This window comes from Nonomuraea sp. NPDC050022, assembly GCF_044460705.1.
Taxonomy (GTDB): Bacteria; Actinomycetota; Actinomycetes; order Streptosporangiales; family Streptosporangiaceae; genus Nonomuraea.
Genome location: NZ_JBITKE010000006.1, coordinates 509,862 through 621,038, shown reverse-complemented (window position 1 = coordinate 621,038; position 111,177 = coordinate 509,862). Strand labels below are relative to the sequence as shown.

111 protein-coding genes, 1 tRNA gene and 2 pseudogenes (2 of these 114 running past the window's edge) are annotated in these 111,177 nt (G+C 69.9%); 44 read left to right on the top strand and 70 right to left on the bottom strand.

Annotation, left to right across the window (positions count from 1 at the left end; all coding sequences use genetic code 11):
• Positions 1-11, top strand: partial view of a glycoside hydrolase family 2 protein gene (locus tag ACIBO2_RS28705; protein ID WP_397300710.1) — the 3' portion only. The gene continues 2,119 nt to the left of window position 1, outside the view; only the last 11 of its 2,130 coding nucleotides appear in the window; its start codon lies beyond the left edge, outside the window; its stop codon occupies positions 9-11.
• Positions 12-69: 58 nt separating this feature from the next.
• Positions 70-1,719, top strand: coding sequence for a ricin-type beta-trefoil lectin domain protein (locus ACIBO2_RS28700; protein WP_397300708.1), 1,650 nt, complete (start codon positions 70-72; stop codon positions 1,717-1,719).
• Between the two features lie 3 nt (positions 1,720-1,722).
• Here ACIBO2_RS28700 and ACIBO2_RS28695 read toward each other — a convergent pair whose 3' ends face one another.
• From ACIBO2_RS28695 to ACIBO2_RS28670, 6 genes are all read right to left on the bottom strand, one after another.
• Positions 1,723-2,595 carry a carbohydrate ABC transporter permease gene (locus ACIBO2_RS28695; RefSeq protein ID WP_397300705.1) on the bottom strand — a complete coding sequence of 291 codons (873 nt, stop codon included), beginning with the start codon at positions 2,593-2,595 and terminating at the stop codon, positions 1,723-1,725.
• A gap of 28 nt (positions 2,596-2,623) precedes the next feature.
• On the bottom strand, positions 2,624-3,502 hold the full coding sequence (locus ACIBO2_RS28690) for a sugar ABC transporter permease (RefSeq protein ID WP_358557530.1): 879 nt from the start codon (positions 3,500-3,502) through the stop codon (positions 2,624-2,626).
• 4 nt (positions 3,503-3,506) lie between these two features.
• Entirely contained in the window at positions 3,507-4,829 is a 1,323-nt protein-coding gene (locus ACIBO2_RS28685) for an ABC transporter substrate-binding protein (protein ID WP_397300700.1), read from the bottom strand.
• 29 nt (positions 4,830-4,858) lie between these two features.
• Positions 4,859-6,955 (bottom strand): glycoside hydrolase family 36 protein, encoded by a 2,097-nt coding sequence (locus ACIBO2_RS28680; protein WP_397300698.1) that lies wholly within the window; start codon positions 6,953-6,955, stop codon positions 4,859-4,861.
• A 59-nt stretch (positions 6,956-7,014) separates the two neighbouring features.
• Positions 7,015-9,180 (bottom strand): CBM35 domain-containing protein, encoded by a 2,166-nt coding sequence (locus tag ACIBO2_RS28675; RefSeq protein WP_397300696.1) that lies wholly within the window; start codon positions 9,178-9,180, stop codon positions 7,015-7,017.
• A 161-nt stretch (positions 9,181-9,341) separates the two neighbouring features.
• Positions 9,342-10,397 carry a LacI family DNA-binding transcriptional regulator gene (locus tag ACIBO2_RS28670; protein ID WP_397300693.1) on the bottom strand — a complete coding sequence of 352 codons (1,056 nt, stop codon included), beginning with the start codon at positions 10,395-10,397 and terminating at the stop codon, positions 9,342-9,344.
• Positions 10,398-10,603: 206 nt separating this feature from the next.
• Between ACIBO2_RS28670 and ACIBO2_RS28665 the strand changes: the two genes are divergently transcribed.
• From ACIBO2_RS28665 to ACIBO2_RS28655, 3 genes are all read left to right on the top strand, one after another.
• Positions 10,604-10,915, top strand: a complete 312-nt coding sequence (locus ACIBO2_RS28665; protein WP_357952741.1) for an STAS domain-containing protein — start codon at positions 10,604-10,606, stop codon at positions 10,913-10,915.
• 142 nt (positions 10,916-11,057) lie between these two features.
• Complete coding sequence (locus tag ACIBO2_RS28660; protein ID WP_358557515.1) at positions 11,058-11,474, top strand: ATP-binding protein; 417 nt, start codon at positions 11,058-11,060, stop codon at positions 11,472-11,474.
• 18 nt (positions 11,475-11,492) lie between these two features.
• The gene (locus ACIBO2_RS28655) at positions 11,493-12,122 is read left to right on the top strand and encodes a hypothetical protein (protein WP_397300689.1); all 630 of its coding nucleotides are present in this window, start codon (positions 11,493-11,495) and stop codon (positions 12,120-12,122) included.
• On the opposite strand, the gene ACIBO2_RS28650 is transcribed toward ACIBO2_RS28655, so the two are convergent.
• The 4 genes from ACIBO2_RS28650 to ACIBO2_RS28635 all read right to left on the bottom strand — a co-directional run bounded on the left by ACIBO2_RS28650 (position 12,095) and on the right by ACIBO2_RS28635 (position 14,487).
• Positions 12,095-12,649: a fascin domain-containing protein gene (locus tag ACIBO2_RS28650; RefSeq protein ID WP_397300686.1), complete on the bottom strand. Its 555-nt coding sequence runs from the start codon at positions 12,647-12,649 to the stop codon at positions 12,095-12,097. The genes ACIBO2_RS28655 and ACIBO2_RS28650 overlap by 28 nt on opposite strands.
• A 721-nt stretch (positions 12,650-13,370) precedes the next feature.
• On the bottom strand, positions 13,371-13,934 hold the full coding sequence (locus ACIBO2_RS28645) for a GNAT family N-acetyltransferase (protein WP_397300683.1): 564 nt from the start codon (positions 13,932-13,934) through the stop codon (positions 13,371-13,373).
• A gap of 51 nt (positions 13,935-13,985) precedes the next feature.
• Positions 13,986-14,180 (bottom strand): spirocyclase AveC family protein, encoded by a 195-nt coding sequence (locus tag ACIBO2_RS28640; protein WP_358557574.1) that lies wholly within the window; start codon positions 14,178-14,180, stop codon positions 13,986-13,988.
• Positions 14,125-14,487 (bottom strand): alcohol dehydrogenase catalytic domain-containing protein, encoded by a 363-nt coding sequence (locus tag ACIBO2_RS28635; RefSeq protein WP_358557577.1) that lies wholly within the window; start codon positions 14,485-14,487, stop codon positions 14,125-14,127. Before ACIBO2_RS28635 ends, ACIBO2_RS28640 begins: the two co-directional genes overlap by 56 nt.
• 407 nt (positions 14,488-14,894) lie before the next feature.
• Here ACIBO2_RS28635 and ACIBO2_RS28630 point away from each other — a divergent pair, with 407 nt between their 5' ends.
• A complete protein-coding gene (locus ACIBO2_RS28630) occupies positions 14,895-16,010 on the top strand; it encodes a branched-chain amino acid aminotransferase (protein ID WP_358557507.1) in 1,116 nt (371 codons plus the stop codon).
• A 362-nt stretch (positions 16,011-16,372) separates the two neighbouring features.
• Here ACIBO2_RS28630 and ACIBO2_RS28625 read toward each other — a convergent pair whose 3' ends face one another.
• Both ACIBO2_RS28625 and ACIBO2_RS28620 read right to left on the bottom strand, forming a co-directional pair.
• A complete protein-coding gene (locus ACIBO2_RS28625; protein WP_358557504.1) occupies positions 16,373-16,753 on the bottom strand; it encodes a hypothetical protein in 381 nt (126 codons plus the stop codon).
• Positions 16,754-16,760: 7 nt separating this feature from the next.
• Positions 16,761-18,071, bottom strand: coding sequence for a helix-turn-helix transcriptional regulator (locus tag ACIBO2_RS28620; RefSeq protein WP_397300678.1), 1,311 nt, complete (start codon positions 18,069-18,071; stop codon positions 16,761-16,763).
• An 86-nt stretch (positions 18,072-18,157) separates the two neighbouring features.
• Between ACIBO2_RS28620 and ACIBO2_RS28615 the strand changes: the two genes are divergently transcribed.
• The 4 genes from ACIBO2_RS28615 to ACIBO2_RS28600 all read left to right on the top strand — a co-directional run bounded on the left by ACIBO2_RS28615 (position 18,158) and on the right by ACIBO2_RS28600 (position 19,515).
• Positions 18,158-18,487 (top strand): hypothetical protein, encoded by a 330-nt coding sequence (locus ACIBO2_RS28615; RefSeq protein WP_358557498.1) that lies wholly within the window; start codon positions 18,158-18,160, stop codon positions 18,485-18,487.
• Complete coding sequence (locus ACIBO2_RS28610) at positions 18,487-18,666, top strand: GTP cyclohydrolase I (RefSeq protein ID WP_358557495.1); 180 nt, start codon at positions 18,487-18,489, stop codon at positions 18,664-18,666. The genes ACIBO2_RS28615 and ACIBO2_RS28610 overlap by 1 nt, the downstream gene beginning before the upstream one ends.
• Positions 18,667-18,859: 193 nt before the next feature.
• On the top strand, positions 18,860-19,144 hold the full coding sequence (locus ACIBO2_RS28605) for a hypothetical protein (protein ID WP_358557492.1): 285 nt from the start codon (positions 18,860-18,862) through the stop codon (positions 19,142-19,144).
• 167 nt (positions 19,145-19,311) lie between these two features.
• Positions 19,312-19,515: a tyrosine-type recombinase/integrase gene (locus ACIBO2_RS28600; RefSeq protein ID WP_358557490.1), complete on the top strand. Its 204-nt coding sequence runs from the start codon at positions 19,312-19,314 to the stop codon at positions 19,513-19,515.
• A gap of 456 nt (positions 19,516-19,971) precedes the next feature.
• Here ACIBO2_RS28600 and ACIBO2_RS28595 read toward each other — a convergent pair whose 3' ends face one another.
• The 3 genes from ACIBO2_RS28595 to ACIBO2_RS28585 form a co-directional block, all read right to left on the bottom strand.
• Positions 19,972-20,889 carry an NADP-dependent oxidoreductase gene (locus ACIBO2_RS28595; RefSeq protein WP_358557487.1) on the bottom strand — a complete coding sequence of 306 codons (918 nt, stop codon included), beginning with the start codon at positions 20,887-20,889 and terminating at the stop codon, positions 19,972-19,974.
• A gap of 285 nt (positions 20,890-21,174) precedes the next feature.
• Positions 21,175-21,708 carry a phosphotransferase gene (locus tag ACIBO2_RS28590; RefSeq protein WP_358557484.1) on the bottom strand — a complete coding sequence of 178 codons (534 nt, stop codon included), beginning with the start codon at positions 21,706-21,708 and terminating at the stop codon, positions 21,175-21,177.
• A 41-nt stretch (positions 21,709-21,749) separates the two neighbouring features.
• Positions 21,750-21,995: a hypothetical protein gene (locus ACIBO2_RS28585; RefSeq protein ID WP_358557481.1), complete on the bottom strand. Its 246-nt coding sequence runs from the start codon at positions 21,993-21,995 to the stop codon at positions 21,750-21,752.
• Between the two features lie 156 nt (positions 21,996-22,151).
• Between ACIBO2_RS28585 and ACIBO2_RS28580 the strand changes: the two genes are divergently transcribed.
• A complete protein-coding gene (locus tag ACIBO2_RS28580; protein WP_358557478.1) occupies positions 22,152-23,216 on the top strand; it encodes a protein kinase family protein in 1,065 nt (354 codons plus the stop codon).
• 351 nt (positions 23,217-23,567) lie between these two features.
• On the opposite strand, the gene ACIBO2_RS28575 is transcribed toward ACIBO2_RS28580, so the two are convergent.
• From ACIBO2_RS28575 to ACIBO2_RS28560, 4 genes are all read right to left on the bottom strand, one after another.
• A complete protein-coding gene (locus tag ACIBO2_RS28575; protein ID WP_397300671.1) occupies positions 23,568-23,759 on the bottom strand; it encodes a hypothetical protein in 192 nt (63 codons plus the stop codon).
• Between the two features lie 5 nt (positions 23,760-23,764).
• Positions 23,765-24,670 (bottom strand): carbohydrate ABC transporter permease, encoded by a 906-nt coding sequence (locus ACIBO2_RS28570; protein WP_397300669.1) that lies wholly within the window; start codon positions 24,668-24,670, stop codon positions 23,765-23,767.
• Between the two features lie 78 nt (positions 24,671-24,748).
• Positions 24,749-25,684 carry a carbohydrate ABC transporter permease gene (locus ACIBO2_RS28565; protein WP_397300666.1) on the bottom strand — a complete coding sequence of 312 codons (936 nt, stop codon included), beginning with the start codon at positions 25,682-25,684 and terminating at the stop codon, positions 24,749-24,751.
• Positions 25,681-27,039, bottom strand: a complete 1,359-nt coding sequence (locus tag ACIBO2_RS28560) for an ABC transporter substrate-binding protein (protein ID WP_397300663.1) — start codon at positions 27,037-27,039, stop codon at positions 25,681-25,683. The genes ACIBO2_RS28565 and ACIBO2_RS28560 overlap by 4 nt, the downstream gene beginning before the upstream one ends.
• 176 nt (positions 27,040-27,215) lie before the next feature.
• Between ACIBO2_RS28560 and ACIBO2_RS28555 the strand changes: the two genes are divergently transcribed.
• The 5 genes from ACIBO2_RS28555 (at position 27,216) to ACIBO2_RS28535 (ending at position 32,329) form a co-directional block, all read left to right on the top strand.
• Positions 27,216-27,890, top strand: coding sequence for a GntR family transcriptional regulator (locus ACIBO2_RS28555; RefSeq protein WP_358557467.1), 675 nt, complete (start codon positions 27,216-27,218; stop codon positions 27,888-27,890).
• Positions 27,877-28,812 carry a dihydrodipicolinate synthase family protein gene (locus ACIBO2_RS28550; RefSeq protein ID WP_358557464.1) on the top strand — a complete coding sequence of 312 codons (936 nt, stop codon included), beginning with the start codon at positions 27,877-27,879 and terminating at the stop codon, positions 28,810-28,812. Before ACIBO2_RS28555 ends, ACIBO2_RS28550 begins: the two co-directional genes overlap by 14 nt.
• Positions 28,809-29,945, top strand: coding sequence for a mandelate racemase/muconate lactonizing enzyme family protein (locus ACIBO2_RS28545; RefSeq protein WP_358557461.1), 1,137 nt, complete (start codon positions 28,809-28,811; stop codon positions 29,943-29,945). The genes ACIBO2_RS28550 and ACIBO2_RS28545 overlap by 4 nt, the downstream gene beginning before the upstream one ends.
• Before the next feature lie 153 nt (positions 29,946-30,098).
• Positions 30,099-30,818, top strand: coding sequence for a DUF4429 domain-containing protein (locus ACIBO2_RS28540; protein WP_225294783.1), 720 nt, complete (start codon positions 30,099-30,101; stop codon positions 30,816-30,818).
• Positions 30,819-31,144: 326 nt separating this feature from the next.
• Entirely contained in the window at positions 31,145-32,329 is a 1,185-nt protein-coding gene (locus ACIBO2_RS28535) for a DUF2786 domain-containing protein (protein WP_397300658.1), read from the top strand.
• 661 nt (positions 32,330-32,990) lie between these two features.
• Here the strand turns inward: ACIBO2_RS28535 and ACIBO2_RS28530 are convergent.
• On the bottom strand, positions 32,991-33,227 hold the full coding sequence (locus ACIBO2_RS28530) for a pentapeptide repeat-containing protein (protein ID WP_358553722.1): 237 nt from the start codon (positions 33,225-33,227) through the stop codon (positions 32,991-32,993).
• Positions 33,228-33,284: 57 nt separating this feature from the next.
• Positions 33,285-33,629: a pentapeptide repeat-containing protein gene (locus tag ACIBO2_RS28525; protein WP_358553710.1), complete on the bottom strand. Its 345-nt coding sequence runs from the start codon at positions 33,627-33,629 to the stop codon at positions 33,285-33,287.
• A gap of 287 nt (positions 33,630-33,916) precedes the next feature.
• On the opposite strand from ACIBO2_RS28525, the gene ACIBO2_RS28520 reads away from it, so the two are divergent.
• Both ACIBO2_RS28520 and ACIBO2_RS28515 read left to right on the top strand, forming a co-directional pair.
• Positions 33,917-35,098 carry a pentapeptide repeat-containing protein gene (locus ACIBO2_RS28520; RefSeq protein WP_397300655.1) on the top strand — a complete coding sequence of 394 codons (1,182 nt, stop codon included), beginning with the start codon at positions 33,917-33,919 and terminating at the stop codon, positions 35,096-35,098.
• 223 nt (positions 35,099-35,321) lie between these two features.
• A complete protein-coding gene (locus ACIBO2_RS28515) occupies positions 35,322-36,266 on the top strand; it encodes a pentapeptide repeat-containing protein (protein ID WP_358553706.1) in 945 nt (314 codons plus the stop codon).
• Positions 36,267-36,716: 450 nt separating this feature from the next.
• On the opposite strand, the gene ACIBO2_RS28510 is transcribed toward ACIBO2_RS28515, so the two are convergent.
• The 6 genes from ACIBO2_RS28510 to ACIBO2_RS28485 all read right to left on the bottom strand — a co-directional run bounded on the left by ACIBO2_RS28510 (position 36,717) and on the right by ACIBO2_RS28485 (position 43,698).
• The gene (locus ACIBO2_RS28510; RefSeq protein ID WP_358553704.1) at positions 36,717-37,412 is read right to left on the bottom strand and encodes a hypothetical protein; all 696 of its coding nucleotides are present in this window, start codon (positions 37,410-37,412) and stop codon (positions 36,717-36,719) included.
• Between the two features lie 152 nt (positions 37,413-37,564).
• Positions 37,565-37,948, bottom strand: a complete 384-nt coding sequence (locus ACIBO2_RS28505; protein ID WP_358553702.1) for a Rid family hydrolase — start codon at positions 37,946-37,948, stop codon at positions 37,565-37,567.
• An 8-nt stretch (positions 37,949-37,956) separates the two neighbouring features.
• Positions 37,957-39,447: a carboxylesterase family protein gene (locus ACIBO2_RS28500; RefSeq protein WP_358553700.1), complete on the bottom strand. Its 1,491-nt coding sequence runs from the start codon at positions 39,445-39,447 to the stop codon at positions 37,957-37,959.
• 20 nt (positions 39,448-39,467) lie between these two features.
• Positions 39,468-40,382, bottom strand: a complete 915-nt coding sequence (locus tag ACIBO2_RS28495; RefSeq protein ID WP_397300650.1) for an MBL fold metallo-hydrolase — start codon at positions 40,380-40,382, stop codon at positions 39,468-39,470.
• Between the two features lie 158 nt (positions 40,383-40,540).
• A complete protein-coding gene (locus ACIBO2_RS28490; RefSeq protein WP_358553698.1) occupies positions 40,541-42,610 on the bottom strand; it encodes an FUSC family protein in 2,070 nt (689 codons plus the stop codon).
• A gap of 53 nt (positions 42,611-42,663) precedes the next feature.
• A complete protein-coding gene (locus ACIBO2_RS28485; protein ID WP_358553696.1) occupies positions 42,664-43,698 on the bottom strand; it encodes an MBL fold metallo-hydrolase in 1,035 nt (344 codons plus the stop codon).
• 305 nt (positions 43,699-44,003) lie between these two features.
• Between ACIBO2_RS28485 and ACIBO2_RS28480 the strand changes: the two genes are divergently transcribed.
• The 3 genes from ACIBO2_RS28480 (at position 44,004) to ACIBO2_RS28470 (ending at position 48,174) form a co-directional block, all read left to right on the top strand.
• Positions 44,004-46,739 (top strand): AAA family ATPase, encoded by a 2,736-nt coding sequence (locus ACIBO2_RS28480; RefSeq protein WP_358553694.1) that lies wholly within the window; start codon positions 44,004-44,006, stop codon positions 46,737-46,739.
• 166 nt (positions 46,740-46,905) lie between these two features.
• Positions 46,906-47,169: a hypothetical protein gene (locus ACIBO2_RS28475; protein ID WP_349451446.1), complete on the top strand. Its 264-nt coding sequence runs from the start codon at positions 46,906-46,908 to the stop codon at positions 47,167-47,169.
• A gap of 210 nt (positions 47,170-47,379) precedes the next feature.
• Positions 47,380-48,174: an aminotransferase class I/II-fold pyridoxal phosphate-dependent enzyme gene (locus ACIBO2_RS28470; protein WP_358553692.1), complete on the top strand. Its 795-nt coding sequence runs from the start codon at positions 47,380-47,382 to the stop codon at positions 48,172-48,174.
• 280 nt (positions 48,175-48,454) lie between these two features.
• On the opposite strand, the pseudogene ACIBO2_RS28465 reads toward ACIBO2_RS28470, so the two are convergent.
• From ACIBO2_RS28465 to ACIBO2_RS28455, 3 genes and pseudogenes are all read right to left on the bottom strand, one after another.
• Positions 48,455-48,565, bottom strand: a pseudogene (locus ACIBO2_RS28465) (IS5/IS1182 family transposase); the annotation flags it as partial.
• 549 nt (positions 48,566-49,114) lie between these two features.
• Positions 49,115-50,002 carry a PIG-L family deacetylase gene (locus ACIBO2_RS28460; RefSeq protein WP_358553690.1) on the bottom strand — a complete coding sequence of 296 codons (888 nt, stop codon included), beginning with the start codon at positions 50,000-50,002 and terminating at the stop codon, positions 49,115-49,117.
• Positions 49,989-50,765, bottom strand: coding sequence for an NAD-dependent epimerase/dehydratase family protein (locus ACIBO2_RS28455; protein WP_397300644.1), 777 nt, complete (start codon positions 50,763-50,765; stop codon positions 49,989-49,991). Before ACIBO2_RS28455 ends, ACIBO2_RS28460 begins: the two co-directional genes overlap by 14 nt.
• Here ACIBO2_RS28455 and ACIBO2_RS28450 point away from each other — a divergent pair.
• The gene (locus ACIBO2_RS28450; protein WP_358553686.1) at positions 50,757-51,212 is read left to right on the top strand and encodes a methyltransferase domain-containing protein; all 456 of its coding nucleotides are present in this window, start codon (positions 50,757-50,759) and stop codon (positions 51,210-51,212) included. The two genes, ACIBO2_RS28455 and ACIBO2_RS28450, sit on opposite strands and share 9 nt — an antisense overlap.
• A gap of 122 nt (positions 51,213-51,334) precedes the next feature.
• On the opposite strand, the gene ACIBO2_RS28445 is transcribed toward ACIBO2_RS28450, so the two are convergent.
• Positions 51,335-52,393: a GlxA family transcriptional regulator gene (locus tag ACIBO2_RS28445; RefSeq protein WP_397300640.1), complete on the bottom strand. Its 1,059-nt coding sequence runs from the start codon at positions 52,391-52,393 to the stop codon at positions 51,335-51,337.
• A gap of 70 nt (positions 52,394-52,463) precedes the next feature.
• On the opposite strand from ACIBO2_RS28445, the gene ACIBO2_RS28440 reads away from it, so the two are divergent.
• The gene (locus ACIBO2_RS28440; protein ID WP_358553684.1) at positions 52,464-53,426 is read left to right on the top strand and encodes an NADP-dependent oxidoreductase; all 963 of its coding nucleotides are present in this window, start codon (positions 52,464-52,466) and stop codon (positions 53,424-53,426) included.
• Between the two features lie 39 nt (positions 53,427-53,465).
• Here ACIBO2_RS28440 and ACIBO2_RS28435 read toward each other — a convergent pair whose 3' ends face one another.
• A complete protein-coding gene (locus tag ACIBO2_RS28435) occupies positions 53,466-53,648 on the bottom strand; it encodes a hypothetical protein (protein WP_358553682.1) in 183 nt (60 codons plus the stop codon).
• Between the two features lie 83 nt (positions 53,649-53,731).
• On the opposite strand from ACIBO2_RS28435, the gene ACIBO2_RS28430 reads away from it, so the two are divergent.
• Both ACIBO2_RS28430 and ACIBO2_RS28425 read left to right on the top strand, forming a co-directional pair.
• Positions 53,732-54,781 carry a transposase gene (locus tag ACIBO2_RS28430; RefSeq protein WP_358553680.1) on the top strand — a complete coding sequence of 350 codons (1,050 nt, stop codon included), beginning with the start codon at positions 53,732-53,734 and terminating at the stop codon, positions 54,779-54,781.
• A gap of 281 nt (positions 54,782-55,062) precedes the next feature.
• Positions 55,063-55,188 carry a hypothetical protein gene (locus ACIBO2_RS28425; protein ID WP_349451412.1) on the top strand — a complete coding sequence of 42 codons (126 nt, stop codon included), beginning with the start codon at positions 55,063-55,065 and terminating at the stop codon, positions 55,186-55,188.
• Positions 55,189-55,552: 364 nt separating this feature from the next.
• On the opposite strand, the gene ACIBO2_RS28420 is transcribed toward ACIBO2_RS28425, so the two are convergent.
• Positions 55,553-56,413, bottom strand: a complete 861-nt coding sequence (locus ACIBO2_RS28420) for an enoyl-CoA hydratase/isomerase family protein (RefSeq protein WP_349451411.1) — start codon at positions 56,411-56,413, stop codon at positions 55,553-55,555.
• A 145-nt stretch (positions 56,414-56,558) separates the two neighbouring features.
• On the opposite strand from ACIBO2_RS28420, the gene ACIBO2_RS28415 reads away from it, so the two are divergent.
• Positions 56,559-57,584, top strand: a complete 1,026-nt coding sequence (locus tag ACIBO2_RS28415) for an AraC family transcriptional regulator (protein WP_358553677.1) — start codon at positions 56,559-56,561, stop codon at positions 57,582-57,584.
• Here the strand turns inward: ACIBO2_RS28415 and ACIBO2_RS28410 are convergent.
• From ACIBO2_RS28410 to ACIBO2_RS28375, 8 genes and pseudogenes are all read right to left on the bottom strand, one after another.
• Positions 57,550-58,944 carry a carboxylesterase family protein gene (locus ACIBO2_RS28410; RefSeq protein ID WP_358553718.1) on the bottom strand — a complete coding sequence of 465 codons (1,395 nt, stop codon included), beginning with the start codon at positions 58,942-58,944 and terminating at the stop codon, positions 57,550-57,552. The two genes, ACIBO2_RS28415 and ACIBO2_RS28410, sit on opposite strands and share 35 nt — an antisense overlap.
• A gap of 196 nt (positions 58,945-59,140) precedes the next feature.
• A complete protein-coding gene (locus tag ACIBO2_RS28405; protein ID WP_358553675.1) occupies positions 59,141-59,413 on the bottom strand; it encodes a hypothetical protein in 273 nt (90 codons plus the stop codon).
• Positions 59,407-59,646, bottom strand: coding sequence for a hypothetical protein (locus ACIBO2_RS28400; protein ID WP_358553673.1), 240 nt, complete (start codon positions 59,644-59,646; stop codon positions 59,407-59,409). Before ACIBO2_RS28400 ends, ACIBO2_RS28405 begins: the two co-directional genes overlap by 7 nt.
• Positions 59,643-60,347: pseudogene (locus ACIBO2_RS28395) on the bottom strand (tyrosine-type recombinase/integrase). The gene ACIBO2_RS28400 and the pseudogene ACIBO2_RS28395 overlap by 4 nt, the downstream one beginning before the upstream one ends.
• A 64-nt stretch (positions 60,348-60,411) precedes the next feature.
• Positions 60,412-60,675, bottom strand: a complete 264-nt coding sequence (locus tag ACIBO2_RS28390; protein ID WP_397300633.1) for a hypothetical protein — start codon at positions 60,673-60,675, stop codon at positions 60,412-60,414.
• A gap of 271 nt (positions 60,676-60,946) precedes the next feature.
• The gene (locus ACIBO2_RS28385) at positions 60,947-61,195 is read right to left on the bottom strand and encodes a hypothetical protein (protein WP_358553669.1); all 249 of its coding nucleotides are present in this window, start codon (positions 61,193-61,195) and stop codon (positions 60,947-60,949) included.
• A gap of 243 nt (positions 61,196-61,438) precedes the next feature.
• Positions 61,439-62,371 (bottom strand): NAD(P)H-binding protein, encoded by a 933-nt coding sequence (locus ACIBO2_RS28380; protein ID WP_397300630.1) that lies wholly within the window; start codon positions 62,369-62,371, stop codon positions 61,439-61,441.
• The gene (locus ACIBO2_RS28375; RefSeq protein WP_358553665.1) at positions 62,368-62,811 is read right to left on the bottom strand and encodes a nuclear transport factor 2 family protein; all 444 of its coding nucleotides are present in this window, start codon (positions 62,809-62,811) and stop codon (positions 62,368-62,370) included. The genes ACIBO2_RS28380 and ACIBO2_RS28375 overlap by 4 nt, the downstream gene beginning before the upstream one ends.
• Before the next feature lie 133 nt (positions 62,812-62,944).
• On the opposite strand from ACIBO2_RS28375, the gene ACIBO2_RS28370 reads away from it, so the two are divergent.
• Positions 62,945-63,784: a helix-turn-helix transcriptional regulator gene (locus ACIBO2_RS28370; protein ID WP_358553663.1), complete on the top strand. Its 840-nt coding sequence runs from the start codon at positions 62,945-62,947 to the stop codon at positions 63,782-63,784.
• Between the two features lie 214 nt (positions 63,785-63,998).
• On the opposite strand, the gene ACIBO2_RS28365 is transcribed toward ACIBO2_RS28370, so the two are convergent.
• Together ACIBO2_RS28365 and ACIBO2_RS28360 are read right to left on the bottom strand one after the other, a co-directional pair.
• Positions 63,999-64,136 (bottom strand): hypothetical protein, encoded by a 138-nt coding sequence (locus ACIBO2_RS28365; RefSeq protein ID WP_358553661.1) that lies wholly within the window; start codon positions 64,134-64,136, stop codon positions 63,999-64,001.
• 78 nt (positions 64,137-64,214) lie between these two features.
• A complete protein-coding gene (locus tag ACIBO2_RS28360) occupies positions 64,215-64,871 on the bottom strand; it encodes a TetR/AcrR family transcriptional regulator (protein ID WP_358553659.1) in 657 nt (218 codons plus the stop codon).
• Positions 64,872-64,958: 87 nt separating this feature from the next.
• Here ACIBO2_RS28360 and ACIBO2_RS28355 point away from each other — a divergent pair, with 87 nt between their 5' ends.
• Positions 64,959-65,723 carry an SDR family oxidoreductase gene (locus ACIBO2_RS28355; RefSeq protein ID WP_358553657.1) on the top strand — a complete coding sequence of 255 codons (765 nt, stop codon included), beginning with the start codon at positions 64,959-64,961 and terminating at the stop codon, positions 65,721-65,723.
• A 423-nt stretch (positions 65,724-66,146) separates the two neighbouring features.
• Here the strand turns inward: ACIBO2_RS28355 and ACIBO2_RS28350 are convergent, their stop codons facing one another.
• Both ACIBO2_RS28350 and ACIBO2_RS28345 read right to left on the bottom strand, forming a co-directional pair.
• Entirely contained in the window at positions 66,147-66,323 is a 177-nt protein-coding gene (locus ACIBO2_RS28350) for a hypothetical protein (protein ID WP_358553655.1), read from the bottom strand.
• Positions 66,320-66,946: a hypothetical protein gene (locus ACIBO2_RS28345; protein ID WP_358553653.1), complete on the bottom strand. Its 627-nt coding sequence runs from the start codon at positions 66,944-66,946 to the stop codon at positions 66,320-66,322. The genes ACIBO2_RS28350 and ACIBO2_RS28345 overlap by 4 nt, the downstream gene beginning before the upstream one ends.
• A gap of 297 nt (positions 66,947-67,243) precedes the next feature.
• On the opposite strand from ACIBO2_RS28345, the gene ACIBO2_RS28340 reads away from it, so the two are divergent.
• A complete protein-coding gene (locus ACIBO2_RS28340) occupies positions 67,244-68,308 on the top strand; it encodes an integrase core domain-containing protein (protein ID WP_397300623.1) in 1,065 nt (354 codons plus the stop codon).
• Between the two features lie 75 nt (positions 68,309-68,383).
• Complete coding sequence (locus tag ACIBO2_RS28335) at positions 68,384-68,554, top strand: hypothetical protein (RefSeq protein WP_397300620.1); 171 nt, start codon at positions 68,384-68,386, stop codon at positions 68,552-68,554.
• A 210-nt stretch (positions 68,555-68,764) separates the two neighbouring features.
• On the opposite strand, the gene ACIBO2_RS28330 is transcribed toward ACIBO2_RS28335, so the two are convergent.
• The 4 genes from ACIBO2_RS28330 to ACIBO2_RS28315 all read right to left on the bottom strand — a co-directional run bounded on the left by ACIBO2_RS28330 (position 68,765) and on the right by ACIBO2_RS28315 (position 72,087).
• Positions 68,765-68,856, bottom strand: a tRNA-Arg gene (locus tag ACIBO2_RS28330).
• A complete protein-coding gene (locus tag ACIBO2_RS28325; protein WP_397300617.1) occupies positions 68,826-69,500 on the bottom strand; it encodes a GntR family transcriptional regulator in 675 nt (224 codons plus the stop codon). Before ACIBO2_RS28325 ends, ACIBO2_RS28330 begins: the two co-directional genes overlap by 31 nt.
• Entirely contained in the window at positions 69,497-70,645 is a 1,149-nt protein-coding gene (locus ACIBO2_RS28320) for a CaiB/BaiF CoA transferase family protein (RefSeq protein WP_397300614.1), read from the bottom strand. The genes ACIBO2_RS28325 and ACIBO2_RS28320 overlap by 4 nt, the downstream gene beginning before the upstream one ends.
• Positions 70,642-72,087 (bottom strand): aldehyde dehydrogenase family protein, encoded by a 1,446-nt coding sequence (locus tag ACIBO2_RS28315; protein WP_358553645.1) that lies wholly within the window; start codon positions 72,085-72,087, stop codon positions 70,642-70,644. The genes ACIBO2_RS28320 and ACIBO2_RS28315 overlap by 4 nt, the downstream gene beginning before the upstream one ends.
• Positions 72,088-72,153: 66 nt before the next feature.
• On the opposite strand from ACIBO2_RS28315, the gene ACIBO2_RS28310 reads away from it, so the two are divergent.
• Positions 72,154-73,314, top strand: coding sequence for an acyl-CoA dehydrogenase family protein (locus tag ACIBO2_RS28310; protein WP_397300612.1), 1,161 nt, complete (start codon positions 72,154-72,156; stop codon positions 73,312-73,314).
• 23 nt (positions 73,315-73,337) lie between these two features.
• Here the strand turns inward: ACIBO2_RS28310 and ACIBO2_RS28305 are convergent, their stop codons facing one another.
• Genes ACIBO2_RS28305 through ACIBO2_RS28265 form a run of 9 tightly spaced genes read right to left on the bottom strand, consistent with a single transcriptional unit; the run spans position 73,338 to position 83,113 of the window.
• Positions 73,338-74,402: a C45 family peptidase gene (locus tag ACIBO2_RS28305; protein WP_358553641.1), complete on the bottom strand. Its 1,065-nt coding sequence runs from the start codon at positions 74,400-74,402 to the stop codon at positions 73,338-73,340.
• Positions 74,399-75,049 (bottom strand): FMN-binding negative transcriptional regulator, encoded by a 651-nt coding sequence (locus ACIBO2_RS28300; protein ID WP_397300608.1) that lies wholly within the window; start codon positions 75,047-75,049, stop codon positions 74,399-74,401. The genes ACIBO2_RS28305 and ACIBO2_RS28300 overlap by 4 nt, the downstream gene beginning before the upstream one ends.
• Positions 75,050-75,054: 5 nt before the next feature.
• Complete coding sequence (locus tag ACIBO2_RS28295) at positions 75,055-76,023, bottom strand: P1 family peptidase (RefSeq protein WP_358553637.1); 969 nt, start codon at positions 76,021-76,023, stop codon at positions 75,055-75,057.
• Complete coding sequence (locus tag ACIBO2_RS28290) at positions 76,020-76,757, bottom strand: ATP-binding cassette domain-containing protein (RefSeq protein ID WP_397300605.1); 738 nt, start codon at positions 76,755-76,757, stop codon at positions 76,020-76,022. Before ACIBO2_RS28290 ends, ACIBO2_RS28295 begins: the two co-directional genes overlap by 4 nt.
• The gene (locus ACIBO2_RS28285; RefSeq protein ID WP_397300602.1) at positions 76,754-77,743 is read right to left on the bottom strand and encodes an ABC transporter ATP-binding protein; all 990 of its coding nucleotides are present in this window, start codon (positions 77,741-77,743) and stop codon (positions 76,754-76,756) included. Before ACIBO2_RS28285 ends, ACIBO2_RS28290 begins: the two co-directional genes overlap by 4 nt.
• Positions 77,740-78,630, bottom strand: coding sequence for an ABC transporter permease (locus ACIBO2_RS28280; protein WP_358553631.1), 891 nt, complete (start codon positions 78,628-78,630; stop codon positions 77,740-77,742). Before ACIBO2_RS28280 ends, ACIBO2_RS28285 begins: the two co-directional genes overlap by 4 nt.
• Complete coding sequence (locus tag ACIBO2_RS28275) at positions 78,627-79,535, bottom strand: ABC transporter permease (protein ID WP_358553629.1); 909 nt, start codon at positions 79,533-79,535, stop codon at positions 78,627-78,629. Before ACIBO2_RS28275 ends, ACIBO2_RS28280 begins: the two co-directional genes overlap by 4 nt.
• Before the next feature lie 2 nt (positions 79,536-79,537).
• Positions 79,538-81,157, bottom strand: a complete 1,620-nt coding sequence (locus tag ACIBO2_RS28270; protein ID WP_397300597.1) for an ABC transporter substrate-binding protein — start codon at positions 81,155-81,157, stop codon at positions 79,538-79,540.
• 12 nt (positions 81,158-81,169) lie between these two features.
• Positions 81,170-83,113 (bottom strand): primary-amine oxidase, encoded by a 1,944-nt coding sequence (locus ACIBO2_RS28265; RefSeq protein WP_397300594.1) that lies wholly within the window; start codon positions 83,111-83,113, stop codon positions 81,170-81,172.
• 96 nt (positions 83,114-83,209) lie between these two features.
• Here ACIBO2_RS28265 and ACIBO2_RS28260 point away from each other — a divergent pair, with 96 nt between their 5' ends.
• The gene (locus tag ACIBO2_RS28260; RefSeq protein ID WP_358553622.1) at positions 83,210-84,259 is read left to right on the top strand and encodes a LacI family DNA-binding transcriptional regulator; all 1,050 of its coding nucleotides are present in this window, start codon (positions 83,210-83,212) and stop codon (positions 84,257-84,259) included.
• Here ACIBO2_RS28260 and ACIBO2_RS28255 read toward each other — a convergent pair.
• Together ACIBO2_RS28255 and ACIBO2_RS28250 are read right to left on the bottom strand one after the other, a co-directional pair.
• Positions 84,254-84,931: a response regulator gene (locus tag ACIBO2_RS28255; RefSeq protein ID WP_397300827.1), complete on the bottom strand. Its 678-nt coding sequence runs from the start codon at positions 84,929-84,931 to the stop codon at positions 84,254-84,256. The two genes, ACIBO2_RS28260 and ACIBO2_RS28255, sit on opposite strands and share 6 nt — an antisense overlap.
• An 86-nt stretch (positions 84,932-85,017) precedes the next feature.
• Positions 85,018-86,220 (bottom strand): histidine kinase, encoded by a 1,203-nt coding sequence (locus tag ACIBO2_RS28250; protein WP_358553620.1) that lies wholly within the window; start codon positions 86,218-86,220, stop codon positions 85,018-85,020.
• 131 nt (positions 86,221-86,351) lie between these two features.
• Between ACIBO2_RS28250 and ACIBO2_RS28245 the strand changes: the two genes are divergently transcribed.
• The gene (locus ACIBO2_RS28245) at positions 86,352-87,377 is read left to right on the top strand and encodes a hypothetical protein (protein ID WP_358553618.1); all 1,026 of its coding nucleotides are present in this window, start codon (positions 86,352-86,354) and stop codon (positions 87,375-87,377) included.
• Here ACIBO2_RS28245 and ACIBO2_RS28240 read toward each other — a convergent pair.
• Together ACIBO2_RS28240 and ACIBO2_RS28235 are read right to left on the bottom strand one after the other, a co-directional pair.
• Entirely contained in the window at positions 87,349-90,501 is a 3,153-nt protein-coding gene (locus ACIBO2_RS28240) for an NACHT domain-containing protein (RefSeq protein ID WP_397300590.1), read from the bottom strand. The two genes, ACIBO2_RS28245 and ACIBO2_RS28240, sit on opposite strands and share 29 nt — an antisense overlap.
• Before the next feature lie 97 nt (positions 90,502-90,598).
• On the bottom strand, positions 90,599-93,067 hold the full coding sequence (locus ACIBO2_RS28235; protein ID WP_358553614.1) for a glycoside hydrolase family 3 C-terminal domain-containing protein: 2,469 nt from the start codon (positions 93,065-93,067) through the stop codon (positions 90,599-90,601).
• A 152-nt stretch (positions 93,068-93,219) separates the two neighbouring features.
• Here ACIBO2_RS28235 and ACIBO2_RS28230 point away from each other — a divergent pair, with 152 nt between their 5' ends.
• A complete protein-coding gene (locus tag ACIBO2_RS28230) occupies positions 93,220-94,698 on the top strand; it encodes an MFS transporter (RefSeq protein ID WP_358553612.1) in 1,479 nt (492 codons plus the stop codon).
• Entirely contained in the window at positions 94,695-95,171 is a 477-nt protein-coding gene (locus ACIBO2_RS28225) for a MarR family transcriptional regulator (protein WP_358553610.1), read from the top strand. The genes ACIBO2_RS28230 and ACIBO2_RS28225 overlap by 4 nt, the downstream gene beginning before the upstream one ends.
• A 66-nt stretch (positions 95,172-95,237) precedes the next feature.
• On the opposite strand, the gene ACIBO2_RS28220 is transcribed toward ACIBO2_RS28225, so the two are convergent.
• The 4 genes from ACIBO2_RS28220 to ACIBO2_RS28205 all read right to left on the bottom strand — a co-directional run bounded on the left by ACIBO2_RS28220 (position 95,238) and on the right by ACIBO2_RS28205 (position 99,740).
• On the bottom strand, positions 95,238-96,788 hold the full coding sequence (locus tag ACIBO2_RS28220; RefSeq protein ID WP_358553608.1) for a M4 family metallopeptidase: 1,551 nt from the start codon (positions 96,786-96,788) through the stop codon (positions 95,238-95,240).
• Between the two features lie 136 nt (positions 96,789-96,924).
• A complete protein-coding gene (locus ACIBO2_RS28215; protein WP_358553606.1) occupies positions 96,925-97,389 on the bottom strand; it encodes a hypothetical protein in 465 nt (154 codons plus the stop codon).
• Positions 97,390-97,430: 41 nt separating this feature from the next.
• Positions 97,431-98,600, bottom strand: coding sequence for an MFS transporter (locus tag ACIBO2_RS28210; protein ID WP_358553604.1), 1,170 nt, complete (start codon positions 98,598-98,600; stop codon positions 97,431-97,433).
• A gap of 156 nt (positions 98,601-98,756) precedes the next feature.
• Positions 98,757-99,740, bottom strand: coding sequence for a LacI family DNA-binding transcriptional regulator (locus ACIBO2_RS28205; RefSeq protein WP_358553602.1), 984 nt, complete (start codon positions 99,738-99,740; stop codon positions 98,757-98,759).
• A 157-nt stretch (positions 99,741-99,897) separates the two neighbouring features.
• Between ACIBO2_RS28205 and ACIBO2_RS28200 the strand changes: the two genes are divergently transcribed.
• The 5 genes from ACIBO2_RS28200 to ACIBO2_RS28180 all read left to right on the top strand — a co-directional run bounded on the left by ACIBO2_RS28200 (position 99,898) and on the right by ACIBO2_RS28180 (position 104,312).
• A complete protein-coding gene (locus ACIBO2_RS28200; RefSeq protein ID WP_358553600.1) occupies positions 99,898-100,707 on the top strand; it encodes an NAD(P)H-binding protein in 810 nt (269 codons plus the stop codon).
• A 95-nt stretch (positions 100,708-100,802) separates the two neighbouring features.
• The gene (locus tag ACIBO2_RS28195) at positions 100,803-101,177 is read left to right on the top strand and encodes a TIGR03618 family F420-dependent PPOX class oxidoreductase (RefSeq protein ID WP_358553598.1); all 375 of its coding nucleotides are present in this window, start codon (positions 100,803-100,805) and stop codon (positions 101,175-101,177) included.
• A gap of 10 nt (positions 101,178-101,187) precedes the next feature.
• Positions 101,188-102,048 carry a haloalkane dehalogenase gene (locus ACIBO2_RS28190; protein ID WP_358553596.1) on the top strand — a complete coding sequence of 287 codons (861 nt, stop codon included), beginning with the start codon at positions 101,188-101,190 and terminating at the stop codon, positions 102,046-102,048.
• A gap of 149 nt (positions 102,049-102,197) precedes the next feature.
• Positions 102,198-103,079 carry a VOC family protein gene (locus ACIBO2_RS28185; protein WP_397300581.1) on the top strand — a complete coding sequence of 294 codons (882 nt, stop codon included), beginning with the start codon at positions 102,198-102,200 and terminating at the stop codon, positions 103,077-103,079.
• A gap of 78 nt (positions 103,080-103,157) precedes the next feature.
• Complete coding sequence (locus ACIBO2_RS28180) at positions 103,158-104,312, top strand: carboxylesterase family protein (protein WP_397300579.1); 1,155 nt, start codon at positions 103,158-103,160, stop codon at positions 104,310-104,312.
• Here the strand turns inward: ACIBO2_RS28180 and ACIBO2_RS28175 are convergent.
• On the bottom strand, positions 104,245-105,273 hold the full coding sequence (locus ACIBO2_RS28175) for an AsnC family transcriptional regulator (RefSeq protein WP_358553590.1): 1,029 nt from the start codon (positions 105,271-105,273) through the stop codon (positions 104,245-104,247). The two genes, ACIBO2_RS28180 and ACIBO2_RS28175, sit on opposite strands and share 68 nt — an antisense overlap.
• A 41-nt stretch (positions 105,274-105,314) precedes the next feature.
• Positions 105,315-105,632, bottom strand: coding sequence for a hypothetical protein (locus ACIBO2_RS28170; protein ID WP_358553588.1), 318 nt, complete (start codon positions 105,630-105,632; stop codon positions 105,315-105,317).
• A gap of 78 nt (positions 105,633-105,710) precedes the next feature.
• On the opposite strand from ACIBO2_RS28170, the gene wrbA reads away from it, so the two are divergent.
• Positions 105,711-106,319: an NAD(P)H:quinone oxidoreductase gene (gene wrbA / locus ACIBO2_RS28165; RefSeq protein ID WP_358553586.1), complete on the top strand. Its 609-nt coding sequence runs from the start codon at positions 105,711-105,713 to the stop codon at positions 106,317-106,319.
• A 366-nt stretch (positions 106,320-106,685) separates the two neighbouring features.
• Here the strand turns inward: wrbA and sigJ are convergent, their stop codons facing one another.
• Together sigJ and ACIBO2_RS28155 are read right to left on the bottom strand one after the other, a co-directional pair.
• On the bottom strand, positions 106,686-107,636 hold the full coding sequence (sigJ, locus tag ACIBO2_RS28160; RefSeq protein ID WP_358553584.1) for an RNA polymerase sigma factor SigJ: 951 nt from the start codon (positions 107,634-107,636) through the stop codon (positions 106,686-106,688).
• Between the two features lie 50 nt (positions 107,637-107,686).
• A complete protein-coding gene (locus tag ACIBO2_RS28155) occupies positions 107,687-108,421 on the bottom strand; it encodes a DeoR/GlpR family DNA-binding transcription regulator (protein WP_358553582.1) in 735 nt (244 codons plus the stop codon).
• A 268-nt stretch (positions 108,422-108,689) separates the two neighbouring features.
• Between ACIBO2_RS28155 and ACIBO2_RS28150 the strand changes: the two genes are divergently transcribed.
• The 3 genes in view from ACIBO2_RS28150 to ACIBO2_RS28140 are tightly spaced (at most 2 nt apart) and all read left to right on the top strand, a layout consistent with a single transcriptional unit that may run on beyond the window.
• Positions 108,690-109,994 carry an extracellular solute-binding protein gene (locus ACIBO2_RS28150; protein WP_358432439.1) on the top strand — a complete coding sequence of 435 codons (1,305 nt, stop codon included), beginning with the start codon at positions 108,690-108,692 and terminating at the stop codon, positions 109,992-109,994.
• 2 nt (positions 109,995-109,996) lie between these two features.
• On the top strand, positions 109,997-110,911 hold the full coding sequence (locus tag ACIBO2_RS28145) for a carbohydrate ABC transporter permease (RefSeq protein ID WP_397300573.1): 915 nt from the start codon (positions 109,997-109,999) through the stop codon (positions 110,909-110,911).
• A protein-coding gene (locus ACIBO2_RS28140; protein WP_225294860.1) for a carbohydrate ABC transporter permease crosses the window boundary here: on the top strand, positions 110,908-111,177 show its beginning. Its footprint extends 543 nt past the window's final position; only the first 270 of its 813 coding nucleotides appear in the window; it begins with the start codon at positions 110,908-110,910; the stop codon falls past the right edge of the window. The genes ACIBO2_RS28145 and ACIBO2_RS28140 overlap by 4 nt, the downstream gene beginning before the upstream one ends.

Genomic DNA, 111,177 nt, shown 5'->3' with positions numbered 1-111,177 from the left:
CCCGCCCCTGAGCACAGCCGAAAACGTCCCGGTGAGATCCGCTCACCGGGCCCCACCCCAGGAGACACCGTGCGCATCGCACCACCCCCCAGCCGCCCGTTACCGCTGGTCATGGCGCTGACCCTGATCGCCGGGCTGCTCGTGGCCCTGGCCGGTCCCGCCTCGGCCGCCCCGGCCGGGCAGGTGCTCTACTCCCCCAACCTGACCACCTATCCCCAGGGTGACGCCAGCTACCCCAGGGCCGTCCGGCTCGACTACGACGGCTCGCCGAACGAGACGATGCTGGCCACGTTCGCCCGCAACAACCACAACGCGCCCAACGCCTTCCCGATCTACCGCAGCACCGACGGCGGCCGTACCTGGACCGCCAACCCCATCTCCACGATCACCTCGCACACCTCCGGCTGGGACCTGGGCGCCCCGGTCCTGTACGAGGTGCCGCGCACCGCGAACGGCCTGAACCAGGGCGACCTGCTGGCGGCGGGCACGGCCTGGCACGTCGGCGACTTCACCGCGCAGAAGGTCGAGGTGTTCAAGAGCACCGACCACGGCGTCACCTGGACGTGGCTGTCCAACTGCACGCAGACCAGCGGCCAGCCCAACACCGTCGGGCACGGCATCTGGGAGCCGTGGTTCCTGCTCGCCCCGAACAACACCCTGGCCTGCTTCATCTCCGACGAGCGGCCCGCGAACACCCCGACCAACAACCAGGTCATCGGCCACTACACCTCCACCAACGGCGGCCAGACCTGGAGCGCCACGCTGACCCAGGACGTGGCCTTCCCCGCCGACAACCTGGCCAGGCCCGGCATGTCCATCCTCACGCCGCTGCCGAACGGCACGTTCCTGATGGCGTACGAGCTGTGCCGCGACGCCACCGACCCGGACCACGCCTGCGAGGTCTACACCAAGACCAGCCCCGACGGCCTCAACTGGAGCGCGGCCGGGACCATCGTCCGCACCTCCGACAGCCGGGAGCTGCTGCACACCCCGTATGTCGCCTGGCTGCCCGGCGGCGGGGCCAACGGCACGCTGCTGATGTCCGGCCAGCGCGTGGTCGCCGGCCCCACCGGCAACAAGACCGTGAACGGCGAGTCGGGCCTGGTCCTGTTCGCCAACACCAACCTAGGCGCCGGCGCGTGGACCGAGATCGAGGCCCCGGTGACCGTCAACCCCACCGGCGGCTACGCCCCCGGGGCTCCGGCCTGCCCCGGCTACAGCTCGCCGATCGTGCCCGCCGCCGACGGCACGAGCTTCCTCTACCTGGCCGGGACCCAGCTCACCGGCAACCAGTGCCAGGTCCGCTACGGCATCGGCACGCTGGGCGGCCCGGTCGGCCAGATCACCGGCCCGGCCACGGCCGGCAAGTGCCTGGACGTCGACACCAACACCAACGCCAACCGCAACGCCGTCCAGCTCTGGGACTGCGGCGTCGCCACCGGCCAGCGCTGGTCCATGCACCCGAACGGCACGATCCGGGCGTTCGGCAAGTGCCTCGACATCGACGCCAACGCCACCGCGAACTTCAGCAAGGTCCAGCTGTGGGAGTGCAACACCGCGGGCGGCCAGCAGTGGCGCAAGCAGGCCAACGGCTCGCTGCTCAACCCGCAGTCGGGCCGCTGCCTCGACAGCCCGCAGGGCGCCACGGCCAACGGCACCCGCCTGCAGATCTACGACTGCAACGGCCTCGACCCGCAGAAGTGGACCGTCCCCCAGTAGCCCCTACTTCACCGCGCCCCCGGTGATCCCGGAGATGATCCTGCGCTGCGCCACGGCGAAGACGATCAGCAGCGGCAGGCTCATGAGGATGATGTAGGCGAAGATCAAGTGCCAGTTGTTGAGGTAGAGCCCGGCGTTGGCCACCTGGAACAGGTTCAGGGGCAACGTGTCCATCCGTCCGCCGATGACGAAGAACGCGTAGAAGACGTCGTTCCACACGTACAGGCAGATGAGGATCGTGGCGGTGGCCAGCACCGGGCGCAACATCGGCAGGATGACCGAGACGAAGACCCGCACGGGGCCCGCGCCGTCCATACGGGCGGCCTCCTCGATCGACAGCGGCACCGTACGGACGAAGCCGGTGACGAAGAAGACCACGGTCGACAGGTAGATGCCGACGTAGACGCCGATCATGCCGGTGAGGGTCCCGGCCAGGCCGAGCTGGCGCAGCAGCAGCACGATCGTCACCACGGCGGGCGGCAGCACGATGCCGCTGATGGCCAGCGCGTACAGGACGGCGTTGAGCCGGGTGGCCCGGCGGGCCAGGATCCACGCCGCCATGGAGCCGAACGTCAGCACCAGGGCGACGGCCGGGACCACGATCAGTACGCTGCCGAGGAAGGCGGCCGGGATGTCGCCCTGGGTCCACACCTGCGCGAGGTTGTCCCACAGGAGCCAGCGCGACGGGAGCGACAGGTCCGGCGAGAGCGCCTCGGACTGCGACTTGGCCGCCGTCGAGACGATCAGCCACAGCGGCACGCCCATCACGGTGACGACGAGCGCGACGACGGCGGAGGGACGCAGCCGCGCCGCGAGGCCGCTCGCGCGGGGCGGCCGGACCCGGCGGCTGCGGACGCCGTAGGCGGGGATGGTCATGGGCGGGAACTCCCGCCCATACGAACGGTCACAGGATCTCCTCCCGCTTGCGCAGAATCCGGATGACAGGGAAGGCCAGCAGCCCGACCAGCAGGAACAGCACCAGGCTCATGGTCGTGGCCTGCGCGAACAGGCCCTGGCCGAAGGTGCGGTAGATGAAGATGTTGAGGATCTCGGTGCTGCGCGCCGGCCCGCCCCCGGTGGTGGCCTGGACGATGTCGAAGCCGTTCATGGAGCCGAGCAGCGCGGTGGCGACGTTGAAGGTCACCGCCGGCGCCAGCAGCGGAAACCGGATCGACCAGAACGCCTGCCACGGCGAGGCGCCGTCCATCCTGGCGGCCTCGGTGACGTCCTCCGGCACGGTCTTCAGCCCGGCCAGGTAGATGAGCATGGACAGCCCCATCCACTTCCAGGCGTGGATGACCGAGACCACGACCAGCGTCCAGGTGGTGTCGCCGAGCCAGGCGACGCTCACCGGATGACCGAGCAGGCCGCCGAGCAGGCCGTTCAGGCTGCCGCTGGGTTTCAGCAGCGCCTGGAAGACGTAGCCGACCGCCAGCGCCGACATCAGCACCGGGATGAGGAAGAACAGCCGGGCGACCCGGTTCAGCCAGGTGTCGCGCTCCAGCAGCACGGCCAGGCCGAACCCGAACAGGTTCTGGAACAACGCCACCAGGACGGCGTAACTCACCGTGATGCGCAGCGCGCTGAACAGCGTGCCGTCCGACAGCAGGTCGGTGAGGTTGTCCAGCCCCACGGGGCGGATCTCGCTCTTGAAGCTGGACCAGTCGGTGAAGGCGTAGATGAAGTTGAACAGGGTCGGCAGGAAGAAGAACACGAACAGGATCGCGAAGGCCGGGATCAGGAACCACATCGGATGCGTGCGGCGCACGCTGGTAACGGTCATGTGGTCAGAACCCGGACGCGCCGGCCGCCTTCGCGAGCTGGGCGAACTGCTTCTGGGTCGCGGCGGCCACCTGCTCGGGCGTCAGGCTGCCGGTGATCATGTCGGCCAGGTTGAGGTACAGGTCGGGGTTGGCCACCGCGAGCGCCTGCATCGAGCCGACCGCGTCGCCGAGCGACTTGTGCACGTCGAGCAGCGCCTGCGGCACGCCCGCCGGGCTCGGCACGTCGGCGCGCAGCGAGACGGTCTTCCGGTCGGCGACGAAGCCCTGGTAGCCGGGGCCCATCCAGTACGACAGCAGCTGGCGGGCCGCCGCCTCGCGCTTGGCGTCGCCGGTCCTGAAGGCCACCAGCGCGTTGCTCTGGTCGGGGATGAAGGTGCCCACGTTGCCGGACGGCGAGACGGGGAAGAAGCCGATCTTCTTGTCCAACGTCGCGGTGTCGGCCTTGGCCTGGAGCTGGCCGAAGAACGAGTTCACCTGCACGGCCATCGCCGCCTTGCCCGACAGCAGCGCCGCGCCCTGGTCCTCGAACTTCGCCGTCTTGATGTCGGAGTTGAACAGGCCCTCACCGATCAGCGCCTTGTACTTCTTGATCGCGTCCAGGATGGTCTTGTCGGAGAAGGTCTCCTTGCCGGTGTTGACCCGGTCCCACAGACCGTCGCGGGCGGCGTCGGCGAGCTGCACCTGTACCCACCACTGGGTGGCCCACTTGTCGCCGGCCATCTCGAAGAACGGGGTGACGCCCTTGGCCTTGAGCTTGCGGGCCGTCTCCACCATCTCGTCGAAGTTCTTGGGCGTCGCGGTGATGCCGTTGGCGGCGAAGACCTCCTTGTTGTAGTAGACGCCTTCGACGGCCGGGCTGGTGACGAGGGCGGCGTAGCGGGTCTTGTCCAGCAGGCCGGTGATATCGCGTAGTTCGGGGGTCATCGAGGCGATCCAGGGGGCGCCGTCCAGCGGCTGGAGGTTGGTCCTGGCGTTCAGGGCGGTGAGCATGGAGGCGGTCGGCTGCCAGAAGGCCAGGTCGGGCTTGTCGCCGGTGGCCACCTTGGTCTGTACGCCCTGCTCGTACGGGTCCGGGATGGTGACCACGTCGACCTTGGCGCCGGTGGCCTGGGTGAAGGCGTCGGTCACGGCTTTGGGCACGGTGTTGCTGTTCTGGGCGGCCCAGATGGTGAGCGTGGTGCCATCGAGCCGGCCGGTGGGCGCGGCCCAGGCGGCGGGCTGCCCGCTCCCGGCCGGGGTGGCGGCGGGCCCGGAGGCCGGGTCGCTGCACGCGGTGAGGGTCAGGAGCGCGGTGGCGGCCGCGGCCGTGATCGCGGTGAGTTTCACGGTGTGTTTCCTTTTGGTCCGTGGGGGGGTCAGAGGGTGCGGAGCTTCAGGATTCGGGCGCTCGGTCCGGTAACGGTGCTGGTCACGGACAGCTCGGCGGTCTGCGGGTCCCACGAGTGGCCCCATCCTGCCTTATCGCCCGGGTAGACGGTCTCGATCTGGACGGCGTGCCCGGCCAGGTGGGGCAGCGACAAGATCGAGGTCTCGGCGGCGCCGGGGCGGCGCCACAGCCCGAGATGGGTGGTGTCCCCGGCGCGCAGGCCGAGGGCGAGCCAGTGATCGGCCCAGCCGGGCAGGCCGAGCGGCCAGCACGGGACCGCGCGCACCAGGTCGGCGCGCAGGTCGCGGTGCGCGCGTACGCCCGCCCGCACCAGGTCGAGCTGGGCGGCGCTCATGGCGGGCAGGTTGCCCGACAGGTAGAGCCGCCCCAGCACGCCGGTGCACATGGTGAAGACGAGCTCCTCGTCGGTCATGTCCGGTTGTGGGTAGGCCCAGTTGGCGGCCTGTTCCGGGAGCATGGACAGGGGCGCGGCCACGGCTATCGGCGGGTAGCGCAGGAAATCCTGCTGGTCGCTGGTCGACTGCAGGTTCAGCCGGGACAGCAGCGCGTAGTCCATGCGCATCGCGCCCGACGCGCAGTTCTCCAGAACGAGGCCGGGGTGCCGGTCCAGGACGCTGTCCAGCCAGGCGAGGTGGGCCCGGTTGCAGGCCAGCAGCCCGGCGCCGGCGCTGTCGGCGTGCAGGTCGGTGCCGGCGCCCGGGTTGATGTTGTAGTCGAGCTTGAAGTAACCGACGCCGAGCTCCTCCACCAGCCGGTCCACCACCTGGTCCAGGTGCCCGGTGGCCGCGGGGTGGCGCAGGTCCAGGTGGTAGCGGCCGTGCTCGGCCACGCGCCGGCCGCCGCGCTGCAGGAACGCCTCGGGGGGCAGCTTGTCGGCCATCGGGCTGCGTACGCCGATCACCTCGGGCTCCAGCCACAGCCCCGGCGTCATCCCCCGGTCCCTGATGTGGCCGAGTACCTCCTGGATGCCGCCGGGGAAACGGGTCCGCGACGGCTCCCACGCGCCGACGCTGTCCCACCAGGCGCCGTCGTCGTCGTACCAGCCCGCGTCGACGCAGAAGATCTCCGCCCCGGCCGCGGCGGCGGCGTCCACCAGCGGCAGCAGCTTGGCCGTCGTCGGGTCGCCCATCAGGGTGTTCATGTAGTCGTTGAACACGACGGGCAGCGCCGACCGGTCGGGGTGCGGGCGCAGCAGCGCGCGGCGGTGCGCGGTCAGCGCGGCCACCGCGCCTTCGAGCCCGTCGTCCGAGACGGCGACCGAGGCCGGCACCGTGGTGAACGACTCCCCCGCCGCCAGGGTCTGGCTCCACTGGTGGTCGGCGTCGGTGGGGCCGGTGGCCACCACGTACACGCCGTCCAGCCGCTCACCGGTCTCCCACCCCCAGGCGCCGTTGTGCTCGATCTGCCACAGCCAGGTCTGGCCGGTGCGCCGGTCGGCCAGCCCGCCCATCGGCACGTACCGCCCGCTGGACCAGGTGCCGGTGCTGCTCAGCGCGAACCTGCCGCGCCCGTGCTGGCCGTGCGCGGCCAGGCCGAGGTCGGCGATGTGCTCGCCGAGCGGCCTCCTGCTCCACCTGCTCTCGCCCAGCCACTCGCTGTCGGCGGACAGGACGTCCACCTCGCTCACCGGGCGGCCGAGGAACCCACCGGCGAAGGAGGACACGGCGAGCAGGAGCACCGGGTCCGTACCCTGGTTGGTCACCCGTACCTGGGCCTGGCAGGCGGCCACGCCGTCGAAGGAGCGCAGCGTCAGCTCGGCCGCCAGCCCGGACACCTCGTCACGCAGCGCGACGCGCAGCGTGTGCCAGTCGCCGTCACGGCTCTGCTCGGCGCCGGTGTAGCGCAACCGGCAGCCGACGGCCGTCTCCGACAGCCGCTGCGAGGCCTTGGCCCGGCCCTCGCCGGGGATCAGCACCTCGACCAGCGGCTGCGACAGACGGGACGGCTCGCCGCCGGGCGGTCCCAGCCTCTGGAGGGCCACCGGCCGGTCCGGGTGGATCTCCACCACCGCCGCCAGGGCGCCATGTCCCCAGCGCAGGGTCTCGACCACGTCGGCAGGCTTCACGTAACTCTCCTTCGGTTGTGCGGTGGTTGTTCGGTTGTGCGGTGGTCGCGAGACAGGCGTCAGCCGAGGGCGGCGGCGATCTGTATCCGGTCGACGTCGGGGCCGTACGCGGCGGCGTTGCCGAACTCGATCGTGTTGGCGCCGGCCCTGAGGTCGGCGGTCATCACGGTGGTGCGGAAGTTCGACCAGCCCAGCGTGTTGCGGAAGTAGACCCGGGTTGACGTGCCCCCGTTGACGCGGATGTCGGCGTAGCGGTCCACGATGTTGGTGTTGTAGTTGCTCGCGCCCTCACCCAGCTCGCCGTTGGCGTACGTGATCACCACGCGGTAGCGGCCGGCGGCCGGGGCGTTGACGCCGGTGAAGCGCAGGATGTTGGCGGCGCCCTTGCCGATGTAGCCGACGTACGAGCCGCCGGACGCCGCGCCGTTGGCGCCGACCACGGCCGTGCCGCCCAGGACGTTGGCGCCGCTCTCGGCCTCGTAGGCGGTGACGGTGCCGGTTGTGGCGGTCACGTCCAGGTAGTCGAGGTTGACGGCGTCGCGGTCGTCGGTGGTGAAGGCGTGCACGCCGATCCGGTTGACGCCGGCCTGGAGGAACACCTTGGTCGTCACCGTGTTCCAGGTGTTCCAGTCGGCGGTTCCCGGCAGCGTCAGGTCGGTTAACGCGGTGCCGTTGAGCACCAGGCGGGCGCCCCGGTTCTGCGGCGCGCCGGTGTACGGGCCCGCCGAGTAACGCAGTCCCAGGTTGTAGTAGCCGTCAGTGGGCGCGCTCACCACGAAAGTGGTCGCGGCCGTGTCGCTGGCGCCGTAGCCCTCGGAGAAGGAGGTGCCGGAGTAGCCGGTGTTGGGGCCGTAGGTGACGCGGGCGGTGCCGCCGAGCGCCGCGTACTCGGCCTGATAGCGGGTGGCCGGTCCCGCGGGCGTCAGGTCGGTGTTCGGGGTGACGATGACCTGGTACGCGGCGGCGCCGTTCAGTCCGGTGAGCGGAACGGTGATCTGGCCGCCCGAGACGGTGTAGTCGCCCTCGTGGATCAGGGCCGGGCCCGGGGAGGCGTTGAGGCCGGTGCTGTTCACCCCCCACACCGTCACGTGGACCGAGCTACCGAGGTACGGGGCCGAGGCGATGCCCTTGACCACGACGTCGGCGGCGTAGGTGTCGCTCACGTTGAGCGAGCCGCCGAAGATCACCCGGGCCTGCTTCCTGGCCGGGTCCAGGGCGGCCAGCCCCTGCAGGGAGCCGTTCCTGGTGGGCGGGGTGACGGTGACCGTGTGGCCGGTCAGCTCGCCGTACCACTTGTAGAGCCACCACCCGCCGGTGGCCTGGCTGTTCCTGGTCACCAGGTCGTTGAGCGCGCCGGCCGTGGTCCAGAAAGCCAGGCAGGCGTCGACTTTGCTGTTCTCGAACCGGGTCACGTACTGGACCAGGTTGCCGGGCACGCCCAGGTCACCGGAGTAGCGGGCGTACTCGTTGATCACGATGGGCCGGGGGCTGATGCCGAGGCTCGTCTCGATGGCCCGGTAGTCGGCGTGGTGGTCGTACCAGCTGGTAAAGAAGTCGTTGCCGAGCTCGTGCCAGGTGAACACGTCGGGCAGCACGTTGTTGGCCTTGGCGTAGGTGAGGAACGCGCGGTGGTCGGCCGAACGGTAGCTGGCGAAGTTGGGGCCCGCGATCCGGGCGCCGGGGTCGATCGAGCGGATCTTCTGGTAGACGCGCTTCCAGGCGTCGAGCAGGCCGTTGAGGTTGCCCTGGTACCAGATCTGGTCGGGCTCGTTGAAAGGCACGTACACGTACGACGTCCGGTACGGGTCCGCGACGATCTTGCGGGTCATCGTGTCGACCTTGGCCAGGTAGTCGTCGATGCCGAGGTTCTCGTACGGCCATTGGCGGTAGACGTCCTGCATGTAGACCTGGATGTCACGGCCGCCGGTGCGCTTGAACATGGGCGCGATCTGGAGGGCGTCGCCGTTGGGATGCTGGAGGCCGTCGGGCGCCTTCTGCGCGGTGACCTGGGGCTTGAGGGCCGCCAGCATGGTGTCGGTGGGGATTCCGTCGTTGCCCAGGCCGTACAGGAAGCCGGTCGCGCCGTACTTCAGCGGGCCCGTGTCCGAGGCGAGGTCGACGACGAGGGCAGGGGACGCGGCCTGCGCCGGGGCGGCGGCGCACAGCAGGGCCGAGACGAGCGCGGGGACGACGGTCGTGACACCCAGGAGCCGGAACGAAGTCAACGGGGGTACCTCCTGCCGGGAGAAGAGCGGCCATGTGACCGGTCACATGGAGTGTGAGCGGTCACACGGCAGGAACGGAAGGGCCCTTTGCCGGATTGTTACGCGCCGGTTTCGGGTGCGGTCTCAGGTTCAGACGCGGCGCGATCTCGGCGGGGGCGGTCTCAGGAGGTGGCGTGGCGCGGAGGGGCGGTCGACTCGCGCACGATCAGGCGGGGTGGGGTCAGCTCGGTCTGGGGCTGCGGCAGGCCAGTCAACTCGGCCACCGCCGCCAGGAAGCACGCCCGCCCCAGCCCGACGAAGTCCATCCGTACGGTGGTCAGCGCGGGGATCCAGAAGGCCGAGCCGGGAATGTCGTCGAACCCGACGATGCTCACGTCACCGGGTACGTCCCTGCCCGCGTCGTAGAGGGCGCGGCGCACCCCCTGGGCGATGTCGTCGTTGCCGCACAGCACCGCCGTGACGTCCGGATCGCCGGCCAGCCGCTGCCCGGCCAGGTAGGCGGCCCGGATGTCCCAGCCGGAGCCGACCACCTCGGGAATCTCGGCCCCCGCCCGCGACAGCGCGTCGCGCCAGCCGGCCTGCCGGCCACTGGAGCGCCCCTCGGACGGGATCGCCACGTGGTGCACGGTCCGGTGGCCCAGGGCCAGCAGATGCTCGGTGGCGTCGGCGGCGGCACCCCGTTCGTCCAGCGCGATCATGACCCGGCCCGTGTCGGGCGCCACCGGCTCGGTCGCGGCGATCGCCGGTATGTCCGCCGGCAGCGCCTCCAGCACCGCCGTACCCGCCGGGTCGAACGCGATGACGACCAGGCCGCCCGCGCTCGGGTCGCTCACATAGTCGACGGTCTGCTTGATCTCGGCGGGCGAGTCGGACTCCACGACCCTGACCCCCACGGCCAGGCCCTCGGTCCGCGCGGCCTCCTCGATGCCCTGCAACGTGGAGGCGTAGCCGTACAGCATGGTATTGGACGTCACCACGGTGATGCCCGGAGCGCGCCCCAGGCCGAGCGCCCGCGCGGCCCGGTTGGGCCGGAACCCCAGCGTCTCGATGGCCGCGCGCACCGCGGCCCTGGTGTCGGGACGCACCCGCGGCGAGTCGTTGAGCACCCGCGAGACGGTCTGGTAGGAGACGCCCGCCGCGGCCGCGACGTCGCGGATGCTGGGCACGGCCCCTCTGCGGGCGCCGGAGCGCGGCTCGCGCCGAGGGCTCGGACTCACGATCACATCGTAAGGCGCCCCGGACCGCGGCTCCGCCCCGGCTCACCTGCCCGCCGAGAGCCGCCGGCGGGTGGCGTGGCGGTCGGGCTGGTGATAAATACCGCTATGTACCGGACAATGATGGGTGCGGGCAGCCGCCCTGCGGTTCGGAGCGCATCATGGGGGCAGACTCGCCGTGCCCGGCATCGGCAGAGGAAGGAACGCGCATGGAGGTGGTGTCAGTAGGCACCGTGACCGACGGCACGCTGGAAGTGGTGCTGCGCGGCGACATCGACTTCACGAACGCGGCCTGGGTACGGAGCACGGTCTCCGCCGCCGTGCTCGACCAGCGCCCTTCCGTGGTGTGGATCGAGATGGGCGAGGTGGCCTTCATCGACTCCTCCGGGATCGGCGTGCTCGTGGACGCGATGAAGGCGTCCGCCGAGGTCGAGGCGGCCTTCAGCGTGCGGCATCCCACGTCCCGGGTGTTCGACCAGCTGCGCATCACGGGGCTGCTGTCCGCGTTCGGTCTGGCCTGAGGAGGGCTCGCCTGAGGAGAGCTGGCCTGCGGAGAGTGGGGCTGCGGAGAATTGGGCTGGGGGCTGAGGAGAGCTGGGCGCGCCACCGTGGCCTCCGCTTCGCGGCCCCGGGCCGCCCGCGCCGGTCGGGGCGGACGCGCCGATGAGTGAACCCGCCGAAACCTTGGAGACACGGTACGACTTCGACTTCGACACGCTCGTCCTGCTGCGCCGGTTGGTGGAGCGGTACGCCGCGCGGCACGGTCTCACCGGGCAGGATCTGTACCGGTTCGTGGTGGCGGTCAACGAGATCACCACCAACGCGGTGCGCCATGGCGGCGAGGGCGGGCAGCTCAGCCTGTGGCAGGCCGGCGGCCGGCTCTACTGCCGGGTCACCGACAACGGCCCAGGGCTGGCGCGGCCGGACTCGCAGGGCCACCACGCCGTGCCCGCCGACAGCAGCAGCGGCCGGGGCCTGTGGCTGGCCCGGCAGTGCGTCAGCCAGCTGACCATCGAGAGCGACGCCAACGGCACCACCGTCACCCTGGAGGCCGCTCCCCCGCAGCCGGACCATCCCTGAGCAAGATCATTTAGTGAAGTGAAGATTCTTCGATACGTTCAGAATAATCCGCGTCGGTCTCACGCTGCCACTGGGGAAGAAGATCGACGCGCGGGCAGTGTGGTGCTGGAGGCGATGCGGACCGAGAACCGCGACGGCCTCGCCCACGCCCTGCAGGTGATGACCGAGCACTTCGGCGAGCTGCGTTTCCTGCTCGGCTCGGTGCTGGACGGCTTCGACCGGCTGATCGGCTGGCAGGTCAGCCAGGGCGCACTGTTACGCGCCGGCACCCAGACCGCTCAGCAGCAGCTTGCCGAGCTGACGTTGATCAGCGACATGATCGCCCCGGCTGCCGCAGTCCGGTCCCGCGCCCGTCCGTACGCTTCGGTCGTCCGTGGCCGGGCCGCTCCGGCTGGCCGTATCAGGCTTGGCCGGGCAAGCGCGGAACAATCCGCGTACGGCTCCAACTCCCCGGCCCCGAATCCGGCATGTCCGAGACGATCAGCGACGGAAACCCCGTCGGCGATCATCGTCACACCGTCCGCCCACAGCGAGCAGGAGGTGAGAAGGCCTCACCCCTTGCTCGACTTCTGTGCAACCGTATCTCAGGTCATCTGGTTTATGACTTGCCGCCCCAGGGGTCAGGCGTTTGGGGACGGTCGGACGTAGAACTTCTCCCACGGCCCGGCGGTATCGGCGCGCGCCCGGAGCATGCCGTAGCCGCTACCCTCGTAGGCATACTCGGCACTCACGTATTTGTTGTTCTTGGAAGACTTGATGGCGCAGAGGCTTCCGGTGCACTCGAAACGGAACTTCTCCCAGTCTCCGACGCCGGTCGAGCGTGCGCGGAGCATGCCGTAGTCGGCGCCTGAGTAGTCGAGTTCGGCGCTCACATACTTTTTTGTCGTCAACGCGGCGATGACGTAGTTCGTATTGTCGAGGTTGCAGAGCTTAAAAGTCTCCCGGCTTCCCAGCAACGCCGCCGTAGCGGTGAGCATGCCCTCCTTGTATCCCACTTCGCTGTTTCTGGTACTCCAGGCACGGCTCATTTCCTGGGATATGATGCCTACCCACTCACACTGGCCGGCAGCGGGGGTGGAGGCCGTGTCGGCGATCGCCGCAGGCGTTGCGGCCAGCACGACCGTCCCCGCCGCTAACGTCATGCCGAACGCCCGGAAGCTATTCCTGAAGTTCATTTCCCTGCTTTCTGCGATCTTGGTGGCGCATCGATCGCGCCCTGTCCATCGGATACTGCCAGGAGGGAGTTGATTTTCACTGAATGCACCCTAAGTTCATTGTTTGGCCCGGATAAACTGATAATCAACTGCGACATGAGATCGTACGGGCGATAGTCGACTCTGCGAGTGCCGGGAATCGCATCCGACGGTCTCACCTGCAGCCCTTTGACGTGCGAAGATCATCTCATAAGGTGGGGCTCAGGCAATGTTGTGCAGTCGCTCAATCGAATTGAGCGAGAGGCGATAACAGAAGCTGGTTTTCCTGCCCGGCCGTCGGTGTTCCGGCCGGTGCGAACGGTACTTTGTCTCAGCCGGCTCTGTCCTGTGAGTGCCCGAAACTCGCGTCCGGTGCCAGAACTGCTGGGTGATGCAGAGGGTCTGCCGGCCAAGCACCTGGAAGATCGTTCATGACGGAGTCGAGTTCACCGGCGCGGCCAGCGTCAAAGTGATCCGATACCGCTACCGGGGGCACGGAATCCCAACCCCCTGGACCCCGGCACCGGCAGCCGCCCAAAGCGGCTGACCACGGCAACGACACGTGGAGCGCCCGGTGCGTGGAGACGCGCACGCCGGGTGCGGCGGGCGGGCCGGGGAAACCCACCGTGAGCGATTACGGCAGGGCGCCCCGGTCCGACCCCACAACGAGCGGCTCGGGTACGGCAAACCGCGACTCAGTTGATCAATGAGTACGGCGGTTGGAACGGACTTCGAAGATGAGTCCGAGACCGTCCTCTTCGTCCCAGTCTTCGCCGACTTGGACGAAGCCGAAGCCGGCGATCGTGGCCAGAGACGCCACATTATCGGGACTGATCGTCGCACGTACGGTCTTGACCGCCGGTTCGGCCGCGGCCCGACGCAGCAACTCGATCAAGATGGCTCGGCCATACCCCTGGCGACGGAAGTCAGGAGCAACCGCGTAGCCGATCTCTATCATGCCCGCCTCATCGGGCGGTCCGTGAAACCCGGCATGACCGACGACGACACCTTCAGGCCCCGTCACCGCCTGCCGCGCTATCCACGATGCGTGGCGAGGATCGGCGGCCATCTGGTCGATCCGAATCCGCCACAGCCACCGTGCTCTGTCTGTCACGAAGTACTCCGTCAGCGCGACCCCGGCCGCGTTGCTGGCCGCGGGCAGATCCCCATCGAGCAGAGCGGACAGCGCAGTGCTCGACAACTCGACGAAGCGCACGTGCTTCGAACTAGTGGGGAACGACGTCTGGCGATCGGCTTCATTTGTCACGGTGCGGACGATCGCAGGAGGTCCGACAGACGTCCAACGATTTTCGAGGGATCAGCATCCACCTCCACGACGAGCACCGACCCGTTGAGAGATCATGTCGGGACGTCGACCACCAGCCAGTTGGTCAGCTTGTCGGCGTCGGCGATCCCGCAATGGCGATTGGTACCAGTGGCCGGCGAACAGTGATACCTCACGGATGGCGTAGGGGTAGGCGAAAGCACCGGAGCGGATCCAGAGGATCTCCACGGCGGTATCGATGAGCGCGCCGGCCAGGGCACACGTCAGGTACGTGGGCACCGGCCCTGCTTTGGCTGACCAGGGCGGAGTCGACGCCCTCACCGACCGCCGTGACGATGCCCCCGGCGCCGTTGCCCGGGATCATCGGCAGCTCCCGCTTGAACGGCGACGGCGCGCCCGACCGGAACTGGGTCTCCACAAAGGTGATGTCGGCGTAGGCGACGTCGATCAACATCTGCCCAGGCCCCGGGACCGGGTCGGGCGCATCTCCAGGTAGGAGCACCTCGGGCCTGCCGAACTCCGTCAACCACACCACGCGCGCACGTTGCTCTCCCCTGTTCGGTTGATGTCACCCCCAGCCGGCAATCTCAACCGAACTCGAAGTCAACCCGCGATCACCAGCACAGCTCGACCGCAATGTCGAACTGGTTGCCGTGCCGTTCTCCTTCGTCGATGCCATTCACCCCGGCATCCAGTGGGTCTACGCTGTACGCACGGGCAACGGGCAGTTGCTTGCACGTGGTTTTGGAAGATCTCGACCCCTGCCTGTTACCGGGCTGCACCACCGCCGAGACGCGCGAGCGGTTCTTCATCGAGTTCGGCCGCGCCCTGCGCAGGCTCCTCGACGGCCCGCATCCCTGGCCCGTAGCCAGTCCTCCGAAACCTGTTCCGCACCCGCTGACCGCGCACCACGGTGAGCACTCGCCCGTTAGGGAAACCCAGATGCCCCTCACGCTCCCGCAGTTCACCATCAAACCGCATCCTCACCTGCGCCCTGATGCCGAGCGGCAGCAGATTCTGGCCGCGCCCGGCTTCGGCCGGTACATGACAGATCACATGGTCACCATCAAGTGGACCGGCGAGGCGGGCTGGCATGACGCCGCACTGGGCCCCTACGCCCCGCTGACCATCGACCCGGCCGCCACAGGGCTGCACTACGGCCAGTCGATCTTCGAGGGGCTCAAGGCGTACCGGCAGCCGGACGGTACGGTCGCGCTGTTCCGGCCCGAGGCCAACGCGCACCGCTTCCAGGCGAGCGCCCGCCGGATGGCCATGCCGGAGTTACCCGTCGAGCTGTTCATGAAGGCATGTGAGCTGCTCGTGAGTCAGGATCGGTGCTGGGTTCCCGACGCCGCTGAGCACTCTCTGTATCTGCGGCCGCTGATGTTCGCCACGGAGAGCACGCTCAGCGTCCGGCCCTCGGCCGAGTACCTGTTCCTGCTCATCGCCTCCCCGGCCGGGTCGTTCTTCCCCGACGGCATCAGACCCCTGTCGGTGTGGATCGCCGAGGACTATGTACGAGCCGCCCCGGGTGGCACCGGCGCCGCCAAGTTCGCCGGGAACTACGCCGCCGCATTCCTCGCCCAGAACGACGCCGCCGAGCACGGCTGCGACCAGGTGGTCTGGCTCGATGCGGTCGAGCGGCGCTGGATCGAGGAAGTGGGCGCCATGAACCTCTTCTTCGTACGCGGCCACGGCCCTGCCGCCGAGATCACCACCCCCGCCCTCACCGGCTCACTCCTGCCTGGGATCACCCGCGACTGCGTCCTCACCCTCGCCCGCGACCTCGGCCACCCCGTCAGCGAGAGCCGCATCAGCCTGGAGGAGTGGCAGACGGGCGCGGCGGACGGCTCGATCACCGAAGTCTTCGGCTGCGGCACCGCCGCTGTCATCACCCCCGTCGGCCGGGCCCGCACACGCACCACCGCCTGGCAGATGGCAGACGGCCGGCCCGGTCCCCTCACCCTCCGGTTGCGCGAGAAGCTCATGGCCGTACAGACCGGCCGTGCCCCCGACTCGCACGGCTGGGTGCACCATCCGCGCACGACAGCGCACTGACCTGCGCGAAGGACGCCATTCCCTGGGGTGGGCTCCCATGTGTACGGCTCTGTCGCCGTCGGGGAGCGCCGTCCGGAGACGCGGTACGACTTCGACTTCGGCACGCTCGTGCTGCTGCGCCGGTTGGTGGAGCGGTACGCCGCGCGGCACGGCCTCAGCGGGCCGGACCTGTACCGGTTCGTTGGTGGCGGTCAACGAGATCACCACCAACGCGGTGCGCCATGGCGGCGAGCGCGGGCGGCTCAGCCTGTGGCAGGCCCGGCAGTGGGTCAACCGGCTGACCATCGAGAGCGACGCCAACGGCACCACCGTCACCCTGGAGGCCACGCCCCCGCAGCCGGACCATCCCCGAGCAAGCTGCTTTAGCGATGCGCAGCGTCCTCTTCGATACGTTGAAAAATATCCGCGTCGGTCTCACGCTGCCACTCGGGAAGGTCCTCCCAATCGGCCACATAGGACGGCTTCGGAGTTTCAATGTGCTTATGGATTTGAGCGATCCAGCACAGGGCCACGAAGCGGCCTCTCTGTTCGCGGGTCAGCTTCGCGGTGCTGCCAGCACTAACCTCGACGAAGGTCCGCACTTGGATGTAGACAGCGGCAGCGGCTCGGCGTTCCCACTCGGGCGTCTCCTCCCACGGAGCGACGTAGGAAGACTTGGGCTCGCCTGGGTAGTGCTTGTTCACCCCGGCGATCCATGCTTCGCGGAAGGCGCGGCCCTGCTCGTCCGTCGCAGTCTGCATCATGGTCCTCTCAGTGTTGGGCGGGGGCCGACAGACGGGTGATGCGATCGTTCAACTGGACAACCCGCTTGTCGGCGAGAAGGGGTTGGAGCTGCTTTTGGATGCCGTGGAGCTTGCGGCCGACGTATCCGGCGGATTGCGTCTGCTCGGCCACGTCCACGGCGTGCCCCGCGTGGTGCAGGAATTGATCCATGTTGCGGCGTTGGATGCCGAGGGCTGCCAAGTCGGTGAGGAGGCTGCCACGGCGCCGGAGCGAGGTGGCCTGGTTGAGTGCCGCGAGGAGTGATGCCTCGGCGAGGTCCGTCTGGCCGAGAGTGAGGTAGCAGGTACCGCGTTCCTCAGCCAGGCGGGAGCCGTCGAAGCGGAGCCAACCTCCAGGGCTGACGGGACCTGCGAGGTCGAGAACCTGGTCGGCGGTGTCGAGGGCGCGTTCACAGGCTGCTCGGTCGCCGTCTCTGGCAAATGCCTCGGCCTGTACGGCGGCGACCCAGTGCCGCGTGGACAGCTGGCTGTCGCCCTGCTCGGCGATGCGGGCAGCCGCCGAGAGCACCGCAGTGGCCTCGGGGTATTCATGGTCGTACATGTTGACGAACGCCTGGCGAGTGAGAGCGCAGGCCCAGCGGTCGTAGCAGCGAGCTTCGCGGCCGGCGGTCACGGCCATGGTGTAGCAGTAGGTGGCGTCGGTGTAGCGGTTGCTGTCGAAGCAGATCTCTCCCGCAAGCTGGAAAAGGTCACAGGCCAAGACGCACAGTTGCTGGCGGGCTCGTGCTGAATGGGCCTGGTCCAGTTGCTTGACGAGAAGCTTGAGCTGGTCATGGACCAGTGGGTAGACCAGGCGCTTCGACTTGGACAAGGCGAAGACCTGCCAGAGGTGGCTGCTGAGCAGCGCATGCTGTTCTAGGTCATCGGCTTCGTCGGATTGGCCGGCCCAATCCTGGATGTCGGCGTTGGCCAGCGAGGGAAGCACCATGAGCGTGCCCGCGATGCTCAGCAGGCGGAGGAGTTCGCGACGGTACATGTCGTCAGCTTCACCCGTCGGCTGGGGTTCAGTCACGACCTGGCCTATGACGACCGGTGCCGAGGTGGAGGCGAGAGAAGGCTTCTCGGGTTCTTCACAAAGAACCAGGAGGTGATCCAACTCGTCCGCGGTGACCTTCAGAAGATCGCAGATCTTGGGCCGGATGTACGGGCAGGGCTCGGTCTTCCCCAGTTCCCACCGTCCCGCGGTGGTCCGGTCGATCCCAAGCTGATCAGCGAAGAATTCCTGACTGTAGCCGAGCGCCTTCCTTCGATCGGCGAGGCGTCTGCGTTTGCCAGCCACAGCGCACCTCCGCCCACATGTGGTCCCGTCAAGGGCAGCGTACGGGACGTGCCCACTCAGCGGCTGCGATGCCGCATAGGTGCCGCATGGATGCGTCACTGATGCCGTGGCCTGCGCCGTTGCCGCGCGATTGGCTAAGGGTGCTCGCCGGGACTTCGATCGGAGGAGATCAGGTGCTCATCGCACACCCCGAAAGCAATCGCCTGCCCGCAGACCTGTTCCCGGGATCGCCAGGCATCGACGTGGAAGCGGCTGAACGAGCCGCCGCTGCCCTCCTCGCGGCCATCGGCGTGAGCGGTGACAGCGAGGCCACTGACCGAACGCCGGCCCGGATGCTGGCGGGCTGGCGGAACTGCTCGGCTGTCCAGCGTGGGAATTCACTACTTTCCCCAATCGGGAAGGGCAGCACGAGCTGATGCTGGCCCGTGATGCGCCGTTCTCCTCGCTGTGTGCGCACCATCTGCTTCCGTTCTTGGGGGTAGCGCACGTGGGGGCACTTCCCGGCCAGCGAATCGTCGCCGGCTTGTCGGTGGACTTGTCATCAAGCAACCACGGTACGTTACGCGGCTTCCCGGCCACAGAGAACGCCGGATGAACGGGGGGATGTCGACGGTGATCCGGCCAGACGAGACAAGCAAGACGTCGCCCTGCCCTGCTGGCCGGGGTCGGGGGATCAAGCTGCGCAACTCGCGCCGGGCGCTCCTCATCGGCGACGGAGATCAGAGCACAGGTGGGGAGCGGAAGTGTCTCGACTGCCTCGGAAGCGGCCGGGCCGAAAGGAGCGGGAGATGAATCCGATCATGCTGGCGGCGGTGTCTGGCTTTCCGCAGGGCCAGGAGGAGGGTGAGCTGCTCATGCGGTTGCGCGACGCGCTCACGAGGCTCGGCGTCAATGCCGACCTGCGGGACAACAACAGCGCGCTTCTGGTGCGCAAGCCTGAACCGGGGCTGCCGGTGTGGGTGTTCATCGGGTACGGCGGCGCGTACTTCTCCTGGCAGAGCGCTGAGAAGCGGCATCCGGTCGATGACGTGGAGGGTGCGGCGAACGTCTTGGCGGAGTACATCGCCAAGTAACAGGCGGGCGCGGCGGGGCGGTGAGTCCCCGTTCGGAGGGGGACGGGGCAGGTCCTTCCCCGTCTCGTCGCGCCTCATCGTCCGGCAGGTAGTCGAGTCCACGCCCCTGGAAGGGTCGCCCCGCCCCTCCGCGGCTGCCTGCCGGGCCTTCTCCTGCTTGTCCGCGCGTGGCCGAGGTGGACAAGGACGCCCGCGTCCACGACGCACGCCATACCGCCGCGACACTCCTCATCGAACGGGGCATGGACATCAGCGTCGTTCAAGAAATTCTCAGCCGCCCACAACTGACCACGACCAAGACCTACACCCACATCATGGCGACGCTCCCCACCGAAGCAGCAGTTCGCATGGGCCACGCACTCTGGACCTAACTGCAACTCGAAATGCAACCGGGCGGACTTTCTGATCACAACGATCGGGGAGTCCGCCCATGTCATTGACGGTGAGGCGCCCGGGGCTCGACCCGGAACCTCAGCCGCGAGGAATGGATCGCGGACATCCGGGCATCCGGGCCCGCACGGCGCTGTGGCGCCTGGTCGAGACGCTGGACCATCGAACAACTCCAGGCCGAGGGCGAGACCCGCGCCGCGCTGGTCGAAGATCTCGCCACCGACGCGAGTAGCTGTGTTACGAGTTCCTCGGCGCTCAGCCGCAGCTGGAGCTCTACGCCGCGGTTGCGCGAGGCGATCGCCGCCGTCCTCGGGAAGCGCGGCCAGGTCGCTCTGGTGCGCACTGAGCGGCCCCACAGACGTCGTCGTCGGGTCAGGTGCCGATCGCGCGTCAGTAGAGTGTCAGCGTGACGGCGCTGTCGGCCTATTCCAGGGCGCTCAGGAGCGTACGCGAATGACGGTCTTGCCCTTGCGCCGCTCGGTCGGGTTGAGCGCGGGGATGGCGTCGTCGAGGGTGGCCACTGTTCCGATGTGAGTGCGAAGGCGCCCGTCTCGCACCCGGTCGACGATCTCCACCAGCTGACTAGGAACGGACTCGACGACGAAGTCGACCGCCAAGCCGTCGACAGGGCGAGCCTCAACAGATCCGACCACCGACACCAGCGTCCCGCCAGGCCGGATGATGCTCGCCGAGCGCCTTTGGATATCACCGCCGATGACATCGAAGACCAGGTCGACCCCGCCGATGTCGTCGAGATCCTCGTGGTCGAGGTCGAGGAACTCGTTCGCGCCGAAGTCGAGCGCCGCCTGGCGGTCCGCCGCCCGACCGGTACCGATGACGTAGGCGCCGAACTCCCGGGCGAGCTGCGTCACCATAGATCCGACCGCGCCGGCGGCGCCGTGTGCGAGGACGCTCTGCCCCGCCTGAAGACGACCGTGCTGGAACAGGCCCTGCCACGCGGTCAGGCCGGAGATCGGCAGACTCGCACCCACCGTGAAGTCGACGTTCCCCGGCAGCGGCGCAAGGTTGCGTGCCTCCACGGCCGCGTACTCGGCCAGCGTTCCATCGCGGTGCCAGTCCGTGATCCCGAACACCCGCTGTCCCAGCGAGAGTCCCGTCGTGCCGTAGCCGAGGGAGGAGACCACTCCGGCGAACTCGTGGCCGATGATCGCCTGGGCACGATCGTGACCGGAGCGATCGACCCACGTCGAGGGCCACTCCCACTCCGCGGGGACGAAGCCCGACGCGTGGACTTCAACGACGACGTCGTTGATCGCCGGCGTCGGCTCAGGCCGCTCCGCGAGTGTGATCCCGGCTGCTTCCGCGGTCTGATCCATCACGACGATTGCCTTCATGGGTGCCCCCGAATATCTTGTGCTCGCCAGCTCTGTGCGCCTATTTTCGGGCCTGCTAGCCCACTAGCGGCAGTCAACACGACGCAGTAACGGATCTGGGCCAAGGAGCCGAGCCTGGTCATTGACCTCCTGGCGGTCGAAGGCCGCGCCGTCCCAGCGGCTGGCGCCCAGCAGTTCCCCGGGGGGTTGAGGAACAGCGGGACGGCCTATAGCGGTTCGGGTGAGTAATCGCGCGCTGGCCCCTCGCGGGAGACAGCGGAGTTTGGTGGTGGGGGTCGCCGTCGTCTACCGGACGGTGCCGACATCTGGCTTCGCGCCGTCCCCCGCCCATCGCGATCTTAGCCAGCTCATCGTGGCGCGTCTGGAATGCTCTCGCCGTTTGCGCAGGTGGGGTGCGTGGTCGGGGCTGGGTAGCGTGGCCGTGTGGGTCCAGTAGCTGCCGAGCGCCACGAGGAAGGCGTTCACCCGCAGGGGATCGGCGTTGCGTCCGGCCGGACTAGCGAGGAAGATCTTTTGCGGATCGCGCGCCCCGAGGTCCGACTCCATCAGCAGGCATACGAGGTCCACCCACGCGGGGCCGGTGCACGCGCGCGACCGGTCGACCAGGCGGGCGGTGCGGTGATCGTCGATGAGGATGTTGTCGAACCTGGGGTCGAAGTGCAGCAACGTCTCCCCGACGACGAGTTCGTCCCAGTGGAGCTCGAGGTCGGCGAGCAGGCGCAGGTGCTCGCGTTCCCACCTGCCGAGCGCGGCGGTGGACACGATGTCGTGCGTGCCGTCGCGCTCGAGCGCCCGCCATGTCTCGCAACGCCCTTCCATGCGCGCGGCGACGGTGGGGACGCCCGTGACCGGCGACGGCGTCAGCGCCTTCGCCGCCGCGCAGAGACGCCGATCTCGGACCGGTGGTCGTCGACGGCGTCCGGGCTCGACTGGATCGCCTTGACGAAGACCTTCTCGCCGTTGGCGAGGGTGGCCAAGCCCACGATCCCCCATGAGAAGCCGCCTTTTCGGTCCTCGACCTCTCGCACCGGGGACCCTAGGTGCCGCTCGACCTCGTCTCTGAGCGCGGGGGGAGTCTCCGCCCACGCCCGCCGTGCCGTTCGCATGTCTCCAGCCAACCAGTGATCCCACCCGCCGATCGCGCCGTTTTCAGCTCGCGTTAACGCCGCTGGCCGTTCCGTTCTCGATCAAGCCCCGAATAGGGCCGATCTTGCCGATAGCTCGCTAACACCCCGGCGGGGAAGACTCAGGAGCCACCACTGATGCCCAACTCGGACTCGCAGTACGCCGCGCGCCTGGCCGCCTACGGGGCGGTCTCTACCCAACTGTCACTGCTGAGCGACCGCCGACTCAGCCAGGCCGTGGCGGAAGCCCGCGGGCTCGGGTCCGGCATCGGCGGCAGGTCGGCGGAGATGGACGTCAGCGGGAGGCGGGTCTTCATCAAGCGGATCCCGCTGACCGACGTCGAGTTGCGGCCTGAGAATGTGCGCTCGACGGCGAATCTGTTCGGGCTGCCGCTGTTCTACCAGTACGGGGTGGGGTCGGCCGGGTTCGGAGGCTGGCGTGAGCTGGCCGTCCACATCATGACCACCAACTGGGTCCTCGGACGGGAGTATGAGGGCTTTCCCCTGATGTACCACTGGCGGGTTCTACCCGACTCCCGGCCCGAAGGGTTCGCCGACGAGTTCGGTGGCATCGATGGGGCGGTCGCGCATTGGGAGGGCTCGCCGGCCGTCCGTGAACGCCTGGAGGCCGTCGGCCGCTCAACATGCAGTCTCGTGCTCTTCTTGGAACACCTGCCGCAGACGCTTGCCGCCTGGCTGGCCGACTCGCCCCAGGCCCCGCTGGGTCAAGGAGGAGGATCGCCGTACCGTTGGGTGGAGGAGGCTCTGGTACGCGGAACCGCCTTCATGAGCTCTCGCGGGCTCGTCCACTTCGACGCCCATTTCGTCAACATCTTGACCGACGGCCAGCGGCTCTACTTCGCCGACTTCGGGCTCGCCCTGAGCTCCGGCTTCGAGCTCAGCGCGGCCGAGCGGGCGTTCCTGTCCGAGCATCTCGACTACGACCACTGCTACACAACGGGCCATCTGCTGCACCACCACCTGCTCGACGACCTGCGCGGCGACCTCGACCAGCGGGCGTTCCTGCGGGAATGGATCGCAGGGCGACAGCCCGACGACGTCCCGCCCGCGACGACCGCGATCATCGACCGGCACGCCCCGGCGGCCGTCATCTTGAACGAGTTCCACCACCGCCTACTCAACACGAGCAAGCGGACGCCGTTCCCGTCCGCCGAGATCAAGCACGCCAGGCACGCCACCTGAGACGCTACCGGGCGAGCCGTGGTTGCCCCTGAAGCTTCTCCGGCCCAGCTCCCCCCGTAGCTGGGCCGGGCGCAGCGGCCGCCAGCCGTCACTCAGTTTGGGCAGCCCACGCCGCCTCGCACAACGCGCCGACGGCGCGCGATGGCGAGGTCATCGCGTACAAATACGTATGAGGTTCTGTCTTATCTGACTTGGTATGTCCGTGTCCGTGTCCTGCGCTGGCGCGCGTGCCTCAGCGTCAGTGATTTCTCATCCGGCGTGTTGTGGCACGTGAGTTTGCTCGATACCTGACGCATGTGCTCGGGTTGCCCATGATGCATTCTGTGGAGGTTGCGAACGCAGATCTGAGGGCTATTCCTCGCTGGAGAACCGCTCCCACGCGGACTGCCGGGTGATCTGGAGGGCGGCGCCGATGCGCGCCCAGGTCACCCTCAGCTCGCGCAAGATGGTGACCAGCCGCTGGAGGCTCGCCTCGGTCCGCGCGGCGATTCCCGGCCCGGCCGGGGTGGCGGGCGGATGTGGGATCCACAGCGAACCGCGCACCGGCGTCAGCCCTTGACCGCGCCGGCGCTCAACCCCTGGATGAGAAAGCGCTGCACGTACGCGAACAGCACGACGACGGGCGCGACGGCGATCAGACCCCCGGCGGCGAGAGCACCGAAGTCGCTGCCGAACTCGCCCAGCAGATAGCTCAACCCGACCGGCACGGTGAACCGATCCTGCGAACTGATGAACATGATGGCGAACAGGAAGTTGTTCCACGCGCTGATGAACGCGAAGGACCCGACTGCGACGATCCCGGGCTTGAGCAGCGGCAGGACGACCGCGCAGAACGCGCGGATCCGGCCGCACCCGTCCACCTGAGCCGCCTCCTCCAGGGAGACCGGCACATTTCTGATGAAGCCCGCCATGAGAACGAGGGAGAGCGGCAGGTGGAAGACGGTGTCGGCGATGATCAGGCTCCACAGGCTGTTCGTCAGATAGAGCCCGTTGAAGATCTGGAAGAGCGGGATGAGCATCATGGCGCCCGGGATGAACTGCGTGCACAGCATGATGACCAGGAAGACGTTCTTGCCGCGGAAGGTGAGGCGGGCGAGCGCGTACCCGCCGAGCATGCCGATCACCGTCGACACGACGAGGCTGGCGACCGCGACGGCGATGCTGTTGCGGAAGTAGACGCCGAAGCCCGAGCCCTCCCAGACCCTGCTGAAGTTCTCCAGGGTGATGGGCCACGGCACGAGGGCCGTGGAACCCGTCGGCCGGAAGGCGAACAGCACCATCCAGTACAACGGGACGAGCGTGAAAAGCAGGAACAACGTCAGAGGCAACCACAGCATCAGGCGGTCGCCCATCGAGCGCCGTCGCTTGCGGGCCGCGTGCGCGCCGGTCGGGTCCCGCCGGGTCGGTGGTTCCGCCGGGACTCGCCCGACGTCGTCACGGGTGGCGAGGCTCACTTGCCCTCCTTGGGATCGCCGGAGCTGGTGCGGAGGCTCACTTGCCCTCCTTGGGATCGCCGGAGCTGATGCGGAGGCTCACTTGCCCTCCTTCGAATCGCCGTTGCTGATGCGCAGGTAGACCATGGACGCGAAGGTCAGCAGCAGGAACGCCGTGACGGTGAGCGCGGAGCCGTAGCCGAAGTCCTGGTCGTGGATGGCGGTCTGGGCCACGTAGAGCGGCAGCGTGGTCGTCGAACCCGCCGGGCCGCCGGCGGTCATCGTGTACAGCAGGTCGACGTTGTTGAACTCCCACACCGCCCGCAGCAGCGTGGCGATGACCACGGCCTTGCGGATGTGCGGCCAGGTCACCGACGAGAACCGGCGCAGCGGCCCGGCGCCGTCGACGTTCGCGGCCTCGTACAGATCCAGCGGCACCGACTGCAGGTCGGCGAGGATGAGGATGGCGAAGAACGGGATGCCCTTCCACAGCTCGGCGATGACCAGGGCCCAGAAGGTCGTGCCGGGCTCCGACAGCAGGGAGGTCCCGTACTCGCCGATGCCCATGGACGCCAGGTAGTGCCCGATCCCGGTGGTGGGGTTGTAGAGCAGGATCCAGATCGTCGTCGTGAGGATGCCCGACACCGCCCATGGGCTGAAGGCCAGGGCGCGGGCCAGCCCGCGGCCCACGAAGGTGCGGTTCAGCACCAGCGCCAGCGCCAGGCCGAACACGAACTGCAGCCCCACCTCCACGAACACCCACTGGGCGGTGAAGCGCAGGCTGCGCCAGAACACCTCGTCGGCCAGCAGTGCCCGGTAGTTGTCCAGGCCGGCGAACCCGTCGTCGAGGGGCCGGGTGAGATTGTGGTGGCGCAGGCTCTCCCAGAAGACGCTGAGCACGGGATAGAACAGGAAGACCAGCACCAGCACGACGGCCGGCGCGATCAGCAGGTACGCGTGCCCGGCCCGGGACCCGGTGGAGCGGCGGCGCGCCGCGAGTGGGCGGCGCACCGGTTCGGCGGTCGTGGAGCTCATCCGTGCTCCTTGTCGTACTTGCGCTTGGCCGTGGTCAGGGCCGCGGCCGCGGCGGTGAGGAAGTCACGGGGTGTCAGGCTGCCCTGCAGCACCTTCTGCCACTCCGGAAGCAGGTCCGTGACGGTGATGGAGGAGAATTCCGGCAGGTAGTAGGGCTGTTCCAGGGTCACGACGCCGGGCTTCGCGGCGGCGTCCAGCGCGGCCTTCATGGCGGCGTTCTCGGTCACCCACTTCTCTTTCGCGACCGTCTTGTTGCCCGGGAGGTATCCGGACTTCTGGGCCCAGAAGCTGTTGCCCTCGGGCTCCATCGTGTAGGCGAGGAACTTCCAGGCCTCCTCCTGGTGCTCGCTCTTCTGGAACATCGCGAACCCGGTCGTCATCCAGCCGGTCAGCACCTGGTTGTCCGGCCCGGGGAAGGGGGCGACGGCGCCGACCTTCTCGGCTCCCAGGGCGGCGACGTGGTTGGGGTAGGAGCCGATGCTGTGGCTCAACATGGCCGCGCCGCCGTTGCCGAACTGGGCCACCATGGTCTTGAAGTCGGCGGTCAGATCACTGCGCGCGGTCTGCTTGCCGAACAGGGCCACGTACTTCTCGCAGGCGGCGATCACCGCGGGGTCGTCCAGCGTGGAGGAGCCGTCCTCGCGGAAGAACGTGCTCACGCCCGCGCGTGGATAGACCATCTGCACGAGCTGGCCGAAGAAGCCGTTGCCGCCGCGCAGCGTGTAGCCGAAGCGGCCGGAGGAGGCGTCGGTGAGGCGGCTCGCGGCCGCGTCGAAGTCCGCCCAGGTGGTCGGCGGCTTCAGCCCGGCCTCCTTGAACCAGTCGGCGCGATAGTAGATCACGTCGGCGAGGCTGGTGGTGGGCGTCAGGTAGAGCTTGCCGTCAGGAGCGGCGGCCCGGGAGGACTTGAGCATCTGCTCGGAGATCTGCTGTTCGAGGCCGGCCTCCTTCAGGCGTTCGTCCAGGGGGGCGAGCGCGTTCTGGGCCACCAGGGCCGCGAGGTCGGACGCCTTCGGGGTGAGCAGGTCGGGTGTGGAGCGCGTGGCGATCGCGGTGTTGATCTTCTGCATGTACTGGTCAGTGGGCAGGCCCAGGTAGTTGATGCGGATGCCGGGGTTCTTGGCCTCGAACATCGAGATCAGCTTCTTAAGGTTGGCCGTGCGCTCCGGGCGGGTGTCGGTGTCCCACAGCTGCAGCGTGACGGCGCCGCCGCTGCCGCCGCCTGAGCCGCCGCACGCGCTCACCGCGGACGCCAGGCCCATGGCGACGCCGGCCTGTGCCGCCGTCCGGATGAAGCCGCGCCGGGACAAGGCGTGCCGGCCGAGGACCTCGGCCGGATGCTGCTGACGGGTCATGGGTCTTTCCTCTCGTTCACCAAGAACTGCGCTCCGCTGTGCGGTTGCCATACGGTACATGAGATATGAGATTTAGGGTATGGTCGGTTCTATACAACGGGCCATGTGCCCCCCGATCCCCGGACGGCGAGACGGAGCGCCGGTTACGGTGGTCGACGACAAGTGAAGGAGTGCGGGTGAGTGAGACAGCGTTGGGCGCGATCAAAGCGTCTTCCAGGACGGCTCTCGTCCTCGAAGCGCTGCGTCGCGGCATTCTGAGCGGCGAGCTGCCGGCCGGGCGGTCCCTCGTGGAGGTGGAGCTCGCCAGCCGTTTCGGTGTCTCCAAGACTCCGGTGCGCGAGGCGCTCAAGACGCTCAGCGGCGCCGGCCTGGTCACCATCAGCGAATACACCGGGGTGACGGTCCGCAAGGTCGACGAGCGCCTCACCCGAAGCGTGTTCGACGCCCGGTGCCTGATCGAGCCGGCCGCGGTGCGGCGAAGCGTCGAGGCGGGACTGCGCGACGGCGGCCGGCTCGCCCGCGAGGCCCTGCGCAAGTCGGACGAGGCCACGGACGAGGTGACCCGCAGCCTCGCCAATCGCGACTTCCACCGCGCCCTCTACGCCGACTGCGACAACGAGGTGCTGGTCGGCGTGCTCGACCAGCTGCGCGACCAGACGGCCCTCATCTCCGTCAACGTCTGGTCCCAGCGTCCCTCCTGGGAGGACGAGGCGCAGGAGCACCGGCAGATTCTCGAGGCGGCACTGAACGGGCAGGCCGACGAGGCGGCCCGGCTCGTGTCGCAGCACATCAGTGTGTTCCAGGAGCGGGCGCTCCAGCAGATCAAGGAGGCCGGCAATGAGGTTCGGTGAGCTCTCCCGGGCCCTGCGCGACGTCGTCGCCATCCCGGTCACGCCCTACGTCGGCGGCGTCCCCGACCTCGCGCTGTACCGTACGCTGCTGCGCCGCCTGGTCGACGCGGGCGTCAACGTGCTCACCCCGAACGGCAACACCGGCGAGTTCTACGCCCTGAGCGCCGAGGAGCGGCTTCAGCTGATCACGGCCGCCGCGGAGGCCGCGCGGGGAGAGGCGCACCTCCTGGCCGGGATCGGCCTCGACGTCGCCACCGCCGTCGAGGAGGCCCGCCACGCGGCGGCGCACGGCATCCGGATGGTCATGGTGCACCAGCCGGTGCACCCGCACGTGTCGGCCCAGGGCTGGCTCGACTACCACAGGGAGATCGCCGACGCGGTGCCGGACCTGGCCCTGGTCCTCTACCTGCGCAACGCCTGGGTGGACGGTCGGCTGCTGGCGCGGCTGGGCGACCTGTGCCCCAACGTGATCGCCGTGAAGTACGCCGTCACGGACGTGAACCGCTTCGCGCAGCTACGCGCGGAGACAGGCCCCGACCGGTTCGTCTGGATCGCCGGGCTGGCCGAACCGTACGCGCTGTCCTACGCCGTCCACGGGGCCGAGGGCTTCACCTCCGGTCTGGTGAACGTCAACCCCGCCTTCTCGCTCCGGCTCAGGGACGCCCTGCGCGAGGAGCGCTATCCGGCGGCGGAGCGGATGCTCCTCGACATCGCGCGGTTCGAGCACCTTCGCGCGGTCGACGGCGGAGCCAACAACGTCAGCGTCGTCAAGGAGGCGATGCACCAGCTCGGCCTGTGCGACCGCGCGGTCCGGGCGCCGAGCACCGTCCTCGGCGAACCCGAACGGCAGGAGGTCGCGCGGATCCTCACCGAGTGGGCGAAGGCCGACGACCTCGGGCCCCTGCCCGTGGCCGCGTCATGAGGATCAGCGGCCTGCGCTCGTTCGTGCAGCGCGTCGGCGAGCGTCCCCGGGTGCTGGTGCGCGTCGACACCGATGAGGGCGTCAGCGGCTGGGGCGAGGCCTACAACCACGGTCCCGACCTGGCCCTCGGCCCTCTGCTCGACTACCTCGGCGAGCAGATCAGGGGTGCGGACCCGCGGCGCGTGGAATACGTGTCCCAGCTCCTCCTGCGCACCGCCAGGTTCCCGCAGGGGGCGCTCGGGCTGGCGGCGATCGCCGCCATCGACCACGCGCTGTGGGACATCACCGCCAAGGCGCTCGGCGTGCCCGTCTACCAGGTGCTCGGTGGCGCCGTACGGGATCGGGTGCGCGTCTACTGCGGGCTCTACTCCGCGCCCGACCCCGACGAGTGCCGCCGCCAGGCCACCGAGCTGCATCGGAGCCACGGATTCAGCGCCTTCAAGCTGAGCCCGTTCCGTACGGACCTGCACGCCAGACGCTGGGGCCTCGTCGTCGCCGAGACGGCGGAATGGGCTCAGGAGGTCAGGCGGCGCTGCCCGGAGGAGTTCGACTTCGCCTTTGACGCGCACGCCAAGATCTTCGAGCCCTACCAGGCGGTTCAGCTCGGCAACGCCCTGGAGCCGATGGACCCGCTCTTCCTGGAGGAGCCGCTGCGCCCGGAGCACTTCGCCTCCTGGGGCTACCTGCGCCAGCAGTTGCGGGTGCCCCTGGCCACCGGGGAGAGCCTGTACTCTCCCCACGAGTTCCTGAACCTGCTCACCCACGGGGGCGCCGACATCGTCCAGCCGGACATCTGCGTGGTGGGCGGCATGTCCCAGATGCGGCGCATCGCGACCCTCGCCGAGACCTTCAACACCATGGTGGCGCCCCACAACCCGATGGGGCCACTGGCCACCGCGCACAACGTGCACTTCGCCGCGGCGTGCAGCAACTTCTCGATCCTGGAGTACAAGCCGGAGACGACGAGTTGGTGCCCGGACCCGTACGAGCCGGTCGACGGGCACCTGGAGCTGCGGCCCGACCGGCCCGGCTGGGGGGTCACCATCGACGAGGACGCCCTGGCGGAGGACGACTACGTGCACTGGGAACGCCGGGTTCCCGTCCGGCCGGACGGGTCCCTCGCGTTCTGCTGACATCGCGGGGCCCTGGAAGGTGCGGGGGGCGAGCGTCATCGGCGCATGCTGAACCCGAGGCGCGGGATCGATTTCGGCCCAGGCCCGGCCGGCTCGTCGCGGTGGCCGCCCGTCTGCGCAGCCGCCAGTGTTCGGGCACCTATCCTTGCTTGCATGGGTGACGTACTGAAGGGGCGAGGTTGCGCGTGGGAGTTCGAGGACGGGGGGCTGCGCATTACGCCTGAGCCGGGTAAGGCGTCGAAACTGAGCATGGAGCTCGGTGAGCGGTTCGTGCCGTACCACGCGTTGGCCGATGTCATGCTGGAGCCTGGTGCACGCGGCAGGGTGGTGTTGCGGGTGGTTCCCCGGGAGGGAGCCGATCCGGTCATGTCCGCGGCAACGGGGCAGCTCCAGGAGTCGCTCGATCCGTACCGGCTGGTGCTGCCCGCCGCCACGAAGACGCTGGCCGACCAGTATGCCGACGAGATGCGCGCGGCCCTGTCCGAGCGCGGTCCGGCTGAGCGGTTCCTGATCGCCGGTCCTTCGGTGCCGCGTAGTTTCAAGGCATGGGACGGTGAGGCCGCCTTCGACGGGCAGGCTGTCACCTTCACCTGGTTCTCGTCCGGAGCTTCCCCGGCCAAGTACACGGCAGGTGACCGGCGTTACCCGATCACCGAGATCGAGGGCGTCGAGTGGCATGCGCTGGAGGACGCTCGCGGGTCGTTGCGGCTGCGCATCCGTGGGCACCAGGCCCTCTCCAACCCCAACAACGATCCCGCTTCCGTGGTGTTCGGCATCGGCTGGGGAGCCACGCATCACTCCCTGCCCTTCGCCGCCGCCGTGCTGGCCGCCGTACAAGCTCCCATGATCGAACAGGTCGCGGCGGAAGGCTGAGCTGCCGCCGCAGCACCGCCACCTCATGACGCGACACCATGATCTCCGCGTCCTTCGACGCCTGGCCGCGGCCCGGCAACATCAGCCGGCCGAACACTCGAAGCGTGATCAGACAGAGCAGGCGAACAGGCACAAGACGCGATCTTTCGTGCGGGTACGAACCCCGGCAAACCACAGGTCAGAGCCGTCGTGGTCGCGTTTTGACGCGGTACATGGTCAGCCGGGGTCGGTCAGGACCTCGCCGCCTTCCACCGCGCCGGTGAGCAGAGGACGAGGCTTCGTCGCGGTAGGGTTCTGGCGGACTTTCTTCAAGGTGGACGGCACGTGTGAGTAAGGCTGATGAGCTGATCGGCGCGGCGATGGAGGCCCTCACCCGCGAGGATGAGGCAGCCTTCGACTCCGCCGCCGCCTTCCTGGCCGACCGGGACGACGCCGATCGCGTGCTGGTGGAGGTCGTGACCCGTGCGATCTCGGGGTTGTGGCGCAACGGCTGGCAGCCCGCCGACGTGGTCAGGATCGCGGCCAGGCGGCTGACCGACTGGCACGGGCGGGCGGCGGCCGACCTCATCGCCTGGGAGATGCGGGCCTACGCGCCGGCCACGGTGGACGAGCGCTGGCGCGACCAACTCGCCGGCCTGCAGGCCGCGGTGTGGTGGAAGGGCGGCTACCTGGCGGCGCGGCAGGCGCGCGACGGGGCCGGCCGTCTGATGACCGTCTCCGGCGTGCTGGAACTGCTGGGGTTGCTGACCGGGCTGCCGCGGCTGGAGTCGTTGAGCCCGCCGCCCGGGGCCGCTCGCCGTACGCTCCAGGCACGCTCGCACGTGGTCAGTGAGAAGACGCTCGGGCGGGTGCGGGCGCTGCTCGCCAAGGCGGAGTCGACGGCGTACGAGGCGGAGGCGGAGACGTTCACGTCGGCGGCGCAGAGCTTGATGGCGAAGTACAGCATCGACGCGGCGATGCTCGACGCACAGCCAGGCGGAGGCGAGGCCCCGGCGGGCATCCGGGTCGGCATCGACGCGCCGTACGAGCAGCCCAAGGCCGTGCTGCTCAACCTCATCGCCGAGGCCAACAGGTGCCGGGTGATCTGGTCGAAGGAGCTGGGGTTCGCCACCGTGCTGGGTTTCTGGGCGGACCTGTCCTGGGTGGAGATGCTGTTCACCTCGCTGCTGGTGCAGGCGCAGACCGCGCTGGTGAACTCGGGCACCAGAAAGCACGGCACCGGCCGATCGAGGAACAAGACATTCCGCCAGTCGTTCCTGTCGGCGTTCGCCTCCAGGATCGGGGAGCGGCTCGCCGAGGCCACGGCGGCCGCGGTCTCGCAGGAGAGCGCCAGCCTGTGCACCGACCTGGTGCCGGTGCTGGCGGCCCGCGAGCAAGAGGTGGAGCAGGCGGTCGAGCGCATGTTCCCGAACCTGATCTCGCACGCGATCCGCACGTCCTGGGACCGGGAGGGCTGGGCGGCCGGCCGTAGCGCCGCCGATCAGGCCAGCCTCGGGGCGCGAGACCGATAGCGCCTGTATTGCGCCTGCCGAGAATCACATCCACCCAGGTCATGGCCATGTGAGGGCTTAGCATGGTGGCGCGAGGAACGCCAACTCGGCACCGACACCAGAGTCAGATTCGCTCCCAAAGACCGGCCCGCCCACCCTCCAGTCCATCCGCGCTCTCATCCTGCGCATGGTTCGGGAGAACCCCGGCTGGGGCTAGCGACGGGTGCACGGCGAGCCCACCACCCTCGGCATCAAGGTCGCGCCGTCCACGGTGTGGGAAGTACATCCCTGCTCTTCCCGCAGCAACCGGAGATGGCGGATGGATCATGGTGTGCCCTGCGGGACGCCTATGATCCGCTGGCACGATGTGCCAGGGTGGTCCTCCTCGAAGGGCCGGAAGCCATTGCCGCAAAGGCTGAAGGCGTCAAGATGGCGGTCACGGATGCAAACGGAGCGCTATGGCACATTGCGCAAGGCACCCCTCGTTCCCACTTCGACAACGCTCACCAAGTGTTCCGTGACCGGCTACAGAGCTTCCTCGAAACCGCCCGAGCGACCATAAGCTCCCCGTAGCGGACTGCTTTTCGAGCACCAAGGAGTCGCTGGTTCTCGGCATCCTGGACCGCACCTATTCGGGACATCCCTCAGAGAGGCCTACCCAGCTCCGGTTGCTGAGTCGTTCTCAGCGGTCGCCGACTGGACAGCGAACTCCTCGTAGGTTCTGGTACGGATAGGCGGGAGCGACGTAGCCGTGTAGGTCTGATGAGGGAGGTGTCGAGGCCGTCGGGCCAATGGTGGTCTCGTACTCGTCGAAGACCACGCGTTTCAGCGAGGCACCGGTCAGGACGGCGCCTATCAGCGTGGCTTCGCGTAGGTCGCCGTAGGTTAGGAGGGCGCCGCGCAGGTTGGCGTTTCGCAGGTCGACCTTGGTCAGATCGATGCTCCGAGATCGACGCTCTCGGCAATGCCTCCCCGGTCAAGGCCGCGTCGCGCATGTCGGCCTGGTAGAGGATCGCGTCGGCCAGGACCTCCCCGCCAGTCGTACTCCGGTGAGATCAGCACGAGTCAGGTGGGATCCGACGAAAGTGGCTTCGGTCAGATCGCTGAAGTGGAGGTCCGCGTCGCGGCGCCATGCGGAGGGGAGGTTGGCCTTGGGCAGGACCAAGCAGTCGAGGTGGAGTACCTGGCCCTCGAACCGTGTCCCGGCGGCCGAGGATGGTCTCAGTGCCGCGTGGATGTCAGGGGCTCGGAGGGAAAGGTTGGCAGAGTTGCCCGGTGCCGTGATGGCGTGACGCGTGCTGGGTGTCGCGTTGTGGGTCACGGGCTCGGCCGCCAATGAACGCGAAGAGGATCTCCCCAATGGTCCGGCGGTCGGCTGTGGAGGAGCCGGAGATGCGTTCCAGGGCGCTGTTCACGCCCTCGGGGGGCAAGATCCCTCTTCCGAGATCAGGAAGCAACTTGATCAGTGGACCGCTTCCGACCGTACTTCGTTGAACTCGAAACCCAGCGACTCGACTCCCACCCCAACTTGGGACCAGGCGGTCTCTTCCGTAGCCACCGTGCGAAAACCACCCCAGGAGATGTCTGTGGGCTGCCAAGCTTGGGCAGGTGGCAACGAAACCCCTCGCCAGCGGCCGAAGAGTAGATCCTCCCCCGAAGGAAACAGGCGGCGTCCGTTTGACTCCGATCGGCGCGGCCCTGGCAGGCGCTTTGCTGTTGGCCGTAGTTGGAGTAGCTGGCCTGGTCACGACTCTGCTGATCGTTGGGGGAAGTCCGGCGATGCAGCCGACCCCCACGCTGTCGCTGGCAAGCCTCCTGGAAATGATCAAAATCTCTGGTGCCGCAGTCGCCGGGATCGGTGGGGTGATCGCACTCGTTGTTGCGTACCGGCGGCAGCGCGTACTTGAGACGACCTCCGCGCTTGAACATTCCAAGGAGGACCGCGAACGCTCCCGTATGTTCAACGAACGCTTCGCCACCGCTTGCGGCCAACTCGGCGAGGACAACGCGGCCGTGCGGCTAGCAGGCATCCATGCCCTCGCTGGACTCGCTGACGACTGGCCTGCTGGCCGGCAGACATGCATCGACGTACTGTGCGCCTACCTCCGCATGCCCTACGAGATCACTCCCGAGTCAGACGCCTCTGTGGAACATCGGCTCCATCTGCGGTCGATGACCGAAGTCAGACGCACGATCTGGCGGATCATTGGAGCTCACCTGCGACTGGAGACAGAATCATCGTGGCGCGGGCACGACTTTGACTTCACCGGCGCCGTGATCGACTGCGATGTTCCCTTCTTCGGGGTCCGGCTTTCAGCCGGCACGCTGACGTTCAGCGGTGCACAGATCGTCAGCGGAAACGTCTGGTTCCACAACGCGGAGTTCTCTGGTTGTGAGGTGATCCTGTCCAACATGGAGTTGATCGGAGGGGAACTTTCGTTCCATGGGGCGACATTCTCCAGCAGCGTGATTTGGCTGGTAGGCACGCAGTTCCGCGGCGGGGAGGTGTCCTTTGGTCATACCGACTTCTCCGGTGCCGAGGTCTGGTTTGCCAACGCGCAATTCGGCGGGAGCAAAGTGTGGTTCGACCAGGCTCGGTTCCGGAACGGCAAGGCATATTTCGGGTCGTCGATGTTCAACGGCAGCGAAGTCACGTTCGAAGGCGCACGATTCGAAGGCTGCGAGGTGGATCTGCGAACCGCCTCCGGCGTGAACCCCGCCTCGTTCAGACTGCCCTCCCACACTCCTGGTCTGCTTCTGCCGCCGGATCCGGATCAGCAGAGTGCGTGATCGCAATTCCGCGAACACGTTCGTCTCTGGAGAATGGCAGCGATGTCCAGCCGGACCGCTAGAACCCGGCACACGCCAGCAACATCAGCCGCGCCCACAGGCCAGACGAAGAGACAAAACAGCCGACTGCAAGCCGCGAAGCTGATCGACGTGATAAGAGGACCCCATGATAGGAGCGGCTTTTTGGCGCACAGCAGCTGGTGTCGCATGTTTCCTGGTCGTTGTGCTCGGCACTCTCACGCTGCTGCCGCACCTGCTCTACCCGCCTTTGACCGATACTCAGCTCAGCGGAGTGAAAGGCGCTGATACCCGCATCCAGCTGCAACAGGCACAGTCTCAGCTGCAGAACAATGCACGCTCTACCCTCCTCCAGGCTGTCGCTGGCTTGCTTGTCGTCGCGGGTGCGGTGGCCACTTGGCGGCAGGTGCAAGTCAACCGCGAAGGACAGATCACCGAGCGATTCACCCGGGCTGTCGACCAACTCGGGAGTGACAACACCGACGTCCGCGTCGGTATCTACGCTTTGCGACGCATCGCTGACAACTCCCCGTCGGATCGCAACACAGTCCAGTTCATGCTCGGAGCGTTCATTCGCACCCATGCAGCCTGGCCGGTCGGCATGCCCGACGGCCCCGAGCATCCGACCACCGCAGTGGATCAACATCTACCCTGGCTGCATATCCGCGCCCCTGACATTCAGACCGCCATGGAGGTGCTGGGGAATCGTCCTACGTCGCCAGATACACGAAGACTCTACTTATCTCGCGTGGACCTACGCAGTGTCCAACTGGACGGTGCGCGCCTGATCGGCACACAGTTACGCCACGCCAATCTTGCGCGGGCCTGGCTACGCGGCATACGGCTGGATCATAGCGACCTCAAGTCGACTGACCTCCGGCAGACGAATCTAGAGAACGCCAGCCTCGTAGAGTCCAACCTCCGTGGTGCTCATCTGGAGGGTGCAAATCTGAGGGGAACCGACTTCAGTAGGGCTGATCTCCGCAGAGCTGATCTTCGCGGCACCAATCTCGCTGACGCCACACTGGTTGGCGCACTGGCCGACCCCACAACAGCCTGGCCTCTCGACTTCGACACCAACCACCTTCGCCGCGCTGGAATACGTCTCATCAACGACGAGGGCGAGCCGTCAAACACCGCAAACGAGTAGAGCTCGACAAGTCGGATTCCGTAGAAAGGACGGCAGATCTGTGGGCTGATAGCGCCACGAGCAGCCCGAGCGACCCCCGGCTTATACAAGAACACCCGCACCTGAATAGCGGGTGCCGCAGGTTCGAATCCTGCCGGGGGCACGCACCAAATCTTCGGCACTGGCACTCGCGACCTGCCATCAGCAGGCCGAACAGGCACCTCACCAACCGGTAGACCAGCGATAACAACCTTGCGATGGTCGCAGCCGCCGCTCTGATAGCGCAACTAAACCCCAGCTCGGAGCACGAAATCGTGTTTCCGAGCGGGACACCGTCCTGGCCGGGCTCATGGCTGTACCCGCCGTCCTCATCTCCTCCCCGCGGACTCGAGCGCGTGGCACCCACCAAGCCGGGACGCCCTGTCGACGGCACAGCGCGGTGGCCGGCACAGTCCCACGTGCCGACGCTGGTCACAGCCCGCATCTCCCGGCGGTGAGTGCGGTGATCGCGCACTCGGCGGCGTGCTGTGCCGCGAATGCGGAGGGGAAGGGGGCACAACTTCGGGAGCCGCGGCCGGCCGGTCCGCCGGTGATCCTCCACAGCCAGGCGGGGCGTGGGGGGTGACGATGCCAGACGGGCGCCGCCGCCGGGGGAGTGCTCCGAGCTGTCCGGACCAGTACGTCGTGTGTCACCCCGCGCCCCGCCGTGGTGGCGCAGTACCGGCGGCCGCTGTCGTGAACGGTCCAGTCCAGGGGTGTCGGGGTGGAGTCCGACACCTCCAGGAGGGTGTCCGCGAGGTCAGCCAGAATCCGATACAGCGCGGCTCGTACCACCTCGGTGTGGTCGCGGCCCCAGTGGCACGGGGACCGTTCGGCGACCTCCTGCGCGAGGGTGTGCGCGGCGAGTTCGCGCAACGGATCTCCGGCGCCGAGGTATCCCGGCGCCAGGACTGCGGCGGCGCCCCGTAGGAGGTCGTCCCGGGTCATCGCGGTGCCGCGGGCCAGCTTCCACAGGTCGGCCGGGCCGACACCGTCGACCGTGCGCCGGATGCAGAGGGCCGCCGTGTCGGAGGGGGCCGGGACCTCGGCGTTCAGGAGACCCGCCTGTACGTCCGTGGCCGCGTACACATCGCCCGGCTGGAGCGCGCCCGGAGGTACCGACCCCACCGCCTGAAGGACCCGCTCGTGGATGCGGCGTACGGGATGGGGCCCAGGAGGAGGCGCCGGTCGTCCGGCAAGTACGCACAGAGCGTCGGGCAGGTGCGCCGGCGCGACCCTCAGGGCGGCGCACGCCCGTGTCAGATGACCGGCCATGGTGATCAGTCGTCCAGCACGGCCAGGGCGTCGATCTCGACGAGCAGTCCCGGCGGAAGCCGCATGTACACGGTGGTGCGGGCGGGGAAGGGCGCGCCGACAGCCTCCGCGTACGCCTGGTTCATCTCGGCCAGATGGGCGGGCTCTGTGAGGTACACGCGCAGCATGACGACGTCCTCCCAGCCCGCGCCGGCCGCCTTGAGCACGGCATCGACGTTGCGCAGGGTCTGTGCGGTCTGATCGGCGACTGTGGCGCCGACGACCTCGCCGGTGTCCGGGTCGAAGGGGAGTTGCCCGGAGACCTGAAGGATGGGGCCCTTGCGGATGCCCTGGGACAGCGGGGCCCCCAGGATGGGGGCGTTCTCGGTGCTGATGACGGTTCTGGTCATGATGTTCCTCAGCTCCAGACCTGGCGTTCGCGGGTGCGGGGGCCGTCGATTTGGGTCCACTCGGTGTCGATGCGCATGGTCGCTCCGCGTTCGGCGTCGTACGGATCCCAGCCGGGGTCGCCGGTCCTGGCGAACCGGATCCAGGTCTCGTGTACGCGGGCGGCGAGGCCCGCGGGAGCCGTGCCGGGACCGAGCAGGGCGTTGGGGCCGTGCAGGTCGGGCCGGTCCGCGAGGTCGAAGACGAAGGGCAGCTCGACCGCGTGGGTGGCGCCGAGCTCTCCGTCCAGGGCCTGGGAGCGCCAGGCGAACTCGTAGGCGTAGGTGACGGACCCGGGATGGGCGGCGTGTGCGCCGGCCAGAGCGCGGCTGCCCGCGCCGAACAGGGCGTCGCCCATGATGGCGGAGCGCAGTTCCGCGAAGGACGCCTCGGGGCGCGACTCGCGGTATGCCTCGACGAGCCGTGCTGGATCCGGGTGCGAGCGCGCCGCCGCCTCGTCGACGTCGGAGGCGGTCGAGGTGGCGTACTTGCCCACCGGGACCAGGTAGAGGTTCCCCTCTTCGGTGTTGGTGCCGACGAGCAGGTCAACGTCGGCGCTCAAGCCGACGGCGACGGACGCGGCGGGTTGTGTGTCGAGGACCAGGCTGAACGGGCTGAGTCCGATCAGCGGGTCGCCGTGGGTGTCGGTCCGCAGATCGATGCCCGCGAGCCGGGAGGCGGCCTCGACCAGGCGTTCGTCGGAGACGTCGGCGAACGCGCCGGCGTGGGGCTCAATGCCCAGGGCCTCGGCCGCCGCCTTGGTGACGCGGGCGGCCTGCTCGGTGCTGAACGCGCCCAGGCCGCTGCCGCTCTGCACGATCGCCCGGTGGAACAGGCCCGCGGCATCGGAGGTGGCCAGGACGCCGCCGACGATGGTCGCCCCGGCCGACTGGCCGAAGAGGGTGACGTTGTGCGGGTCGCCGCCGAAGGCTGCGATGTTCTCCTGGACCCAGCGCAGCGCGGCGACCACGTCGAGCAGGCCGCGGTTGGCGGGCGCGCCGGGGAGGTCGAGGAACCCGGCGATGCCGAGCCGGTAGTTGAGAGTGACCAGGACGACGCCGTTGCGGGCGAACGCGGAGCCGTCGTACATTGTGGATCGCGTCGAGCCGGCGACGAACCCGCCGCCGTGGACGAACACCATGACCGGCAGCCCGGCACCGCCGGCGGCGGGCGCGAAGATGTTGACCGTGAGATAGTCCTCCCCGCGGCTCCAACCGGCGCCGAAATAGGGGGACATATCCACGCTGCCGAGCTTGCGTTCGGACTGCGGCGCGTTGGGCCCCGGCGCCGTGGCGTCCCGCACGTCCTCCCACGGCTCGTGCGGCCGCGGCGGCGCGAAACGGCCGGCGCCGCGAGGTGGGGCGGCATAGGGGATGTTCAGGAAGGTGAGGGCCGCGCCTTGGCGCAGACCACGGACGGCTCCCTGGGCGGTGGCGACGACGGGGTCAGGGCGGTGATTCACGGTGGTGCCTTTCCGGGGGCTCAGAACTGCTCGGTGTACGGGGCGAAGGGCGCCCAGCCCTTGATCGCGAACTTGCCCCCCTCGCGGATGACTTCAGCGGCACCATGGCCGCCCAGGTGCGCGGGAATGACGAGGGCGTTGTTGTCGACCGCCCAGCCCAGGAGCTTGTGGCGGGTGGCGCGGGCTTCGGCGGGGTCCTCGCAGAAGCAGCTGTTGGAATCGGGTTCGTGGATCTGGAGCGGGCTGTGCAGCAGGTCGCCGACGAACAGCGCCCGGTCCGGCCCGGACTCCAGCGTCAGCACCGACGAGCCCGGCGTGTGGCCAGGGGCGAGGTCGAGGCGCAGATTGCCGTCGATGCGGTGGCTGCCCTCCCAGAGCTGGGTCTGGCCGGCCTCGTGTACGGGGGCGACGCTGTCCTCGAAGACATTCTGGTTACCGCGGCCCAGCATGGGCTTGTGGTCGTTGGCAGGGTTCCAGAAGTCGAAGTCCGTCTTGGACATGAGATAGGTGGCGTTGGGGAACGTCGGCACCCAGGTCCGGCCATCAAGGTAGGTGTTCCAGCCGACGTGGTCGATGTGCAGGTGCGTGTTGATCACGATGTCGACGTCTTCAGGACGGACCCCGGCGCGGGCGAGATTGTCCAGGAAGGCGGTGTCCAACCGGTTCCACACGGGTGCGTACGGGCGATCCTTGTGGTTGCCGACGCCGGTGTCGACCAGGATGGTTCTTCCCTCGCTGCGCAGCACCCAGGTCTGGATCGCCGAGTTGACGATCCGGGTCTCGGCGTTCAGGAAGTGCGGCGCCAGCCAGGAACGGTGGGCCTCCCATGCCTGCGCCGGGCTCTTCGGGAAGAACGCCTCAGGCGTCATGTCAACAGGGCCGAAGTACTCCCAGACCCGGGTCAGCGTGACATCGCCCAGGGTGATGGTGTCCACGATTGTCTCCAGTTCGATCGGTTCCGCGTGCTCGGCCGCGGCATGGCTGAGCGGCCCCTCATGACGGGTTCAGGGGGTGCCGCGCTCCTGCGGGGCGGTGTGCCGGTGGTGCTGTGACCCCGGCGGAGGCGTCCCCGTCCTCAGGGGGTTACGCCTGCTCATCCATGGTGCGCCGGCCGTGGTGGACAGCGGTATGAGTCACCTGACTGCATCTGGGCACAACGCGGTGTGCCGACCCGCTCAGCAGGCGGCGCCGGCGGGTCAAAGGCTCGTGCGAGCGCCGTCAGAATCAGGTCGATACGGTTCAGATGGAGCAGCAGGCGCTCCTGCGGCGACAGTGGCCCGCGACGCGTACGCCGTTCACCGGAGAGCAGCGACAGCGCTCCGGCGATCTTGAGGCGTTCCGGGTGGGAGGCGGTGCGCCGCCGGCGTCGCGCGAGGCGGATCAGGCGCGTCACCCTCCCCTGCGTGCGGTCGGCCGCCGCGGTGACCCGGGTGGCGTACTCGTCGTCCTGCGGGAGGCGCCCGGCCACGACGGCCAGGTTCCGGGCGTGGTAGGCACAGGCTTCCAGCCGTTCCAGCAGGTGGCGAGCTCGATCACGACGGCCGCGCTGGGGATTGAACGGGTGGGTGAGCGGCAGACAGGCTTTGCGGAAGGACTCCAGCGCCCGGTCGAGATCATGGGACGCGCGTATCAGGCTCGTCGTGGTGCCGGTGCTCGGGCTCCGCGTCGTCGCGTCCAGCAGGCGGCTGAGGGCCAGCAGGAAGCGGACTAGTTCCTCGTCGCCGGCCCGGCGGACCGTGAGGGGCGCCACGACCACGGTGGCGAGGACGCCGCAGGCGACTCCCAGCGCGGTCTCCTGCACGCGCAGGACGAGCACGGTCGTCGAGAAGGTGTCCAGCAGCGCGAGCAGCATGCTCAGCATGCCGGTGATGAAGAACGTCACCGCCCAGTAGGCGTCTGCCGGCGTGTAGAAGGTCCCGAACATGCACGCCAGCAGCAGCACCAGAAGCAGCGGGCCGTACGGTCCGGCCAGGGTGGCCAGGCCGTAGCCGAACACCGCGCCGAGAACTGTGCCCGCCACTCGGCGCGCGCTTTGCAGGAGGACTTCGCCGGTGCTCTCGGTGTTGATGAACACGACCCACGTGGCCATGACGGCCCAGTACCAGTGGTCGGGTGACAACAGGTGACCACCGAGGATGGACAGCGTGGAGGCGGCGGTCACCCGGAGGGCCTGCCGGGTCGTTCCCCGCCTCCGGCCTTCGGGGCCCGCCTCGCGGCAGCGCCCGGCGGTCCGCGGTGCGGCGGGCTCGTACGGAGTCGCCCCGATCCTCGTCGGGGAGACGACGCGCGGGCCGGGAAGGCGCATGGCCGCGGCCAGTTCGTCGATCTCCCGAAGACAGTCCGGTAACAGGGCGGGTGCGTCACGTGGTGTGCGAGCCGCGCGGACGGCGAGTACGACGAGTCGCTGGGCGGCCACCTCCGCGCGTGTGACGTGCCGCAGGATCCAGCCGTCGGTGGCCTCGCCGACCGCGCGCTCACCGAGAAAGTCCCCGATCAGGAGCGCAGCCACGTGGAGCCGGTCCAGACGGCGCTCCAGCGACAGGCTCAGCGTGCCGGTGTCCTGCGCGGTGCTGAGCAGGACGGCCGTGTCTCGCAGGACGTCGCGCAGTCGCGCGTTGAAGGTGCGCCGCAGGCGGGCGAGAACACGGGACGACGTCATGAATCCCGTGCCGTAGAAAACGGCCACGACCGCACAGAACGCGACGACTACAGCCCCACCCATCGCCGGCAGCTCGCTCGCTCGTGCCCCGGCGAACTGCGCCAGGAAGAAGCCCATGAAACCGAAGACGCCCACGCCCTGCCCTCTGGCGCCGTACTGGCGGGCGCGGACGGCGAGGTAGATGAGCAGCAGGAACACGATTGCGGCCGTGACCGGGTACGGCCTCAGCACGGCTCCAGCGGCCAGGGCCGCGAGGGACACCGGAGCCCCTATCCCCAGCGTGATGAGCTGGTTGCGCGAATGCAGATCGCTGATGGCCAGCGAGGTCACCATCGCGGTGAACCCGCCGGCCAGCAACGCCGTGCCGGACTGCCCCAGGGCCGCCAGGACGGTCAGGGACGCGGCGGCGCCAAGGACGGCGCGCATCGCGGAGGCCAGCCGCATCAGCCCGGGGTCGGCGGCGGCGAAGCGCTCCCACAGCAACGCCGTCTTTCTTGCCCGCATGACGGTCTCCGTACATCCTTACGTGAGCGAACAGAGGTCCTCCGACGGCCGGGTCAGCTACGGCTGAACCCCGCCCACTCCTTGATCCGGAAATTTCCGCCGCTGCGCGCCACCTCTGCGGCGCCGTGGCCGGGAAGGTGCGCGGGCAGGATGAGGGCCTTGTGATCGGCGGCCCACTCCAGTTCGCGGCGCCGGGTCGCGAGCGCCTGCTTCTCGTCCTCCTCGAAGCAACTGTTGAACTCGGGGTGTTCGAGCTGCAGCGGGGTGTGGAGCAGGTCGCCGATGAACACCGCTCTGTCGTTTCCCGACTCCAGCCGGATTACGGACGAGCCGGGAGTATGTCCGGCGGCGAGGTCCAGCTTCAGGCCGGAGTCAAGGGTGTACGAGCCCTCCCACAGCTTCACCAGGCCCGCCTCATGCACCGGGAGCACACTGTCCTCCCAGACGTTCTGGTTACCCTGCCAGTACTTCGGCCGCACAGGGCCCGCGGGGTTCCAGAAGTCGAATTCGATCTTCGGGATCAGATAGGTGGCGTTGGGGAAGGTGGGCACCCAGTCACGGCCCTCGCGCCGGGTGTTCCAGCCGACGTGGTCGTTGTGCAGGTGGGTGTTGACAACGACGTCGACGTCCTCCGGCCTGACTCCCGCGCGGGACAGACGGCGCAGGAAGCCCGTGTCCATGTACTGCCACTGCTTGGCGTACGGACGGAACTTGTCGTTCCCGGCACCGGTGTCGATCAGGACCGTCCTGCCCCCGCTGCGCAGGACCCAGGTCTGCAAAGCGGAGTAGACCATGTCGGTGCCCGGCTCCCAGAAGTCCGGGCTCAGCCAGTCCTCGTTCTCCTCCCACAGTTCCTTCGGACTTCCGGGGAAGAACTGGCGTGAGGTCATGCCGACGGGTCCGCTGTACTCCATGACACGAGTGACGGTGACCTTGCCCAGCTCGATCGTCTCGACGCGGGTCCGGCTCTCGGAGGCTGCGGCGGAGGCGGTGGTCGGCCGGCCCAGCAGCCCGGCGGCGCCGATGCCCGCCGCGGCTCCGACAAAGCCGCGCCGGCTCAGGGAACGTGAAGTATTGATGCTGTTCATTTCCGCTCTCCGATGGAATCACTGGTCACGGCCTGCGTGTCCTCGCGAGCAAGGAACACCAGGACCGTGACAGGCCGCTTTCTGATGGTCGCGGCCGGATGCTCACCATCGTCCGCAATACGGGCGCGGGCCGGTATCAGTCACTCGACTGAAGAACCGCTGGCAGGGGCATCGGACGGCGGAATATCCCGGACGCCGCACGCGTTGATGACCCCGCGCGATCATTCGAGCACATCTCTGGAGCGTTCGTGGAAAACGGAAGAAGTGCCCGGAGAAAGAGCTCGGCAGACGATCTTGATCTGCCGATGGTGGGCCGGGAAACCGAGACCGCGGAAATCATGCGGCGGATCGCCGCTGACCGGTCCCGCGGCGAAGTCCTGATCCTCACGGGCGACCCCGGTGCCGGCAAGAGCATGCTGCTCGACTTCGCGGCCGGTCACGCGCGGCGCGAGGGCGGACGGGTGCTGCGAGCGGGCGGCAGCGAGTCTGAGGCCCATCTGGGATTCGCGGGCCTCCACCAACTGGTCCGCCCGGTGCTCGGCGAGCTCGACAGCCTGCCGCCGTGGCAGCGCTCCGCGCTCCGGACCGTCCTGGGGCTGGACCAGGGCACCGAGGCCCCAGACGGCGTGCTCACCGGATCGGCCGTTCTCACCTTGCTGTCGGACCTGGCGGAGCCGGCGCCGCTGCTCGTGGTGGTCGACGACGCCCAGTGGATCGACCGGGCATCGCTGGACGTTCTCTCCTTCGTGGCCAGGCGCATGGACGGCGAACCCGTCACGCTGCTGCTGGGTGCACGCGCCGAGGCTGCGGTGCCCGGGTTCGACAAGGGATTCGAGCGCCTGGAGATCGGCCCGCTGAGCGGAGGGGAGGCGAATCGCCTGCTCGACCGGCAGCCAGCGCCGCCCACCGGCCGAACCCGGGTACGGATCCTGCAGGAGTCGGCCGGCAACCCGCTGGCCCTGGTCGAACTCGCCCGCGCCGACGCGACCCGGCCTTCAGGCGGCGGCAGCGTGGCGGGCCCGCTGCCCGTCACCGATCGACTGGAGCGGATCTTCGCGGAGCAGGCGCGGTTCCTGCCGGAGGCGACCCGTCGCCCCCTTCTGCTGCTCGCGGCCGCTGACGCGACGGACGCGCCCACGGCCTCTCGCGGACTCCCCGAAGCCGGCGACAAGGCGTGGGAACCCGCGGAGCGAGCCGGTCTCGTACGCCAGGACGCCCCCTGGATCTCCTTCCGCCACCCGCTCATCCGCTCGGCCATCTACCATGCCGCCTCCTTCGAGGAACGCAGGCATGCGCATCTCGCTCTCGCGGAGCTGAGCGAGGAGCCCGACCGCCGGGCCTGGCACCTCGCCGCCGCGACCACGCGTCCCGACGAGGAGGTGTCGGCCGCCCTGCGGCAGACGGCCGGCCGGGCACGGCGCCGGGGTGGCTACGCGGCCGCCGCCGCCGCTCTGGAACGCGCGGCGGAGCTGAGCCCGCGCCGCGCGGACCAGGCGCGGCTGCTGACCGAGGCCGCCGACATGGCCGTCCTCACCGGTCAGCTCGGCTGGGTGGAACGGCTGGCCGCCGAGGTTCGCGAGCACAGTGACGACCCGTCACTGATCGGCAGTGCCGCGCTGGCCACCGGGCGGCTCAGGTCCCTGCGCCGGCCTCATGCGGCGGCCTTCGCCCTGCTGACCCGCGTCGCCGACGAGGCGGCGGCCGTTCACTCGCCCCGCGTGCTGGACGCGCTCGCCGCGGCCGCGGTGGTCCGCTACTACTCGGGCGAGGAGCCACAGCGGCAACGGATCGAGAGCCTGCTCTCCGCCGTGCCGGACCTCACCGCCAGGGGCCCCTTGCGCGCCTGGGTGCAGGCCGTCTCCGACCCCAACGGCGCGGGGGCCTCCCTGGCTCCGGCGCTGCCCGGACTCATCGCCGAGGCCAGGGACGACGCCGGCAGTCTGACCACGCTCGCCATCGTGGCGTGGATCCTGGACCAGACCGCCCTGGCCGCCAGGACCTTCGACGAGGCGTACGACCGGTGGCAGGCCCGTGGCTCGCTGCCGGACGGCCTGGGCTCCGCCGTCGGCTGGACCTACCTGGATCAGGGCCGATGGACCGAGGCCCGTTCGGTGGCCGCCGACATCTCGGCGGTGGCGTCAGCGGCCGGGCTGGACCACGCCGAGGCATGTGCGTACGCGCTGGACGCGACGGCGCTCGCGCTGCTCGGCGAGACTGGCGACGCGCGACACGGTGCCGAGCGGGCACTGGCCCTCGTCGACCCGATGGAGAGCCGCTCCATCGTGGTCTTCGCACGCCGGGCCCTGGGCCTGGCGGCCGTGGCCGAGGGCGACTACGACACCGCGTACGCGCAGTTCCGCTCCGCCTTCACCGGCGACGGCGATCCGGTTCACTATCACGTCTCCTACACCGTCCTGGCCGAACTCGCCGCGGCGGCCGTCCGCCTGGGGCGGCGGGAGGACCCCGCCGACCTGCTGGAGCGATCGGCGTGGCGCCTGGGTACCGGCATGTCGGTACGGATCACCGCACTGCTCAACCGAGGCCGCGCCCTGCTCGCCGAACGGGACCACGCGGAACCGTACTTCCAGGCGGCGCTGGCGGACGATGCGGGGGAGCAGTGGCCGTTCGAGCGGGCACAGACACGGCTGGACTACGGTGAGTGGCTCAGGCGGCAGCGTCGCATCGCCGAGGCCCGCCCGCTGCTGACCATGGCACTCGACACCTTCCAGCGGCTCGGCGCTCGGCCATGGATGGAGCGGGCGAAGGCGGAACTGCGCGCCGCCGGCATCGAGGCCGCCGACAGTGTGGCGCCCGGCGCTCTCACTGAGCTCAGTCCCCAGCAGCAGCAGATCGTCCAGCTTGCGGCCCGCGGCCTGACGAACCGTGAGATCGGAGAGAGAATGTACCTCTCGCCGCGCACGGTCGGCTCCCACCTCTACCGGGTGTTCCCCAAACTGGGCATCACCGCCCGCGCACAACTCCGCGACGTGGTCGAAGACGCCCTGTCGAGGGTCGGCGGCCAGGGCCGGGATCCGGTCTGACACATGCGTGGACCGGAATGCTGCTGCCTATGCTCAGCCGCAAGGGTCGCGCCGGCGTCGCCTACCGTTGTCCTCCAGCAACCGGCCGCACCCTCCGTCTGCCTGAAGGGTGTCAAACTGGGCCTAAGTGGTCTCGCCTGGAAGTCTCTCGGGGGTTGACTTCTGACTGATCGGCGACCTCATCGGCGAGTTCATGGTGAACGCCGGGGTGGCCGACGCGGTGGTCGATGGCGCCGTCCGCGACGTCCGGGCGCTGTCGGCGGTGGGCCTGACCGTTTACGCGCGGGCGGTCACCCCCGCTGGGCCTTTCAAGGACGGGCCTGGCACCATCGGCGTCCCGGTGGCGGTCGGCGGCGTGGTGGTGGCGGGGCCGGTGACGTGCTCGTCGGTGACGCCGACGGCGTCGTCGTCATCCCACGCCACCGCGTGAAGGAGGTCGTGGACGCGGTCGACGGGATCGTCGAGAAGGAGGAGGTGCTCCGGCGGTGCATCCTCGCCGCGCGCTTCGGGCATACGGCGGTGAGCCGATGACCGGTCCGACGACCACCGTGCCGCCGGCGTTCCGGATGGGGGGGAACTACGCCGCCAATCACGGCGCCCGGCCCTGACCCCGGCCCCTCCGGGAGCCGTCTCCCTCGCCATGGGCGAGCCGGACTTCCCGACGCCGCCGCCCGTGATCGAGGCCGCCGCGGCCGCCCTGCGCGCGGGACACACCCACTACGCCGACCAGAAGGGCCTGCCGGAGCTGCGCGCCGCGCTCGCCGCGAGGTTGCCAGGGTGCCCCGGCCGGACCTGGACCACGGACGACATCCTGGTCACCCACGGCGCAACGGCCGCGCTGGCGGCCGTTGCGCTCGCGATGATCGGCCCCGGCGACCGCGTGGTCATCCCCGAGCCCGCCTACTCGCTCTACGCCGACCTGGTCGTCCTGGCCGGGGGGACCGTGGACTTCGTTCCGCTCGCCCCGGACCTGCACTGGGACCTCGACGCCTTGGCCGAGGCCCTTCCCGGCGCCGCAATGTTGATTTTCTCGAATCCGTCGAACCCGACCGGTATCGTGCACTGCGAGCAGGAGCTCAAGGCCCTCGGGGATCTCCTTGACGGCTCTGGCATCCTGGTCGTCAGCGACGAGGCGTACCACCGGCTGGTTTACCCGGGGCATGTGATGACCTCGGCGCTGGAGGTCGAATCGCTGCGCGACCGCACGGTGTACGTACAGACGTTCTCCAAGACGTACGCGATGACCGGCTGGCGGGTGGGCTACCTGACCGGGCCGCGCGAGGTGGTGGACGCCGCCGCCCACGTGCACCGGACCCGCAACGGCTCGTTGAACACGGCGGTCCAGCACGCGGCCCTTGCTGCCCTTGAGCTGCCGGACGGCATCGTCGGACGCCATGGTCGAAAGGTACCGGCAGCGCCGCGAGCTCAGCGCTGATTTTGCTGGTGAGTAGTAGGAGCGTTTGCAGTGTCAGGCCCTGATCTCCTCGGCCAGCCCTCTGAGGGACTCGAGCGGGTGCTCGACTTCGATCCACGGCGGGGTGAGGTCGGTGGGCTCGAAGCGGGACCGTGCCCGCCCAGGACCTGCTGACCCCCCGTATCGACGGCCTGCTCTGCGAGCGGCGCCTCGCGATATGAGTCAGCAGGATGGGAGCGTCGCGGAAGGGGAAGCCGTGATGTGAGAGGGCGTTTGATTTGAGTAGATTGCGGCTTATGTTCTAGTAGGTGCCTCGCCAGGTTGAAGTGGTCTCGTCCGTTATACGCTTGATCAAATTGTTGATCGACGCGATGTGAATCACGGCTTGGGAACTGGCGGGTAGAGTCTCATATTATTCCGCGATCGGGGTTATCCCGAGCTGACGCTGTCGAGGTGGGGTGGCGGATGGCCCGGTCGGGATAATTCGGTGTCTTCGTGTCCTGTTCTGCCGGGGCCTCTGTCTGAGTGGGTGGAGCTCAGAGGGGAGGACATTCATGTACGTACGTGATCCGTTACGAGTAGTGGTGCCAGAGTCGCTGGGGGCGTACGCGGCCGGTTTCTGTGGAGCGTTGCAGCAGCAGAGCTATGCGGCGCACCCGGCGTGCGAACTGGTCCAGCTGATGGCGCATCTCAGCCGCTGGCTCGACGAGCGTCGGCTGCGGCCGGAAGACTTGACCGAGGAGGTCGCCGACCGGTTTCTGAGAGACCGACGGGGCGAGTACCGCAAGTTCCGCAGCAGGCGAGGGCTTGCACCGCTACTGGTTCATCTCCGGCAGATCGGCGTGGTGCCGCCGCCGGAGCCGGTGCCGCTGGACCTCCGCCCTGACGTGGCAATGCTGGTGCGGGAGTATCGGCAGTTTCTCGTGCATGAGCGTGGGCTGGCCAAGGTCTCCATCCGCCGCTACCTGATCGCTGTCCGCACCTTCCTGACGCTGCTGTCCAGCCCGTTGGACGGCGGGCTGGACCGGCTGTCGGCGGCCCAGGTCTCCCAGTTCGTGCTCGACCAGGCAGGACTGCGTAGCGTCCCCGACGCCAAGAGCATGGTGACCGCGTTGCGGTCGCTGCTGCGCTTCTTGTTCGTGACCGGCCGGATCAATCGGGACCTGGCTACGGCGGTGCCCACCGTTGCCAACCGCAGGCTGAGTTCTCTGCCCGGGCGGTTGCAACCTGGGCAAGCCGATCTGCTGCTGGCCAGTTGTGATCGCGACACCGCTCTCGGCCGCCGCGACTTCGCGATTTTGACCGCGCTGTCCCGGCTGGGACTGCGTGTCTGTGAGGTCGCCGCCATGCAACTCGGCGACATCGACTGGAGAAGGGGACAGATGGTCATCTCGTACGCCATGACGTGCGGGACCAGCCACTTGCCGAACTGGCCGCCGATCGGCCTGGCCGCCGCGAACCCGGCCCGGAAGGTGGCCGCGTGGTCCTGGTCGTAGTCGTCGCCGCTGGGCAGCAGCAGCAGGTCGGGACGGAGCCGGTCCATCCGCTCCTGTAGCAGGTCCACCAGCTCGCGCAGGCCGACGGTGTCCAGGCGCTCGGTGAGCTGGCGATCCCCGTAGGCGATCTCGTAGCCGAACCCGAGCAGCTCGCTCACCTTCTCGATCTCGGCCGTGCGCTGCGGGAACGTCGTCGGGCCCGCGAGGCCGTAGTGGCTCATGCCGTCGACGGCGAGGTAGAGCACGTGAACGTCGCAGCCGTCGTCCGCCAGCCTGGCGAGGAGGCCACCGCAGCCGAGCACCTCGTCATCGGCGTGCGGCGAGACCAGCAGAACACGGTCAAAGCGGCGCATAGCGCCCCCTGACGTCCTCGCGGGTCTCGTAGTAGTCCGCCGTGGTCCTGATGAGCTCGTCCAGGTTGACCGACGGCTTCCACCCCAGGGTGGTCGCCGCGCGCAGCGCCGGCATCTTCTCGAACGACTCCGCCTCGGCGTAGGCGTCGCCGTGCAGGCGCCGTCCGTCGGTGTGCGTGATGGGCGAGTCGCTGCCGAGCAGGTCGCGTACCCGCTCCGCGGGCCTGCCGATCATCGTGCGATTGGCGGGGTTGCCGATGTTGATGATCGGCTCGCCGGCGTCGATCGCGGCGTCCATGTAGTCGAGGACGAAATGGGTGAGGTCGTCGGCGGCCGTGAACGCCCGCACCTGCTTCCCGTCGCCGAAGACGGTCAGGGGCCGCCCGGCGAGCGCCTGCTGCACGAAGGTGGGCATCACGAAACCCCCGGCGCGCGACTGCCGCTGCCCGGCGACGTTGAACGGGCGGATCACCACCGCCCGCAGCCCCCGGGCCATGCTGTTGACCGTCATCGCCTCGACCATGGCCTTGGCGACCCCGTACTCGATCCTGGCGTTGTAGGCCGTGGGCACCCGGAGGGGGTCCCGTTCGTCCAGGACGCCGCTGCGGCCGTAGACCTCCGCCGAGCTGAAGACGCACAGCGGGACGTCGGCCGCCAGGCACGCCTCGACGACGGCGCTCGAACTGGCCACGATGTCGTATCCCAGCGTGCCCGCCCGGGGCAGGATACCGGCGGGGCCGACGTGCGAGGCGGCATGGATCACACGGTCGACCTCGGCTGCGGCACCGGCAGGCAGGCCCGCGCCCTGGCCGCGCGCGGCTGGACGGTCACCGCCGTGGACTACGCCGCGCCCGCGGTGGCGGCGGCGCGGCGTCTCGATCCGGGCGCGTCGGTGACGTGGCGGACGGCCGACGTCACGGACCCGGCGAGCGTCGACCCCGGCGGCCGGCTCGGCGGCCCCGTCACGCTGGTGCTCGACAACGGCTGCCTGCACGGCATCCCATCCCGGCGGCGGCCCGGATGGGCCGCCACGGTCGAGACGCTCGCTGCACCCGGCGCCGATCTGCTGGTACGGGCCGCCGCCCCGCGCCGCCTCGGTGTCGGCCCGGCCGGGATCGACGCGACCGATCTCGCCGCGCTCCTCGGTGCGCGCTGGTCACCCCGGCCCGCACCGGACCCCGGCTGGTACCACTACCGCAGGCGGGCGTGATCGCGCTGCCCGGCCCGTGAACGGGCTGGCGGGGAAGCACCGGCCAGGTTCACCGGCTGCACCCAAGGAGCCGGATTCACCGGCCGCTCCCGGCCGCACCCGAGGCGCCGGGAAGCGCCGGGTCAGGTTGACCGGCCGCTACCGGCCGGACCCGAGGCGCGGAAGGTGCGCCGGTACGCCGACGGGACGACCCCCGCCTCCGCCGCCAAATGCCGCCGCAGTGAGGTGGCGGTGGCGAAGCCGACCTCGTGGGCGACCCGCTCCACCGGCAGGTCGCTGGACTCCAGCAGGTGCCGCGCCCGCCGCAGCCGCTGCTGGGTCAGCCAGCGGCCCGGGCTCAGACCGGTCTCCTGCCGGAAGCGCCGGGCGAAGGTACGGGTGCTCATCGAAGCGTGCGCGGCCAGCTCGTCCAGCGACAGGGGCAGCTCCAGCCGCCGCAGCGCCCAGTCGCGGGTCGGCCCGGTGCCGGCTTCGCTCGCCGGCGGCAGCGGCCGCTCGATGTACTGCGCCTGCCCGCCGTCCCGGTACGGCGGCACGACGCACTGGCGGGCGACCTGGTTGGCGACCTCGCTGCCGTGGTCCTGGCGCACCAGGTGCAGGCAGACGTCGACGCCGCTCGCCGCCCCCGCGGAGGTCAGCACGTCGCCGTGGTCGACGAAGAGCACCCCGGCGTCCAGCTCGACCCGGGGGAACAGCTCCTGGAAGATCTCGGTGAGCGCCCAGTGGGTGGTGGCCCGGCGCCCGTCCAGGAGACCGGCGGCGGCCAGCAGGAAGGCGCCGGTGCAGATGGACACCAGGCGGGTGCCGGGGCGAACGCGCGACAGGGCGGCGAGAGCCTGCTGGTCCGGGGCGGTGGGCGAGGTCACGGAGATCGCGCACGGAGGGATGATCACCGTGTCCGCCTCGGCCAGCACCTCGGGACCGTACCCGGGGACGATCGTCAGGTCGGCATCGGTACGCACCGGCTGCCCGTCCACGCTCGCCGACAGCACCTCGTAGCGGCCGTCGGCGGAGCCCAGCACCCGGTGCGGGATGCCGAGCTCGAAGGGGTAGACGCCGTCGAGAGCGAGGACGACGACCTTGTGGGCATCGGGTCGCGGGGGCGGGGCCAGCGCGGCCGCGCGGCAGGCGAGCTCACGGAGCCGCTGAGGTGCGGGACGGGTGGAAGGATCGGCAGGCATGGCATGAATGTATCGGATGCTGACCTTCTTGCCATCGACCCGGGCGCGACCGTACGGCCAGGATCGAGGCATGACGACGACGTACAGCAGTGCTGCCCCCACCATGCTCGCCCTGCACCAGACGGCCCTCGGCGGCCCGGAGGTGCTGCGGCTGACCGAGGTTCCGCGGCCCGTGCCCGGTGTCGGGGAGATCCTCGTGGCCGTGCACGCGGCGGGGCTCAACCCCACGGATTTCAAGCACCGCGCCATGAGTATTTTCCTGCCGCCCCCGCCGCTGACCCTCGGCTGGGACGTCTCCGGCACCGTGGTGGAGACCGGCCCGGGTGTCACGCTCTTCCAGCCCGGCGACGAGGTGTTCGGCATGTTGCCCTACCCGCACGGGGCGGGCTCCCACGCCGAGTACGTGGCCGGCCCCGCCCGCGCCTTCGCCGCCAAGCCCGCGGAGATCGACCACGTCCAGGCGGCCGCCCTGCCGCTCGCCGCGCTCACCGCCTGGCAGGCCCTCGTCGAGACGGCGGGCCTGCGGGCCGGGCAGCGGGTGCTGATCCACGCGGCGGCCGGCGGCGTCGGTCATCTCGCCGTGCAGATCGCCAAGGAGCGCGGCGCGCACGTCACCGGTACGGCCAGCGCCCCCAAGCACGACTTCCTGCGCGAGCTCGGCGCGGACGCCTGCGTCGACTACCGCGTCGAGGACTTCGCCGGCACCGAGGAGCGCTACGACGTCGTCCTCGACGCGCTCGGCGGGGAGACCACCACCCGTTCCGTGGACGTGCTCCGCCCCGGCGGCGTCCTCGTCTCCCTGCTGCGGGGCGCCGAGGACACCCGCGCCGCGGCCGAGAAAGCGGGGGTGCGCGCGGTCACCCTGATCGTCGAGCACGACCAGGCGGGGATGCGCGCCATCGCCGACCTCGCCGCCTGGGGCAGGCTCCGCGCGCACGTCTCCGGCACCTTCCCCCTCGCTGAGGGCGCCCGGGCCCACGCTCAGGGGGAGACGGGCCGCACGACGGGCAAGCTGGTCATCACCGTACGCTGAGGCGCAGACGTCGCGGGCCGTCCCTGAAGATCTCGAACGTCACGCCGGCGGCCGGTCGAGCTTGGCGGCCACGGCGTCAAGCACCCAGTCGAGGCCGGTCGCGAAGGACGTCTCGGCGTCCACGTCCATGCCGTCGTGCACGAACTTGGCCACGGCCGGGAAGCGGCCCGTGGCCAGCATCTTCGTCACGTGCGGGCCGCGGGCGTGCTGCCAGTCGCGCACGGGTTGACTCCTGGCGGCTGCCGGGATCGGAGACGAAGCGCGATGAGCTTGCGCGCGCCTACGGCGCCGATGGCTATGCGCTGGTGGAAGCGGTGTATGCGCCGTTCTCCCCGGCCTGGTTACGGAATCTGCCCGCGGTGCAGGCGCTGCAGGTCATGTTGATCCAAAACTATGTGCGCGTCACCGACCACAAGGGGCGGGAGGTGGTTCAGCGGCGGCGGCCCCTCGAAGACGGCGGAGAGGGACTGCCGCCGGTCAGAGTGCGGCTGACCTCCCCCTACGACACTGATGCCCGGTGGGCGGCCAAGGGCGACGACATGTTCTGGAACGGTTACAAGCTGCACGTCAGCGAGACGTGCCACACCCCCGCCGGCACGAACGGCAAGACGATCGTGCCGCCCAACCTGATCACGAACGTCGCCACCACGGACGCGACCGTGCCCAACAGCCAGATGACCGAGAAGATCCATCAGATGCTCGCGGCACGCAGGCTGCTGCCCGGCGAGCACTACCTCGATTCCGGCTACCCGTCTGCGAAACTCCTCGTCGATGCCCGCAAGAGGTTCGGGATCGCGCTCATCACCCCGGTTCTGCTGGATCACTCATCGCAAGCCCGCGCCGCCGCCGGCTACAACAGTGCGGCGTTCACCATCGGCTGGGACGCCGAACAGGTCACCTGCCCGCAAGGACGGGCGAGTTCCTCGTGGAGCCCGTGCGCCCAGCGCGACACCGAGGCGATCGTGGTCAAATTCAGCGGCGAGATCTGCCGGCCGTGCCCGGTTCGCTCCTTGTGCACCTCGGCCAAGAAGGGCGGACGCCAGCTCACCATCCGCGCCCGCCCCCTTCAACAAGCCCTTGACCAGGCACGTGCTGATCAGACCACCAAGGACTGGCAGGACAAATACAAGCTCCGCGCCGGAGTCGAAGGCACCATACGCCAGGCCGTCGCGGTCACCGGAGTCCGCCGAGCCCGCTACCGAGGCCTGGCGAAGGTTCACCTCGAACACGTCTTCTCCGCCGTGGCGCTCAACCTCATCCGCCTGGACGCCTGGTGGAACGGGAACCCGCTCGACCGGACCCGCACCAGCCACCTTGCCCGCCTCGAACTGGCAGAACTCGCTCTCGCAGCCTGAGGCGAGTTAACCAGCAGGGTCCGCGATCTCGGCGTACCAGGCGTCGCTCGCCGCCGTGGCCGGGCCGTGGACTGGTTGGGGCGAGCACGAGCCGTCCAGTGTGGTCGAAACCGAGGAGGCTGGTCGGCATCAGACAACTGCTCGACGAACTCGCCGCGACCCGAGCCGGGTTCCAGGCGCACATGACGGTCACCGGTGACTACCCCGCCCGAAGTCCGCGGGGTCAGCTACTTCTCCGACGCTTCCCTCCAGCAGCCCGCGGCCGGCGTTCCCACTCTCCTGTGCGGCCCGGCGACCCGAACCTCACGCACCAGACCGACGAGCGGGTCGACGTCCGGGCGCTGGAACACGCCGCCGAAATCCTCACGATGCTTCCTTTGGTTCTGGAGGCACCGGAAGCCGCGTGACAGTCAGTGGGCCGGCGCCCGGCCACCTCCCGTCCGCTCAGCAGGGGGAGCCGTTTGTCAACTCGGTGACTTGGTTGCGGGGGCCCGCGAAGATCACGCCGACGATGTCGGAGTTGGACTCGGCCGGGGTGGCGAGCTCGGCCAGGTACGCCTCGTAAGTGCGGGCCCGGAGGCCAGTTGCTCCCGCTCGCCGGCGAAGCGGTAGAGGCGGGTCGGCTAGGCCGGGTCCGCGGTCAGGATGGGCACCGGCGCCGGTGCCGAGGACGGTCGCCGCGTTGACCGTCTGGTTGGTGGGTAGCGCGGCTCGGGTGACGAGCTTCCGGGACGTGGGGCCCTACCGCTGAGATGCGTGCCAGAACCCAGGTCACAGGTTGTCGACGAGCCCCTCGAGATCCCGCTCGCCGTCACGGGTCTGCACGCCCGCGGCCAGCTGCTTCCGGGCGATCTCGACCATGTCCTCGGTGAACAGTGAGTACAGGAAGGCGTTTTCGACGACGTAGGCCGTGTTGGGGGCGGGCGGGGTCGCGGCCCTGACGGTGGCCTTGATCGCGGCGACGACCTCGGGGCGTACTCCCGCGATCCGGCGGGCCAGGGTGTCGACGAAGGAGTCGATCTCGTCGGCGGGCAGAGCCCGGTTCACCAGGCCGTAGCGCTCGGCCACTTCGGCGCCGACGAGCTGGCCACCGATGAGCAGTTCCAGGGCCCGGGCCGGGCCGAGCAGGCGGGTCATGTTCACCGTGCCACCGCCCCCGGGAAGGATCGCCAGGGTGGACTCGGGCTGGGCCTGACCCGATTTGCCGATCGCGGCGAACCGCATGTCGAGGGACATCAGGAACTCGTTGCCGGCGCCCCGGGCGAAACCGGCCACCTTGCCGATGGTGACCTGCGGGAGGTCGCGGACCTCGGCTCCCATGGCTTGGAGGATGTTCAGGCCGTCGGGGATCACGGCGCCCGGCGCGGCGTCGATCGCGGCCTGGGTGGCGGCGGGCAGGGCCTCCGGGTCGGTGAGGTAGGCCATGTCGCCGTGAGCGCTGAAGAACTCCGGATCGGCGCTCTGAAACACGATCACCCGCACGTCCGCATCGGTGCGCACCTGATGTGCGAACCCACGCAGTGACGGCAGCAGCACGCCGTCCATCAGATTGAGAGGCGGATGGTCGAGCGACACGGTGGCCACACCGTCCGCGACGGTGATCTCGAGGCCTGCCCAGCTGTGGTAGTCCATGGTGACTCCTTCTCGATGATGCCGGATGTGAGTCCCGGCTCCCAAGACCATATGTGGCAATCACTGAGGCGAACCATGCCCGCACAGCTCAGATGATTGATTATCTGCCTCATCTGCGTCTGATCAAGGTGCTAACGTCGACGTTATGGATCCACTGACCGACGCCCTGGCGATCTCGGGCGTCAAAGGGGCACTGAGCACCCGTGTCGAAGCAGGCGGCCGATGGGCGATCACCCTGGACGACTATCCCGGGGCGGCCCTGCATGCCGTGACCGCAGGCAGTACCTGGCTCACGGTCGCCGGACACGAACCGGTGGAACTAGCGGCCGGCGACGTGGTCCTGCTGCCCGCCGACACCCCGCACGGCCTCACCGACGACCCCACGGACACGGGCAGCGCCAGACGCGGTCGATGCGAGCATGTGGCCGCTCGCGGGCGCGGCACCGGTGAGGTGATCAGCCTCGGGTCGCAGCCCGCGACCACGCGGATCGTCACCATTCACTACGACTGCGACCCGGCCGCGCTCACCCAGATCCTGACCCTGTTACCAGGTCTCGTGCACGTGCGGGCCGAGGCGGGGACGCCCGGGCTGACCGACACGGTGCGCATGCTCGCCCGGGAACTCGCCCAACCGCAGCTCGCCACGCCTGCCGTACTGAAAAGCCTCATCGACATCATGCTCGTGCAGATGCTGCGCGCCTGGCTCGCGGTGAATCCTCCTGAGTGCTTCGGCACCTGGCTGGGTGCCCTCTACGACCCCGTCATCGGCAAAGCGCTACGGCACCTGCACGCGAATCCGGCCATCCCCTGGACGACCTCGACGCTCGCAAAAGCCATCTCGGTCTCCCGTGCGACCCTCGCCCGCCGCTTCCCGGCAGCCACGGGATACACCCCCGCGGCGTACCTGGCGAACTGGCGCATGGATCTGGCCGCCGTGCAGCTACGCGACAGTCATGGCTCCCTCGAGACCATCGCCGAGGCGGTCGGTTACAGATCGGTACCGGCATTCACCCGCGCCTTCACCCGAGCCCACGGACGCACGCCCGGGCGCTACCGCAGCGAGACACGCAGCCACAACGGTACGGCCTTCCAGTTGGAGACGCCCGCCCCGTCGAGCCTGACGATCAGTCATGACCTCATGAAAACGCCGGCCGGAGAGCCGCCCCCTTGATCATCTTCGGGCATTCGACTGCGCCCGACCCGATGGGGATCCTTCCGCCAACCAGGGCTTCCGCCTGTGGCCGCCGCGGGTCATACGCTGCCCAACCTGGGTCGCCGTGGGTCGCGAAGGCGACCCAGGCGCCGTGCACGCGGGCTGCGAGCCCGGCAGGCGCCGGGTCGGGACCGAGCAGACCGGCGTCGCCGTGCAGCCACGGTTCATCGGCGATGTCGAAGACGAAGCGCAGCTCGACCGTGTGGGTGGCACCCAGCCGCCAACCCAAAGCCGTCGAGCGGTAGCCGAACGAGTAGGCGTGGGTGCGGCCACCAGACAGCCGGGCGTGGGCCTCGGTCATCCGCGCGGTGCCGGCCAGGAAGAGGTCTTCGCCCAGCACCGCGGAGCGCAGCACGCCCGGGGTCGCCCCCGGCCGGGCCGCCCGTTGGGCGGCGACGACGGCGGCGGGGTCCGCGTCGACCTTCGCCGCGACGGCGAGCAGATCGTCGTCCGTCGAAGATTCCAGCTTGCCCTGCGGTACCAGGTAGAGGTGGCCCTCCTCGGTGTTGGTGCCGATGAGCAGGTCGATCTCTCCCGCCGGCCCCTCCGCCAGGGTGTCGGCCGGCTGCATGGGCAGGACCAGGGAGAACGGGCTCAGCTCGACGAGTGGGTCCGTGGCCGTCGCGGTCCGCAGGTCGATCCCCGCGAGATCCGGCAGGACCTCGAGGAACCTGTCGTCCGGGATCTCGGCGAAGGCCTCCGCGGTGGGCGGCACGCCCAGCGACCGCGCGGCCACGGCCGTGACCCGTTGCGCCTGCTCGGGGGTGAAGGCGCCGGTACCGCTGCCGCTCTGGACGATCGCGCGCCGGAACAGCCCCTTGGCCTCCGGCGTCGCCAGCAGGGCTCCGATGATGGTGGCTCCCGCGGACTGGCCAAACAGCGTGACGTTCCCGGGATCGCCACCGAACCCGGCAATCGTGTCCCGCACCCAGCCGAGCGCGGCGAGGACGTCGAGCAGCCCGCGGTTGGCGGGGGCACCCTTCAGGTCGAGGAAGCCGGGGATGCCGACGCGGTAGTTCACCGTCACCAGCACCACGCCGTCGCGGGCGAACGCCCGGCCGTCGTAGAGCGCGGCGCGGGTGGAGCCGGTGACGAACCCGCCGCCGTGCACGAAGACCATGACCGGCCGCTTCCCGCCGTCGGTGCCGGGAGTCCGGACGTCGACGGTCAGGTACTCCTCGCCGCGCACCCAGCCCGGGCCGAAGTAGGGGATCATGTCGAGCCGCCCGAAGTCGCGGGTCGGCTGCGGCGCGGTCGGCGAAGGCGCGGTGGCGTCCCGGACACCGAACCAGCCCGGGTGGACACCGGGGGCGCGAATCGGCCGGCGCCCGTGGGGGCCGCCGCATACGGGACGGCGCGGTCGAGCTCGCCGAAGCGGTCACGAACACCGCGCACGACGCCCGCCGGGGTCTCGACGATCGGATCTGCCTGCTGGGACACGGGAAACGCTTCCTCTCTCGGGCTGTTGCGGAGCCGAGCGACGAAGGGGTGGAGCCGACCGGCCCCAACCGGGCTCAAGCGATGCGGGAGAAGCCCGCCCACTCCTTGATGGCGAACTTCGACCCGTCACGCTCGACCACGGCACCGCCCTGGCCGCCGAGGTGAGCTGGGAAGACCAGCGTGTTGTCCTCGGCCGCGCGGCCGAGGAGCTTGTGGCGGGTCGCCCGGGTCCCGGCCGGGTCCTCGCAGAAGCAGGAGTTCGTCTCCGGCTCGAGGAGCTGCAGCGGGTTGTGCACCAGATCGCCGACGAACAGGACGCAGTCGCCGCGCGACTCCAGGGTCAGCACGGACGACCCGGGGTGTGGCCGGGCGCGAGATCCAGCCGGAGGTTCCGGTCGATCCGGTACGAGCCGTCCCACAGGTGGGTCAGCCCGGCCTCGTGCACCGGGGCGACGCTGTCCTCGAAGACGTTCTGGTTGCCGCGACCCAGCCACGGTTCGTGGTTGTTGGCCGGGCTCCAGAAGTCCAGATCACAATGGGCCCAGTAGCCGCCGGCCTCGCCGGCGGGGGGTGCGGTCATCGCGTCAATCCCTTCAGGCGGGCGGCGGCACGCTGCTGACCTGCGATCCACGCGTCCTCGATGTGAGTGCCGGGGACGTGAACGTACTTCATGGTCGTGGCCAGCCAGGCGTGTCCGAGGACGGCCTGGATGGCCAGCAGGTCCATCCCGCCCAGGTAGAGCTGCGAGGCGCAGAAATGCCGCAGGACATGCGGCGTGACGGGGTCGGGCCAGTCCGGCAGGTAGCGTTCGGCGGTGACTGCGAGCGCCGCCCGGAGCGTCTCATCGCCGACCCGGGCGGCGCTGCCGTCGGTGTTCTTGCGTTCCGAGGGCAGCAGCGGGACCCCGGGCCGGGCGTGGTCGTCGCCGAACTGACCTCACACGTCCTCGATGAACCACCGCAGGGTGGCTGCGGCGTTGTTGATCAGCGGGACCATCCGCTCGCGCGGACCGGAGCCACGGGCTCCCTTGCCGTGACGGACGTGCAGCTTGCCGAAGTGGCCCAGGTTCCACTTGATGTCGGATAGGTCGAGCTTGCAGGCCTCGTTGACTCGCAGCCCGACCTCGCTCATCAGCTTGGCGGCGGTGTAGTTGCGGGCGGCCGGCGCGAACTTGCGGCAGCTGGTCAGCTCTTCGCGCCACCCGGCGAACAGCTGGCCCACCTGGTCGGCGGTGGGCGGGATGCGCAGCCGGGCCTCCTGACGGCCGCGGGGCCGGTTCATCTCATCGATCGGGCATTCGACGACACGGCCGGTCATCTGGCGAATCTCGATCTTGTGCCGCAGATCAAGGAACAAGAAGTAGGTCTTGATGCCTGCGCTTGCGCCTGGCGGCACCGCGCAGCACCTTGCCGAAGTACACGTCGGCGTCGGTGGGCTCCATCTCCCACAGCGACCGCCCGAACCATGCGCGCACCTGCTCCAGGTGCATCACGTCCGAGGCGATCGTGCCGTCCGACAACCCTGCCGCCGCTCGGGCCAGTACGAACCCGGCCAGCACATCGGTCTCCAGTGCCTCCAGGTCCTCGGCAGTGGCCGGGGCACGGGCCACCCGAAGATCCTTAACTACTGCCAGCGCCAACTCCGGCCACCTCGCCTTCACCATCACAGCAAGACGAACGACCTGGACGATAGACCTTCAGAAACCCTGAAATCTCATCAACACCCGAAGAAGCCGGAGCACCAGCAGATAAGCCCAGGTCCTGCGGCTAGAGAGACCCAAGAGGCTCAGACGAACTCAAGAGATATTACACAGTCGGCTTCTGACCATCCCGCGTGATTGATCGATCACCGCCGTGGGACGGGTCGTTCCGCGGGCCCGGTCAGCGCTTGGCTTTGGCGAAGCGGCTGGTGGCGTCTCGTGGCGGGGAGAACGGCAGGAACGCGAGCTTGATCTCGCGGTCGGGGTCGCCGTTGGCATGCATCACGACGTCGATGCGGCCGTCGTTGTCGTGGGCACCGCGCCGTTTGTAGTTGGGGTGGGCTTCGATGGCGGCCGTGGCGGACTGGACGGTCGCCGTCACGTCCTTGGTCCGAATGAACATCAGCAGGGCGGCCTTGGATCGCGCCACACCAGAAAGCCGAGCAGAGCCCCGGCCGGCCCACCGGACGACTGATCTTCACCGCCCTGGAACGCATCCGGCTCATCTCCGCCACCGCCACCAGCCCACCCCAGGTCCTGATCCCTGACCTTCTGCAACACCGGCTGCTGGAGTTGCTGAACGTCGATCCCACCCGATCACGCTGGCTGATGTTGTAATCATGATCCAGACGATCAGCCAGCGACAGCATTCACCTACCTGCGAAGAATCGGGCTAGGGCGCCACGCCGTTCGCCCACTCGGACGCGTGGTCCTGGACGAACTCGTCGAAGGAGCGGGGCGGGCGGCCGGTCAGGTCCAGCACCGCGGTGCTGACCAGGTCGTCCCGGCCGGCGCTGAGGCCGGCGTCCACGGCGGCAAGGGCGGCGGCGAATTCGGCCGGCATGCCGGCGGCCCGGTAGCCGGCCGCCAGCTCGTCGGTTTCGACGGGCAGCACCTGAATCGGCCTGCCGGTGCGGGCGGTGATGATCGCCGCCGCGTCCCGGTAGCTCAACGCTTTCGGCCCGGTGAGCAGGTAGTCGCGCCGGTCGCCCGGCCCATCACTGAGCCACTCACCCCGCCTCTCACTGGGCCACTCACCCTGCCCTTCACTGGGCCTCTCGCTGGACCCGTCATCGGGGTTGGTCAGCAGGGCGGAGGCGGCGGCCGCGATGTCGCGCGCGTCGATCCAGCCCAGCCGGCCGCCACCGGCGGCGGTGTGGATCTCGCCGTGCCGCCGGAGCCGCTCGCCCAGCGGATGCGGGCGCAGGAAGTTCTGCATGAACCCGGACGCGCGCAGCACGACCCACCCGGGCCGGGTCCGTACCCGTGCGGCCAGCTCAAGCGCGCCGGGGGCGTTCGGCAGCACGATGGCCGAGCCGAGGAGCACCACGCGGCGCACGCCGAGCCGCTCCGCCTCGTCCAGGAACGGCTCGACCAGCGGCATCGGATTCACGGCGTTCACCGGAGGCACCAGATAGACGCGGTCCATCGCGTGCAGCGCGGCCCGATGCGTGCCCGGGTCGTTCCAGTCGAACCGGACCGCGTCAGGATCCCCGGCAGATGGGTTGCGAGCGGCCACCCGGACCGGTACGCCCTTGCCCCGCAGCAGCTCCGCCAGCACGCTGCCGGTCTTCCCGGTGCCGCCGGTGACCAGCACGCCGCTCATCGGGCGGCCCCCGAGCGCAGCGAGCCGAGCAACTCGGGCAGCGTCCCGGTCGCCGAGGCGGCGGCCAGCGGGCTCCAGTAGTCCCGGTAGTGCGTGATCAGGCCATCACGGACCGTGATCACGGAGATGTAGTCCATGCGGTAGGGCTCGCCGGTGCGCACCGTGTACCCGTGCGTGGTGAACTCCACCACGATGGTGTCCGGCCGTTGCGTGTGATGCACGGTCACTACAGGTATCTCCCGTACGTCCATCCGTTCCGGATATCCGGCCAGATAGTCACGGACGGCCTCCCGCCCCGCCAGCCGCCGCGGCGCGTCCCCCGCAGCGAACGGGAACTCGCCGGTGCCCTGCTCCGCCCACAGATCGGCGATGGCATCCATGTCCTTGGCCAGCAGCAGATCCAGCAGTCGGCGGATCGTCTCCTCAGGAGTGCGTGGCATGTTCGTCCTCCGGTGTCCCGTGAAATGTGGTCATGCCAGCCTGGCCGCGGATCCGGGCGCCGCGGAACGGACGGGTAAGCCCCGGACCCCTGGTCCGTGGCTAAGGCGGCCGCCACTGTGGCAGCCTGGACGGGTGAGCAGAGCTGAACTGGCCGACTTTCTCCGTCGCCGGCGGGAGGCGCTGCGCCCAGACCAGCTGCCGGCCACGGCCGTCCACCCGCCAGGCCGCCGCGCCCGCCGTACTCCCGGCCTGCGCCGCGAAGAGGTGGCCACGCTGGCCGGGGTCTCCACCAGCTACTACGAACGACTTGAGCAGGCCCGCGCTCCGCATCCGTCCCCGCAGGTCATAGCCGCGCTGGGCACGGCACTGCGGCTCACCGACGCCGAGCGCGAGCACCTGGCGCGGCTGGCCGGGCAGGCCCCGCCCGCCCCGGAGACCGGCCGGGCGCCGGTGCCCGCCTTCGCCCGCGAGCTGCTGGACCGGCTCGGGCCGGTGCCCGCCTACCTCACCGACGAACGCCAGGACATTGTGGCCTGGAACAACGCGGCAGCCGACCTGATCACCGACTTCGGATCGCTGCCCGCTGGGGAACGCAACGCCGTGCGGCTGTCCATCCGGCTGAACGGCACCCTCTGCTCGGCCGCCGACGGCTCGCAGGGCGAATACGCCCGGCAGACCGCCGCCCAGCTGCGCGCGGCCAGCGCCCGGTACCCGGCCGAACGCGTACTTGGCGAGCTGGTCAACGAGTTCGCCGCGCACAGCCCCGACTTCGCCGCCAGCTGGCGCAACCACGAGGTACGCCCCATACCGACGCTGCGCAAGCACCTGCACCACCCCAAGCTGGGCGCCCTGGAGCTGGACTGCCAGACTCTGCTGCTGCCCGGCACCGATCTGCGGATGGTGATCTACACCGCGCGACCGGGCAGCCCCAGCGCCGCCGCGCTCGCCCGGCTCGCCGCACGCGACACGTAGATCGAAGTCACGCTGTGAGATCGATCGGAATCCGGCGCAAGCCTCCTCCGTAAGCGGGAGTCAACAAAGACTCACTGACCAGTGGAAACCCCCGTTGACGCCGGATTTCGTTCCACATCGGGTATCCAGCCGAGATGCGGCCAGAACGGCCATGACCCGATCTTGGCACACCTTTCGGCCGGTAGGCGTACGTACGGTCAGCGGTCAACCGTGATCAGTTTGAGTCGCCACCGTATAGTTGCCGGTTATCCAGAGTCGACTGGTTGACGACGCGGACGAGGGCGTTGATGTCGGCGCGTAGCCGGGACAGCTCGTCCTGGTCTTCCTTGCGGAGTTCCTTGAGCTTGGCCACCTGCTCACGCAGGCGTTCGCGCGCTCCACCCGAGCACGGCCAGAAGGAAGACCAGCGGAACCGCGATCACAAGCTTCGTCATGGCTGCCATGATGGCCCGGTGGCGATCGCGCGGCAGAGCCGGTCCGCGTCCCACGCGGGTTCTCCCAGGTCGAGCCGGTCCGGCGCCCGGAACCCGTCCAGCGCCAGGTGAACGTGGCGCCGCCACAGGGACGGGGCGGCGTGCCGGGTGGCCTCGGCTACCGTGCTGCTCGCCCACAACAGCAGGAAGAGGTCGGCGCCGGTGACGTCCGGGCGGACGACGCCGGCCGCCTGCGCCCGCCCCAGCACCCGTTGCGCGAGCGCGCAGATCTCGCTGTGCGCGGTCTCGGTGCGGTCGTCGCCGGGGAAGCGCCGCGCCAGGAAGTCGGCGAACGCCCGGTCCCCGGCCTGGGCCGTACACAGGACTTCGAGCAGGCCGCGGAAGGCCTGCCACGGCTCCTCCAGGCCGAGCGCGGCCTCCACCTCCTCGATCACGTGGCGCAGCTTCGGCTCGAGCACCGCGCACAGCAGGTCCAGGCGCGTCGGGAAGTGCCGGTAGAGGGTGCCGACCACCAGGCCCGCCTCGCGCGCGATGCCGTCGAGGGCGGCCTGCGCGCCCTGCCCGGCGAACGCGCGCCGGGCACACTCGAGCAGCCGCTCGCGGTTGCGGCGGGCATCCCGGCGAGCGGGCAGCGGGTTCCCCGTGGCAGGCATGAGGTCACCGTAGCAAAGTGCGACACGTCTCAACTTTGAGGGTGCTCTCATCTTCGCTACAGTGAGCAGCACCCAAAAGATGAGAGCATGCTCATTTTTCGAGACAAGGAGAGCGACATGGCGAAGCTCGGCGGGAAGGTCGCGGTGATCACCGGCGCAACCTCTGGGCTGGCACTGGCGACGGCGAAGCTGTTCGTCCAGGAGGGCGCGCACGTGGTCATCACCGGCCGCCGCCAGGACCGGCTGGACGCGGCGGTGGCCGCCATCGGCCACGGCGTGACCGGCGTGCTCGGCGACGTCGGCCAGATCTCCGACGCGGCCCGCCTGGCCGAGGTCGTGGCGGTCGAAGCGGGCCGGGTGGACGTGCTCATCGCCAGCGCCGGCGTCTGGACGTGGAACGAGCACATCGGCGACGTGACCGAGCAGTCGTTCGACGCCGTGTTCGGGGTGAACGTGCGCGGGACGTTCTTCACCGTGCAGAAACTGCTGCCATTGCTGTCCGACGGCGCCTCGATCGTGCTCATCGGGTCGGGCGCCGCGGACAAGGGCGATCCGGGAACGACCGTCTACGCCGCGAGCAAGGCGGCGCTGCGGTCGTTCGCCCGGACCTGGACCACCGACTTGAAGCAGCGCGGAATCCGGGTCAACGTCCTCAGCCCCGCCGCGATCGACACCGCCGCGTTCGCGGACCTCCCGCCGGGGTTCAAGGAGCAGATTGCCTCGCGGGTGCCCATCGGCCGCCTCGGTGACGAGCACGAGATCGCCACCGCGGCGCTCTTCCTGGCCTCCGCGGACTCGAGCTTCGTCACCGGCATCGACCTGCCCGTCGACGGCGGGATCGGCCAGGTCTGACCACCGGCAAGGCGCTGAAGGTCAAGAGGCGGGGCTCCGTCCATACCCCCCGCGGGCCCGGGCTCCACCGCCGGCCCCTGCTCCGGCACCGCTCCCGCACCGCCTCGGCCAGGCGGTCGCGGCTCGTCTGGACGAGGGCCAGTACCAAGTACGAGAGAAAGGGGCAGTGTCCTGCCCTACCTGAGAGATCGCTGATCAGTGAGTACGGCGGCGAGGTGCCAGGACCTCAGTGACCCTGGCGATGGCTTCGGCGCCGGGTTTGACGTAGCGCATGGCGGTGCGGGGGTTCTTGTGCCGGGTCTTGCCCATGATGAGCGGCTCTGTCGCTGATCTTGGGACGGGTTGGGGATCATGTTCGGATCAGGATCCGCTTCCGCAGGAGATCGAAGTTGGCTCTCCCGTAGCCCTGCCGCTTGACCAGCTTCACTCGCGTGTTCTGCCCTCGGCCTGTCCGGAGTTCCACGGAACCGACAGGCCGGCGATGATGGCGTCCAGGTCGTAGCGCAGGCCGTGGGCGAAACGGTGCAGGTGGGGCAGGTCCTCTTCAGGAACTGCGTCGATCCAGGCGGGCAGACGGTCACCGCGAAGGTCGCGCATCATGGTGGCGAAGCTGCGGACATGGCGAAAGTGGCATCCAGTTCGGGGCAGGCCTCGCGGACCTGCTGAAGGTCGGGCGCGTCGTCGGGACGAAGATTGTCGGGATGAGTCACGATCCAGGCTGTGATCTTGCGGGGTTTGGGCGTGGGCCTGGGTGGCGGCGGCGCGATACTGCCCTTGCGCAGCAGCCGGATGTAGCGGTCGACCGGGCTCGCACTGCCCTGGTATCCCTGTGCCCGGATCTCACAAAACAGCAGGCTCGCGTTGTGACACCCCTGGCTGAACCGCTCATACAAATACGGCTTGTAGGCATCCAGCAGCGTGGTCCGGTGCGTAGCGGCGACCAGCAGCTCCTCCAGGCCAGCCGCGCGGGCGTAGCGGCGTACGGCGTAGTAGTCGAGATTCAGATCCCGGCTGATGCCCCTGAGCGAACGGCCCTGAGCCACCAGCTCCTGAACCTCGGCATATCGCCTGGTCGTCCGAGCCACCAGGGCTCGCTCGTGGCCGTGAACGTCCAGATAGCCGTCCGGCGGCTCGGGCGGGACCGCGAGCTCGCCACCGTTGCCGGGCAGCTCGGCATACGCCTGCTTGACGCAGCCGTGGTGCGCACCGACCGTCTTCTCCACGGCTTCGGTCAGGTTGTTCCACACGGTACTGGTGGGCCGCTGACGAGGTGCCTGCTGTGCAGGTCCTTCTTCAGCGACCCCCAGCCCGAACGACGCGTGCGACTTATCACCGCACGTCGCTCTCCAGTGACTACTCCGTGAGTGCTGGGACAGGGTTCTTGCCGTGGATGTCCGCGTGGCAGTTTCCGCAGACCACGAGGGTGAAGGGTGTCAATATTCTGTTCATGGTCGTGAGCTGCCGGTTTGTCTCGGCTTCCTGGTCGGAGCAGTGGCCTGGGTCAGGCATGCTCGAGGCTCGTGACGCTCCGTCTCTTCTATATGATCTTCTGCCGCATCGTGGGTTGGCTGACGCTGCTGCACCGTAGCGACGCGTCCAAGAACATGGAGATCCTCGTCCTGCGGCACGAGGTCACCGTGCTGCGCCGTCAGGTTCACCGTCCAAGACTGTCATGGGCGGACCGAGCAGTGCTGTCCGCGCTGGCCCGAGGACTGCCAACGGTGCTGCGTGCCCACCGACTGGTAACACCAGAGACGCTGCTGCGCTGGCACCGGCGTCTGATCGCACGCCACTGGACCTACCCGCACCGGAGGATAGGACGGCCAGCGACCGATCCAGCGGTCGTGGCGTTGATCCAGCAGTTGGCACGGGAAAATCCTCGCTGGGGTTACGAGCGCATCCGAGGCGAACTGCGGCATCTGGGCCATCAGGTGAGCGGTGCGACGATCCGCCGGGTCCTGAAACGGGCGCGCCTGGGTCCGGCGCCGCGACGTACCGACGACCGCTGGCGCGATTTCGTCCGCGCCCACGCCGCGAGCACGCTGGTCTGTGATTTCTTCGCGGTGGACACCGTCATGCTGCGCCGGCTGTACGTCTTCTTCGTGATGGAGGTCGGCACCCGGTTCGTGCACGTGCTCGGCGTGACCGCCCACCCCGATGGCGCATGGGTTACCCAGCAAGCCCGTAGCCTTCTCGTCACTCTGGACCACCGGGCCGGCACGTTCCGGTTTCTGATTCGGGATCGGGACACGAAGTTCACCCGCAGCTTCGATGAGGTGTTCACCGGCGACGACATTCAGGTGCTGAAGATCCCACCTCTGGCGCCTCGCGCGAATGCGTTCGCCGAGCGATGGGTACGGACGACGCGCACGGAGTGCACCGATAGGCTGCTGATCTTCGGCGAGCGGCACCTTCGTACCGCGCTGGACGAATATGTCGATCACTACAATCGGCACCGGCCGCACCGCTCTCTCGGGCTTCGAGCCCCCACCGATGACTCCGACGTGATCCCGCTACCGGTGGGCCGGATCGAGCGCCGCCAAGTCCTCGGCGGGCTGATCAACGAGTACCAGCGAACTGGCTGACCAACGAGGCGCCATCAAGAATGCGCAGGTCAGCACCTTGGACCTAGTTTTGACACCCTTCAGGCCGGGGTAGAGATGAAGGTTGTACAGGAAACCCTGGGCCACACCTCCAGTGCGTTCACCGCCGACACCTACACCTCCGTCTACCCGCAAGTCGCCACGGCCGCCGCCGAGAAGACTGCGGCCCTGCTGTTCGGCAAGGAAGACCAGACCGCACCCGGGCAACTCATCTCGCTGAGGAGCTGAACAGTCGGATTAAGCATCCGGCCCCGCATTCGCCGCCTGCTCGCGGCGAGGCGGGGCCGCTGCTCTTCACCGAGTGGGAGGATGGTAAATGGATCATGGTGTGTGCGCAGTTGGTGCGGGCGAGCACGGATGGAGCACGCAAGCGCTAGACGAAAATTCTAGAACGCATCCGATCCCGCATAACAGCAGGTCAGGACATGATCAAAGCGCGCCCTGCAGGATTCGAACCTGCGACCGTCGGATGAGAAGTCCGCCGCGCCGAACCCGCCGGTCAGCCGGCCGTACCGGGCGACAACTGCGCCTCTATGGCGGTCACGGCGTGGGCGCGGTGCGCGGCCAGCACGAGCACCACGGCCTCCGCGTCGCGGCGGCGCAGGAGGTCGAGCGTGGCGCGGTGCTCCTCGATGACCCGCTGCCTGTTGGGCTCCTCGCCGTAGTACAGGGACCGGTAGGCGTCGGTGGAGTCCCACAGCGTCCTGATCAGCCGGACCAGCCGCGGCAGCCCCGACCACTCGAAGATCGTCATGTGAAAGCGGCGGTTGGCCTCGGCCATCTCCAGCACGTCACCCGCCGCCGCGGCCCGCTCGACCTCGGCCTGCGCCCGCTCGGCTTCAGCCAGCCCGGCGTCGGTGAGGCGTTCGACCGCGCGGCGGACCGCCTCGGCCTCCAGCAGCTCGCGGATCAGGTAGACCTCGCGCAGGTCGTCGAGCGAGAGCCGCTGCACGCAGTAGCCGCGGTGCGCCTTGTACGTGACCAGCCCCTCGCCCTCCAGGGTTTTGAGCGCCTCGCGCAGCGGGACCCGGCTGACGTCGAACTCCTCGGCCAGCGCCTCCTGCCTGATCGGGTCGCCTGGACGCAGCCGGCCGGTGGTGATCGCCCGCCTGAGCTCCTCCAGGACGAACTGCTGGGCCGTGGGCGGCCTGCGGTGCCCTTCTACCGAGGTCATTGCCCCAATATCTCACGGACCCAGTCCGCGTCCTGCCCGAGTGAGGGCGGCGGGAGGCGGTACTCCGGCGGCGTCGCGCCGAGCCCGATGGGGTTGGCCACCTGATCACCGGCCAGGGGCTCCAGCCCGAGCTCGGCGGCGAAGGCGAACGCCGCGTCCAGGGAGTTGATCGGCCCGCACGGCACCCCGGCCGGGGTGAGCGCGGCGAACCACTCGTCGGCCGTACGCGTCCCGAGGGTCCGGTCCAGCTCGGCCACGAGCACCTCCCGGCCGGCGACCCGGCCGGTGTTGGCGGCGAAGCGGGGGTCGTCGGCCAGGTCGGCCCGGCCCAGCACCTCGCACAGGGCGCGGAACTGCCGGTCGTTGCCCGCCGCGATGACGATCGGCCGGTCGGCGGCCTGGAACACCTCGTACGGCACGATGCTGGGATGCCGGTTCCCCATGGCCTTCGGCACCACCCCGGCGGCGGCGTACCCGGAGGCGTGGTTGGTCAGGGCCGACAGCAGCGACGACAGGAGCGACACCGAGACCCGCTGTCCCTGCCCGGTGGCGTCGCGGTGGCGCAGCGCGGCCAGCACGCCGAGCCCCGCGTGCAACCCGGTGATCACGTCGACGAGGGCCACGCCCGCCTTCGTGCCTGGGCCGTCCGGCTCGCCCGTCACGCTCATCAGCCCGCCGACGGCCTGCGCGATCAGGTCATACCCGGGCAAGTCCGCGCCCTTGCCCGCGCCGAACCCGGTGATCGAGCAGTAGACCAGACCTGGGTTAACCTCCCTGAGCGCATCATGGCCGAGGCCCAGCCGGTCCATGGTGCCCGGCTTGAAGTTCTCGACGAGCACGTCGGCGCGGGCGGCCAGCGCGCGGGCCACCTCCAGGTCGGCCGGGTCGCGCAGGTCGAGGGCGATCGAGCGCTTGTTGCGGTTGACGGCCAGGAAGTAGGTCGCCACTCCCCCGGCGTGCGGCGGCCCCCACGAGCGGGTGTCGTCGCCGGCGCCGGGGCGTTCCACCTTGACGACGTCGGCGCCGAGGTCGGCCAGCAGCATGGTCGCGTACGGACCGGCCAGCACCCGGCTGAAGTCGGCGACCAGCAGCCCGGAGAGAGCGCCGCCGCTGTGCTCGCCGGTTCGCCCGGTTCGCCCACTCACGCCGGGGCGCCCAGGTAGACGGTCACGGTCTGGGTGAAGAACTCGCGGGCCGCGCGCCCCTGCTCCCTGGGCCCGAAGCCGCTGAGCTTGCGCCCGCCGAACGGCACCCAGGGGAAGGTGCCCGCCGACTCGGAGTTGATGTGCAGCACGCCGACCTCAAGGTGTTCGACGGCTTGGAGGGCGGCGCCGAGGTCCCTGGTGAAGATCGCCGCCGACAGGCCGTGCTCGCTCCGGTTGGCCAGCCGCAGCGCCTCCTCTGGACCCGAGGCCCGAACGGCGCCCACAACGGGCCCGAACAGTTCCCTGCTCCACACGTCCACGTCCGTGCCCGGCAGCGCGAGCACCGTCGGGGGCGTGAACCAGCCGGCCGCGAGGTCGCCGTCGGTGTACGGCCGGGCGCCCGCCAGCACCGTGGCCCCCTGCCCGAGCGCGTCGCGCACGCCCGCCGCCACCCGGTCCCTGGCCGCGGCGCTGACCAGCGGGCCCATGTCCACCCCGGCGCCGAGCGGATCCCCGACGACCAGCTCCTCCGCCTTGGCGGCCACCTTGCGCAGCAGCTCGTCGGCGACGGACTCCTCGACCACCAGCCGGGAGGTCGCCGTGCACTTCTGCCCGGTGGACCGGAACGCGCCCATACACACCTGCTCGGCGGCGTGGTCGAGGTCGGCGTCGGCCAGGACGACGGCGGCGTTCTTGCCGCCCATCTCGGTCTGCACCGGTTTGGCCAGCTCACCGCAGCGCGCGATGACGGCCCGGCCGACCTCGGTGGAGCCGGTGAAGGAGACCACGTCCACGCCTGGGTGATCGATGACGGCCGCGCCCACCTCCGCCTCGCCGTACACGAGGTTGAGCACGCCCGCAGGCAGGCCCGCCTCGACCAGCGCGCCTGCCAGGCGGGCGGCGAGCAGCGGGACGAGCGAGGACGGCTTCCAGACGACCGTGTTGCCGTAGGTGAGCGCGGGCGCCAGCTTCCAGGCGGGGATCGCGATCGGGAAGTTGAACGGGGTGATCACCCCGGCGACGCCGACCGGTTTGCGCATGACGAGAAGGTTCTCGCCGCGGCGCGGGGAGGCGTAGATCTCGCCGCTCTCCCTGTCGGCCTCGGCGGCGTAGTACCGCAGGATCCTGGCCGCGCCGCGTACCTCCGCCACGCCCTCGGGCAGGGTCTTGCCCTCTTCGCGGCTCAGCTCCCGCCCCCACTCCTCGGCTGACTCCTCGACCAGGGCGGCGGCCGCGGTGAGGACGGCCGCGCGTTCGTGGTGCGGGGTGGCCCGCCAGCCGGGCGCGGCGTCGCGGGCCGCGCGGATCGCCTGCTCCACCTGCTCGGGCCCGGCGGCCCGGCCGCGGGCGACGATCTCGTCCGGGCGGGCGGGGTTGGTGTCGGCGAACTCCGCGCCGGATCCCTCGATCCAGCGACCGTCCACGAGGTTCAGGATGTCCATGGTCAACGCACCCTAACTGTGTCATATTGGATAATCAATATTGGATCCAAAATACGGAGCTGGGACATGCATCCTTCCGCCCTCTTCGCCATCGACGGCCTGCTCACCGACGAGGAGCGCGACATCCGCCAGGCCGTCCGGCAGGTGTGCGACCGGGAGATCCGGCCGTACGTCGCCGACTGGTTCGAGGCGGGCGCGCTGCCCGCCCGCGAGCTGGCCCGCTCGCTCGGCTCCGTCGGCGTCCTCGGCATGCACCTGGACGGGTACGGCTGCGCGGGCCTCGGCGCCGTCGCCTACGGCCTGGCCTGCCTGGAGCTGGAGGCGGCCGACTCCGGGCTGCGCAGCCTGGTGTCGGTGCAGGGGTCGCTGGCCATGTACGCGATCTGGAAGTACGGCAGCGAGGAGCAGAAGCGGGAGTGGCTGCCCGCGATGGCGGCCGGTGAGCGCATCGGCTGCTTCGGCCTGACCGAGCCCGACTTCGGCTCCGACCCGGCGGGCATGCGGACCACGGCCAAGCGGGACGGCTCCGATTGGGTGCTGAACGGCACCAAGATGTGGATCACCAACGGCTCGGTGTCCGACGTGGCCGTGGTCTGGGCGCGGGCCGAGGACGGCATCCGCGGCTTCCTGGTGCCGGCGGGCACGCCGGGCTTCGCCGTACACGATCTCAAGCGGAAGGTCTCCCTGCGCGCGAGCGTGACGAGCGAGCTGGTGCTGGACGGTGTACGGCTTCCGGAAGAGGCGATGCTGCCCGGCGCCCGCGGCCTGTCCGGGCCGCTCGGCTGCCTGAACGAGGCCCGGTTCGGCATCGTGTTCGGGGCGATGGGCGCGGCGCTCGACTGCCTGGAGACCGCGCTCGCCTACGCGGCCGAGCGGGAGATCTTCGCCCGGCCGCTCGCCTCCTTCCAGCTCACCCAGGAGAAGCTCGCCGACATGGCGCTGGAGCTGGGCAAGGGCCTGCTGCTGGCGGTGCATCTGGGGCGGCTGAAGGAGCGGGGCGAGCTCACCCCCGAGCAGGTGAGCGCCGGCAAGCTGAACAACGTGCGCGAGGCCCTCGACATCGCCCGGACGTGCCGCACGCTGCTCGGCGCGAGCGGCATCACCCTGGAGTACCCGGTGATCAGGCACGCGGTCAACCTGGAGTCCGTGCTGACCTATGAGGGCACCTCGGAGATCCACACGCTGGTCCTGGGCAAGGCGCTGACCGGCGTGCCCGCCTTCCACTGACGCCTTCAGAATGACTGACGGGCTCAGAAGGTCTGCCAGGTCGAGGCGGTGACCTGGCAGAGCCTGCCCTTGTGCACCCGCATCTCGGACGCGGTCACGTCCAGGCTGACCACCGCGAGCGTCTCCCAGCGCTGGTCGAGCGGGAGCGCCGGGTCGGCGTGCGCGCACACGGGCGCCACCGGCGCGTGACAGGTCATCGCCCGCGCCCTGGCCGTGACGTCCGGGTCGCCCAGCTCGCCGGTCCGTTCCTCCAGGTGTTCGAGCCTGGCGTACGTGGCCGGCCGCTCGGTGCCCAGCCGCTCCCCCGCGCTCAGCGCGCCGTCCAGGAAGTGGTTGGCGTGCAGCAGTACGCCGGCGGTGTCCGCCTCGACGACCGCGACGCCGTCCGGGCAGATCTCCAGCGACCTGGCCCCCTCCGCCGTGACCACGGTGATGACCGTGGACGCCGACGTCTTCGCCGACCTGGCGATCTCGGTGGCCTGCTCCAGGGTGGCGGCCTCGTCGAGGATCCGGCGCGCGACCACATGCACGGGCACGCCGACGTTCGCGTGGTCCGACTCGTGGCGCAGGATGTTGAAGTGCGCGCCCAGGCCCGCGCTGTTCACGCCGATCTTGGCCAGCACCCCGAACTCGGTGAAGGTGCGTACCTTGTGCCCTTCGCGCGGCTCGTACGCCCACAGCACCGGCGCGTCGCGCAGGTGGTCGTGCCAGTCCCAGGTCTGCGTCGTGCGCGGGGGCAGCCCGCCGCCGAGCACGACGGCGGTGGAGCACTCGCCCTCCCCGTCGTGGCGCAGCGCGGCCAGGATCTCGGTCCGCGCGTTGACGACGGCCACCTGCCAGTCCGCCAGGCCGCAGCCCGCCGCGATGCCGCCGATCTCCTCCGCCAGCTCCGGCGCCCACGCGGCCGTGCTGTCGAGTGCCCGCTCGCCGAGCTCTCTGACCCGCCCATGGCTCGCGCCGCTCACCTCGAACAGCCGCAGATAGCCGTCGAGGTTGGCATGTACGGCCTCGCGCCAGCGGGCGCCGAACTGCCGTCCCCGTCCCGCCGCGTCGAGGCAGGTGGAGGTGTAGGTGGGAAACGTGGTCATCTGGGGGTTACCTCGTCCATCAGTGCCGCGACGGCGGCGTCCGCGTCGCGGTGGACGCGGTGTCGCTGCTCGTCGTCCTTGTCCTGGCTCAGCTTGAACACGCTCTGCTCGGCCGTGACCCGCACCCGGAAGGCCGCCACGCCGGGCACGAGCTGGGCGAAGCGCTCCTCGGAGGCCGGGGTGGGGCGCCAACTGGGCGTCCGTGCCGACTCCAGCTCCGCCACCGTGCGCCGTACCACTTCCAGGGGGTCGGGGTGCGGCTCGATCAGGCCGGTCAGGTGGACGGCCGCGTAGTCCCACGTCGGTACGGCGGGATCGACCGCGTAGCTGGTCGGCGAGACGTAGCCGTGCGCGGCGGAGAAAACCACCAACGCCTCGGGCGCCACGGGCCTAGTGGCGGACGGCGCGGGCCCGTTGCTAGCGACAGGCGGGTCCCAGGCGTGCCACTGCGGGTTGACCCTGGCCATGTGGCCGAGCAGCGTCGCGCCCACGAACGTGGACTCGCCGCCGCTCTCCACGATGACGGGCACGTGGCTGGCCACGGGCACGCCGCCGGTCGCGGTGATCACGAGCGCGAACGGGTGCGTCCGCACCAGCCGCGCCACGTGCGCGTGGTCCGGCGCCGCGAAACGGGGAAAGCTGTACATTCCTCCTACTCCACGCTGCTCAGGATGGCGTCCCAGGCGACCTCCGACGCCAGGGCGCCCAGCCCGGCGGGCTTGAGGCCGCCCAGGTCCACCTCGTCGGTGGTCAGCGCGAACAGCACGTCGCCGTCGTTCTGGGTGTGGAACGGCTGGATGCCCCGGTGCATCGAGCCGTGTACCTGGCGGCTCAGCTGGGTGAGCTCGATGTCGGCCAGCCGTACGTTGGTCACCAGGACCGTCAGCGTGGTGTTGCCCATGACGGCCGGAGCGTCCGACGCGATCGCGTAGTCCACGCTCGGGTGGCGCCTGGTGCCCTCGTCGGCGTGGTAGTTGCCGCGCAGGATCGTCCCGTCGCGGCCGACGACCACGCCCACCGAGTTGACCACCGTCGCCACCAGGACCTTGACCGCCCCGAAGGTGCCGAAGGCGGCGCCCTGCCCGGCGAACTCGGCCCTGGCGAAGTCGACCTTGCCCGCGCTGGCGCTGCGTCCGGCGCCGCACCGCCCCACCGGGAACTCGCCCTCGACGGCGGCGCGCAGGGCGGCGCGGCCCAGCGGCCCGTCGGGGTGTACGGCGTTGTCGCGCGTGGAGAAGTCGTAGATCACCGCGCCCGAGACGAGCTGCAGCTCGTCCCATTTGGTCTGGTTGCTCCGGCGGGCCAGCAGTTCCTCGCTCACCCCGGCCACGGCCGACATCCCGTACACCGATCCGCCGGTCAGGCAGATGGCGTGGTTGTAGTCGTAGCCGCCGCTCAGGCCCACCGCGCCGCCGCGGGCGTCCACGGCGGTCCGCGCGCCCGCCGGGACGTGCACGACGGTGCAGCCGGTGGGGCCCTCGCCGTACTCCGCCGTGCCGACGAACACACCGGGCAGGTCGAACGCGACCGAGCCGCGCCCCGGGCTGGGCTGCGGGGTCAGCGGGAGGTCGGAGTTACCGGGCACGCCGGCGGCGAAGGCCGACACGGGAGCGAGGGTCACAGGGACTCCAGGAGTTGTCGCGAGTACGGATGTTCGGGGGCGGAGTAGAAGGTGGCGGTGTCGGCGGTCTCGACGACCTCGCCGCCGCGCATGACGGCGATCCGGTCGGCCACGTAGCGGACGGCGCCGAGGTCGTGGGAGATGAACAGCGCGGCGAAGCCGTACTCCGCCTGCAGGTCCTTGAGCAGGTTGAGGATCTGCACCTGGACGGAGACGTCCAGGGCGCTGACGGCCTCGTCGAAGACGATGAAGCTCGGCCGGGTGATCAGCGCGCGGGCGATGGACACCCGCTGCCGCTGGCCGCCGGACAGCTCGTGCGGGTAGCGGTCGGCGAAGCCGGGCTCCAGGCCGACCTGTTCGAGCGCCTCGGGTACCAGCTCACCGGCGGACTTTCCCAGTACGGCGAGTGGCTCGGCGACGCTCTGCCCGATGCGCATCCTGGGGTTCAGCGACCAGTGCGGGTGCTGGAGCACGGCCTGCATCCGCCCGGCCAGGTCCTTGCGCCGCCGGGGGAAGGGGCGGCCGTCGAACCTGACCGTCCCGGTGGTGGGCCGTTGCAAGCCGAGCGCGACCCGGCTGGTGGTCGTCTTGCCCGAGCCGGACTCGCCGACCAGGCCGAGCGTCTCGCCCTCGGCGACGGAGAGCGAGACGCCGCGCATGGCGTCCAGCCGGGTACGGCGCAGCGGCGGGCCCGTGGTGAAGGAGACCGTGACGTCGGTGAGATCGAGGATCACGCGATCACCTCCAGCTCGGCGGCCCGGTGGCAGAGCACGTCCTTGGCCCCGACGCGAACCGGCTCGGGACGTTCGGTGGCGCAGCGGTCCTCGGCGAAGGGGCAGCGGGGCGCGAACGCGCAGCCGGGCGAGGGACCGGTCAGGACCGGTGGGCGGCCCGGCACCGGCTCCAGCCGTACCCCGGGAACGGCCACAGCGGGAGCCGACCTGGCCAGGGCGGCGGTGTAGGGGTGCACGGGATCGCCGAGCACGTCGGCCGCCGGGCCGCTCTCCACGACGCGCCCGGCGTACATGACCGCCACGCGGTCGCACCTGCGGGCCACGGCCGGCAGGTCGTGGCTGAGCCAGACGATGCTCGTGCCCGCCTGCCGGGCCAGCGCGAACACCACGTTCAGCACCTCTTCGCGCACCTGGCTGTCGAGCGAGGCGGTCGGCTCGTCGGCGACCAGCAGTTCGGGCGAGGCGGCCATGGCCAGCGCGATCGCCACTCGCTGAGCCATGCCGCCGGACAGCTGGTGGGGGTAGGCGGCGGCCACGCGCGGGTCATCGAGCTTGACCCGCCCCAGGTGAAACGCCACCTGAGCCTGAAGACCCGCACGCCCGTCCGCCCCCTCGGAGCCGTCGCGCCCGTCGCGGCCGGGTGCGCGGAGGACGAGCCGGAGTTGGGCGCCGACCCGCATGGTCGGGTCGAGCGAGGCGATCGGGTCCTGGAAGACGAAGCCGAGCCGCTGCCTGCGCAGCCGCCGCAACGCGGTGGGCGGCAGGTCCAGCACCGGCTCGCCGGCCACGCGCACCGTGCCGGCGGCCACCACCGCCTGGCGGGGCAGCAGGCGGCCGATCGCCGCGCCGAGTGTGGACTTGCCCGACCCGCTCTCGCCCACCACCCCGACGGCCTCGCCCGCCGCCACGCGCAGGACGGCGCCGTCGAGGGCGCGGGCCGTCCCGTAGTCGACCTCCAGGCCGTCCACTTCGAGCAGCGCGCTCATATCAGTGACCTCGTCTCCCTCGGTTCGAACCGGTCGCGCAGCCCGTCGCCCAGCACGTTGATGGACAGGATGGCGAGCACCAGCACGACGCCGGGCCCGATGATCAGCCAGGGAGCGGCCATCATGTAGGTGCCACCCTGGCGGATCAGCACCCCGAGCGACGCCTGCGGCGGTTGCACGCCGAAGCCGAGGAAGCTCAGGCCGCCCTCGACCGAGATGCCGACCGACAGCGCGTAGGTGCCCTGGACCGCGATCGTGCCCGCCACGTTCGGGAGTACGTGGCGGCCGAGGATGCGGGGCAGTCCCGCGCCGCTGATGGCCGCCGCGGTCACGTAGTCGCGTTCGGCCACGGCGACGGCGGCGGCGCGTACGAGCCGGGTCATCAGCGGGATCGTGACCAGCACGATGCTGGCCACCGCGGCGAGCTGGCCGGGCCCGGCGACGGCCGCCACCAGGATCGCCAGGACGATGGCGGGGAAGGAGTAGAGCAGCTCCACCACCCGCATGATCAGCTCGTTCAGGTAGCCGCCCCGGTATCCGGCCAGGATGCCGAAGCCCGCGCTGAGCGCGGCGGTCACCAGGACGGCGGCCGAGGAGAGCAGCAGCGTGGTGCCGACACCCTCCATGACGCGCGGCAGCATCGAGCGGCCCAGGTTGTCGGTGCCCAGCCACCAGCCGGGGCCCGGCGGCCGCAGGCGCGGGCCCACGATCGCGTCGGGGTCTCCACCGGCGTGTACGAGCGAGCCGAGCGCGACCAGGACGAGCAGCAGCAGGCAGCCCAGACCGGTCAGCGACAACGGATCGAGCCGCTGTCTTGGCCGCCTCCTCTTCACACCCACCGTCTCCTTCTCGCCAGCCGTCTCCTTCTCGCCAGCCGTCTCCTTCATGCGCGTCTCCCGAGCCTCGGGTCGACCAGCCCGACGAGCAGGTCTATCAGGACGTTCATCACGATGAACACGGTGGCCGCCAGCAGCACGCCCGCCTGCACGACCGCGTAGTCCCTGCGCCCCACCGCCTGGACGACGTACGAGCCGATGCCCGGCAGGTTGAACAGGTACTCCACGATCAGCGCGCCGCCGAGGAGGTAGGCGGTGATCGTCGCGGTGAGCGTCAGCACGGGCCCCGCCGCGTTGCGCAGGATGTGGTGCCGGACGATGAACCACGGTGTCTCGCCCCGGGCGACGGCGGCCGTGACGTGCGGCTCGACCAGCACGTTCAGCACGGCGTCGCGGGTGGTCCTGGCCGTCGCCGAGATGGCGAAGATCGACAGCACCGCGGCGGGCAGCAGGTAGCCGCTGGTCTGCAGGCCGTACCGGGAGACCACGAACACCACCAGGCTGCCCAGCGCGAACTCGGGGACGCTCACCCCCAGCCCGCTCAGCAGCCGCCCCGCCGCGCCGCCGCCTCCCGGGCGGGCGCGCAGCGCGGTCAGCACGCCGAGCGGCACCCCCGCCAGTACGGCGGCGGCGACGGCGAACAGCGTGAGCTGCCCCGTCACGGGCAGCCGGGCCCACAGCTCGGCCGCGACCGGCTGCCTGCTGATCATCGAGGTGCCGAAGTCCCCGGTGCCGACCGCCGCCAGCCAGTGCCCGTACTGGGCGAACACCGACTGGTCGAGCCCGTACCTGGCGGCCAGTTCGGCCTTCTGCGCGGGCGTGGCGAACGGGCCCAGGATCGTCTCGGCGAACCCGCCCGGCATCAGCCGCAGCGCCGCGAAGATCAGGACGGAGATGCCGAGGAGGGTGACGGCCGAGCTCAGCGCCCGGCCCGCCCACCACAGCAGGAGCCGCATCGTCAGCCCTTCTTGACCCGGGCGTCGGCGACCAGCCGGAGCAGGTTGCCGTAGCCCTCGGTGGCGTACAGGCTCGGGCTGACCCCGTCGGCGCGATAGGCGATCGTGGCCGGGCGGGTGACCAGCGGGATCATCTGCGCGTCGGTGTCCACCTTGGCGCACACCGCGGCCAGTGCCTTGTCGCGCTCGGCGCCCGACGGGGTCTCCGTCGCGGCGGTGATCAGCGAGTTGAGGTCCTTGTCGGCCTGCATGAAGCCCGCGTTGAAGCCGGCGACGTCGGGGTTCCACCAGGTGGTGACCATGCCGGGGTCGGCGTATCCGGCGAACCACGACAGCGCGGCGTCGAACGTCGCGGGCACCTTGCCGTACACCTTGCCCGCCCAGCTCGCCTCGTCCATCTGCTCGATCTTGACGGTGACGCCGGCCTGCTGGAGGTTCTGCTGGATCACCTGGGCGACGGCGGGGGCCGGCTCGGTGGAGTAGATGCTGAGCGTGAACGACAGGTTCGCGATGCCCGCCTGGGCGAGCAGTTCCTTGGCCTTCGCGGCGCCGCCCGCCGTGGCCGAGGGCAGCGTGGCCGGGTCGCAGGCGCCGGGCAGGCCGGCCGGGGTGACGCCGGTGGGCTTGCCCTGGCCGCCGAGGGCCACTTCGGCCATCTGCTTGCGGTCCAGCGCCATGTTCAGCGCCTGGCGGACCCGGGGGTCGGCGAACTTGGGGTTCTTGGAGTTGAGCATCAGGTAGTAGAAGTCGGTGGTGGCCTGGGTGGCGACCTTGACGTTCGCGGCGCCGGCCAGCATCGCGGCGGAGTCGACGTTGCCCAGGGCGGCCAGGGCGGAGCTGCCGTTCTGCACTGCGGCGACGCGGGCGGCCTCCTCGGGCGCGATCGTGACGGTCAGGCTGTCGGCGGCTGGCTTTCCCTTGTCCCAGTAATGCTCATTGCGGGCGAAATTCCAGGACACGTCCTGGCGGTGCGCCTGCACCTTGAACGGCCCGGTGCCCAGCATCTCCTTGGCCGGGTCGAGCGTCTTCGCCTCGATCTCCTTCATCGGCAGGATCGCGGCCGGCACATTGGCGAGCGCCGCCAGGAACGGCGTGTACGGCTTGGTCAGCGTGACCTTGACGGTGGCCGCGTCGACCTTGGTCACCTTCTCGACCGGGCCGAGCTGCCCCCGCCACACCGACTTGGCGGCCAGCAGCCGCTTCAGGCTGCCCACCACGTCGTCGGCGGTCATCTGCCTGCCGTTGGAGAAGGCGACGCCCTTACGCAGGTGGAACACGTACGTGGTCGGGGTGGGGTTGTCCCAGCTCTCGGCGAGCCGCGGCTGCGGGCTGAAGTCGGGCCCCACGGTGACCAGCGTCTCGTAGACCAGCGACATCAGCTGCCAGGAGGTGGCCACGTCGGCGAGCTGCGGGTCGAGCCCGGTCGCCGCGCCGCTGTCGATGTGCACCGCGACGTTGAGCGCGCCGCCCGCGGGCAGCTTGCCGTCTGCCACGGCCAGGTAGCCGGGGGCGGCGGCCGAGCCGGTCGCCGCGGTGCCCGGCGGGGCCGCTTCCGTGCCGCCGCCGCAGGCGGAGGTGGCCAACACGACCGCCGCGACGCTACCGGCCAGTCTGTATCGCATGACGCCTCATCTCTAGTGGCAGGAGCCCTGGCTGCTCGGCGGGACGTCGAGCGTGGGGTTGCGATCGAAGAACCCGACGGGCTTCAGGGTGAATCCGCACGTGTCGACGGGCATGATCGGCCAGTCCTCGGTACGGGGGAAATGGGTCAGCCCGAACGTGTGCCACAGCACGATGTCCTGGCCGTCGATGTCGCGGTCCGCGGCCGTGTACGCGGGCAGCCCGGCGCCACCCGGATGCTGATTGACCAGGTCACCGGCCGGATAACGCTCCTGCGGATGGTACCTGGTGACCCAGAGGTGGCTGGTGGCGAACTCCGCCCTGGCGCGGATCGAGGAGTTCTCGTGGGCGAGCAGGGTGGGCAGGCCCTCGGGGTACAGCGCGTAGCCGACGGGGTCGCCCAGGCGGTTGGTCACCTCCGGGTTGACCACGTGCCAGGTCCGGCCCATGGCCAGGTCCGCGTCGCGCCTGCCCTCCGCTTCGGTGCGCAGCCTGGTGGCCTTGCGGCCGAAGGCGTTGCCGTACGGGTTGCGTTCGTCCATGGGCAGGCGTACGACCTCCACCTCGTCCACCGCGTTCGCCGGGCCGTCGACCATCATGTCCAGCCGCGCGGAGAACAGGTGCTGGTGGTAGGGCGCCGCCAGCCCCGGCGCGACCTGCGAGCCGTACGGCGCGGCCCGCTCGTCGTAGGCGCCGGTGAACACGATGCCGGTGGCCTTGACCTCCAGCTCGATGGTGCCGTCGAGGTAGAGGTACCAGTAGAAGCCGTAGTCGTAGTTGCCGACGGTGACGAAGAAGGAGATCACCAGCCGCCGCTGCCGGCGTGTCTCGCGGGAGTCGTTGGCCGGGTCGGTGTGCTTCCACAGCACGCCGTAGTCCTCCTCGTGCATGCAGATCGCGTTCGGCAGCACCTTGGGCGAGCCGTCGCCGCCGGTGACGGTGGCGTCGAAGTAGGTGATCTCGCCCAGGCAGTCGCAGCCCAGCTCCAGCGCGTTGGCCAGCTTGCCGAGCTGGTATTCGCCGGTGTCGAAGTAGTTCTGCCAGAAGCGGACCGGGCTCGGGTCCCCGTAGGGCACCAGCATCTCGGCCACCGACGCCCGGTAGACGATGGGCCGGCCGTCGAAGCCGATCTGGTGCAGGACCAGGCCCTCGCGCATGTCGTAGCCGAGGCGGACGTTCCACTTCTCCCAGGTGACGAGGTTGCCGTCGATGCCGAAGCTGGGGCCCTCCGGCTGGGTGATGTGGATCGGGCGCTGGCTGGTGCGGTGCTCGCGCTCCAGGTGGTAATCGCCCGCCTCGGCGGGGATGGGCAGCACGCCGGTGTCGACGATCTCGATCATTACGCCCTTGAGCAGGTCGACGAAGGCCACCAGGCCGTCGATCGGGTGCGCCCAGGGCAGGCTCTCCTCGGTCGGGCGCAGGTGGGCCAGCACGCGGGCGATCCGCCTGCCCTCCTCGCCCGGCAGGCCGTAGCTGCCCGCAGACAGGGCGGCGAGCCACACCAGGGCCGTGTCGTCCAGGCCGCGCCGGGCCAGCGCCGCGGCCCACCCGGCATCGGCGCCGAGCACTCGCCTGACCAGCTCGTGCTCCTCATCCAGCATGGGGACCTGGCCGTCGGTGATCGGGTCGATCGGCCGGCGCTCCACCACGTGTCCCTCGCTGAGCGAGACGACGACGTCCTGGGCCTGCTCGCTCGCCAGGTCGAGCACGAGGGCGCGGGCCCGCCGGGCAGCGGGCGCGTCGCCGAGCACGTCCTCCTTCGGGGGCTCCTCGATCCCGAGGTAGGCCACCCGGCCGGTGGCGGCCAGCACTCCGTCGTCCGCCATGATCCGCTTGGCGTCCTCGATCTCCTGCGCACTGAGCGGGTCGAGCGGATGCGACCGCTCCCCGACCCCGAGAACCCGCCGTCCAGCTGCCATCCGGCTTTCCGCCCCTTTCTTGCCGGAACGTTCCGGCATGCGGGCCAACATACTTCCGCCTCAGGACGAGGACAAGACCTTTCGCCAGGTCGATACGTGGCGGAAACAGATCAACGGTGGCGCTAGCATCGGGGCGTGCGCGCAGACGAGCCGGCCACCATCCTCACGGTCGCCAAGACGGCAGGGGTCTCCAAGACGACCGCGTCCGACGCGCTCCGGGGTTCCGGCCGGGTGTCGGAGGAGACCAGGGCCAGGGTGATGGAGGCCGCCGACGCCCTCGGCTACGTACCCAACGGGTCGGCCCGGCACCTGCGCCGCGCGAGCACCGGCACCATCGGCCTGCACGTGCCGGAGGTGCTCACCCGCTCGTCCTACTACATGTCGTTCGTGTTCGGGGTCGTGCAGGGGGCCGCCGACAACGACTACGACGTCACGCTGATCACCTCGGGCCGCCGCACCCCGCGCGTCGACGGCCTCGTGCTCGGCGACCCCCTGGGGGACGACCCGATCGTGGCCAAGCTCATGGACACTGGCCTGCCCACGGTCACCTGCGAACGCTTCACCGGCACCGGCCGGGCCGACGGCGTGGTCCGCTCCGAACACGCCGAGATGCTGGGCCGCCTGATGGACCACCTGCGCGCCTCCGGCGCGACCCGTCCCGCGCTCATCGTGGCCGGCGACGTGAGCGACTGGGCCGCCTCCGTACACCGGGGCTTCCGCGACTGGTGCGTCCGGCACGACGTGGACCCGCTCGTCCGTACGGTCCCCTTCGACTGCTCGGCGGGCGAGGTCCACGAGGCCGCCCGCGAGCTGCTGGCACTGGAACCGCGCATCGACGCGCTGGTGTGCGGGCCCGCCGGTTCGGCCACGGATCTGCTACCGCTCCTGCGCGAGGAGGGCCGCGACCTTCTCCGCCGTGAGGAGGGTCGCGAGCTGCTCCGCTGTGAAGACGACAGCGACCTGCGTCGCGAGGGGGGGCGCCACCTGCTGCTCGCGTCGTGCGTCGACAGCCCCGCCATGCAGCTGGCCGACCCGCCCATCACCGCCATCGACCTGCGCCCCAGAGAGGCGGGCGTACGGTGCGCGGAGCTGCTGTTCGACCTGCTGTCGGGCACGGCTTCGGTGGGGACGGAGCGGATCCACCCCATCGAGCTCACCCTGCGAGCCTCCACGCGGGGTTCATGACGCGCCTTCGGCATCGTGGACGACCAGGGCGAGCTGGACCCGGTTGTCCAGAGCCGCCTTGGTGAGGATGCGCGAGATGTAGCCCTTGACCGTGCCGACGCTCATGTGCAGCTCAGCGGCGATGACCGCGTTGGGCTTGCCCTGCCCCACCGCCAGCGCGACCTCACGCTCCCGCTCGCTGAGCCGGGCCAGCACCGTCCGGGCGTCGGCACGGCGACGGCTCTCCTCCTCGGGCACCAGGTGGGCGATCAGCCGCCGGGTGACGCTCGGGGACAGGATCGGCTCGCCGTCCACGACCCGGCGGATGGCATCGACGATCCCCTCCGGCGGGGTGTCCTTGAGCAGGAACCCGCCGGCCCCCGCCCGCAGCGCCTTGAACACGTGCTCGTCGGCGTCGAACGTGGTGAGCACGACCACCTCGGGCGCCTGGGGCCGGCTACGCAGCCGCCGGGTCGCCTCGATGCCGTCGAGGCCGGGCATCCGGATGTCCATCAGCACCACGTCGGGAGCGTGCGCGTCGACCGCGGCCACCACCTCCCCGCCATCGGCCACCGCCCCCACCACCTGGAGGTCGGCTGCGCCTTTGAGCATCAACGCCAGACCGGCGCGGACGAGCGCGTCGTCGTCGACGATCAGCACGCGAATCGACGACCGGGACGGCTGCGGTGGCACCGCCTGCGGTTCTTGCGTGGGTTGCTGAACGGACGGCTGCTGCGGCGATTGCTGCGCTGGTGGCTGCTGCGGAAGTGGCGGCTCGTTCACACGGGCCATGGTAACCAGGCCACCAGCCGGAACCCCCCGCCCGCCACTGGCCCGCACGCCAACCGCCCACCCGCCAACTCCGCCCGCTCCGCCAACCCGGCCAGCCCCGCCCCCGCCCCGGTCGTCCCGAGGCCGGCGTTCCCCACACCCGGATCTGATGAAGCCGTTCCGCCGGGCGGCGAATTGTGCACCTCGACTCGCAGCTCGGCGCCCGCCGTACCGGAGATGACGACCGTGACCGGCTGGCCGGGCGCGTGCTTGCGCGCGTTCGTGAGCCCTTCCTGGACGATGCGGTAAGCGGCGCGCCCGGTGACCTCCGGCAGGTCGGCCAGCCGGAGCCCGTGATCGCGCAGCTCGACCCGCATCCCGGCGCTCCGGGACTCCGCCACGAGCGGCGTGAGATCCGGGCGGCCGGGCGACAGCGAGCCGTCATCGGACGGGGGCGCCTCGCGAAGCACCGAGATCACCGCTCGCAGCTCCTCCAGCGCCAGCCGCGCGCTCGACCGGATCACCCCCGCCGCGTCGGCCACCTCCCCCGGCGTGGCGTCCGCGTTGAACTCCAGCGCCCCCGCGTGCACCGCCAGCAACGACAGCCGGTGGGCGAGGACGTCGTGCATCTCCCGCGCGATGCCGATCCGCTCGGCCCGGCGCGCCTCTTCGGCGCGCAACCGCTGGTCGGCCTCGGCCCGGCGGGCCCGCTCGGCCAGCGACAGCACCAGCTCCCGCCGGGTGCGCGCCAGCATCCCCCAGCCGGTCAGCGCCCCGCCGAACAGCACCCCCACCAACGCCCACACCGGATAGGGCGCCAGCCCCGGCGGCCGCCAGGCGAACCTGCCCAGCGTCGCGGCCACCCCCGCCACCCCCACCGCGATAGCGGCGGGCGGCTTCCGGTAGAGGGCCACGATCAGCGTGGCGATCCCGGCCGCCACCGAGGCGGCCGCGGCGGGCACCGACAGCGCGATGACGGCCAGCCCCACGCTCACCGGCCACCTGCGGCACAACCACAGCCCCGCGCAGGCCAGAGCGCCGCCCGCCACGTCGGCCACCAGATACCAGCCCGGTGTGCCGCCCGTCAGATCACCCCAGACGACCCCGACCGCGCCGGCGAGGGCGAGCATGAACCCACCCGCCCCGACCGCCCAGTCGCGCCGCGACCGAATCCAGCCGGGCCGTACGTCTTCCGCACCGGCCACGAACATGACCGCTGATGCTAGCCCGCCACCGACCCGTGCGTAAGCAACCAAAGTCACTGCCGGAAGACGACCAAGGCTGCCATGGAGCGGTCTTCCGGTAGCAGCGGTGATCACCCGTCGCGCGGCACCGTGGCGGCATGACCACAACAGACTCCAGCGGACGCCGCCGATGGGCCGCGCTGCTGCTCGCGGTGATCACTCCGCTCGTCGCCGAGCTCACGCTGGGCAACCCGCCTCTGAGCCAGATCTGGCTGATGCTCCTGTGGGTGCCGATCTACGGCGCGGGCACCGTGCTGATCCGCGAGCTGGTACGCCGGCGCGGCGCGGGCTGGCTCTCGATCCTGCTGCTCGGGCTCGCGTACGGCATCGTCGAGGAGGGCCTGGCGTTGCAGGCGCTCAGCAGCCCCACCCTGTACGGCGTCGCCGGGTGGGCGCCCAGGATCCTCGGGCTGAACAGCGCGTACACCGAGCTCAACCTCCCCTACCACGCCGTGTTCAGTGTGGCGCTGCCGATCCTGCTGGTCGACCTGGTGTTCCCGGGCATGCGGGACCGGCCGTACCTGAAGCGGACCGGGCTGGTGGTGACCGGGGTGGTGTTCGTGCTGGGCGCGGCGCTGCTGCGGTTGAGCGTGACGGGCTTCATCGACCCCGGCTACCAGGCGCCGCTCCCGGTGGTGGCGGGCTGCCTGGCGGCCGTGGCCCTGCTCGCGGTGCTGGCACTGCGCGTCGTCCCCCGCGCCTCGCACTCATCGGCGCCGACCGCCGGTACGGGCGCGGTGCCCGGTTCGTGGGCAGTGGCGGCTTTCGGGGGCCTCGTCGCGTTCGGCTATCTGGCGCTCCTGTTCCCCTTCGGCGGCGCCACGCAGCCCGCCTTCACCCGGGGCAACTGGGTGATGGTGCCGATGCTGGCCGCCGCGGCCCTCGCGGTGCTCGCGTGGTGGCTGGTCCGCCGCTGGACGACGAGCGGCGCGTGGACGGACCGGCACAGCCTCGCGCTGGCCGGCGGGGCGCTGGTGGCGCACACCGCCTTCGGAGTGCTGGCCAACGCCGCGACCCTCACCGAGCGGGCCGAACTGACGGCGCTCGGACTGGTCATGATCGGCCTGCTGGCACTGCTCGGCCGCCGCTCACGGGTCAGCCGGACAGCTCCCACAGCTGGATGATCTTGTCTTCCGCGACGGTGGCGAACAGGTGCCCGTCGGGGCTGAAGGCCGCCGCGGTGGACCACCGGCCGTGCGGGACCCGCAGGATCTCCCATACCTCCGTGCCGTCCCCGACGTCCCAGAGCCGGACGTCGGAACCGTATCCGGCGGCGGCCAGCAGGGTGCCGTCGGGGCTGAACGCGACGCGCCGGGCCGGCTCGCGCAGCGTGACGAGGGCTGCACCAGAGCCTGCGTCCCAGACGCGGGTGACGTCGGAGCCCGCGGTGGCCAGCAGCGTGCCGTCCGGGCTGAACGCCACATCACGCGTCCACGAGAACAGCTCGGTATCCGATGCGTGCAGCCGCAGCAGCGCTATGCCGGTCTCCGAGTCCCAGATCTCCGCCTCCCAGGTCCGGTCGCGTCCCCAGGAGCTGGAGGAGGCGGTGGCCAGGCGGGTTCCGTCGGGACTGAAGGCGAGGCCGTGAGGGCCGCCGACGTGCGCGATGCGCAGGAGTTCGGTGCCGTCCGTCACGTCCCAGATGCGGGTGGCGGCCTCGGTGTCGCTGACGGCCAGGCGGGCGCTGTCAGGGCTGAAGGCCATCGCCTGTACGCCGCCTTCGTTGCCGAGTTCCACGAGCTCGGCGCCGGTGGCGAGGTCGGCGATCCAGATCTTGCCGGCGATGGCGTCGTAGTCCCTGAGGCCCAGGCGTTCCCTGGTGAAGGCGATCAACCGGCCGTCGGGACTGATCGCCGCCATCGGTCCCGTGTCCAGCAGGCGGGCGATCAGGCGGCCGCTGTGACGGAAGACGCGCTCGGGGCCGCCGGTCAGGTCCGCCAGCGTGGTCGTGCCCCCGCCGGTCCAGGTCAGGCGGGTGCCGTCCGGGCTGAACGCGAGGCCGCTGACCTTCCGAGGGGTCTCGATCGTACGCAAGGGCACGGGGGTGACCATCCGGCCGGCGCGGCGGGGCACGGACGGTCGGGGCGTGATGGCCTGCCGGGGGGCGGTAACCGGCGTCCCACGCCCGGCGAGATGGTCGTGGAACTCGGCGTGCCGGAACTGGTAGAGCGGCCCGACCGCGCGCAGCAGCCCGAGGCGGTGCGCGTCGTCCAGGAACGCCATCAACCGCCGCGGCAGCCGCCCCTGCCGGGCCAGGCGGAAGGCGGCCAGCTCGTAGACCGGCCAGGCGTGGTGCTTGCCTGACACGAGTCCGTATGTCATGCCGACCATGGCCGCGACCAGGGTCGCGACCGCCATCTCGCCCGCGGATCCGTCTGTCGCCCAGATCAGGGCCGCGCCAATGATCGCGCCGAGCGCCCCTCCGGCGAGCAGCCGTACGCGGTTGAGCCTGCGGTCCGCGCGCCAGCTCGTGAGCGGCGTACTGGCCTGCCTGTCCATCACCGGGATCTCGGCCCACTCGGCCACCGCGTCCGTCATGAAGACGAGCAGCATCCCCGGTCCGAACACCACCGCCCCGACGTATGCCTCCACCAGCGAATCCGTGAGCGCGGCGCCCGTGACGAGATCGACCACCGCCTGCACGACGCCGCCCAGCAGCGCGGCCCCGAGCGCTATCCCGCTGGCTATCGAGAAGCTGGACAGCAGCTTGTTGAGCAGTGGGAAGATCCGCCGCCTGATCCGCAGGTCGGCGTAGCCGGGCCGGTCATACACCCAAGACGGGTTGTCAGACCTCTCCCGATACATGGCGATGATCCCCAGACCGCCGATGAGGAACCACCACGTGAAGGTATCCAGCGCCAGTGTGGCGAGTACCCCTCCCCAGGCCACGCTCGCCACCAGCACCAAGAACATGACTCCCGGACCCGGGGGCGGCCGGCGCATGGTCAAGGCCGCGAGCCGCCACCAGGCGAAGTCCCGGACCCCGATGCTCTTGCCGCCCAAAGGCACGGCCTCGGCCTCGACGGGGGTGCGGTCGAGCAGTGTGGCCAGGTAGCTGAGCCATTGGGTGACCTGTTCGGGCTGGTAGACGCGGCTGGGCCGGAACAGGTCGGCCTCGTCCTTCCGCGCGGGAGGCCGGGCCTCGATGAGCGCCGGTACGAGCCGGTCGAACAGGTGGGCGCGCAGCTCGGCCGCGGTGGCGAAGCGGGCGGGGTCGAGCAGCCGGGACGGATCGGCGGCCGGTCTGTAGACGGTGCGCAGCAGCCACAGCCCCAAAGGGCTGGACACAGTCTCGGAGAGCGGCGTCGGCCCGTCGTCGCGCAGCCGGTCGAGCAGAGCTGCCCAGCCGGGATGCGGAGGGGTCCGTACGAAGGTGCCGTCCAAGTAGTCGGCGGCGGCAACGGCCGACATGGGCTCCGCCTCGACCACGGCGGCCAGGCCCAGCGCCTGCGCCGCGGCGGTGTACTCGGTGGTACGGCTGGTGAGGACGAGCTGGGTCTCCGCGGGGAGCGTCTTGTTGAGCTCGGCCAGCGCCCCGGGTAACGAGGCGGCCGGCATCTCGTCCAGCCCGTCGAGGACCGGCACGATCTTGCCGTCGCGGAAGAGCCGGCGTGCCATGTCCTTGCCGTACGCGGGCAGCGCCGGATAGGTCTGCTCCAGCCGGTCGGCCAGCCAATCCTCGAAGTACGGATACTCCTTGACGTCCCAGCCGTTCATTGTCAGCAGCACCGGCACCGAGCCGTCCTGACTCTTCAGCAACTCCCGTACGAGCTGGATCGCCAGCGTCGTCTTGCCCGCGCCGGGGCCGCCCAGCACGACCAGGCGGCGGCCTGACGCGCGGAACCGGTCGGCCAGCCCTTTGATCTTGTCGCCCGATCCCGACCAGGTGATCTCCCCTCCGATGCGCGGGCCGGCGATGAAGCGTGCCTCGTCGCGCAGGTTCCACCGTACGGGCATCGGGTCCAGCCCCAGCCCGAGCACCCGGTCGGCCTCGTTGCTCCACTGGTCCTTCACCAGCTTCCTGAGCATGGCGAGCGCGGGCTCCACCGGCGTGACCTGGGCGACCTCCCCGACGTCAAGTGCGCCTCTCACGACGACCAGGCCGATCAGGCCGGTCAGGCCCCAGATGAACGGCTTCCACCACCACGCGTCTACTTCGACGGTGTCGGTCGCCATGCCGCCCACCAGGCCCAGCGCGACGCCCGCGGTCGCCCGCGTGATCCGCGACACCGTCCCACGACCGCCCATGCGCACAAGCATCGGGGCTGGAGCCCGCCTGGATCAACAGGGTTGGCAGCGCCGAGGACGTCCGCGACCTCCTCGGCGCTACCCGAAGCGAAGCTCGCTATCCGAAGGTGAGGCCGGGAGCCTCGGAAAGCGCCTTCGGGTTCGAGGAGGAGCCGATCTCCAGCTGAAAGGTGCCCGGCTCGACGACCCAGCGGCCCGCCGCGACGTCCCAGTGTTCGAAGGCGCGCCGCCGGACGGTCACCGTCACCGCGACCTCCTCACCGGGGGCCGCGTCGACCGTGGCGAACCCGGCCAGCCAGCGCCGGGGACGCTCGACGGCGCTGCCGGGGCGGCTCGCGTACACCTGCACGACCTCACGCCCGGGCCTGTCACCGGCGTTGCGCACGCGAACGGTGACCTCGCCCGCCGCGCCATCATCGACGTGGCGGACCTCTGCGGCGCCGTATTCCCAGGTCGTGTAGCCGAGGCCGTGGCCGAAGGGGTACAGGGCCTCGATCTGGCCGCGGTAACCGATCGCCGGCCCCTCCTCGTAGGCGAGCACGCCGTCGACCGGTTGCGTGGCGGAGTGGTCGCCCTCGTGGAGGGGCCATGAGGTGGGCAGCCGCCCGCCGGGCTCCACCCGGCCGAGCAGCACGTCGGCCAGCGCGTTGCCGTACTCCTGCCCGGGGAACCACGTGAGCAGGACCCCGGCGACCTCCTCGTGCCAGGGCAGCAGGACGGGGGCGCCGGAGTTGACCACGACGATCGTGCGCGGGTTGGCGGCGGCGACGCGGCGGACGAGTTCGTCCTGCCGCCCCGGCAGCGCGAGGCTCGTCCGATCGAACCCCTCGCTCTCGACCTCCTCGTTGGTGCCCACGACCACCACGGCGACGTCGGCGGCGCGGGCCAGCGCGACGGCCCGCTCGATCTCCTCCTCGTCCGTGCCGTGCGGCGTCTGCAGGTTGAGCTGGAGCGCGGGGCCGGGCAGCCCGCCTTCCGTACGCTCGCGATCATGTACCAGCGTGACCTCGACGCTCTCGCCCGCCGCGAGCCGGACGGGGTGGGTCCGCTGCGGCGGCGTCAGCATGGCCTCGACCATGTCCGCGCCCGGCGGCAGCGTGAGCACGGCGTCGTAGGCCTCCTCCCCCGCGACGAGGAGCCGGTGCCGGCCGAGGCCGGCGGAGCCGATCAGGTACGTACCCGCCTCCGTGGCCCTGATCAGGGCACGGACCTCGATCGCGGCGAGCCGCTCCGGCACGACCCCCTCCGGGTAGGAGCCCATCACCCAGTTGAACGCGCCCCCATCGCGCCGCTCCACCGCGAGCACGGAACCGTCCCCGTCGAGGTATCTCACCTCAGCACCGTGATCCGTACCGTCGGGCAGGCAGAGCCAGGGGGCCCGCGCGATCGGCGTGCGGGTGTGCGCGACGACGCCGATGGCGTGCGTCACCTCGACACCGTCGCCTACCGCCGCCCGCAGGCCGTCCAGCGGGGAGACCGTGTAAGGCGGGAACACGGTGGCGCTCCCACCGCCCAGGGTCCTGGCGACCTCCGCGTTGGGCCCCAGGACGGCGATCCCGCGCAGCTCGGCGGGGGCGAGCGGCAGCGCCCCACCCTCGTTACGAACCAGCACGAACCCGGCGGCCGCCGCAGCACGCACCTCCGCCGCGACCCGCTCCTCCGTGTACGCCGCGCCGGCAGCGGTGCCGGCGGTGTCGGCGGTGTCGGCGGTGTCGTTGTCCAGGGCGCCGACCCGGGCGGCCAGGTGGAGGATGCGCAGCACCTTCTCGTCGACGGCCGACTCCGGAACCGTGCCCGCCCGTACCGCCGCCACCAGCGCCTCGCCCCACGGGCCCGACGGCCCGGGCATCACCAGGTCGAGCGCCGCGTTGCCGGCCGCCGCCGTCGAACGGGTGGCGAACCAGTCGGACATCACGACTCCGTCGAACCCCCACTCGTCCCGCAGGACGTCCTGCAGCAGCGGGTTCTCGGTCATGGTCGCGCCGTTCACGCCGTTGTAGGCGGCCATCACCGCCCACACCTCGCCCTCCCGGACGATGGCCTCGAAGGGCGCCAGGTAGAGCTCGCGCAGCGTCCGCTCGTCCACCCGGGCGTCGAGGGTCATCCGCTGGGTCTCGGAGTCGTTGGCGACGAAGTGCTTGACCGTCGCGCCCACTCCCCCGCCCTGCACGCCCCGTACGTACGCGACGCCGATCCTGGCCGTCAGCAGCGGGTCCTCGCTGAAGCACTCGAAGTGGCGCCCGCCGTACGGGGACCTGTGCAGGTTGACCGTGGGGGCGAGCAGGACGTCCACCCCCTTGCGCCGCGACTCGGCGGCCAGCAGTCGGCCGATCGCCTCGACGCGGGTCTCGTCCCAGGTGGCGGCGAGGGCGGTGGGCGAGGGCACGTTCACGGAGGTGTCGCGCTCGTCCCAGATCTCGCCGCGGACACCGGCCGGGCCGTCCGAGACGACCAGCCGGCGCAGGCCGACGGCCGGTTCGGGGTGAAGCGACCAGAAGTCGGCGCCGGTGAGCAGCCTCACCTTCCGCTCCAGGGGTAGGGCGGCGACAAGGCTTTCCAGCTTCATGAGGGGGTCCCTGAGGTCGGGGGTGACGGCGTGGGGGTACGTCTTTCACTCCCATTACTGATACGTAGAAGTGAGACGTATCCGTAAACGTAGCCGCAGCCCCGAGAGGAGCACAAGAGTCCGGCATTTGGTTACATGGGTATAATTGTTATATGCCAGCAACTAACGAGCCCGTCGCCACCCTCCAGGAGACCGGGCCACCCGGCCCGGACCGCCGGCGGCGGCTGCTCATCCTCGCGATCTGCTGTCTGAGCCTGTTCATCGTGGGCCTGGACAATACGATCGTGAACGTCGCGCTGCCCGCCATCCAGCGTGACCTGCACGCCTCCGTCTCCGGCCTGCAGTGGATCATCGTCGCCTACACGGTCGTCCTGGCCGGCCTGCTCATGCTCTCCGGCTCGACCGCGGACCGGTTCGGGCGACGCCGCACCTTCCAGACCGGCCTGGCGCTGTTCACGCTGGGCTCCCTGCTGTGCTCGCTCGCGCCGAGCCTCGGCTGGCTGGTCGCCGCGCGAGCGCTGCAGGCGGTCGGCGGCTCCATGCTCAACCCGGTCGCCATGTCGATCATCACGAACACGTTCACCGATCCGCGGGAGCGGGCGCGCGCCATCGGCGTGTGGGGTGGCGTGGTCGGGATCAGCATGGCCCTGGGGCCCGTGATCGGCGGGGCGCTGGTGGATTGGGGCACCTGGCAGACGATCTTCTGGATCAACATTCCCGTGGGGCTGGCCGCGCTCGTCCTGTGCGCCTTGTTCGTGCCCGAATCGCGAGCCCCGCGGGCCCGCCCGATGGATCCCGTCGGGCAGCTCCTGGTCATCGTGCTCCTGGCCGGGCTGACCTACGGTGTCATCGAGGCGCCGTCCGCCGGGTGGGGCTCGGGGCAGACCATCGCCTTCTGCGGGGCGGCCGCGCTGGCACTGGCGCTGCTCATCCCGTACGAGCTGCGCCGGGCGCAACCACTGATCAACCCGAGGTTCTTCCGCAGCGTCCCCTTCGCGGGGGCGACGGTCATCGCGATCTGCGCGTTCGCCTCGCTCGGCGGGTTCCTCTTCCTCAACACCCTCTACCTGCAGGACGTCCTCGGCTACTCGGCGCTGCACGCGGGCCTGCTGACCCTGCCGATGGCCGGGCTGACGGTGGTGTGCGCGCCGCTGTCCGGGCGGATCGTCGGCGGCGCCGGGCCGCGCGTGCCGCTGATCGTCGCCGGCGGCGCCATGTCCGTGAGCGCGCTGATCCTGACCGGGCTCACCGCCGACACCCCGACGTGGCAGCTCATAGCCTCGTACGTGGTCTTCGGGCTCGGCTTCGGCATGGTCAACGCCCCGATCACGAACACCGCCGTCTCCGGCATGCCGAGCGCCCAGGCCGGGGTCGCCGCCGCCGTGGCCTCCACCAGCCGCCAGATCGGCCAGGCACTCGGCGTCGCGGTGCTCGGATCATTGGTCGCCGCCGCCGTTCAGGGGCCATGGCGTACGGGTTTCCCGCAGGCCAGCCACATCGGCTGGTGGATCTGCACGGCATCCGGCGCGGTCGTGCTGGTGCTCGGTATCCTCACCACGAGCCGCTGGGCCAGGCGCACCGCCGAGCACACGACGGAGCGGCTGACCCACAGGATGGCGGGCACCGTATGAGCGACGCGACGAACGACGGCGGGATCGGCGAGGCCGCGCAGGACGCCGTCGCCCGTTCCTGGGCGGCCATGTGCTTCCTCGTCCTGAAGCAGGAAAACCGCCGCAAGGAGGTCGCCGACACGCTCGGCATGAGCTTCTTCCGGGCCAAGGCGCTACGCCGCCTGCTGGGCGGCCCGCTCACCATGCGCGAGCTGACCGCCCGCCTGGGCACGGAGAAGCCGTACACCACGCTGGTCGTGGACAACCTGGAGCAGGCGGGCTACGTCGAGCGCAGCGTGCATCCCGACGATCGCCGCTCCAAGCTCGTCACCCTCACCCCGGACGGCGTCGCCGCCGCCGAACAGGCCGAACGCATCCTGGCCCGGCCACCGCGCGCCCTGCTGGCGCTGGAGCCGGCGGAACTGGCCGCCCTCGACCGGATCATGGCCAAACTTCAGTCACCCGCCGAGGTGCCGAGCGAACAAGCGCCCTGAGACGGCCGGAAGCGCCCTGCTCGGCCGGATTGCGGACAATCCACGCCGAACAGGGCGCCATCGTGCTCAGGGACAGGTCGGCTCGCCGCTCTGCGCGGGTACGTTCACCCCGCTCCAGGCCGCCTTGACGACGTTGAACTCGACACAGCCGGTGAACAGCGTCTTGGCCGCCCGCAGCGTGGCCACGCGGGCCTTGGCGTGCGTCCACGGCGCCGTCTTCATGTTCAGGCCGGTCTGGAAGATCTGGCCCGCCTTGCGGGCGCCGACGCCGGTGATGGCCGCGCCGCCGTCACACCGGGTGCTGGCCGGCTTTCCGCTCGGGTTCGTGCCCTCGGCCAGCAGGTAGAACCAGTGGTTCTGCGGTCCGGCCGCCGCGTGCACCTCGGTGCTCGGGATGGAGGAGCTGTAGCAGTTCGGGTCGCCCTCCGCCGACGGGTTGTACATGTTCCTGATCTCGCCGCTGCCCACCAGGTTGACCTCCTCGCCGACCAGGTAGTCGGGCGGGTCGAGGCTGGCCGGCTCGTTGGCGTACGCCTCGGTCAGCGCGCCGAAGATGTCACCCGTCGACTCGTTCAGGCCGCCGGCCTCGTTGCCGCTGCCGCTGCTGCCGCCGGAGAACTGGAAGATGCCGTGGCCGAACTCGTGCCCGACGACGTCCATCGAGGTGGCCTGCCTGGTGCTCGCGGAGTTGCGGCCGAAGGAGGCGTACGACCCGTTCCAGAAGGCGTTGGCGTCGTTCAGCCCGACCCTCGCGGGGTAGCCGCGGCCCGAGCCGTTGATGCCGTTGCGACCGAGCCACTCGCTGAGCATGCTCCATTCGTGCTGGACCGCGAACAGCGCGTCGACGCAGGCCGTCTCCAGGTTCGTGCCGCTGCCGTTGCCCCAGCTGTCGGTCGTCTTGGTGTACACCGAGCCGTTCTGGCCACCGCACTGGACGCCGGTGCGCGTGGGGTCGACCATCCGGTACGACGGGGACGTGGCGATGGTGACCGGATTGCCGTTGTAGTAGCTGTTGCCGGTGCCGTCGACCACCTGGTCCCACTTGTCGATGACCTGGCCGTCACGCGCGTCCACGTACACGTGCATGATGCTCGACTGGTCGGCGGTGGCGGCCACGACCTCCCACGCCAGGCGTGGCGTGGACGTGGCGGCGTGCACCACGAGAGTCGGCGTGCTGATCGAGGTGGCCTTGGGCGCCACGTTGCGGGCCGTGTCCGCCGCCGCCTGCGCGGCGATCGTCGGCTTGGTGTCCAGGGCGATCTTCGCCTGCTGGCCGGTGTCGATCGTGCTGACGGCCTTGCCGGCCTTGTCGGTCGTGACGACTACCTCGCCGCCGTAGACGGGCAGGCCAGCGTAGGTACGCGTGTACGTGAGGTGCTGTATGCCGTTGACGCCGGCGATGCTCGACGACAGGGAGAAGGCGTCCTGGTCGGCGGCCAGAAGCTGCGTCCGGTTGGACGCGATGACGCTCTGCGCGGTCGCCACCGCGGTGCCGCGTTCCGAGGGTGAGGGTGGGTCGGCCGCCTGGGCGTTCGCGCTTGTGACGCCCGCCGGTGCGGTGATGGTCAGGGCTAACGCGAGTATGGCGGCAGCGCCCAACCTGAGCTTGGGGTTCACGCTCGTGGCTCCTCAGGGGGGTGGAGTGGACGAGCCCCGGCCGGCTGGGGTCGCACTCAGACTCGCATCGCGAGTGACCTAAGTGATACCTCCCAATTTGCCCATAACGCCGTGGTATGGGGCGCAGCGCGCGCGGTCAGGTGGCGTCATCCAGCTGTTCGGCCACCCGCTCCAGGCCGTCCTTGATGAGCCGCCCATAGTCGTCGTCGCCAAGCACTCCGATCCCGGCTCGGGCCTGCTGGAGGTGCTCACGGGCGCGAGCGAGATCGCCCAGCTTGCGATAGCACTCACTCAAGTTCAGGTGCAACGACGGATACAGGCCCGCCACCGGAAGCGCCACCCCGACCTGCGCCACCTGCTCATCGGTGACCCGATCGGCGGCGGCGAGCGCCCGCAGATCCCACATCAGCTCCTGGCGCACGTCGTCCTGCACATCGGCCATCGAGTGGGCGAGAACGCAGACATGCAGCGGATCGCCTTGCTCACCACCGATGTCATCCCAGATCTGCGCGAACAGCTCGCGAGCGGCGTCAGGCTGACCTCGGTGGTGATGTAACTCCACCCCCTGGCCGATCCGGGCCATCGTCGGGTCGGCGGTCATCAGCGTCTCCTTCACTGGTCGGCAAGCAGCGGCCAGCCTACTCAGTCGTCGTGGGCGATGTGCATGAGCTGCCGCCACAGCAGCACGACGAACACCGCCGAGCCGGCGAAGGCGAACCAGAAGGGCGCCGCGACACCGAAGCGGGTGGCCAGGACACCGCCGATCAACGTGCCGACCACCAGACCGGCGTAGACGCAGATGGTGTAGACGCTGCCCACCCGGCCCTGGAGTTCGTGCGGGACCGCGCGCTGGCGGACGGTGGTCGAGGTCGTGCCCCAGATGAAGGCGTGCGCGCCGAAGGCCAGGAAGATGGCTCCGGCTACCCACGGTGAATGGGTCAGGGCCAGGCCCAGGTGGGTGAGGGTCTCGATGATGAGTCCGATCCGCATCAGGGCGCCGAGACTCACTCTACGGGTGATGGTCCCGTACAGGCCGGTGCCGATCAGGCCGCCGATAGCGCCGACGGTGGTCATCAGGCCGAACCCCATCGCGCCCAGACCGAGCTGTTCCTGGGTGTAGAGGACGAGAACCGACCAGGCCGCGCCGAACGTGAAGTTGAAGATCAGGATGGTGAGCGCCAGCGTGCGGACCGGCGCGTGCCGCATGGTCCAGGTGAACCCGGCGATGAGTTCCCGTACGGTATCGGGCTTGGGGCCGTCGGCCTGTCGGCCGTGCGGCGGCAAGGTGATCCGCGAGACCAGGACGATCCCCGCCATCACCAGGAGCAGCTGGCTCGCGAATGGCCAGGTGAAGCCCAGGCCGAACAGCGCCGCGCCGATCGGCGGCCCGGCGAGCTGATTGAGCGTGATGAACCCCGTGCCCAGGCGGGCGTTGGCGATGACGAGATCGTCCTTGCCGACCATCATGGGCGTCAGCGTGGCCGTCGCGTTGTCGGCGAACACCTCGGCGATGGATCGGAGCGTGAGCGCCGCCAGTGCCGTCGCCACGGTCACGGTGCCGGTCACCAGGAGCGCGACCAGCACCGTTAGCACCATGACCCGTACCGCGTTCGCGACGAGCACGATCCTGCGCCGGTCGCGCCGATCCGACAGCACGCCCGCGTACAGGCCGAACAGCAACGGCGGCGCCCAGCCCACCAGGGCCGACAGCGAGATCAGCAGCGGGTCGCGAGTCAACGTCGCGATCAGCAGCGGGCCCGCGGCCGCCGCGACCCCGTCACCGAGATTCGTCAGCCAGCTCGAGGCCAGCAACCACCGAAACCCTGTCCCCAGCCGGGCAGGCAGGACCCTCTCCACCACAGTGACCACGAGCGCAAAACCATACGTTTCGCGGGGATTTACGGCAACGCGTTTTCGCGTCTACGCGCTACGACGCGAGGAGCCGGCCGCTCTCTCTCGGACCCCGAGTCAGGCGGACTCGCGGATCACCAGGCTCGCGGTCTCCGTCCGGGGGGACTGCGGGGAGCGCGCGCCGTCAGCCCGCAGGATCATCTCCGTCAGGTGCTCGGCCACCGTCTGAGTGTGCTGGTCGACCGTGGTCAGGGGCGGCACGGCGAAGGGCGCGAGCGGGATGTCGTCCACGCCGATCACCGCGAGGTCGCCGGGGGCGGCCAGGCCCGCCGCCCGCATCCCGGCCAACAGCGCGAACGCGGTCTCGTCGTTGTAGGCGCAGACGCCGTCGACGCCCGCCTCGTGCCAGCCGCGCGCCACCTCCGCGGCCGTGGCCGTGTCGAGCGGCACATCGCGTACGTCCGGCGGCTCCAGCCCCAGCTCGGCGCAGGCTTGGCGGACGCCGCCGAGACGCAGGTGGTAGAAGTCGCGGACGCGTGGATCGTCCGGCGCCGCGTAGCCGATGCGGCGGCGGCCGGTGGCGGCGATATGTCCGGCCTGAAGGCGGCCGATCTCGGTCTGCGGCAGCGTCAGGACGTTCTCGCCGCCGCCGTCGAGCCGGGTGCTGACCACCTTGATGCCGGCCGCCCGCAGGCTCGCCCGGTCTTCGGGGGAGATGGCGGTGAACGCGACGATGGCGGTCGGCTCCAGCTCGCGGGCGAGCGCCGTCACGGGCAGGCGGCGTTCGCGCCGGGTGATCGCGGTCAGGCCGTGTCGTTCGAGGTCGTCGGTGAGGTGCTCGACGAGCTGGGCGAGCGTGGCGCCGAGCGGCACGTCGGACAGCACGATCAGCACGAGGTCGCTGCGGCCCCGGCGCAGGGTGCGCGCGGCGGCGGAGGGGGCGTAGCCGAGTTTGTCGACCGCCGCGAAGATCCGGCTCCGGGTCTCCTCGGAGATCTTCTGGTGCGGCACGTTGTTGAGCACATAGCTGACCGTGGTCTGCGAGACCCCGGCTTCCCTGGCCACATCGATCGAGGTGATCCGGCGCTGCCTGGCTGCCATCCGACCCCTCCAGTACGGCTCCGGGCTGAATCGTAACAGTGGTGCCGACGGGGACCGTCCGGGCGTATCTGAGTCAGTTATCCAACTAACTATGGACAAGCACTCTGCGGACGCACTAGGGTTTTTCTCAGTCAGCCAACTAACTAAGGACTACATCATGATCGTTGTCACGGGCGCCACGGGTAACGTCGGACGCGAACTCGTCAGCGTCCTCGCCGCCGCGGGCGAGCAGGTCACGGCCGTGTCCCGCCAGTCCGCCCAGTTCGCCGAGGGTGTACGGCACATCCGGGCCGACCTGAACGACCCCACGAGCCTCCGCTCCGCGCTGGAAGGCGCCGACGCGCTCTTCCTCCTCGTGGCCGGAGACGACCCGCACGGGATCCTGAAGGAGGCCGCGGACGTCAAGCGGGTCGTCCTGCTCTCCTCGCAAGGAGCGGGCACCCGTCCCGAGGTCTACCGGCACCCGGCCCTGTTCGAGCAGGCGGTGCGCGAGTCGGGGCTGGACTTCACGATCCTGCGGCCCGGCGGCTTCGACTCCAACGCCTACGCCTGGGCCGAGTCCGTCCGGACGCGGCGCACCGCCGCCGCGCCCTTCGGGGACGTCGGGCTGCCGACCATCGACCCGGCCGACATCGCAGCGGTCGCGGCCGCGGTCCTGCGGGAGTCCGGGCACTCCGGCCGTACCTATGAGCTGACCGGACCCGCGCTGGTCACCCCGCGCGAGCGGGCGGCGGCGCTCGGCGCGGCGCTCGGCGAGCCGGTGCGGTTCGTGGAGCAGACCCGCGAGGAGGCACGCGCGCAGATGCTCCAGGTGATGCCCGAGCCCGTCGTCGAGGGCACGCTCGCCATCCTGGGCCAGCCGACCGCGGCCGAGCAGACCGTCAGCCCCGACGTCGAGCGCGTGCTCGGCCGCGCGCCGCGTACCTTCGCCGACTGGGCCGCGCGCAACCTCCCCGCCTTCCGATGAGCCCGACCCCCGGCCTTCCGAACCTACCGGCAGGTGCCACTCGCCTGCCGGCAGGCGCTCCTCACCTTCCGGGAGATACGGCTCGCCGCCTTCCGGTGGGCGTCGCGGGTTTCCTCGCCGAGCCGCACGTCGCCACCCTGACCACCCTGCGTCCCGACGGCTCGCCGCATGTGGTCGCGGTGCGCTTCACCTGGGACGAGGCGGCGGGGCTGGCCCGAGTCCTGACCGTCGGCAGCACCCGGAAAGCCAGAAACCTCGCCGGGCAGGGCGGCCGTGTGGCGCTCTGCCAGGCGGTGGGGTTCCGGTGGGTGACGCTCGAGGGCCTCGCCACTGTGCACGACGTACCCCATCGGGTGTCCGAGGGCGTCAGGCGCTATGCCGAGCGATACGGAGCCCCGCCACCCCATCCACCTGGCCGCGTGGTCATCGAGATCGCGGTCGATCGCATCACCCAACTCAACCTTGGCTAAGGACAGAATCATGGCTTTTCACCGCGTTCTCGACTCGACCCTGCACTACCGCGAGTCCGGCACCGGGGCGCCGATCGTCTTCCTGCACGGCAACCCGACCTCGTCCCACCTGTGGCGAGAGGTCATGCCGGCCGTGGGACCCGGTCGGCTCCTGGCCCCCGACCTGATCGGCATGGGTGAGTCGGGCAAACCCGATATCGACTACACCTTCGCCGATCACGCCCGTTACCTGGACGCCTGGTTCGACGCGCTGGACCTCCAGGACGTGGTGCTGGTCGGGCATGACTGGGGTGGCGCCCTGGCCTTCGACTGGGCCACGCGGCACCCGGGGCGGGTGCGCGGCATCGCGTTCACCGAGACCATCGTCAAGCCGATGACCTGGGAGGAGTTCCCCGAGGGCGGCCGCGAGCTGTTCCGGGCGATCAAGACCGAGGGCGTCGGCGAGGCGATGATCCTGGACGACAACGCCTTCCTCGAGCAGGGATTGCCGGGCACCGTCGCCACACCGATCTCCCAGGGAGACCTCGACGTCTACGGCAAGCCGTACCCGACACGCGAGAGCAGGCGGCCGCTCCTGCAGTGGCCGCGCGCGATGCCGCTGGGCGGCGAGCCCGCCGACGTCGTGGCCAGGGTCGAGGCGTACGACCGGTGGCTGGCGGCCAGTACGGACGTGCCCAAGCTGCTGCTCACGTTCGCACCCGGGCCGGGAGCGATGATGCACGAGGACATGATCGCGTGGTGCGCGGCCAACATGGCCGCCCTGGAGATCGAACACTCCGAGGAGGTCGCCGGCCACCACACCCCGGAGGACCACCCCGTCCTGATCGGCACGGCCATCTCGGCCTGGGCGGACCGGCACGGCCTCCGCTGACCAGAGCCACGGTCACCCGACGGCCTCTTCGCCGTCGGCAGGCGAGGGAGATGGAGTGTTTCTCTCATGGGAGAGCTTCTCGTGTCGAGATTCATCACATGAAGTCGGGTGACTGGGGTACGAGGCCAGATGGTGTGCAGTCTCGGCTCATGACAGACATTGACCGGATCGATCACTCGGTCCTGTACACCACGGACATGGACGCCACCGCCGCCACCTACGAGGCATTGGGCTTCACCCTGAGCCCGCTGTCGATGCACATGGGTTCCCATCGTCCCGGCGGCGAGCGCGAGCCCATGGGCGCCGGTAACCGGTGCGCCCTGTTCGGCGGCAACTACCTGGAACTACTCGGCCTGTTCGGCGACGGAGGCATCGATCCGTGGAACATCCGCTCGCTGATCGCTCAGTACGAGGGCCTGCACGGCAACTCGTTCGGCTGCGCCGACGCGGCCGTGACCGAAGAGCGGCTGCGCGCGGCCGGGCTTTCCTCCTCGGGTGTCCTGCCCCTGCAGCGCGAGGTGGAGACCCCGGACGGCACCGCGACGGCACGATTCCAGGCCATCCACCTGGAGAGGGCGCTCACGCCCGAGGGGCTGGTCCACGCCGCCTGCCATCTGACGCCCGAACTCATCCACCAGTCCCGCTACCTGCGCCACGCCAACGGAGCCACCCATCTGGAGAGCGTCCTGCTGGTGGTGGACGACAGTGACCTGGCCGCCACCGTGCAACGGTATGCCCGCATCCTGGATGTGACGCCGGTCGCCGACGGGCCGCGCCAGGTGCTGCGGCTCGCGCTCGGGCAGATGGAGATCGTCCCGGTCTCCGGCTTCGCCGAGGTGCTGCCCGGCGAGGGCGTTCCGGCCCTGCCGTACATGGCCGGACAGACGGTGGCGGTCGCCGATCTCGCCGCCGCCCGCACACTGGTGGAGGGCAACGGCTTCGCCACGCGGGACCTGCCGGGCGGCGGGTTCTTCGTCGGCGCGGCCCAGGCACGCGGCGCCGCGCTAGCCTTCCGCGAGGTGCGGTCATGAGCCTCACCGCCACGCTAGCCTTCCGTGAGGTGCCGTCATGAGCCTCACCGCCACGCTAGCCTTCCGTGAGGTGCGGCCATGATCCTCACCGGCGCGTTCGCCGGCATCCGGTACGGCAGGGCCGACCGGCTGTCGGCGCCACAGGCCGCACCGGACCTTGGTGACGTGCCTGAGGCTCTGCTGCCTGGGCGGGCCGCGCCGCAGCCGGCCTCCCGCCTGGCGCACGTCATGGGCCCCGGCAGCGGGCTCGAGCAGGACGAGGACTGCCTGTCGTTGAACGTCTGGGCTCCGGGCGGCAGCGGGCTTCCCGTCCTGGTGTGGCTGCATGGCGGCGGGTTCACCAGCGGCTCGGGCGGCGAGGCGTGGTACGACGGTGCGCTGCTGGCCCGGCGCGGCGAGATGGTGGTGATCACGGTCACCTATCGGCTGGGCGCTCTGGGATACCTGTACCGGCCCGGCGGTCAGGCCAACCTCGGCCTGCTCGACCAGATGCTGGCGCTGCGGTGGGTGCGGCGGAACGTCGCTCGCTTCGGCGGAGATCCGGACCGCGTGACGCTGGCCGGCCAGTCCGCCGGTGCGATGTCGGCGCTGGCCATGCTGCGCCATCCGGACTGCGGCGAGCTGTTTCAGCGGGTCATCCTGCAGAGTCTGCCCGCGGGTGTACGCCCCTACGACCTCGAACAGGCCACGTCCATCGCCGATCTCTTCCTCGAGGTGCTGGGCGCCGATGTCATGACGGCGCCGACCGCGTCGATCCTGGCCGCCCAGAGCGAGGTCGCCCGGCGCACCGCCAGGCCGGGTGAGGTCACTCCGCCCTTCCAACTGGTCGAGGACCCGGCGCTGACCGCCGCTCCCCGGGACATCCCCACATTGATCGGAACCACCCGGGATGAGGCCAGGGCGTTCTTCCCCGGCCCGGCGGAAGAGGAGACCGATCGGCTGTTCCGCCACGGCAGCCTGGAACTGGCGGCGGCCATGACCACCGCCCACGCCTACCAGTTCGACTGGTCTCCCGCCGGTAGCGCGCTCGGGGCCTGCCACTGCGTCGAGTTGCCGTTCGTGTTCGGCGGCCTGCGGGCGTGGCGACACGCGCCGATGCTGGCCGGGGCCGACCTGGCCGACCTGGAACGCCTGGTCAAGCAGGTCCAGCGGCCCTGGATCGCCTTCATCCACCGCGAGTCACCCGGCTGGCGTCGCTACGACCAGGGCTCGTTCGTGCATCACTTCGCATAGTCGCACCGACCCGTTTGCTGCTGCGGATGATCGGCGCGCTCTCCAACTGCCGGACGCCCGGCAGGGTGCCGATCCCGGTCTCCAGGTACTCGTAGAGAGCGGGCACATCCCGGCAGGCCGCGAATACCAGCAGGTTCGTCGTGCCGGTGGTCGCCGCCACGAAGGCGACCTCGGGGTGCCCGGCCACCGCCTCGGCCGTCTGCCGTAGCGCGGATGGCTCAACGGTCAGCCACAGCATCGCGATCGTGTCGTATCCCAGAAGCAACGGGTCGATGTCCACGTCGAAGAAGACCGCCCCGGCCCGGCGCAGGTACTCCAGCCTGCGCCGGGCCGTCATCTCCGAGGCCCCGATCGCCTTGGCCAGCTCGGCATATCCCGCCCGCCCGTCCTGGGCGAGCACCGCAAGCAGTTGCTCGTCCTCCTCGCCCGACACGACGGCCTTCCCGGACAAGTCGCCTGGTCCGGGTACCAGCGCCGCGATCTGCCCGGAGGTGAGCGCGTCGGCCCGTCCGTGCCACCCGGTCGGACCGCCGGCGAACACCCGCAACACGCAATGGGCACTGACCCCGGTGACCTGCGGCGTACGTGGCAGCTGTCCGAGGAGCAGAGCGTCTCGTCGCCGCCGATCCCGCGCCTGGACGACACAGACGATCTGCGTGCCGCCCGAGGTCAGGCTCACCCATGAGGTGTCGTCCCTGCGCGCCAGCGCATCGGCGATCGCCGTGGCAGCCTCCGGTAGAGCCTGGATCCGCAATACCCACTCCACCCAGCCCAGCCGCTGCGCCACCGGCTGCCCCACCACCCGCAACGCACCGGCCGAACGGAGCCGCCGATACCGTCGGGCCACCGTCTGATCCGACACCTCCAGCACGGCCGCGATCTGCCTGAACGCCGCACGTCCATCGACGTGCAGCGCGTGAACGATCGCTCGATCAAGCTCATCCAGGACAACTGGTTCCACCCAGACAGGCTAAATGTCCAGGCGATGCCGCTGCGGCCGCCTCAGGAGGCAGCCGCCAGAGCCGCGCGTGGTTCACGGTACGGCGTATTGGTCGTGCGCGGCATAAAGCTCAGTCCATTCCTCGTCAGTGCCGGTGTCGCGTCCAGCCATCGCTCGCCGTCGTACAGCGAGACCGTCCCCTCCAGGACGAAGAACGACTCGGAAAAGGTCCGGTGAAAGTGGGCGCCGGGACCGTTCGGGATCGCGGCCATGTCCCAGCGGTAGAGACCGAATTGGCCATCGGTGCTCGCACCGGCCGCCAGATAACCGACCCGGGATTTGACTCCGATCGTCAGGTCCGGCGGCGCGTCGGCTGTCACCTCACATCGCGCGAGGCTACGTCGTCCTATCCATGAACCGTCCTATCCATGAACCGAACCCGAAGGAGTGAACCGACCATGGAACCCGTCAAGGTCGCGATCATTTACTACAGCGCCACAGGCACCGTGCACGCTCTGGCGCAAGCCGTCGCCGAGGGCGCGGAGAAGGCCGGCGCCCACGTACGGCTGCGCAGGGTCGCCGAAACGGCCCCGCCGGAGGCGATCAGCGCCAATCCGCTCTGGGTCCAGCACCGCCAGGACACCGCCGACGTCACCGAGGCCGGCCACGACGATCTGGAGTGGGCCGACGCGGTGCTGTTCGGCACCCCCAGCCGCTTCGGCAACCCGGCCAGCCAGCTCAGGCAGTTCATCGACACCACCGGTCCCCTGTGGTTTCAGGGCAAGCTCGTGGACAAGGTGTACTCGGCTTTCACCGCTTCCAACACCGCCCACGGCGGTCAGGAATCCACCCTCCTGGCGCTGGGGAACACCTTCTATCACTGGGGCGGCATCATCGTGCCCCCCGGCTACGCCGACCCCATCCAGTTCCAGTCGGGCAATCCCTATGGCACCTCCCATGTGGGCGGCGATGGCCCGCCCAGTGAGGTGATCTTGCAGGCGGCTCGCTTCCAGGCCCGCCGCGTCGTCGACACCGCGGCCTCACTCAAGGCCGGCCGCGCCGCCTGATCCGGCATGGGATTGATGAACGGAGGATGCGATGACTTCGAACGAGTCCGAGATTAGGGCGCTCTTGGAGAGTTGAGTCGATGCCTGCCAGACAAAGGACATTGACCGCCTCATGTCACATTACTCTTCTGACATTGTTTATTACGATGTCGTGCCGCCGCTCCAGTCCGCGGGATCCGATCAGGTCCGCGGCAACTTTGTGCGTTGGTTCGACGAATACGATGGCCTACGGACTGGAAACGCACGACCTTTCCATTGCGACGGGGGCGGATATCGCGTTCGCGCCGGGGTTCGAGCCGGCCTGACCGTTTGGCCGGAAGGGGGCGCCGCACTGGCTGCGGCGCCCCAGGACACGACAAGAACGCGTCAGCCTGTCGTCCAGGGCCGGAGCTTCTCAGGGTTCCGCACTCCCCACATGTGCTTGATCCGGTCACCCGCGACCTCGAACGCCATTACCGCCACGGTGACGTCGTCCAGCTGAAGCACCAGACCGGGCTGACCGTTGACCGTACGCTCCAGAAGCGTCAGACCGGGTGCCAGGTCGGCGATTTCGACGCAGTAGCGCGCCACCTGCTCGCTGCCCTCGATCGGGTGGAGCCTGGCGCTGACGAGGCCGCCGCCGTCGGCGATCGCCGTGGCGTCGGGGTCGAGCAGGCCGATGAGGGCGTCGATGTCCTTGGCTTCCCAGGCCTGCTTGAAGTCCCTGACGATGCCGGCCCGCTGGGCCGCCGGAGTCGAGGGAGTCTGCGCGGCGCCGATGCGGCGGCGGGCCGAAGTGGCCAGCTGGCGACAGGCCGCCGGGGTACGGCCGACGATCTCGGCCACCTCAGCGAAGGAGTAGCGGAAGACATCGTGCAGGACGAGCGCGACGCGCTCGGCCGGGGTCATCGACTCCAGCACGACCAGGAAGGCCATGGTGATCGACTCGTCGAGGGTGACACGGTCCACCGGGTCGGCCGACCGCCCGGTGATCCACTCCGTGGGGTCGGGCAGCGGCTCGGGGATCCATTCGCCCACGTAGCGTTCGCGCCTCGCGCGTGCCGAGCCGAGCAGGTCCAGGCAGATGCGGCTGGCGACCGTCGTCAGCCAGCCGCTGGGGGATTCGATGGCGTCCTGCTGCGGCTGGGTCATGGCGTACCAGCGGGCGTAGGTCTCCTGTACGACATCCTCGGCATCGGCCAAGGAGCCCAGGAGGCGGTAGGCGAGATTGATCAGCTTGCGCCGCTCGCTCATGATCGTGCTCAGGCCCGGATCGAGCCGGCCGCCTCCTGGCTCGGGTGGGGTGGTCATGGTGTCGCCGACTTTCCGTTGTCCCATGTGTTCTCCCCAGTACGACGAGACAACACCACGGAATGTGAGGCGGCGCGCTAGCCGGCGATCTCGACGTTGTGCCGCCGGTCGCGCAGTCGCTGGACGGCCTCGGCCGGCGCGCCCGCGTCCACCACGATGACGTCGAACTTCTCCAGCGGCGCCACCCGGTGCAGCGCCACCCGGTCGAGCTTGGTGTGGTCCACCGCGAGGACGCAGCGCGTCCCCGCGGCCACCATGGCCCGCTTCACCAGCACGATCTCCTGCTCCTGGTGGAAGGCGTGCCGGTCGGAGATGGCCGAGGTGGAGACGATCACCATGTCGGTGTTCATGGCCTGGACGGAGTCGACGCATCCGACGCCCAGGAACGAGTCGTGCGTCGGATGGTATTCGCCGCCCAGCGCCATGAGCCGGATGCCGGGCACGGGGGCGAGCAGCTTGATGGCCTCGAGGAAGTTCGTCACCACGGTCAGGGGGGCCACCTCGTTGAGATGGCGGGCGACGGCCAGCGCGGTCGTGGAGTCGTCGATCATGACCGAGCTGCCCGGCTCGATCAGCCCCACCACGTGACGGGCGACCGCCTCCTTCTCCTCGGTCTGGGCCGTCAGCCGGTAGGCGATGTTGCTCTCGAAGACGCTCGACGCCTGCGCGCTCGCGCCGCCGCGGTATTTGCGCACCATGCCCTGGAACTCGAGCTCGTCGAGGTCGCGGTGGACGGTCATCACGCTCACGCGGAACACCTCCGCGAGCTCGCTCACCGAGGCGGAGCCGTGCCGCATGAGATGCTCCGCCATCGCCTGGCGCCTGACGACTCCCCTGTCCGAGTGCTGACGTGATTTCACCCGCGCCCTCCCGGTCTAGATGACAGAACGATGACAGCGCGATGGCAGCTGTGATGACAGCGCATCGTAGCGCGGCGCGCACCCTTGACACCCCTGCGGAACGGCTCGTAGTCTCCTCGCACCTTCACAACTTCACACGTTTTAACGTTAGATGTAACTCATTAAAACGTTCGCATCCCTCGGGAGCCCCCCAATCCCGTCAGACCGAGGAGACAGTGCTATGACCGAGCTACGCGACGCCAGGCTGAGCCGCGTTCAGTTCTTCCGCATGATGGGCGGTCTCGCGGTCGCCGCCGCGGCGACCGCGTGTTCGACCAAGCCCCAGACCACCGGCTCCACCGGCCAGGGGCAGGCCTCCGCCGTCGAGCTGCGGTTCGTCGGCGTGGCCGACCAGAAGGCGCCGATGGACGAGCTGGTGGCGGCCTACAAGCAGGCCAAGCCGGGCGTCACCCTGGCCACCTCGTTCGCGCCGACCGACCAGGTGCAGACCTCGCTGCGTACGCAGCTCGGCGCGGGCAACGCGCCCGACGTGCACGTGGTCTACCCGGGCAGCGGCAGCGCAATGTCGATGGACCAGATCGCCGGGGCCGGACTGCTGGCCGACCTGTCCGACCAGTCGTGGACGCAGACGATCCCGACCGGTTTCAAGCCCGCCTTCCAGAAGGACGGCAAGACTTACATCTACTCGGCCGGTTCCTCGGTCATCGGCGCGATCTACAACAAGAAGGTGTTCCAGGAGGCGGGCGTGGACGCGCCGCCGACCACCTGGACGGAGTTCCTGGCGGTCTGCGACAAGCTGAAGAAGGCCGGCAAGACGCCGATCGCCCTGGGCGCGCAGACGCCGTGGGTCACCCAGCTCATCACCTACGCCCTCGTCCCCTCGACCGTGTACGCCAAGGACCCCACCTTCGACGACAAGCAGGCGGCGGGGCAGACCAGCTTCGCCAAGTCCGGCTGGCGCGAGGCGATGGAGATGTACCTGGAGCTGCAGAAGCGCGGCTTCTTCAACGACAAGCCGAACGGCACCACCTTCGAGCAGCAGATCTCGATGGTGGCCACCGGCAAGGCGGGCATGGCCATCCAGGTCTCCGCGGTGCTGCCGGACTTCCGCAAGTCGGCGGGCAGCCCCGACGACCTGTCGATGTTCCCGGTCCCCGGCGCGGACGTGGCGGACCAGGTGTGGATCCCGGCCGGCGTGGTGGTCGGCCTCGGTGCCGCGGCCAAGGGCAAGAACCTGGCCGAGGCCAAGGCGTTCATCGACTTCCTCGGCAAGCAGGAGAACATCAACCGCTGGGCCAAGGCGATCGCGGCCATCCCGCTCACCCAGGACGCCTCCTCCACCATCGACCCCGCCGTGCAGTCGTTCCTGCCCTTCACCAAGGACCGGGCCGTGCCGTTCATGGACCAGCGCTGGCCCAACGCCGAGGTGCAGCCGGTCCACTTCGCGGTGATCCAGGACCTGCTCGCCGGCAAGATCAAGATTGACGACGCGCTACGGAAGATGGACGAGGCCTACGCCAAATGACCATGACAGCGACGCCCGTCGGACGATCCGCCGCCGCGGCCGGCAAGCCGCGGCGGCGGTTCGCCGCGCTCTCGCCCTCGTGGCTGTTCGCGGCGCCCGCCCTGGTGGTGTACGCCGTCGTCGTGCTCTATCCCAGCCTGGCGGGCATGCTGTACGCCTTCACCGACTGGAGCGGCATCGGCGCGGACAAGTCCTTCGTCGGGCTGGCGAACTTCCAGACGCTCCTGCACGACGACCAGGCGATGGACTCGATCGGCAACACGCTGCTGCTGACCGTGGCGATCGTCGTCGTGCAGAACGCGGTGGGGCTGCTGCTCGCGCTCGGCGTGCACGCCAAGCTGAAGAGCCGGGCGTTGCTGCGGGTGATCTTCTTCGCGCCGGTCGTCGTCAGCCCCGTCATGGTGGCCTTCCTGTGGAAGTACATCTACAACCCCGACCCGTCCGCCGGGCTCAACGGGCTGCTCGGCCTCAAGATCGACTGGCTCGGCGACCCGTCGCTCGCGCTATGGTCGATCGCGGCCACGGTCGTGTGGCAGTACGCCGGCTACTCGATGGTCATCTTCCTGGCCGGGCTGGAGGGCGTGCCGAAGGAGCTGCACGAGGCGGCGATGATCGACGGCGCGAGCACCCTGCAACGCTTCCGGTACGTCACCTGGCCGCTGCTCGCCCCGGCTCTGACGATCAATCTGATGCTCTCCACGATCGGCGGTCTCAAGCTGTTCGACCAGGTCTTCGCGGCGACCAACGGCGGCCCCGGCTACGCCACCGAGACGCTGTCGACCGTGCTGTACAAGCAGGCGTTCGTGTTCGGCAAGTTCGGCTACAGCACCGCGATCGCCCTGGTGCTCGCGCTGTTCGTGGCCGCGGTGTCGCTCGTGCAGGTCTACTACCTGCGCGGCCGGGAGGTGGCCCAGTGAGGCGGACGTTCCTGCTGGAGCTCGTCATGATCGTGGTGGCGGTGGCGTTCCTCTTCCCGGTGTACGCGCTGATCACCCTGTCGCTGAAGGACCCGGCGCAGATCTCGCAGACGCCGCTGGCGCTGCCCGCCCCGCCCACGACGGACAACTTCACCAAGGCATGGTCGGCGGCCGCGCTCGGCCCGTCCCTGATGAACAGCACCGTGATCACCGCGGTCAGCCTGGTCGCGCTGATCGCCCTAGGCTCCTTCGCCGCCTACTATCTG

Bases quoted from the DNA above. Each gene is read 5' to 3' on its own strand.
- ACIBO2_RS28310 (WP_397300612.1), top strand. From the start codon at position 72,154: ATGCATCCTTCCGCCCTCTTCGCCATCGACGGCCTGCTCACCGACGAG.
- ACIBO2_RS28585 (WP_358557481.1), bottom strand. From the start codon at position 21,995: ATGCGAACGGCACGGCGGGCGTGGGCGGAGACTCCCCCCGCGCTCAGA.
- ACIBO2_RS28550 (WP_358557464.1), top strand. From the start codon at position 27,877: ATGAGGTTCGGTGAGCTCTCCCGGGCCCTGCGCGACGTCGTCGCCATC.
- ACIBO2_RS28270 (WP_397300597.1), bottom strand. From the start codon at position 81,157: ATGCGATACAGACTGGCCGGTAGCGTCGCGGCGGTCGTGTTGGCCACC.
- ACIBO2_RS28335 (WP_397300620.1), top strand. From the start codon at position 68,384: ATGAAGGTTGTACAGGAAACCCTGGGCCACACCTCCAGTGCGTTCACC.
- ACIBO2_RS28450 (WP_358553686.1), top strand. From the start codon at position 50,757: ATGGATCACACGGTCGACCTCGGCTGCGGCACCGGCAGGCAGGCCCGC.
- ACIBO2_RS28445 (WP_397300640.1), bottom strand. From the start codon at position 52,393: ATGCCTGCCGATCCTTCCACCCGTCCCGCACCTCAGCGGCTCCGTGAG.
- ACIBO2_RS28490 (WP_358553698.1), bottom strand. From the start codon at position 42,610: ATGCGGGCAAGAAAGACGGCGTTGCTGTGGGAGCGCTTCGCCGCCGCC.
- ACIBO2_RS28215 (WP_358553606.1), bottom strand. From the start codon at position 97,389: ATGACCGCCGACCCGACGATGGCCCGGATCGGCCAGGGGGTGGAGTTA.
- ACIBO2_RS28190 (WP_358553596.1), top strand. From the start codon at position 101,188: ATGGCTTTTCACCGCGTTCTCGACTCGACCCTGCACTACCGCGAGTCC.
- ACIBO2_RS28540 (WP_225294783.1), top strand. From the start codon at position 30,099: ATGGGTGACGTACTGAAGGGGCGAGGTTGCGCGTGGGAGTTCGAGGAC.
- ACIBO2_RS28235 (WP_358553614.1), bottom strand. From the start codon at position 93,067: ATGAAGCTGGAAAGCCTTGTCGCCGCCCTACCCCTGGAGCGGAAGGTG.
- ACIBO2_RS28695 (WP_397300705.1), bottom strand. From the start codon at position 2,595: ATGACCATCCCCGCCTACGGCGTCCGCAGCCGCCGGGTCCGGCCGCCC.
- ACIBO2_RS28690 (WP_358557530.1), bottom strand. From the start codon at position 3,502: ATGACCGTTACCAGCGTGCGCCGCACGCATCCGATGTGGTTCCTGATC.
- ACIBO2_RS28315 (WP_358553645.1), bottom strand. From the start codon at position 72,087: ATGGACATCCTGAACCTCGTGGACGGTCGCTGGATCGAGGGATCCGGC.
- ACIBO2_RS28325 (WP_397300617.1), bottom strand. From the start codon at position 69,500: ATGACCTCGGTAGAAGGGCACCGCAGGCCGCCCACGGCCCAGCAGTTC.
- ACIBO2_RS28560 (WP_397300663.1), bottom strand. From the start codon at position 27,039: ATGACCCGTCAGCAGCATCCGGCCGAGGTCCTCGGCCGGCACGCCTTG.
- ACIBO2_RS28285 (WP_397300602.1), bottom strand. From the start codon at position 77,743: ATGAGCGCGCTGCTCGAAGTGGACGGCCTGGAGGTCGACTACGGGACG.
- ACIBO2_RS28460 (WP_358553690.1), bottom strand. From the start codon at position 50,002: ATGCGCCGCTTTGACCGTGTTCTGCTGGTCTCGCCGCACGCCGATGAC.
- ACIBO2_RS28245 (WP_358553618.1), top strand. From the start codon at position 86,352: ATGACCACAACAGACTCCAGCGGACGCCGCCGATGGGCCGCGCTGCTG.
- ACIBO2_RS28150 (WP_358432439.1), top strand. From the start codon at position 108,690: ATGACCGAGCTACGCGACGCCAGGCTGAGCCGCGTTCAGTTCTTCCGC.
- ACIBO2_RS28250 (WP_358553620.1), bottom strand. From the start codon at position 86,220: ATGTTCGTGGCCGGTGCGGAAGACGTACGGCCCGGCTGGATTCGGTCG.
- ACIBO2_RS28240 (WP_397300590.1), bottom strand. From the start codon at position 90,501: ATGGGCGGTCGTGGGACGGTGTCGCGGATCACGCGGGCGACCGCGGGC.
- ACIBO2_RS28625 (WP_358557504.1), bottom strand. From the start codon at position 16,753: ATGATGCAGACTGCGACGGACGAGCAGGGCCGCGCCTTCCGCGAAGCA.
- ACIBO2_RS28355 (WP_358553657.1), top strand. From the start codon at position 64,959: ATGCTCATTTTTCGAGACAAGGAGAGCGACATGGCGAAGCTCGGCGGG.
- ACIBO2_RS28400 (WP_358553673.1), bottom strand. From the start codon at position 59,646: ATGACCGCACCCCCCGCCGGCGAGGCCGGCGGCTACTGGGCCCATTGT.
- ACIBO2_RS28225 (WP_358553610.1), top strand. From the start codon at position 94,695: ATGAGCGACGCGACGAACGACGGCGGGATCGGCGAGGCCGCGCAGGAC.
- ACIBO2_RS28380 (WP_397300630.1), bottom strand. From the start codon at position 62,371: ATGAGCGGCGTGCTGGTCACCGGCGGCACCGGGAAGACCGGCAGCGTG.
- ACIBO2_RS28180 (WP_397300579.1), top strand. From the start codon at position 103,158: ATGATCCTCACCGGCGCGTTCGCCGGCATCCGGTACGGCAGGGCCGAC.
- ACIBO2_RS28200 (WP_358553600.1), top strand. From the start codon at position 99,898: ATGATCGTTGTCACGGGCGCCACGGGTAACGTCGGACGCGAACTCGTC.
- ACIBO2_RS28305 (WP_358553641.1), bottom strand. From the start codon at position 74,402: ATGACCACGTTTCCCACCTACACCTCCACCTGCCTCGACGCGGCGGGA.
- ACIBO2_RS28415 (WP_358553677.1), top strand. From the start codon at position 56,559: ATGGATCCACTGACCGACGCCCTGGCGATCTCGGGCGTCAAAGGGGCA.
- ACIBO2_RS28470 (WP_358553692.1), top strand. From the start codon at position 47,380: ATGGGCGAGCCGGACTTCCCGACGCCGCCGCCCGTGATCGAGGCCGCC.
- ACIBO2_RS28480 (WP_358553694.1), top strand. From the start codon at position 44,004: ATGGTGGGCCGGGAAACCGAGACCGCGGAAATCATGCGGCGGATCGCC.
- ACIBO2_RS28580 (WP_358557478.1), top strand. From the start codon at position 22,152: ATGCCCAACTCGGACTCGCAGTACGCCGCGCGCCTGGCCGCCTACGGG.
- ACIBO2_RS28205 (WP_358553602.1), bottom strand. From the start codon at position 99,740: ATGGCAGCCAGGCAGCGCCGGATCACCTCGATCGATGTGGCCAGGGAA.
- ACIBO2_RS28420 (WP_349451411.1), bottom strand. From the start codon at position 56,413: ATGGACTACCACAGCTGGGCAGGCCTCGAGATCACCGTCGCGGACGGT.
- wrbA (WP_358553586.1), top strand. From the start codon at position 105,711: ATGGAACCCGTCAAGGTCGCGATCATTTACTACAGCGCCACAGGCACC.
- ACIBO2_RS28375 (WP_358553665.1), bottom strand. From the start codon at position 62,811: ATGCCACGCACTCCTGAGGAGACGATCCGCCGACTGCTGGATCTGCTG.
- ACIBO2_RS28665 (WP_357952741.1), top strand. From the start codon at position 10,604: ATGGAGGTGGTGTCAGTAGGCACCGTGACCGACGGCACGCTGGAAGTG.
- ACIBO2_RS28280 (WP_358553631.1), bottom strand. From the start codon at position 78,630: ATGAAGGAGACGGCTGGCGAGAAGGAGACGGCTGGCGAGAAGGAGACG.
- ACIBO2_RS28505 (WP_358553702.1), bottom strand. From the start codon at position 37,948: ATGACCAGAACCGTCATCAGCACCGAGAACGCCCCCATCCTGGGGGCC.
- ACIBO2_RS28660 (WP_358557515.1), top strand. From the start codon at position 11,058: ATGAGTGAACCCGCCGAAACCTTGGAGACACGGTACGACTTCGACTTC.
- ACIBO2_RS28275 (WP_358553629.1), bottom strand. From the start codon at position 79,535: ATGCGGCTCCTGCTGTGGTGGGCGGGCCGGGCGCTGAGCTCGGCCGTC.
- sigJ (WP_358553584.1), bottom strand. From the start codon at position 107,636: ATGGGACAACGGAAAGTCGGCGACACCATGACCACCCCACCCGAGCCA.
- ACIBO2_RS28590 (WP_358557484.1), bottom strand. From the start codon at position 21,708: ATGGAAGGGCGTTGCGAGACATGGCGGGCGCTCGAGCGCGACGGCACG.
- ACIBO2_RS28360 (WP_358553659.1), bottom strand. From the start codon at position 64,871: ATGCCTGCCACGGGGAACCCGCTGCCCGCTCGCCGGGATGCCCGCCGC.
- ACIBO2_RS28565 (WP_397300666.1), bottom strand. From the start codon at position 25,684: ATGAGCTCCACGACCGCCGAACCGGTGCGCCGCCCACTCGCGGCGCGC.
- ACIBO2_RS28485 (WP_358553696.1), bottom strand. From the start codon at position 43,698: ATGAACAGCATCAATACTTCACGTTCCCTGAGCCGGCGCGGCTTTGTC.
- ACIBO2_RS28440 (WP_358553684.1), top strand. From the start codon at position 52,464: ATGACGACGACGTACAGCAGTGCTGCCCCCACCATGCTCGCCCTGCAC.
- ACIBO2_RS28615 (WP_358557498.1), top strand. From the start codon at position 18,158: ATGGATGCGTCACTGATGCCGTGGCCTGCGCCGTTGCCGCGCGATTGG.
- ACIBO2_RS28650 (WP_397300686.1), bottom strand. From the start codon at position 12,649: ATGAACTTCAGGAATAGCTTCCGGGCGTTCGGCATGACGTTAGCGGCG.
- ACIBO2_RS28230 (WP_358553612.1), top strand. From the start codon at position 93,220: ATGCCAGCAACTAACGAGCCCGTCGCCACCCTCCAGGAGACCGGGCCA.
- ACIBO2_RS28145 (WP_397300573.1), top strand. From the start codon at position 109,997: ATGACAGCGACGCCCGTCGGACGATCCGCCGCCGCGGCCGGCAAGCCG.
- ACIBO2_RS28185 (WP_397300581.1), top strand. From the start codon at position 102,198: ATGACAGACATTGACCGGATCGATCACTCGGTCCTGTACACCACGGAC.
- ACIBO2_RS28630 (WP_358557507.1), top strand. From the start codon at position 14,895: ATGCCCCTCACGCTCCCGCAGTTCACCATCAAACCGCATCCTCACCTG.
- ACIBO2_RS28350 (WP_358553655.1), bottom strand. From the start codon at position 66,323: ATGATGCGCGACCTTCGCGGTGACCGTCTGCCCGCCTGGATCGACGCA.
- ACIBO2_RS28595 (WP_358557487.1), bottom strand. From the start codon at position 20,889: ATGAAGGCAATCGTCGTGATGGATCAGACCGCGGAAGCAGCCGGGATC.
- ACIBO2_RS28155 (WP_358553582.1), bottom strand. From the start codon at position 108,421: ATGGCGGAGCATCTCATGCGGCACGGCTCCGCCTCGGTGAGCGAGCTC.
- ACIBO2_RS28605 (WP_358557492.1), top strand. From the start codon at position 18,860: ATGAATCCGATCATGCTGGCGGCGGTGTCTGGCTTTCCGCAGGGCCAG.
- ACIBO2_RS28300 (WP_397300608.1), bottom strand. From the start codon at position 75,049: ATGTACAGCTTTCCCCGTTTCGCGGCGCCGGACCACGCGCACGTGGCG.
- ACIBO2_RS28545 (WP_358557461.1), top strand. From the start codon at position 28,809: ATGAGGATCAGCGGCCTGCGCTCGTTCGTGCAGCGCGTCGGCGAGCGT.
- ACIBO2_RS28610 (WP_358557495.1), top strand. From the start codon at position 18,487: ATGCTGGCCCGTGATGCGCCGTTCTCCTCGCTGTGTGCGCACCATCTG.
- ACIBO2_RS28265 (WP_397300594.1), bottom strand. From the start codon at position 83,113: ATGCCGGAACGTTCCGGCAAGAAAGGGGCGGAAAGCCGGATGGCAGCT.